The following is a 114,822-nucleotide window of genomic DNA, read 5'->3' on the forward strand; positions in this document are numbered from 1 at the left end:
TGCTGGAGGAAAGCGAGGGCTGGACCACCGCCCTGCGCACCTTCCCCGACTGGTCGCGCACCCTGCGCTTCACGGACAAGTGGTCGGACGCCCAGCCGGTCAGCCGCACCCAGTACCGCGCGCTGAGCCTGCTGGAGGGCAGCGCCAGCATCCAGTCGATGCTCGAACGCAGCGGCGAGCCGCCCCGCGCGGTGCTCGACACCCTGCGCCCCTTCCTGATGGCCGGGCTGATCGAGCAGGTGTAGGCCACCCGATCGGGGGCGCACCCGGCGACCACCCCGGCCGTGACGCTGCTGCGCTCCACGCGGGCCGTCAGCGGCAGCGTCCGGCCCCGGGTTCGCACCGGCTGACACGCCGTTTGCTGCTAGACTGCCGTCGCCGCACGTCGCCACGGGCCGCCCCGCCGAGGGCCGGTCCAGCCACGACCGCGCGCACGCCCCCGGAGGAACCATGAGCGCCATCACGAGGCCCAGCAGCAGGGACGACGGCACGACCGGACGGGACGACCCGGCCCGCGCGGCGACCGGCGTCACGCCCCATCCCAGCTGGCGCTTCCACGACCGCTACGACCTGTGGGTCGACTGGCTCCAGCGCGAGCACCACGGCTGGACGCCCTACCAGAGCGTCGTGCACCGCACCTTCAGGTCGCGCGAGGAGACGCTGCTGCACGCCGAGCGCTTCATCAGCCGCGGCGAGTTCCCGATGCAGCGCGGCGCGAAGGGCATGGCCGGCGCCGCGCCGGTGACCCTGCTGCGCAACCGCCGCGACGCCCTATTGACCGCCTTCCGTCAGGCCGAGGGCGACGGCGTGACCCTGATCCGCGAGGTGCAGTTCCCCATCGGGGAGTACGCCCTGAGCGTGAAGGTGACCTGCGAACGCATCGCCGGCGAGGTGCGCGCCACCTTCGGCAGCGCCGCCAATCCGCTGCGCAGCCTGGCCGGCAAGCCCGTGAAGCTCACCCGGCTGATCGAGCACCCCTACGACGTGCTGGGCCGCGCCGAGGGCACCCTGGAACTGCTGGAGCGCGGGGTGCGCCTGGGCGGCGAACTGCACGATTTCGCCGGCGGCGTCACCGTGACCGGCGTGCCCTACCAGCACGCCACCGTGGCCGTGCCGCGCGGCCTGATGAAAAAGCCGCTGATGTATCGCTACGAGGTCGCGGACGCTCCAGCCTAACCGTAACGGGGGACGCGTGCCCGGCCGCTGCGCCGTCCGGCAGATGCAGACCGGGATGCCGCGCCGTATACTCCACGGTGCAGTGACCGGGAAGAGTACCCGGCGGGCACCGACAGGAAGCCGAGGCCGCGACTGAGAGCCCCGGCCGGAGCGCCACCGGCGAACGTCACCCGCGAGCACGGCGGCAGATCTCCGCAGCGGAGGGTAGAGCCGTCCGGGAGCGCCCGTTACAGCGCACACGAGGGCTCCACATCCAGTGGGGAAGAGCGGTGGTACCGCGGGGCACACAGTCTCGTCCGCATCCGGCCAGTCCACGACGGACCGGCGCCGGCGGAGGAGGTCACGCCATGGTCACGTTCTCTCCCAGCTCTCGCGCCGCCTCATGGGCCGCCGCCTGTCGCCTGCCCCGGCGAACACGGCGCGTCCTCGCGGGTGGTGAGACCAGGGCGCTTGTCCAGGGCCGGCTCCATGACGCCGGCGCCAGGGTGACTCCCGGGGTAGGGCCGTCGCTCCTGCCCACCCCCGCCTCGGACGGGCTCCTGTTCCCTGCCGGGTGGCCGGTCTCTGCCATTGCCACACCGGCCCTCACCGCACCGCTTCCCAACCTCACGACACTCCTCATCCCGTCCACGCCATCCCAGGAGATCCGCGCATGACCGAGCCCACCGTGACCCCCGACCCGCTGCCCGAGACCGAGTCCGCCCACACGGATTCAGCCCTGTCCAAGGCCTTCGATCCGCAGGCGGTCGAGCCGAAGTGGGCGCAGCGCTGGCGCCAGGAACCCTTCCGCGCCGACGCCTCCAGCGGCAAGGAGCCCTTCACCATCGTGATCCCGCCGCCCAACGTGACCGGGAACCTGCACCTAGGGCACGCGCTGGACAACACCCTGATCGACATCCTGATCCGCCAGAAGCGCATGGCCGGCTACGAGGCGCTGTACCTGCCGGGCATGGACCACGCCGGGATCAGCACCCAGGTGGTCGTGGAGCGTCAGCTGCGCGAGCAGGGCGTGTCCCGCCACGACCTGGGCCGCGAGAAGTTTCTGGACAACGTGTGGGAGTGGAAGGCCGAGTCCGGCGGGATGATCCTGAACCAGCTCTCGCGCCTGGGCGTGAGCGCCGACTGGACGCGCGAGCGCTTCACCATGGACGAGGGCCTGAGCCGCGCCGTGCGCCATCAGTTCGTGAAGCTGTACCACGACGGAGCGGCGTACCGTGGCGAGCGCATCGTGAACTGGGACGTGGCCGCGCAGACCACGCTGTCGGAACTGGAGATCGACCGCGAGGTCCGCAAGGGCAAGATGACCACGCTGTCGTACAAGCTGCGCGATCCGCACGCGGCGCCCAGCAACGGCGAGGCCGGCGAGATCCGTATCGCCACCGTGCGGCCGGAGACGATCTTCGCGGACCAGGCGATCGCCGTGCATCCCGCCGATGGGCGGTTCGCTCACCTGGTCGGCCAGGAAGCGCGCATCCCCCTGACCGACCGGTACGTGCCGATCATCGCGGACGAGGCCGTGGAGATGGAGTTCGGGGTGGGCGCCCTGAAGATCACCCCGGCGCACGACCCCACCGACTTCGAGATCGGGGACCGCCACGGCCTCGCCCGGCCCAGCGTGATCGACCTGACCGGGAACCTGACGGGTGACCTGGTGCCCGAGGCCTTCCGGGGGATGGAGCGCTTCGCGGCCCGCAAGGCGGTCGTGAAGGCCCTGACGGAGTCCGGCGACCTGGTCGAGGAGAAAGACCACGACACCGCCATCGGCCTGAGCGAGCGCACCAAGGTACCGGTCGAGCCGATCGTGTCCACGCAGTGGTTCGTGCACATGAAGCCCTTCGCGCAGCAGGTGCTGGACGGGCTGGAGAGGGGCGACATCCAGCTCACGCCGGACCGGTACGCCAAGGTGAACCGCGACTGGCTGGAGAACATCCGCGACTGGAACATCAGCCGCCAGCTGTGGTGGGGCCACCAGATCCCCGCGTGGTATGACGAGGACGGCACCATCTACGTGCCGGACCCCGAGAACCCTGACCTGGACTGTGATCAGGACCCCCGCTACGCGCACCTGACGCTCCACCGCGACCCGGACGTGTTCGACACGTGGTTCTCCAGCAACCTGTGGCCGTTCTCCACGCTGGGCTGGCCCGACACCGACAGCGAGGACTTCCGCAAGTTCTACCCCACGCAGGTGCTCGTGACCGGCTACGACATCCTGTTCTTCTGGGTGGCCCGGATGCAGATGGCCGGCTACGCCCTGACCGGTCAGGCGCCCTTCCAGACGGTCATGCTGCACGGCCTGTACCTCGACGAGAAAGGCCAGAAGATGTCCAAGAGCAAGGGCAACGGCATCGACCCGCTGCAGCTCTTCGACCAGTACGGCGTGGACGCGTGCCGCTTCGCGTTCGCGTTCCTCTCGACGGGTGGACAGGACATCCGGCACGATCCCCGGCGCTTTGAGCAGGGCCGCAACTTCGTGAACAAGCTGTGGAACGCCGCGCGCTTCGACCGCATGCGCCTCGCCGAGGGCACCGCCGCCCTGAGCGGCACGGACGACCTGACCCGCTACGTGAAGGCCGCGTCCGAGGCGCCCACCGGCCCGCTGCCGCGCAGCCGCGACATCCTGGCCGCGCTGAAGGAACGCCCGGATCTGGGGCTGGCGGAGCGCTGGATCATCTCGCGCCTGAACGCCGTGACGGCCGAGGCGACCGCGCATCTGGACGCCTACGACCTGGGCGCCGCGATCCGTACGCTGTACGCCTTCACGTGGGACGAGTTCTGCGACTGGTACATCGAGGCGGCCAAACCGGCCCTGGCCGGCGGGAACCTCGCCACTCTTGCCACCCTGAAGGCCGTGCTGGAGCACATCCTGAAGCTGCTGCACCCCTTCATGCCCTTCGTGACCAGCGAGATCTACGCCTCGCTGGGGCACCGCCAGCAGCTCGCCGTGCATACGTGGCCGGCGGCCAGGCCTGACCTGCACGACGCCGAGGCCACCCAGGCGTTTACCGCCCTGCGCGCCGCCGTGGCCGCTGCCCGCAGCCTCAAGAGCGAGCTGGGCCTGAGTCCGCAAGATCGCCTGGACGTGGCGGTCGAGGGCGACCTGGCGGACACCGTGCACGCCAACGCGCCGGTCGTGAGCGGCATCGCCCGCGTGACCCTGGTGCCGAGCCTGGAGGGCCGCACTCTGACGCTGGTCGAGCAGGGCGTGACCGTCCGGGCGCCGCTGGAGGGCACCGTGGACGTCGCCGAGTGGCTGGGCAAGCAGAAAAAGCGCCTCGCGGAGTTCGACAAGCAGATCAAGCAGGCACAGGGCAAGCTGGGGAACGAGGGCTTCGTGGCCCGCGCCCCCGCCGAGGTGATCGAGGAGGAACGCCGCCGCGTGGCGGACTTCAGCGCGCAGAAGGAGCGGCTGGAGGGCGTGCTGGCACAGTTCGGGTGAGCGTGCTCTGCGCGGCCCGCTCCCGGTGGTGGGGCGGGCTGCGTCCCTTACCCTAGACGGCATGGTTGCCACCGTCCACCTCCTGATTGGCCTGCCCGGGGCCGGCAAGACCACCCTGGCGCGGCGGCTGGAGGCCGAGCACGCGGCGCTGCGCCTCACGCCGGACGAATGGATGGCGCCGCTGTTCGGCGCGGGCGAGGCCGGCGAGAAACGCTGGGTGCTGGAATCCGAGCTGCTGTGGGGCGTCGCCGCGCGGGCGCTGACCCTGGGCGTGAGCGTGGTGCTCGACTACGGCTGCTGGGCGCGCGAGGAACGCGACCTGTTCCGCGCCCGGACTGCCGCGCTGGGGGCGCGCTTCGAACTGCACGTGCTGGACGTGTCGCTGGACACCCTGTGGGCGCGGCTGGACCGCCGCAACCGGACACTGCCGCCCTCCACCTTTCCCGTGACCCGCGCTGAGCTGGACGAGTGGGCCGGGTGGTACGAGGTGCCGGACGCCGAGGAACTGGCGCCGACGGCCACGCCGCCCTTCGCGTCGCGGGTGTGGACGGCGGACGCGTGAGCCCGGCGACCCTGACCGGCCTCGCTGGATGGTTGCGTGCCGAGCTGGACGAACCTGAAGCGCTGCGTCGTCCCGGCCCGGAGCCGGTCGCCCGGCTGGCCCTGGCGCTCGAGCCGAAGGACGTTCCAGACGACCTGGCCGCCGACGCGCTGTTCCTGCACCGCTCGCGGCACGTGGACGGGCGCTGGCCGGGCATGGGCATCGTGGCCGCGCACGACGGCTTCGATGCCCAGCTGACCACCGGCCCGAACCGGCGGCTCGCGGCCGTGCTGGGCTGGCAGGACGTGCGCGAGGTCACGTGGGAGGGCCGCGTGGTGGGCGTGACTGCCCGGCCGCCGCAGGCCACCTGGGAGGCGCTCCGCAGCGCCCTGCACGCCGAACTCGGGGGCGAGGACACGTCCATCCCGCCAGCTGTGACCGGCGCTCCGCGCGTGGCCCTGATGAACGCGATGAATCCGGCCCTGATGGCCCTGGCGGCGGACCTGGGCGTGACCGTCTACCTCACCGGCGAGCTGCGCCCGTCGGCGGTCGCGGCGGCGCGGGAGCACGGCGTGGGCGTCGTGGCGCTGGGGCACCGGCGCACCGAACTGTGGGGATTGCGGACGCTGGCGCGGGAGCTGGTGGCGGCGTTTCCCGGTCTGGAGACGCGGGTCTACGATCAGCCCTGAGCCCGGCTCCACTGGGCGGCCTGCGTCAGCGCGCGGGCGGCCTCGTCCACCTCGGCCTCGGTGGTGGCGGCGCCGAAACTGAAACGCAGGCTCGAGCGCGCGTCCGCCTCGCTCAGGCCGATGGCGGTCAGGACGTGGCTGGGCTGCATGGTGCCCGCACTGCACGCGCTGCCTGCGCTGGCCGCGATGCCCAGCATGTCCAGGTTCATCAGCAGCGCCTCGCCGTCGGCGCCGGGCACGGTCATGTTCACGACCTTCGGGCTGCCATCCGGGGGGTGGTTAAAGGTCAGGCCCGGAACTGCTGCGACGGCCTGCACGAAGCGGTCGCGCAGGCCGCTCAGGTGCGCGAAGGTCGCCTCGCGCTCGGCCTCGGCCACGCTCAGGGCCACGCCGGCCGCGTACACGCCCGCGGTGTCCTGCGTGCCGGGCCGGACGCCGCCCTCCTGACCGCCGCCCAGCGTGACCGGTGGAAGCACCATGCCGCGCCGGACGTACAGCGCGCCCACGCCGCGCGGCCCGCCCCACTTGTGTGCACTGAAGGTCGCGTAGTCCACGCCCCACGCGGGCAGGTCCACCGGCAGCACCCCCGGCGCCTGCACGGCGTCCACGTGGTACGCCGCGCCGCGCCCTCGGGCCAGCGCCGCCAGCGTGGCCGTGTCCTGCACGCTGCCCAGCTCGTTGTTCGCGTGGTGGATCGACACCAGCGCGGTGTTGTCCCGCAGCGCTCCGCGGAGGTCTTCGGGATCGTAGCGTCCGTGCGCGTCCGGCGTCAGGAACGTCACAGCCCAGCCCTGCTCGGCGAGCCAGCGGGCGGGCGCCAGCACCGCCGAGTGCTCGGTGGGCGTGGTGATGAGGTGGCCGGGCCGGCCGTGGGCACCGTGCCACGCACGCGTGACGCCCAGCAGGACGTGGTTGTCGCCCTCGGTGCCGCCGCTGTTGACGACCACCGTGCGCGGATCGACCCGGAACGCCGCCGCAAGGCGCGCCCGGCCCTCCTCCAGCAGTTCGCGGGCCGCCTGCCCGGCCGCGTGGACACTGGCCGGGTTGCCCGGCAGCGCCGCCGCCCGCGCGTACGCGCTCAGGGCCTCCGGCCGCAGGGGGTGCGTGGCGGCGTAATCGAGGTAGATCATGGGGCCGCGCTCAGGGCGTGACGGTCGCGTAGTCCACGCCGTCCTTGCGGATGACGAACACCGCGTCGCCGCTCACGGCCGTGCTGGCACTGGTCGCCGCGAGGCCGCGCAGGGCGCCCGCGTCGGCGGCCGGCATGATCTCGCGCTCGCCGTCGGCGTCCCGCACGATCACCGAGTACGACCCGTCCGGCAGGTTCGCCGGGAAGGTGTACCGGAACGTCACGTTGCGGGCGGCCGTGGCCGCAGTGTCCGGCGTGGTCGTCTCGGGGGAGGTCGTGTCCGGCGTGGAGGTGCCGGGCGTGGCGGGAATCGTTTCCGGAGTGACCGGCGTGGCCGTGCCGTCCGTGGGGGACGTCCCGTCGGTGGACGCCGTGCCGTCGGGCGTCGTGGTGTCCGGCGTGGTCTCGGGCGCCTCGGGCTGCGCGGGTTCCGGCTGCACCGGCGTGGGCGGCACGTACACCGGCGGCAGCGGCAGGCTGTCGGTGGGGCTGCTGGGCGCGCTGTAGCGGGCCACCGCGACCGTCAGGACCACCGGACTGCCGGCCGCGACCCGCACGAAGGCGGCTGGCGTCTGCGCCAGCACCGTGCCCTGCACCTTCTCGCTGGGCTGCTCCTTGACCTGCGTGACCACCAGCCCGGCCGCGCGGGCGTGCTGCTTGGCCTGCTCCACCGTCAGGCCTGTCAGCAGCGGCAGCCACGTCTCCTTGCCGGCCACGCCGGTGCTCACCATCACCTGCACCTGCTGCCCGCGCTGCGCCGCGGACCCCGGCTCCGGCAACTGCGCCACGATGCGCCCTTCCGGCGTGTTCGTGAGGGTACCGTCCACCTTCACGACCTTGCCCAGCACCATCGCGCGGTCCTTGAGCGCGTCCTTGGCCTGGCTGAGGTTCATCTCCTCCAGCCGCGGCACGTCGGTCGCCGGGGGGTTGTTCACGGTCAGGGTCACCAGGCGGCCCAGCGGCAGGTTCGTGCCGGACGCCGGTTCCTGCCGGATGACCGAGCCGATGGCCCGGCCGCCCGCCTGCCCCTGGGTGTACTCCACCCGGAAGCCCAGGGCGCTCAGCTTGCGGGCCGCGGCCTGCGCCTCCTGCCCGGTCACGTCCACGACCTCACGCACGGGGGGATTCAGGTATGTCTGGGCCGCCTGCGCACCCAGGTAACCCGCACCGGCCAGGAACAGCACGCCCGGCACGAAGGCCAGCCACGCGCCGGGCGTGCGGCGCCGCCGCACCCGGCCACCGTCCAGGGCGGTCAGGACCGGGGCGTTCAGCGCCGCGACCTCTTCCGGCGGGCGCGGCGTGTCCAGCGCGCGCAGGTACGCGATGCGGGCGTCGTGCCCGTCTACGACGATGTCCGCGTCGGGCAGGGCGTAGCCGTGCTCGGCCAGGCGCGCAGCGAGCGTCCGCAGGGCGTCCACGGCCTCGGCGGGCTTGACGCTCTGGCCCACGAAAGCGCCCAGCGGCGTGCCGGCCAGCGCCTGCCACACGGTGTAGTACGCGCCGGGGCGGGCCACCACGTCCGTCAGGCCCGCCGGGTTCAGGGCGCGCAGCACCGCCCGGTAGGTGTGGAACACGTGCCGGCCGGCGGGCGAGGTGATGGTGAACCACGCGACCGTCCGGGTCACGCCCTCGGCGGCGCGCACCTCGGACAGCGTGACGTCCCCCTCGCGCGACAGTTCGCGCAGCACGTCGTACTTCCCGTCGATTCGGGTGGGGGAGGGAGCGTTGGCCGTCATGCGCCGCCCAGCATAGCGCGCAGACGTGAGGAGCCGCACCCCGCCGCCCCCGGTTACAGTCCGGCCAGCCGCGCTCCCCAGTACGCCGCGAAGCCCCCCAGGATGCCGGCGGCCAGGCTGCGGGTGCGCCACATCAGCGCCGCGCCGGCCAGCGCGCCCACCACCCGGCGGGGCCACTCGGGGCTGCCCAGCACCTCCGGCACGACCAGCGCCGCGAACACGCTGACGGGCACGAAGCGCAAAAAGGCCAGCCAGAACGGCGGCAGGCGTGTGCCGCCCAGGCGCAGACCCAGCCAGCGCACCGGGTACGTGACCGCCCACATCAGGGCGATGACGAGCAGCGGGCTCACGTGCGCTCCGAGCGGGTCGTGAGCCACGCACCCAGCAGCGCGCCGCCCACGCCCGCGAGCAGGATCACCAGGCCGCCGGGCAGCGCGCGCGACAGCGCCCACGCGGCCAGCCCGCTCGCCGCCGCCACGATCAGCGCCGTGCGGCCGGTCACCAGCGGCACCAGCAGCATCAGGAAGGCCAGCGGGAAGATCACGCCCACGCCCAGCGCCGCCGGTTCCGGCAGCACCTGCCCCGCCAGCGCGCCCAGCAGCGTGGACGCGTTCCACACTGCGTACAGGCTGAGTTCCGTGCCCAGCAGGAACGCGAAGCTCAGCCCGCCCGGCTCGCGCGGACCGTGAACGGTGCTCATGCCGTAGGCCTCGTCGGTCAGGAACTGCGCCGCGACCACCCGCTGCCCGGCTGTGAGTGGCAGCGTCTGCGCGAGGCTCAGGCCGTACAGCACGTGCCGGGCGTTCAGCAGGAAGGTCGTCGCCACGATGCCCAGCGCGGACGCGCCCGACGCGAACAGGCCCGCCGCCGCGAACTGGCTGGCGCCCGCGAACACGCTCAGGCTCATCGCCTGCGTGTCCCACACGCTCAGGCCGGCCCCGCGCGCCGTGACCGCGTACGCCACCGCGAAGGGCACCATGCCGGGCCACAGGGGCACCATCACGCGAAAGCCGCGCAGGAACGCGGGCCAGAAGGCAGAGGGCTCATTCATCGTCCGCCACCCTAGCGGGCGCGGCCCCCCGGCGTCTTGAACGATCCTGCCCTCAGCGGCGCCGCACGTACGCGCCCGGCGTGAGGCCCACCACGCGCCGGAACACCCGCGTGAGGTGACTCTGGTCCGCGAAGCCCGCGCGGGTCGCGGCGCCCGCCACGCTCTCGCCGGTGTCCAGCAGGGTGCGGGCCAGGCGCACCCGCGCCGCCATCTGGTACGTGTGGGGCGGCGCGCCGACCGACCGCATGAAGGACCGGCTCAGGTGCGATGGGCTCAGGCCCACGCCGGCCGCGAGTTCCGACAGGCTCACATTCAACTCGGGCTGGGCGTCCAGCCGGGCGCGCACCGACTGCACCGCCGACAGTTCCATGCCCGGCGATGGGCGTGCGCGGTGATCCGCGTGCCGGGCGAGCACGTCGATGGCTGCGCGCAGCAGCGTCTCACGCGCGAGCACGCCCGCCTCCGGAGCGAGCAGCGCCCGGTGCGCCCGGCGCAGCGCGGCGGTCAGGGCGGCGTCCGTCATCACGTCGCTCCGGAAGCCCAGCAGCGCGCGCCCATCCGGACCGACCACCCACTCCGGGTGCAGGTACAGCACGCGGTACGCCCAGCCGTCGGGCGTGAGCGGCTCGCCGGTGTGCACCTCGCCGGGCAGCACCGCCGCCACCTCGCCCGCCGCCGCGCGCACCTGCGCGCCCCGGTAGCGGTAGCCCTCCACGCCCCCCTCGATCAGCGCCACCGCCAGCGAGTCGTGCGCGTGGGGCAGGTAGCGGTGCGTCACGAAGCGTGCAGAGAGCAGTTCCACGCCCGGTAGCTCCGCCGGCCGCGTGAACACCGCCCGCTCCTGCCGGCCCAGGGGCAGGCCGTCCAGCACGGGCGGGGGCGCGCTCACGCGGTCGAGCATACCCCCGGCCTGCAACCGGCCGGGCCGCAGGCTTGACCCTCACGCCGCGTCAGGCCGTACGCTGCCCGCATGGAGGCCACGGTTCCCACACCGCACCCCGCGCACTGGACGGTCGGTGAGGTCGCTGCCCTCACGCGGGTGAGTGTCCGCACGCTGCACCACTACGACAGTGTCGGGCTGCTGCGGCCCTCCGGTCGCAGCGAGGGCAACTACCGCCAGTACACGGCGGCGGACCTGGCGCGGCTGTGGCGCATCCTCGCGTACCGCGACCTGGGCTTCTCGCTCGCGGAGATCGCGGGCCTGCTGGACGCGGGCGGCGCGGGCGAGCTGGCGGCGCTGCGGACCCAGGCGGCGCTGCTGCGGACCCAGGCCGAGCAGGTGCACCGCCGCCTCGCGCAGGTCGAGGTCTTCATCCGGGCCGCCGAGCGCGGCGAGGGAGTGCCCATCATGACGAACGACGACATCAAGCAGGTCTTCGGCGGCTTCGACCCCGAGACCTACGAGCCCGAGGTGCAGGAGCGCTGGGGCGACACCGACGCCTACCGCCAGAGCCGGGCGCGCACCGCCCGCTACACGAAAGCCGACTGGGAGGCCGTCCGGGCCGAGATGGACGCGGTCACGGCGGCGTATGTGGCCCTGCTGGACGCCGGCACGCCCCCGGACAGCCCGGCCGCGCAGGCTGTGGCCGCGCGCCACCACGCGCACATCGACACCCGCTACTACGACGCGCCGCCGGCCATGATGCGCGGCCTGGCGCAGATGTGGGTGCAGGACGAGCGCTTTACCCGGACCATCGACCGCGCCCGCTCTGGCCTCGCCGCGTACCAGAGCGCGGCCGTGACCGCGTGGGCCGACGCGCAGGAGCGCCCCCAGCCCTGATGTTCAGATCACGCGGCGGTCCGGCAGCGTCTGCCCGCGTCCCAGGCGGCGCTCCAGCGCCCGCACCCCGCGCGTCAGGGTGAAGGTCAGCAGGAAGTACACCAGCGCCAGCACGGCGTAGACCTCGAACTGGCGGTACGTGGCGTTGGTGATGTAGCGGCCCTGGCTGAACAGTTCCTGGAGCGTCACGGCGCTCGCCAGCGAACTGCCCAGGATCAGCGACACGAACTCGTTGCCCAGCGCGGGCAGCGCCACCCGCCACGCCTGCGGCAGCACCACGTACCTCAGCGCCTGCGTGCGGCTCAGGCCCAGGCTGCGTGCGGCCTCGGTCTGCCCGGCCGGCACGCTGCCCAGGCCGCCGCGCACGATCTCGGAGGTGTACGCCGCCGAGTACAGGCCCAGCGCCAGCACCGCCGCCGGAAAGCCCTCCAATGTCACGCCCAGCGCCGGCAGGCCGTAGTACACGACCGACAGCAGCACGATCAGCGGAATGCCGCGCACGACCTCGACGTACGCGTTGCCCAGCGCTCCCAGCAGCGGCACCCGGAAGACCCGCACCACGCCCAGCAGCGTGCCCACCACCACCGATACCAGCAGTGCGCACGCACTCACCGCCAGCGTGAGGCCCAGCCCCGAGAGCAGCAGCCGCGGGTAATCGCCCGCCAGAATCGTCCGGAACCCCGTGAGCAGATCGCTCATGGACGACGCTGGTGGGCTAAAGGCGGACCCGGCAGGATCGGCGGCGGAGCAGAGCAGAGCGCGCCCGGGAGCAGCGCCGGTCTGGAGGGACGGACCGGCCCGCCGATTCTTCCCCGGCATGCCCTGGCGTCGCGGCGGGTCGGCATCATGCGCCGGTCAGTCTACGCCGCCCCAGAACCACGGTCGCCGGCCTGCCCAGCCCACACCGGCGGGTCACTCGCGGTCTTTCACGTACTCGTCGTGCACCATCTTCAGCAGTTCCAGCCGGGTCGCGCCGGGAAAGCGGCGGCGGCGGGCCGTGACCGCCCGCTCCAGCGCGCCCCGGTTCCCGCGCGTCATGAGCAGGATACGTTCCTCCCACTGCCGCTCCTGCCCCCCGGTCCGCGGCGACGACCCACCTGCGCGGGACGCCCGCATGACCGCGTACACGGCCAGGGCGGCGCCCGCGATCACCAGCAGCGTCAGCACCCGCGCGGCCTTACTTCTGCACGATCCACTTGTTCAGCAGCGCCTGGTACTCGCCGCTCGCCCTTAGCCGGGCCAGCGTCTTGTTGGCGGCCGCCGCCAGATTGCTTCCCTTGGCGAAGACCATGCCGTAATCCTCGGCCGCCAGGTCCGCGCCGGCCTTGTCGAACTGCCCCGGCAGCCGCTTCTTCAGGTCGTCCACCGTCGGCGCGTCCCCGATCAGCGCGGCGACGCGGCCCGCGCGCACGTCCGCCAGTCCGGCCGCGAAATCGTCGTACACCTTCAGGGTCGCGCCCTTGGGCTTGAGCATGTCGTTCGCCGTGAACTGCCCGGTCGTGTTCGCCTGCACGCCGATGGTCTTGCCCTTCACGTCCGCCGGCCACGCGAACTTGCCGGGATTGCCGCTCCGGACGATGAACACCTGCGCCGAGCGGTAGTACGGCGCGCTGAACGCCACCACCTTCGCCCGCTCCGGGGTGATCGTGATGCCGCTCATGGCCATGTCCACCCGCCCGGACGTCACGGACTGCGGCATCAGCGCCCCGAAGCCGACCGCGCGCACCTCCAGCCGCACGCCCAGGTCCTTGGCCACCGCCCGCGCGATGTCGATGTCGAAGCCCTGGATCTGGCCATCCGCGCCCTTGAACTCGAACGGCGCGAAGGTCGGGTCGGTGCCCAGCACCAGCACGCCCTTCTTCTTCACGTCGGCCACCGACGCCGCCAGCGACACGGACGAGACCACCAGCACCGACAGCATCAGGGAACGCTTCATGCCCGACAGGATACGGTGCGCGTAGCGTGGACGGCATGGACTGGCCCGCCCCCACCGATTTCGTGCACAGCGACCCCGTGTCCCCGCCGACCACGTGGACGCGGCCCGGCCTGGTCATGGTCTTCAACCTCGAATGCCCCGGCTGCGTGTCGCGCGGCATTCCCTTCCTGAAGCGCCTGCACGCCGAATACAGCGACGCCGTGACCCTGCTCGCCGTACACACCAGCCACGGCCACCGCCTGCTGCCGCGCGAGGACGTCGAGCCGACCCTGGTGAAGTTTGCCCGTGACTACGCGAAGCTCCCGTTCCCGGTTGCCCTCGACACCAGTGGCGACCTTGCCCGCGCGTGGCACATCGAGGGCACGCCCCACTGGTTCGCGTTCGCGCCCGGGGGCGAGGTGATCCGCAGCGTGTACGGCAGCCAGGAGAACGCCCAGACCAGACTCCAGTACCTGCTGGAGGAATGGACCGGGCGCAGCGGGGGAGAGGGTTAGCGGGCGTCGGAGGTGGCCTGAGCCGGGACGAAGATGCCAGCCCGCAGGTCACTCAGGGGAATGTTGGTGACTCGGACGAGGAGGGCACTGATGCGTCCGCCCGAGGAGTAGGGGCCGAGCTGATCTAGGCTGGGCACGAACCTTACCCTCTCTGGGAGATGCTCGAGCATCACGGTGCCGTCTGATGCGACGGGCGAAAACAACGTGACGTAATTGTTCCCCGCCCGTTTGAGGACGGCCATGACTACCTCGCCGGGTCTCAGATCGGTCTGAACGCGTTGAGTGGTAACCTGAGATGCGTCATCCCAGGTGCTGTAAGTGCTGAGTGTCACGCTGGTTCCCTCAGCGGCTGGCGTGCCGACGAGCGTACTGACCAACTCCAGCCCGAAGCCGTTGTAGAAGTTTTGCCCAATATTCTGGGCGGCGGTGCCGAAATTGATTCGGAGGCTACCGACGTTCAGTGCGGGTTGCTGATATCCGCTGAGAGAGACTGCCTTGGGAAGGGCTGACGTCATCAGCGATGATGCCAGGGGGGACGCATAGTAATACCGCTGCTTATCTACTGTGAAGTAGGTGTCGATGGTAAACCAACTTGCACCCGGATAGCTGACCTTCAGGCGACCATCCTTGAGGATTGTTGCTTTTCCTCCCTGTGCTTGTACGACCTTTTGCAGGTCAGTGTGCCCCATGAAGACGCCTCTCAGCGGCTGGCTGGAGCGGTAGCAGGTAATCCCGTCCTTCTGACTGATGATTTGCAGATCGGGATCTGTAGGTTTTGTCCCGCGGAGACATTGGGGTTTGGCGGGCACTTCCAGAAGAACTGGCAGGTCGATTTTGGCACCATTCCCTCCGCCCGCCAGCGCATACAGACCAGCGCTGAGTCCAAGGGCGAGGGTTCCGGCGGCAATCACTAGTTTGGGCATGGTGTAGACCCTCGCCATGCCCAGGGTCACGCGGGCAGGTGGCCCCAGTTCGCGGATCGCCTGGGTCATGGCCTGAGTGGGAGAGAGGCCCAGGAATGTCAGATGGTCCGCGCGCGTCAGGAGATGTTCTTCGAGCTCGTCCCACAGCTCCTGACGGCGCCCGTCGGGCAGCCCCCAGGTCGCGCGGCGCAGGTACGTGGTCAGCGCACGAGGCTCAGTCGCGGTGTGCGCGGTCACGCGCCATTCCCGCCGAGCTGGTGGACGGCGCCGGTGAAGGCGGCGAACTCCTGGCGTTTGGCGGCCAGGGACTGGCGGCCCAGATCGGTGATCGCGTAGTACTTGCGCGGTTTGCCGTTGCGGCCGGTTTCACCGTACTGCGCGGCGAGCAGTCCATCGGCTTCGAGGCGGTGCAGCGCTGGATAGAGGCTGCCCTCCTTGAAGTCGAAGTAGCCGCCGGTGCGGTCTTTGGCAGCCTGGATGATGGCGAAGCCGTAGAGGGGGGTGTGTTCGAGGAGGGTGAGGAGGATCAGGTCGAGGTTGCCGCGCAGCAGGTCGGGGTTCATGGAGGCTCCGTGGGGTGGGGCGTCGGCCCTGTGGCGTCCCGCAGGGGTGCAGCCCATCCATAGCTATGTCTGTCTACATAGTTCGCCTGAGTAGGTGTTTTGTCAAGCCCAGTCTGCCTATGGAGGTGGTCGGTGTGGCCGGTCGTGGCAGCATGGCGTGTGCTCCCGTGGATGCTCGAAGCCCCGCAGGTGAAGCTGTCCGCAGACGCCATCCGCGACTTTGAGGCGGTGTGGGCAAGCCGCGACGTCTCCGGTTTGCCCTCCGGCATGCCCTGCTGGCTGTTCCTGCGCTGGCTGGAGAACCAGGACGTGCTCTTCCACGGTTCTCAGGGCGGTGGGCTGGACGTGCTGACTCCGCAGGTCAGGGACTACCGGCAGCCGGATGACTTCAGCAACCGCACGGGCGTGTACGCGTCCTCAGACGGGCTGTGGGCCATGATGTACGCCCTGCGCGGCCCGAAGGTCACCGGGATGATAGACATGGGCCTGCGCCTGCGCGAGGGGCACGGCTGGTCACCGATGCGCTACTTCATATCCCTGAGCGCAGCGACGCCGCTCACGGCGGACGGGCGCGCGCTGCTCGCTCCCGGCACCGTGTATGTCGTCCCGCGCGACAGCTTCGAGCCCTCCCCGCCGTACCGTCATCCCGGCCTGGGTGACGTGCAGGAAGCACACTGGGTCCATTCGGGTTCTGTGCGCCCCGTCATGGCCATACCCGTCGGGCCGCAGGACTTTCCCTTCCCGGTGCGTGTTCACGACGCGGCGAAGATTCGCGTCCGGGCTGCGGCCGATCCCTGGGGCTTTCCCTGGCTGGACGAATAGGAAACGGCCGGGGCTTCGTGCTCCGGCCGTCTTGAATGCCGTGTCTCAGTCGATGCTGACGCGCCAGCGCCACTCGGAGGCGCGCTTCATGACGTGCGCGAGGCCGCCGGTCATGGCGAGCTTCTGGTTCCACGGGAGTTTCATCCAGCCGACCGCCATCAGGCCGCCCAGGCTGACGAACTCGCCCAGGGTGGTGGGCTCGTAGGGTTCCAGGTCCTCGCCGCGCGACAGGCGCATCAGGTTCTTGCCGGTCAGGCGGCCCTGCTGCCCGGCGTGCTGGGCGGTGGTGGGCACGGGCTTGCCCTCCTGGTTCAGGGCCAGGCCCATGTCACCGACCACGTACACGTCGGGGTAGCCCTTCACGCGCAGGTACTCGTCCACGACGATACGGCCGCCGGGGCCCTTCTCGATGCCCTGGCCGCGCACGATGTCGCGCGCCTGGATGCCGCCGGTCCAGATGATCTTGCCGGCGGGAATCACGGTCTGGGTGCCGTCGGCCTGCTGCACCGTCACCGAGTCGGCGGTGGCCTGCATCAGGCGGTGGCCGACCAGGACGTTGATGCCGTATTCCTCGAGGGTCCGCATGGCCTTGCCGCGCAGGGCGTCGTCCAGCACGGGCAGGATCTTGGGGCCGGCCTCGACGAGGTGGATCTGGAAGGGCGGCAGGCCGCGTTCCTTGGTGAGCAGCGCGGCGCGCTGGGCGAGTTCCGTCACGAGTTCCACGCCGGTCAGGCCGGCGCCGCCGACCACGATGTCGCGGTTGCCGTGGTAGTCGCTGCTGTACGCACGGTTGACGAAGTTGAAGATCTCGTCGGCGTCGCTGAGCTGCTTGAGTTCCGTGGCGTTCTCGGACAGCCCCGGGATGCGGTAGAAGTTCGTCACGCTGCCCAGGCCGACGACCAGGGTGTCGTAGGTCAGCACGCGGCCGTCCTTGAGCGTGACTTCCTTGTCGTCGAGGTTCACGTTCTCGACCTGCGCCTGCTCCAGGTGCACGCCGGTGCCCTTGAGCAGCGGCGCGAGCGGCAGGGTCACGCGGGTGTTGTGCGCCGCGGCCTCGTGCAGGCGGGTCTCGAAGGTGTGGTAGGCGTTCTGCTCGATCAGGAGGGTGTCCATGTCGGGCGTGGGCTTGAGTTTTGTGGCCACGGCGAGGCCCGCGTAGCCGGCACCTAGAATCAGGGTCTTCATTCAGCGTCTCCTGTGAACAGATTCACGAGCAATCGTGGTGATGGTCACCGCCCGCAACAATCCGCCGGGATGGCCTCCCGGCTTTCACCGAGTGTACACCTTACAAAAATGGCCCTTGTCCCGCCACCACGTGTCTTGACCAGACGAACCCTTCACGCAGTTCCCCGGTCGGGCACTGATGTCGGGCGCCGCGCCCAGCCCCCGCGTCGGCCCCGGTCAGCGCCCGTTCGGCTGCAGGTTCAGCACGGACGTCACCACCCGCTTGAGGGTGATGGTGTTCTTCCACATGCCCAGCGCCAGCGTCTGGGTGGGCAGGTCACGGACCGGCGTGACCACGCTGCCCGGCACCCGCGCGTGCAGCCACGCCACCTCGTCCGCGAGGCCCAGGACGCTGTCGCGCTCCCCGGATGTCAGCGCCGCGAGCGCAGCGTCCGCCGAGGGCACCGCCACAAAGTCCACGCCGCGCGCGTCCGCCCAGCCGAAGGCGTCGTCCGCTGCCAGCCCCCAGTGGTTGGTCAGCACCGCCAGCCGTTTGGGCGCGGCGGTGGTCGAGAGCTGCGCCCAGCCGCGGCGTGCGTACGGCATCACCTGCATCAGGCCCTGCGTCTCGGCGTTCACCACGATGCCGCCCGCGAGCAGGTCGCACGATTCCGGTCTCACGCCCCAGTCCACCGGGTCTGGCGACGTGCCCCACGCGGGCTGCACGTTCCACCCGACCGGCACGCCCAGACGGCGCGCCACCCGGTCGATCATGGCTGCCTCGCTGCCGGTGGCCGTGGTGCCGTCGCTGCTCACGAAGGGCGGCAGGCTGGGCGGCGCGCACACGTTCAGCACCCCGGCCGCCCGCACCCGCGCCAGCGAGTTGTCCGGCGGCAACTGCCGCAGCCCCAGGTACGCCAGCACGCCCAGCACGATGAACACCGTGCTTCCTGAAGGCCGCCACGGCCGGCGAGAGGGGGGCGGCGCGGGCGGGCGGCTCATCGGGAGTCTGCCTGCATGCGGCTAAGAAACCGATGCGGGCGGACTGGCAGGAGGCGACCGCCTCCACCACAGTCCGCCGTCACCGCGAGCACGTGGGTGTCGGCACCATAGCGTGGACACGGGCTCACCGACGGAACTCCCGGAACGACAGCGTGCACGCCACCACCGTCAGCCCGATCACCACGGCCACGTCCAGGCCCAGGGGATGCTCGTGGTAGTCGATGATGAAGTGGCGCAGCAGGTCGATGGCGTAGGTCAGCGGATTGGCGCGCACCAGCAGCACCAGCCATGGTGGGAACACCTGCTGCTGCTGCTGCACGCTCAGGCTGGGGTCGAGCGGGAACACGCTGCTCGCCAGGAAGTAGAGCGGCAGGATCAGCGCGTTGGAGAATACGCCGAAACCCTCGAAGGACTTGAGCCGCGACGCGATCAGCAGGCCCACCGCCGTGAACGCCAGCGACACCAGGAACATCACGCCCAGCACGCCCGGCAGGATCTGCGGCGGCATGGGCACGTCCACGTACGGCCCCAGCAGCAGCACCAGGCCGCCCTGGAGGGTGGCGACCGTCGCGCCGCCCAGCAGCTTGCCCGCGAAGACCGCGCTGCGCGGCACCGGCGACGCGAACACCTCGCGGAAGAAGCCGAACTGCCGGTCGTAGATCAAGCTGACCGCCGACTGGATGCTGGGGTACAGGATGTTCAGCACCACGACCGCCGGGAAGATGTACTGCATGTACGTGAACGGCACCACGAAGGTCGTCTCGCGCAGGCCGGTCCGGAAGTACGGCGTCAGGCCCACCCCGAAGATGATCACCCACAACAGCGGCCGTGAGAACGCGCCCACCAGCTGCCCGCTCTCGCGCACGCTCCGTTTGACCTCGCGCGCCCAGATGGCGTACAGACACGCGAGGTAGTAGCGCGTTCCGGCCGTGGCGCCGTCGCTGGGGGGCGTGGTCAACGGAACCCCCGGCCGTCGGTGGGGGACACGCGGGCCGGCCCGGGCGCCGCACGCTCCTCGCGCAGCGCGCGGCCGGTCAGGTTCAGGAACACGTCCTCCAGGCTGGCCGCCTGCACGCTCAGGCCTGCCAGACGCGGCAGGTCCGGCGCGATGCGCGCGATCAGCGGGCCGGGATCGGCCACCCGCACCCGCAGGGTGTCGCCGGACGGCCCGGCCACCACGTCCGGCACGCTCGCCGCCAGGTCGGCCCGCAGGTCGTCGGGCACGCCGCGCAGCGTCACGACCATGCCGCCCAGGCGCTCGCGCAGTTCCAGCGGCGTGCCGAAGGCCAGCACCTCGCCCCGGTCGATGACGGCCACCAGATCGGCGTCCTCGGCCTCCTCGATCTGGTGGGTGGTGAGCAGCAGCGACAGCCCGGTCTCGCGGCGCAGCGCGCCCAGGTACGACCACACCGCGCGGCGGCTCTGCACGTCCAGGCCGGTGGTGGGTTCGTCCAGGATCAGCAGGTCCGGGTCGTGCATCACGCCGCGCGCGATCTCCAGGCGGCGCTTCATGCCGCGCGACAGGATGCGTGCGGAGGCGTTCTGCCACTCGCCCAGCTCCACCACGTCCAGCACGTGCTCGGCACGTTCCCGGCGCGCGCGGCCGTTCAGACCGTAGATGCGCCCGTGGAAGTCCAGGTTCTCCAGCACCGTCAGGCGCTCGTCCAGGCTGGGTTCCTGGAAGACCAGACCCAGCCGCCGCCGGACGGCCGCAGCGTGCCGCCGCACGTCCACGCCCGCGACCTCCAGCGTGCCCGTCTGCAGGGGCAGCAGCGTGCTCATCAGCGACACCAGGGTGCTCTTGCCCGCGCCGTTGGGACCCAGCAGCGCGAAGAAACTCCCGCGCGGCACGGAGAAACCCACGCCGCGCAGCGCGTGCACGTCTCCATAGGCGTACCGCACGTCCTGCACGTCGATCACGGTCGGGTTCCCGGCCGTCATCCTCAGTTGTCGTCCCTGAAGCTCTCGGACTGCGGCCGCTTGTCCCCGATGTCCGCGGCCGCGATGCCCGGCCGGTTCAGGCCGTACTTCGTCAGCAGCTTCTGCACCTCGCCGCGCTGGATCAGGCGGGTGAGCGCGCCGTCGATCTGCGTGCGCAGGCTGGGGCGGTCACGCCGCAACCCGTAGATCACATACCACGTCATGTTCGGCAGCCCCACGACCGGCTGCGCGCTCAGACCGGCCTTCTTCAGGTCGGGGACGCGCGGGTACAGCTGCGACGCGAAGGTCATGCCCACCCGCGCCTTGCCGGTCTTCAGGTCATCCACCAGCCGCGCGGCGGTGCCCACCGGCCGGTCCGTGAACTGGCCGCGCCGCGTGGCGTACATGAAGTACGCCGGCAGGCCATTGCGCTCCATGGTCACAGGCATCGTTTTGGGCAACTGGGCCAGGTTCGTCACGGCCTTGTCGTGGCTCACGAACAGGTAACTGACCTTCAGGTACGGCCGCGTGGCGTACATCTGCTCATCGGCGGGGTAGTCGAAGGCGGGCGTGGTGCTGCCCACCAGCCCGGGGTAGATGTCGCAGCGGTGCGCGAACAGCCGCATGAGTTCCGTGCGGTCGAGCGGCTGCGGCGCCGTGTCGATGTCCGGCAGCGGCGTGCGGTGCACGTAGAACTCCGCCTTGCGCCCCAGCGAGCGCGCCACGGCCACCGCCATATCCTGCTCGAACTTCCACATGGGGTTCTGCTGGTCCAGGCAGAACGTCATGGCGCTGCCGCTGCGCAGCGGGCCGACCGTGCTCGTCGGCGAGTTCGGGTCCTGCTGCGCGCCGCCCACGCCGACCAGGGCCAGGGTCGCACCGACCGTGATGAAGCGTTTCATAGTCCTCCAGGGTGAAGTCCGCCCGGCCACGCGAGGAACGTGCGCGCGTGGAGTCGCCCCCACCCGCGCACGCCGTCAGGCCGCTCTCAGTTGACCGCGAAGACCCACAGCACGCCGCCGCGGGGCGTGTCCTTGGTGAGCTGCGCCATCGGGCCGGCCCACAGCGGAATCGCGCCGCCGTAGCCGCTGAACACGGCCACGTACTGCTTGCCGTTCACCGAGTAGCTGATCGGCTGCCCGATCACGCCGGAGTTCGTCTTGAACGACCACAGCTTCTTGCCGCTCTTGGCGTCGAAGGCGATGAAGTCCCGGTCCGCGGTGGTGCCCGTGAACACCAGGCCGCCGGCGGTGGTGAGCACGCCGCCCCACAGCGGGGCCTTGAAGGTCTGGCTCCAGACCTTCTTGCCGGTCGCGGGATCGACCGCCTGGAGGTTGCCGACATAGTTCAGGTTCGGCACGGCGTTCAGTTCGAACTCGGCGCCCACGTAGGCCTCGCCCGCGGCGTACTTGGTCTGGGCGCCCTTAATGGTCATGCACCACTCGTTCGACGGGATGTACATCAGTTTCGTCTGCGGCGAGTACGCGGCCGGGTGCCAGTTCTTGCCACCCAGGAAGCTGGGGCACGAGTTGACCTGCTTGCCGACGTCCGGCCGGTGCTGCGGGTCCCAGATAGGCCGGCCGTTCTTGTCCAGCCCCTTGTAGGCCGTGACGGTCACGTACTTCTCGGCGTTCAGGTACTTCACGCCGCCGCCGGAGCGGTCAAAGCGGTACAGGTAGCCGTTGCGGTGCGCGGTCACGACGCTCGGCACGGATTTGCCGTTCGCCATGGTGTCGATCAGGATCGGCTCGTTCACGCCGTCGTAGTCCCACGCGTCGTTCGGGGAGTACTGGAAGCCCTGCTTGATCTTGCCGCTGTCGGCGTCCACCGCGATCAGGGACGAGCTCCACTTCAGGTCGTCGGTGGGCTTGCGCCGCGGGTCCATCCACGGGCTGGGGTTGCCGGTGCCCCAGTAGATGGTCTTGCTGCCCGCGTCGTACGCGCCGGTCAGCCACGTGGGCGCGCCGCCCTGGGCCTCGCTGCCGTCCGGGTACGAGCCCTTCATGGTGGTGTAGGACTTCCACAGGCTCTTGCCGGTCTTGGGGTCCATGGCTTCCAGGAAGCCGCGCACGCCGTACTCCCCGCCGTGCACGCCGGTCACGAGGTGTCCGTTGGCCATCAGCGGCGCCGACGTGATCGTGTAGCGCTTCTTGTAGTCCTCGATGGTGCGGTCCCAGACGATCTTGCCGGTCTTGGCGTTGAAGGCCAGCAGGTGCGCGTCCAGCGTGCCCATGTACACCATGTCCCCGAACACGGCCACGCCGCGGTTCACCACGTCACAGCACGAGGTGATGTCGTCCGGGAGTTCGCGCTCGTACTTCCACAGCAGGTTGCCGGTCGTGGCGTCCAGCGCGAACAGCTTGTTCATGGGCGCCGACACGAACATCACGCCGTTGTTCACGATGGGCGCGGCCTCGTGCCCCTCGGTCTGCCCGGTGGAGTACGCCCACACCGGCGAGAGCTTCGCGACGTTCGCGGGCGTGATCTTGTCGAGCGCCGAGTAGCCCCAGTTCATCTGGTTGCCGCGCGTCGTGAGCCAGTTGCTCGCTTCGGGCGCGGCCAGACGCGCATTCGTCACGGCCGAGTACGAGCCGACCTGTGCAAACGCGAGTCCCGCGAGCGACACCCCGGCCGCGAGCAGCGCCCCGACGCGGATCATGCCTCCAGCCTTCCGTGGTCCTTTCATGTGTGTCCCCTTTGGCCGGCGCGCTCCGGCCGTGCGTGGTGGAATCCCGGGTCGCCCGGGACGTGGCTGGACGCGTGCGTTACTTCGGGCCGACCTTGCCGGTAAAGCCCGCCTTGGCGACCACCGCGCCGGCCGCGTCCACCTTGATCGGCAGGGCCGGCAGGCGCTTGGGTGCGGGGCCGCCCAGCACGGTGGCGTTGTCGGCCGGGTCGTAGATGCTGCCGTGGCACGTGCAGATGATGTGGCCCTTGCCCTGGCCCAGGCTGCCGATTTCCTTGCTCGGGCAGCCCTGGTGCGTGCACACGCTGGAGTACGCCACGATGTCGCCCGCGGCGTTGGGCTTGCTGCTCGCCTGGAGTTTTCCGCTGGCGACCTTGGTGAGCACCACGCCGCCCTTCATGGCGTCACGGGGCTTCTTGGTGGCAGGATCGACGGCGACGGCCCACACGGCCTCGCCGACCTTGACTTCGGTGGCCTTGACCGGCTTGCCCTTGTTGGGGCCGTCCTGGTGCAGCAGCAGGTCGCCGGCCTTGGCCGGATCGCTGGCGGTCTGGGCGCCGGCGCGGCCACTCACGGCGACCACGCCGGCGGCGGCGCCGGTCATGGCGGTGAGTTTCAGGAAGGTACGGCGGGTGGCACGGGCATCAGTCATGGATGATCTCCGGGGAAGAGCCCTGCGGTGGGGCAGGGTGTCGGGTCTGGCGTCGAGGGTGTGGTTTGTAAGATCGAGGTTCACTGTAGGGACGCCGGGTTGGGAGTGGGTTGGACACCAGCACCCGGGGCGGGTGGAAGTGCGGACCGGGCCGCCCCCGCGCGGGCGCGGGTCCGGCGGACGCACCGCGGCGCGTGCGGCACAGGCACGCGCCAGGACCCGGTGGATGACCCGGGTCTCCAGCAAGGTCCGGCGCAATTCAGGACACGGCGTGACGGTGTTCGGCGGGTCCGGCGGTCGGGACGATCAGCCGCGGCCACCCGCGATCCGCGCGGCGTCTGGCGTGGCGCGCAGCGTCCGCATGGCGAGCGCGCCCAGCAGCGGGCCCACCGCCCAGATCACGAAGATGCCCCGCCATCCCAGCGCGGGCTCCAGCACCGGCACCAGCGCGATGCTCACGGCGGTCAGGGTGAAGCCCAGGGCGAGCTGCGCGGTCATGGCCGTGCCCACGTACGCCGGGTCGGCCACCTCGCTCACGATGGTGCTGAACTGCGCCGAGTCCGCGATGATCCAGAAGCCCCAGAACACGCCGATGCTCAGCACCACGCCCGGCGCGGCGCCCGCCAGCGCGGCCAGCAGCAGCGCGCTGCCCCCGGAGAGCCACATGGCGAGTTCAGTCACGCGGGTGCGGCCCCAGCGGTCGCCGAGCATCCCGCCCACCACGCAGCCCAGCGCCCCCACGCCCACCACCGCGAAGGTCGCCAGGGCCGCGCCGCGCGTCACGTCCGCGCTGCCCGCCGCGCGCAGCACGCCGCCGTAGTACAGCGCGAACCACGTCCACATCGCGTACAGCTCCCACATGTGGCCCAGGTAGCCCAGGGTCGCCAGGGCCGGGCCGCGCGCCGCGAGCGCCCGCCACGCCTGCGCGGGCCGGACGGGCGGCGCGGGCGTGCGGTGCGGCCCTGGTCCCACCAGCGCGGCGACCAGTCCGCCCAGCACCGCCAGCGCGCTGGTCACCGCGATCACCGTGCGCCACTGCGCCCCGCCCAGCCCGTTCACGAGGTGCGGGCTGGCCGACCCGAGCGTCAGCGCGCCCACCATGATGCCCAGCGCCAGGCCGCGCCCGCGCGTGAAGTACGCCGACATGGCCCGCAGCGCCGGCGGGTACACCAGCGCCAGCGCCACGCCCACCAGCGCCCGCAGGGCGAAGGCGGCCGCGCCCGTGTGCGCGCCCAGCAGCGCCGCGTTGGCGGCCCCCGCCGCGACCGCGCCCACCAGGATCAGCACGCGGCTGGGCACCCGGTCCGCGAGGTTCAGCAGGGCGCTGCCCACCGCGCCCGCCACGAAGCCGAGCTGCACCGCCAGCGCCAGCCACGACCCCGCCTGCGGGCTGAGGTGCCACTCGGCGCGCAGTTGCGGCAACACCGCCGCCGCCGAGAACCACGGGGCCATGCTGAGCACCACCGCCACGCCCAGCAGCGTCAGGGCAGTCCACGGCCGCAGGGCCGCGGCGGAGGGCGTGGCCGGGGCGGTCAGAACGCGGCGTCCAGCGCGGCGCGGCGGGCGCGGGCGATCGGCAGGCGGTGGTCGTCGTCCGGCAGCAGGTGCTCGAGCACCTCCAGCACCTCCGGGTCGTCGAAACGCGACGCGTAGCGCCACAGCAGGTCCGGGTCCTTCGAGCGGCACACCGCCTCACGCAGCGCGGCGTCGAGGTAATCGCGCCAGTACGTCAGCAGAGGCGACGCCGAGTGCGGCAGCAGCGGGCCGTCGTACACGTCGGCGGCGGCGCTCACCTGCCCGGACAGCAGGCGCTCCTCGATGTCCTGCACGTCCAGACGCACGGGCACGCTCAGGCGGTACGGCCGCGACGCGATCTGCCCGCCCAGCAGCGAGCGCAGCGTGCTCACCTCGGACTTCAGGGTGCTCAGGCTGATGGGCTGGTCGCCGTACACGTGCGCGTGCAGCGCGTCCAGCGTCAGGCCGCCGGGGTGCAGCGCCAGCACGCACAGCAGTTCGTGCTGCCGGGGTGTCAGGTGCAGGCGCCGGCCGCCGTACAGCACCTGCGGCGGCCCGCAGAAGCGCAGGTTCAGTTCCCCGACGGTCGGCGCGCTGCGGCCGTTCAGGGCCAGCTCGATCTGCTGTGCGTAGTGCCGGGCACTGGCCAGGCCCAGCGGCGTGGAGTGCTCCCACGTGGTGCTGAAGTCCAGCACGCCCAGCAGCGCCCCGGTGTGCGTGTCGCGGATGGGGCTGGAGTAGCACACCCAGTCGTGCACCGTCTGCACGTAGTGCTCGGCGCTGAACACCCGCACCGCCTGACGCGTGCGCAGCGCCAGCGCCAGGGCGTTGGTGCCCACGCTGCCCTCGCCCCACTGCCCGCCCGGCACGAAGTTGATGCTGGTCGCCAGGTCCGCCATGCGCTCGCTGCCCTGCGTCCACAGCAGGGTGCCGTCGGTGTCCCCGATCCCGACGATCAGGTCCGCTTCCTCCGCCAGACGGCGCAGTTCGGGGATCAGGCCGCGCACGCCGTACTCCAGCGGCGACTCCTGCCACGAGTGTTTCACGTCCGACTCGCTGACCACCGGGGCGCTCACCCGTTCGGGCGGGACCGTCAGGGCCGAGCGTGCCCACGACGCCGCGACCTCCTGGTCCACGTTGCCCTCGCTGCGGGCCGGCACCTCCACCGGGTCGTCCGGCACGGCCAGTGCCGGGCTGGGCCGGGTCACGTAGCGGTACCAGGCGCGCACCAGTTTCTGCCGTTCCAGGGCCAGGCGTTCGTTCATCATCTCCTGCAATACCTCTCGGGTGTGCGGATCACCGCGCTCTCGGGCGTGAGTGTGCCGGGCAGGGTCCAACCGTGAAGATTTGGTAACCCAGGCTAGCATGCCGCCTGCCCGCGGTCCCGCCGTCCCCCCGCCACGTCACGTCTATACCGGCCTGGCCGCGTGCCCAGCGGACCACAACCTTTTGGCAACCCACCGCGGGACATGATCATGGAGTCACCCATCAGAGCGCGTCCTGTTGCCCCCGGCGCCGCCGCCCATGTCCCGTGTCCCGCAAGGAGTTGCATGTCACAGCGTTCACACGTCCTGGTTCTCGCCGCCCTGCTGGCCCTCAGCGGCGCGGCCGGAGCGCAGCAGAGTATCAACGTCGGCCTCCAGGCGGGCGGCACCATGTCGTGGGTGACCTTCGCCATCCAGCGCTACGGCCTGGACAAACAGCTGGGCTTCACGCTGAATGCCACCACCTACGCCAGCAAGGACGCCACCCGCGTGGCCCTGCGCTCCGGCGCGGCGCAGGTGGTCGTGGACGACTTCATCGAGGTGACGCTGCTGCGCCAGAAGGGCTTCCCGGTCAGCGCGGTGTATCCCTTCAGCCTGCTCGCGGGGGGCATCGTGGTGCCGGAAGACAGCCCGATCAGGACGGTGGCGGACCTGAGGGGCGCGTCGCTGGGCGCCACCAGCTTAACTGACAAGACCCTGCTGATCCTGCGGGCCTACACCCGCGCGACCGCCGGGTTCGACGTGCAGGACGCCTCCAAGGTGGTGTCGGTGTCCAGCCCGCTGATGGAGCAGTTCATGAACCGCGGCGAGATCCAGGCCGGCATTCCCTTCTGGCACCACACGGCGCGCATGGTGGCCGGCGGCAAGTTCCGGCAGCTGATCTCCAGCGCAGATCTGCTGAAGGGTCTGGGCCTGCCGCAGAACGTGCCGCTGCTGTACGTGATCGCGCGCACCGACACCGATCCGGCCACCCTGGGGCTGTTCCTGAAGGCGGTGAAGCTGGCCGAGGAGCGCATGAAGGCCGACGACGCGTACTGGCCCGCGATGCTGGGCGCCAACCTGTACGTGCTGCCGGACCGCGCCCAGTTGCCGGCCCTGCGTGCCCAGTGGGCGGCGGGGTTGCCCAAGCGCTGGGGCGCGGCGGACCTGAACGCCACGCTGCTGCTGACCCGCAAGATGATCGCTGTGGCCGGGCCGGATGTGGTCGGCCTGACCCGCCTGGACACCCGCGCCTTCAACACCACCTTCCAGCCGTGACGGCCGGGCCCGGGGGTGCACCCCGTTGACCGACGTCCGCCCCGCCGCGCGCGCGGGCCGGCGGGCGTGGTGGTGGCCCGCGCTGGGCGCGGCGTCGCTGCTGCTCGCGTGGGCGGGGCTGTCGTGGGCGCTGGGACCGGACACCTTTCCCGGCGTGGGCGCCACGCTGGACTTCCTGGCGCGCGAGGTGCGGCGCGGCGCGATCTGGGGCCACGTGGGGATCACGCTGTGGCGCGTGCTGGCGGCCTTTGCGCTGGCGCTGGCGGCCGGTATCCCGCTCGGCGTGGCGCTGGGCCGCGTGCCCGCCCTGGCCGCCTTCGCCGCGCCGTGGCTGGCGGTGGGCCTGACCCTGCCGCGCATCCTGATCCTGCTCGCCGCGTACCTGATCCTGGGCCTGAACGAGCGGGCCATCATCCTGAGCATCGCGCTGATCCTGCTGCCCACGGTGGCCGTGCAGGTGCGCGAGGGCGTGCGCGGTCTCGACCCGCGGCTGGCGCAGATGGCGCGGTCGTTCCGCGTGAGTCCGGCCGCGACGCTGCGCGCGGTCACGCTGCCGCAGCTGGCGCCCACGCTGCTCGGCACCGCGCGCGTCACGCTGTCGCTGGCGTGGAAGATGGTGGTGTTCGGGGAGGTCTTCGGCCGCACCAGCGGCGTGGGCTACATGATCGCGTTCTATTTCCAGCAGTTCGAGATGCGCGGCATCCTCGCCTACGGCGTGGTCATGACCGTCGTCCTGTCGGCGCTGGACGGCGTGCTCGCCGTGGTCAGCACCCGCGCCGCCGCGTGGCAGGCCAGCGCGCCCCGCCCGGCGGGAGAGCCGTGAGCGGCCTCGCGGTGACCTTCGAGGACGTCGGCGTGAGCTACGCGCAGTCCGGCGGCGTGCGCGAGGTGCTGCGCGGCGTGAGCGCCCACGTGCCGCCCGGCGGTATCGCGGCCCTGCTGGGCCGCAGCGGCAGCGGCAAGAGCACCCTGCTGAATCTCGCGGCGGGCCTGAGCGCCCCCACGCGCGGCCGGGTCGTCATGGGCGCTCCGCCCCGCGTGGGCTACGTGTTCCAGGACGCCCGGCTGCTGCCGTGGCTGACGCTGCGCGAGAACCTCGCGCTGGTGTGCCCGCCTGAATATCAAGCCGACATCCCCGCCACGCTGGCCCTGGTCGGCCTGGAGGGGCGCGAGCACGACCGGCCCGGGCAGCTGTCGCTGGGCATGGCGCAGCGCGCGGCGGTGGCGCGGGCGCTGGTGATCCGCCCCGACCTGCTGCTGCTCGACGAACCCTGCGGCGCGCTGGACGAGCTCACGGCCGCGGAACTGCGCGCGGAACTCGGTAACCTGCTGCGCCGCCGCCCGGCCACCACCCTGCTCGTCACGCACCACCCCGGAGAGGCGGTGCAGCTCGCGGACCGGGTGCTCGTGCTGGGCGGCACGCCCACCCGCGTGGCGGGCACGCTGGACATCGACCTGCCGCGCCCCCGCGACCCGGACGACCCGGCGACCCTGCCGCTGCTCCGGGCCGTGCGCGAGTTGCTGCGGCGCGCCGACCTGCCCACTGGCGGCCCGGCGTGAGCGGCCCTGGACTGGACTTCTCGTGGCTGCCCGCTGAGTGGCCCGGCGCGGTGCAGGCCCTCGCGGTCACGCTGGGCCGCCTGCTGCTGTCATTGGGCCTGGGCCTGGGGGGCGGCGCGCTGCTCGCCGCCGCGATGCGCTTCTCGCCACGTGCCGAGGCCCTCCTGACCCCGTGGCTGCTGACGCTGCTCGCCGTGCCGTGGGTGCTGATCCTGGTCGCCCTGAACCTGATTCCCACGCTGGGTGTGCGGGACGGCACCGCCATCACGGTCGCGGCGCTGGCGTGCGGTGTGCAGGTGTTCGCGCTGGGCCGCCGCAAGCTGGAGGAACGGCGCAGCGCGTACCTGTCGCGCGCCCTGTGGTACGCCTTTACTGCCGTCGTCGCGTCCGAGCTGCTGTCCCGCGCCGACGGCCTGGGGGCCAAGGTGCGCTTCTTTGCGCTGTACACCGAGTCCAGCCACCTGCTGTTCTACGTGCTGCTGGCCGCGCTGGTCGCGGGGGCCTTCGCCGGCGTGGGCCGCGTGCTGGGCCGCCTGCTGCCGCGCACCTTCCTCGGGCGGAGTCTGTGAGCCTCGCCGCGCAGTCCACCCTGGCCGGCGCGCTGCGGGGCGTGCAGCGCCGCGAGCGGCTGCGGCGCGGCCACACGGCCGCCCGGCACGCGCTGTGGGGCGCGGCGGGCACGCTGCTCGCGCTGGGCGCCGCGCGGCTGCTGGGACTGCTCGCCGCGCCGCTGGCTCCGGCGGTGGCGGGTGCGGTCGTGGTCGGGACCCTGCTCGGTGCCCTGCGCTGGGCGCGGCAGCGGCCCCCCACGCCGCTCGACGCGGCGCGCACCGCGGATCGCCGCGCGGGGCTGTCCGGCCTGCTCGCCACCGCCCTGACCCTGCCGGAGCACGCGCCGGACCCGTGGGAGGCGGCCCTGCACGCCCGCGTCCACGCCCGCGCGCACGAGGCCGCCGCCGCCCTGCGCCCGGACGCGCTGCTGCCGCTGCCGCCCGCCCGCCGCTGGGCGGGACCTGCCGCGCTGCTGCTGGTGGCCGCGGGCCTGTGGTGGCCGGCCCCCCTGAGTGTGGGCAGAGGAGCGGGCGACGTGCCCCGGGCAGCGGCGGTGGACGAACCGGCGCCCGGCCCCCCCGCCGCCACGGCCGGAGCCACCCCGGCGCCCGAGTCCTCGGCGCCCACGGTGAACGAGCCGACGCCGGAACCGGACGTGCCCCAGACGTCGAGCGCCACCCCGGCTGCCGCGAAGGGCCAGGCCAGCGACGCGGCCGGCGTGAAGGCCCCGTCCGCCCAGGCCAGCACGTCCGCCCCGGCGACGGGCCGCACGGCGGGAGACAAGCTGCGGGAAGCCCGGCAGGGTGTCACGTCCGGCACGGCCGGCGACTCCTCCACGGCCAGCGCGGCGCCGCAGCGCTCCACGCGGGACACGCCGTTCGGCTCGCGCGAGTCCGGGCAGTTCCAGAACCAGTCGGTCACGCCGGCCGAGACCCTCGCCTCGGCGCCCTATGATCCGGCGACCGCGCCGGGCGCGCAGCCCATGCAGCAGAAGTCCGATCCGGGCTCCTCGGCGCTGCGCGCGGCGTCCGGCGGGCGCGGCCTCGAGAGCGAGGGGGCCGACCGCTGCGTGCAGGGCTGCCTGACGAACAACGACATGAACCGCGGCGCGCCCCAGCCCGCGGCGCGGAAGAAGCCGCCGGGCGGCGAGACCCGCAGCGGCACCAGCGATTCCGGCGGCGGCGCGGCCGGCTCCAGCAGCGGCGTCGGCCTGGGCGTGGGCACGCTCAACCCCCTGCGCAGCGCCAGCACCACAGATCTCGGCGGCAGCGGTGTGCTGGGCGACTCGGTCCAGGTGCTCGCCGCGCCCGACACGGAGGACAAGCCCGTGGCGTCCGGTGCCGCCGCAGCCGGGCCGTGGCGCGCGGCGCCGGAAGCGCTGTCCGTGAGCCCCGACATCCCGCCGGACGCGCGTGACGCCGTCCGCACGTACTTCGACCGCACCGCTCCGCCCCTCCCCACCGCCGCAAGGACGACGCCATGACCGAGATGCCCGCCACCCTGCCCGCCAGCTCCACCGCCAGTCCCGGGGACCACCTGGGCCGCCTCGACGCGCTGCTCGCCGCCCTGCACCGCGCCCGCACGGCCGTCAGCGCCGTGGTGGTGGGCCAGGAGCGGGTGGTGGATCAGGTGCTGGTCGCGCTGCTGTCCGGCGGGCACGTGCTGCTGGAGGGCGCGCCCGGCATGGGCAAGACGCTGCTGGTGCGGACCATCGCGGACGCCTTCGGGTTGCAGCTCGGACGGGTGCAGTTCACGCCGGACCTGATGCCCGCCGACATCACCGGCACGCTGGTGCTCGCTCCGCAGGAGGGCGGCGGGAGCGTGCTGCAGTTCATGCCCGGCCCGATCTTCGCGCAGCTGCTGCTGGCCGACGAGGTGAACCGCGCCACGCCCAAGACCCAGTCGGCGCTCCTGGAGGCCATGCAGGAGGGCACCGTGACGGTCGCGGGCACGGTCCGGCCCCTGCCCCGGCCGTTCTTCGTGCTCGCCACCCAGAACCCCATCGAGCAGGAGGGCACGTACCTGCTGCCCGAAGCGCAGATGGACCGCTTCTTCTTCCGGGTGGACGTGCCGTTCCCGGACGCCGGCACGCTGGAGCGGATCGTGGCGCAGACGACCGGCCTGCACGCCGAGCGGGCCCCGCAGTGTCTCACGCCGGACGACCTGCTGGACGCCCAGCGGATCGTGCGCGCGCTGCCGGTGTCGCCGGACGTGGTGCAGGCAGTGTCGCGCGTGGTGGTGTCCACCCAGCCGAGCCGGCCGGAGAGCGGCGCGGAGGTGCGCCGCTACGTGCGCTTCGGCGTGTCGCCGCGCGGCGCGCAGACGCTGGTGCTGGCCGCCAAGGCGCAGGCCATGCTGGGCGGCCGCGCACACGTCGCCCCGGAGGACATCCGCGCCGTGCTGCTGCCCGCGCTGCGCCACCGCCTGCAACTGAACTTCGAGGGCGTGGCCGACGGCATCGACCGGGACGCCCTGCTGCTGCGGCTGCTGGACGCCCAGGGGCTGTAGGGACGCTGTGCAGCTGCCCCCGGCCGTGCAGCAGGAACTCGCCCGCCGCCGCCTGAGCACGACCGGCCGCGCCCGCGCCCAGGGCGGCGCCGGCGAGCGGCCCTCGCGTGCCAAGGGCGCCGGGCTGGAGTTCGCGGATCACCGCCCCTACACGCCCGGCGACGACATCCGCGCGCTGGACGCGCAGGTCACGGCCCGCCTGGGCGTGCCCGTGGTGCGCGAGTACGTGGTCCACCAGCAGCTGCCGGTGCTGGTCGTACTGGATGCCAGCGCCAGCATGGCGACCGGCACGCCCGCCAAGTTCGCGCTCGCGCAGCAGCTCGCCGCCGCGCTGGCGTACGCGGGTCTGTCCGGTGGGGACAGCGTGCAGGCCGTGACCTTCGGCGCCGGGGTGCACAGCAGCGGGCGCATGCAGGGCGTGAACCGCAGCACGGAACTGCTGGGCTTCCTGGGCCGCGTCCGGCCGGAAGGCGGGATCACCCTGCACGATGCCGTGCGGCACGCGGCGGCGGCCGCGCCGCGCGGCGCCCTGGTCGTGCTGGTCGGGGACTTCCTGGCGGACAGCGATCCGCAGGCCGTCGCGCACGCGCACAGCCGTGCGCAGGAGGTGCTGGCCGTGCAGGTGCTCGCGCCGGACGAACTCGACCCCGCGCCGCTGGGCCGGGGCCTGACCCGCCTGGAGGAACCCGAGGGACACGCCAGCGTGAGCGTCATGCTGGACGACGCATCTCTGAGCGCGTACCGCCGCGCGCTGGAGGACTGGAACGCCGCGCTGCGCGCCCAGCTCGCCCGGCACGGCGGCCGCCTGATCCAGGTGCGCTCCGATCAGGCCGTGCAGCACCTGATCCTGCGCGAATTCCTCGCGCGCGGCGTGATCCGGTGAGGTCGCGGCCATGAGCCTCGGCCAGCCGGGGTGGCTGCTGCTGGCGCTGCTGCTGGGCGTGCTGGTGTACTTCCACCGGCAGCGCCGCGCCGCCCGCGCCGCCGAGGTCGGCAGCGTGCACCTGTGGCGCCGTGTGGCCCTCTCGACCAGCCCGCAGGCCCGGCCCCGCGTGCGGGTGAGCGCCGCGCTGCTGCTCCAGGGCGCGGCGGTGCTGCTCGTCGCGCTTGCCCTGGCCCGGCCCACGCCCACGTCGCCGGTCGGCGCAGGTCAGGTCGTGCTTCTGATCGAGGCCGGCCGGGCCATGCGCGCGGCCGACGTCCGCCCGGACCGCTTCGGTGTGGCCGCCCGCCGCGCCGTGCGCGACGTGCGGGGCCGGAGCACCGTGCTGCTCGTCGCGGACGTGCCCCGGCCACTGGCGGTGAACCGCGCCGACGCGGCCGGCGTCCGCGCCGCGCTGGAGGGTGCTGCGGCTGGCGACGGCGCCCCGGACTGGATGGCCGCCGCCCGGCAGCTGCGCGCCCTGGACGTCCCCACCGGCACCCCCGTGATCGTGTACGCCAGCCCCGGCGAGGTGGCCCGCGCCCGCCAGGCGCTCGCGGCGCTGACGCCGGACGTGCGCGCGGTGGGGCAGAGCGCGCCCAACGCGGCCGTCTCCGCCCTGAGCGTCACGCCCGCTGCGGACGGCGCACCGTGGACGCTGCGCGGGCGCGTGCGTCAGTTCGGCCCGGCCGGCATGCGCACCGTGACCGTGGCCCTGGACGGTGCGGCGCTCGCCGAGCGGCGGCTGGTGCTCGCGCCGGGCGGCGAGACCGACTTCAGCGTGCGGTTCACGCCGGGCACGGGCGGCGTCCTGAGCGCCACGCTGGACGCCTCGGACGTCCTGCCGGCCGACGACTCGGCGCAGGTCGTGCTGCGCCCCACGCCGCGGCCCCTGCGCGTGAGCGTGGTCGGCCCGGCTCCGGCCGACGGCGCCGACGATCCGGTCGGCCGCGTGCTGGCCGCGCTGCCCGGCGCGGTGGTCACCCGTATCCCGGCCCTGCCCGCCGCCGGCGCGGCCGACCTGCTGGTGGTGACGGGCACGGCCGAGGTTCGCCCTGGACTCGCCCCGGTGAGCGTGTGGCTGCCGGCGGCCAGTGCGGCCGGCACGCCCGACAGCGTGCTCGGCTGGGCGGCTGGCGACCCGCTCGGCAGCGGCATCGCGTGGAGCGACGTGGGGCGCGTGGCCCGCGTGGCCCTGCCCGCGTGGGCGGACGCGGCGCCGCTCGTGACCGGCGCGGGCGGCCCGCTGATCGAGGTGGCGCGGGGCGCGGGGCACACCGCCGTGCGCGTGGCCCTGTCCACCGCTGCGGGTGGCTGGACGGAGTCGCCCGCGTTCCCGGTGCTGTTCGCCCGCCTCGGCGCGCTGGCCCGGCCGGACGCCGGGGCTCGGGTGGTGCCGCCGTGCCGCGTGGGTCTGCCCTGCGCGCTGCCCGCCGGGCTGCCCGACGTCCGGTTCCCGGACGGCACCACGCAGCGCGCGGCCGGGGAGACCTTCGTGCCGTGGCGGGCGGGCGTGTACCGCGTGGACGGGCAGGCCCTCGCCGTGAACCGACTCGCCGGTGCGGACGCCGATCTGCGCGCCGCCGCGCCGGACGCCGTCACCCCGGCCCCGCCCCCCGCGGACTGGCGGGCGGCGCTGACGACGCTGTGGCGGCCCCTGCTGGCCGTGGCCCTGCTGGCGGTGCTGGTGGAACTCGCGGTGCTGTTCCGCTCCGAGCCGGCCCTGCGCCGCCGCCGCTGGCGGGCCGTGACCGCGCCGCAGCGCCGCATGCTCGCCCTGCACGCCCTGAGCGCGGCTCTGCTGCTGCTCGCCGTGCTGGACGTGCAGGTGCCCGCTCCGGCCGCGCCCGCCCGCGCCCTGACCGTCGCGGCCGCGGACGGCCCGGATCTGGCCACGGCGCTGGAGGTGGCGGCCGCGCGGGTGCCCGCCGGCACGCGGACGACCCTGCGGGTGCCGGGTCAGCCGTGGCCCATGTCGGCCCGAGTGCCGGACGTCCTGGCCCGCCTGCGGTCGCAGGACGTGGGCGTACAGGTGGGCGTTCCCACTGCTCCGTCCACTCTGACGGTCACGGCCTTCGACACGCCGGGCGCCGTCCAGCCGGGGCAGGCGTTCACGGCGCAGGTCGTGCTCGAGTCGCCGGTGGCGGGCCGCGTCCGGCTGCGCCTGCGCCGCGGCGATACCGTGCTGCTGGACGGGCCGGTGGACGTGAAGGCCGGCCTGAACCGGCTGGCGCTGCCCCTGCGCGAGCCGGCCCCCGGTGTGGCGGGTTACACCCTGAGCGTGCAGCCATCCGGCCAGGCAGCCGTGCAGGCGGTATCGGCTACCCGCGTCGGCGAGCCGCAGCCCGTTCTGGTCGTCGGAACTGCCGGGCCTGGTCGGACGGCCCTGATGCGGGCGCTGGCGGTGCAGGGGCTCACGGCCCGGGCCGTCGCGCCGGCCGATCTCCGCGCGGCGGACCTCCAGGCATCGGCGCGCACGGTGCTGCTCGACACGCCCGCTGCCGCCATCCCGCCGCCGCTGCGCGCCGCGCTGGCCGACTGCGTGCGCGCGGGCGGGCACGTGCTGATCGCGGGGTCCGGCGGAGCCTTCGGGCCGGGCGGGTACATCGGCACCACCCTGGAGGGCCTGTCGCCGCTGTCCGGGCGGGTGCCGCGCGACCTGCCCCGGCTGGCGCTGGCGCTGGTGCTCGACAAGTCCGGCTCCATGAACGAGGGCGTGGGCGGCGGGATCACCAAACTCGATCTGATCAAGTCCGCCGCGCTGAACTCCGCCCTGCTGCTCTCGCCGCAGAGCGACGTGACGGTCATCGCCTTCGACTCCTCCCCCAAAGTCGCGGTGCCGTTGACCCGGGCCACGAACGTGGCCGTGATCCGCGCCCAGATCAGCCGCATCGAGGCCGAGGGCGGCACGGTCGTCAAGCGCGCCCTGGACGCCTCTCTGAAGGAACTGCTGAAGTCCGGCGCGTCGCGCAAACACCTGATCCTGCTGACGGACGGCGTGGACGGCGGCATCTTCAGCCCAGACGAGTACCGCCGCCTGATCCGCCGCATGCGCGCCACCGGCATCACGGTCAGCACCGTCAGCGTGGGCAGCGGCATGCACGTGCCCCTGATGCGCGACATGGCCACGTGGGGCGAGGGGCACTTCGCGCAGGCACAGGACTGGCGGGACGTGCCCAGCCTGATGGCCCGCGACACCCTGGCGCTGGGCGACAGCGCCGTGAAGACCGGCCCGCACGCCGCGCAGTGGCCCGCCGGCCCGGCCTTCACGGTCACGCAGTACACCCGCACCACCCTGAAACCCGGCGCGACGCCGCTGGGCGTGATCGGCCGCGGCGCGGACGCCGATCCCCTCGCGGCCACGTGGCGCGTCGGGCTGGGCAGCGTGACCGCCCTGGCGCTGTCACCCACCGACGCCCGCAGCGGCGTGGGCACCCGGCCGGACTTCCCGGCGCTCGTGGCGCCGCTGGTGCGCGGCACGCCCCTGCCCGGCGCCGGCGCGGACGTGACCCTGCGCCGCGACGGCGCCGACCTGCTCGTGAGCGCCCCCACGGCCCAGGTCACCGTGGACGGCCCGGACGGCCCGTGGCCGGTCACGCTCCAGCCCGGGGCCGACGGCACGTTCACGACGCGCCTGTACGCGCCCCCGCCCGGCGGCTACAGCGCGCCCGGCGCGGCTGCCGGCGTGCCCACCGTCACGCGCGACCCCGCCGCACTGGCCCTGGGCGGCCGCGCGGCTGGCCCGGACGGCGGGGCGGCGTGGACGTGGCGCGCCGCGTGGCCGGCGCTGTCCGTGCTGGCCCTGCTGGTGTTTCTGGGCGGCCTCGCGCTGCGCTACCTGCCCGAACGGGGGCCCCGGCCGGGTGCTGAGACCGTGCCGTCCATGCCGTCCTGAATGGCATGAAGGGCAACACCCTTTTCCAACCTTCATGTGTTTGAATGGGGACGGTCAGAAAATCTGTCTTGAACCCGTCTTCAACCACCTGTCCAGGGGGAGGCCCGCATGAACGTCACGCTTCAGGTGAACGGCAAGTCCTACACGCGCGACGTGGAGCCCAGAACGCTCCTCGTCCACTTTCTCCGCGAGGAACTCGGCCTGACCGGCACGCACGTCGGCTGCGACACCAGCCAGTGCGGCGCCTGCACCGTCCACGTGAACGGTGACGCCGTCAAGAGCTGCACCGTCCTGGCCGTCCAGGCCGCCGGCATGGACGTCACCACCATCGAGGGCCTGGGCACGCCCGGCGACCTCCACCCCCTCCAGACCGGCTTCTGGGAGGAGCACGGGTTGCAGTGCGGCTTCTGCACGCCCGGCATGATCATGTCCTCCGCGGAACTGCTCAAGCACAACCCGGACCCCAGCGAGGACGTCATCCGCCACCACCTGGAAGGCAACTACTGCCGCTGCACCGGATACCACAACATCGTCCGCGCCGTGCAGCACGCTGCCAAGGCCATGCAGGGCACGCAGACACAGGCCGCCGACGACTGAATGGGGAGCTGTGGGCTCTGAGCCGTGGGCTCCGGGCCAGGACGCCGCTCTTCCGTAGCCCAGCGCTCACCGCCGACTCCCAGGGAGGCCCCACCCCATGACGGACAGCAGAAGCGAGAAGTACTTCGGACAGGCCCTGAAGCGCAAGGAAGACCCGCGCTTCATCACCGGCACCGGCAACTACACCGACGACGTCGTGATTCCCGGCACGCTGCACGCCGCGATGGTGCGCAGTCCGTACCCGCACGCGAAGATCAGCCGTATCAACACCGATTCCGTGAAGGACCTGCCGGGCGTGGTGCGCGTGCTGACCGGACAGGACGTCAAGGACGCCGGCCTCGGCAGCATTCCGGTCGGCTGGCTGCTGCCGGAACTCAAGACGCCCGCCCACCCCGCCATCGCGCTGGAGGAAGCGAACCACGTGGGCGACATCGTCGCGGTCGTGATCGCCGAGACGCGCGCCCAGGCCGAGGACGCCGCCGCCGCACTTGAAGTCGAGTACCACGCGCTGCCGGCCGTGGCGACCGCCGGGGCGGCCGTGAAGGACGGCGCGGCCCTGGTGCACGACGACGTGCCGGGCAACGTGGCCTTCCACTGGGAAATCGGGGACGAGGCGGCCACCAACGAGGCCTTCGCCAGCGCGCCCCACAAGATCAGCGTGAAGCTGAAAAACCACCGGCTGGTCGCCAATCCCATCGAGCCGCGCTCCAGCCTGGCGCAGTTCACGCCGGCCAGCGGCGAGTACCTGCTGTACACCACGTCGCAAAACCCCCACATCCACCGCCTCATCCTGGCGGCCTTCGTGATGAGCATTCCGGAGCACAAGCTGCGCGTGATCTCGCCCGACGTGGGCGGCGGCTTCGGCACCAAGATCTTCCAGTACCAGGAAGAAGTGATCGTGCTGCTGGCCACCCGCCTGCTGGGCCGGCCGGTCAAGTGGACGGCCCGCCGCTCCGAGGCCTTCGTCAGCGACGCCCAGGGCCGCGACCACGAGACGGTGGCGCAGCTCGCCGTGAGTGACGACGGCAAGATCCTGGGCTTCCGCGTGAACACCCTGGCGAACCTGGGCGCGTACCAGACGCTGTTCGCCCCGGCCGTGCCCACGTACCTGTACGGCACGCTGCTCAACGGCGTGTACAAGATGCCCGCCATTCACGCCAAGGTCACGGGCGTCATGACGAACACCGTGCCCGTGGACGCCTACCGCGGCGCCGGGCGCCCCGAGGCGACGTACCTGATCGAGCGCATCGTGGACATGGCCGCCCACGAACTGAACATGGACCCGGCCGAGTTCCGCCGCAAGAACTTCATCCAGGAAGACGAGTTCCCGTACCAGACCCCCGTGGCGCTGGTATACGACAGCGGCAACTACGAACCGGCCCTCGACAAGGCCATGGGCATGATGAACTACGCCGGCCTGCGCGAGGAACAGCAGCGCATGAAGGGCAGCAACAAGATCATGGGTGTGGGCCTGATCTCGTTCCTCGAGGCGTGCGGGCTGGCGCCCTCCGCGCTCGTCGGTCAGCTCGGCGCGCAGGCCGGGCAGTGGGAATCGAGCCTGGTGCGCGTGCACCCGACCGGCAAGGTGGAGCTGTTCACCGGCAGCCACAGTCACGGCCAGGGCCACGAGACCGCGTTCCCGCAGATCGCCGCCGATGAACTCCAGATTCCCATCGAGGACATCGAACTCATCCACGGTGACACCGGCCGCATGCCCTACGGCTGGGGCACCTACGGCAGCCGCTCGGCGGCGGTGGGCGGCTCGGCCCTGAAGATGGCGCTGGGCAAGATCACCACCAAGATGAAGAAGATCGCCGCGCACCTGCTGGAAGCCAGTGTGGACGACGTCGAGCACGAGGGCGGCGTGTTCCGCATCAAGGGCGCCCCCGAGAAGAGCAAGACCTTCTTCGACATCGCCCTGATGGCCCACCTCGCGCACAACTACCCCGAGGATCTGGAGCCGGGCCTGGAGGCCACCGCGTTCTACGACCCCAAGAACTTCGTGTACCCCTTCGGCACGCACATTGCGGTCGTCGAGATCGACACCGACACCGGCCACGTGAAGCTGCGCAACTACGGCTGCGTGGACGACTGCGGTCCCCTGATCAACCCCCTGATCGCTGAAGGTCAGGTGCACGGCGGCATCGCCCAGGGCATGGGCCAGGCGCTGCTGGAAGACGCCGCGTACGACGACGACGGCAACTTCCTGGCCGGCACGTACATGGAATACGCCATGCCCCGCGCCGACGACGTGCCCACCTTCCAGATCGGGCACACGGTCACCCCCAGCCCCCACAACCCCCTGGGCGTCAAGGGCATCGGCGAGGCCGGCACCATCGCCAGCACCGCCGCCGTCGCCAGCGCCGTCATGGACGCGCTGTGGACGGAGTGCGGCATCGCGCACCTGGACATGCCCTACACCGCCGAGAAGGTCTGGAAGGCGATCCGGGACGCACGCAGCGCCCAGCCGCAGGCCGCCGACGACTGAAACGAGTTCTGGGCTCTGAGCCGTGGGCTTTGAGCACCTGCACCGCCGCTTCGTAGCCCAGAGCTCGCCGCTCCTGGCCCCAATCCGGAGGGATCATGTACCCAGCCAGTTTCGACTACCAGAAAGCCGAGAGCGTCGATCAGGCGCTGGCCGCCCTCGCCGCCAACCCCGACCTCAAGATCATCGCCGGCGGGCACTCGCTGCTGCCGGCCATGAAACTCCGCCTCGCCCAGCCGCCCGCCCTGCTCGACGTGTGGGGCCTGGAAGAACTGCGGGGCATCACCCGTGACGGCGACACCTTCGTGGTGGGCGCGATGACCACGCACGCCGACATCCTCCGCAGCGAGGTGCCCCTCTTCCCGGAAGTGGCCGGGTGGGTCGGTGACCCCATGGTGCGCAACCGCGGCACCATCGGCGGCAGCCTCGCCCACGCCGACCCCAGTGCGGACTACCCCGCCGCCGCCCTCGCCCTGGGCGTCGAGTTCGTGATCCGCGGCCAGAGCGGCGAACGCACCGTGCACGCCGACGACATGTTCCAGGGCATGTTCGAGAGCGCCGTGCAGCCTGGCGAACTCCTCACGCATATCCGCATTCCGGCCACCATCCAGGCCTCGGCCTACGAGAAGTTCCGGCACCCGGCCAGCCACTACGCCGTGGTCGGCGTCGCCATGGCGAAACATGCCAGCGGGGAGGTGCGCGCCGCGTACACCGGGGCGGCCGAGAAGGCACACCGCCTGAGCAAGCTGGAAGACGGCATCCGCAGCGCCGAGTTCCAGTTCAAGAACCTCGTGGAGGCTGGGGACCTGCTGGGCGACCGGTTTGCCAGCGCCGAGTACCGGGCGCATCTGGTGGACGTGCTGTCCGAGCGGGCTTACAAGCGGCTGGGCTGAGCTTTAGGGATCGTTGCCCCCGGCTTCGGTCGGGGGTTTTCGTTGTCGCAGCGGACGTCCTCACCCCCGGCCCCCTGCCCCAGACTCGAAAAGCTGCGCAGCAGAGGGGCAGGGGGAGAGCGCTGCGCTAAGCATGTGGTAGCCACGTCATCTGGGCTGGCCTGACACGAGGCCTCGTTGGCGAGGGGCGGCGTTCTTGCCTCGTGCGTTCATGCCGTCAGCGCCCGCGCGCTACGCGCGCGATGGCATCCGGTCAGGGGCAGGGTGGGACGCTTTGGCTTTGACCACCAGTTCAGTTGTTGGGCACTCACGGGGTTGCGGAAGGTGCGTCGTTGGTTCGCCCGCTAAAGTGGCTGGGCGTATCTAGGGGCGGCCGCGCCTTGCTGCTGTGCCCGCTTACTCGATCAGGCCGGCGATGCCGTTGATGGTCACAGCGATGATCACGGTGCCGAACACGTAGGACAACAGGGCGTGGCCGAGGGTCAGGCGGCGCATGGCGCGGGTGTTGAGGTCGGTGTCGCTGACCTGGTAGGTCATGCCGACTGTGACGGCCAGGTACGCGAAATCCCAGTAGATCGGTTCGTGCAGCTCGTCCTCGCCGTGGGGGAAGATCACGCCGCGGCCGTGCTGGTAGTAGTTCCGGGCGTAGTGCAGGGCGTATTCGGTCTGCACGAGCAGCCATGACGCGGTGACGACCAGCACGGCCAGGGCCGTCAGGGCGATCTCCGCCGCGCCCTTGGCCTGGTGGGCGTCGGACAGCAGAAAGCCCACTCCGACCAGGCTGATCACGGCCGCGCTCATGGTGATGGTGCCGGCCAGGGCGCGCGAGTCGTCCTCGACGGTGGCGAGTTCCTTGGTGCGGGCGGGGCCGGCGCGCATCATCTCGGGCCACAGCTGCACGAGGATCGTGATGCACAGCAGCACCCACCCGATCAGCACGCGGCCCTCGAGTTTCCACGAGGCCGGGACGAGCAGGGCGCCCACGGTGCCGACCACGATCCCGGAGAGCATCCTCAGCAGCGCGTGGGGGCGGGTGCGGGTGGGTGTGCTCATGCGTGGAGCATAGCGGCCGGGACGCCGTGCGGCGAGCAGTCCGGCCCCGGCGGGGACGCTGGGTCTTGCTCACTTCCATGCTCCGGCCCGCCACGCTGCTCGCCCTGCTGGTCCTGGGGTCGGCGCCGGCGGTCCCGGAACTCCACCTGCCAGGGTGGGTGGCGCCTGGATGTCGCGTCCACGACGTTCGCCGTCCTCACGTGGAGCGGCGTGCGGTACGGGCTGGCGCAGGCGGTCAGCGAGAGCGGTGCGCGTTACGCGGCCCTGGCCGGCGGTCCGAACCAGGCCGTCGTGGAGAAGTGGGAGCACCACGAATAGGGCGCGCTGATTACCTAGTCCGGCCAGAGCACCGAGACGACCCGGCCGCTGCTGACCGGCTGCCGCGTGCGCTGAGTGCGCTCCAGCACCCTCGGGACTTGCCGGACCCGCTCCGGCGCGGGCATGCTGGCGGCATGAATGACCGAACCCGCGCGTGGCTGCGGCGCTGGCTGCCCGTGATCACCTTCCTGCTGATGGGCGCGCTCACGCTGGCGCAGTGGTGGCTCTCGGCGCATCCGGGCTGAGCGCGCCCCTCTTCCCCTTTCCTAAGTCTTTTCGCTCTCGGTTCGTTCAGGGCGCGGCGCGTAAAATCCCTGGGTGACTGTCGCCGCGCCCAACCTGTCGAAACTGCTGCCCACCGCTCCGCCCGGGAACCTCCTGCTGCTTCCGCAGGTGGCGCGGGCGGCGCTGTTCGCGGCGTTTCCGGGGCCGGCGGTGCTGCTGACCACGCCGGATCGCCTGGGCAGTTACCACTCGGCGGGCGTGCTGGGCGCGCCGGTGACCGTGAATCCGGGCCTGCGCGACTGGGACGCCAAGCACGACCATGTGGTGCTGGATGTGAACACGGCGCTGGACCTCTTCCCGGCCCATCCGGAGGACCACGCCCTGAACCTGCGCGTGGGCAGCAGCTACCCGCGTGAGGCGCTGCTGTCGCGCCTGGAACGCCTGGGCTACGAGCGCGGTGAGGAACCCGGGTTCGAGCTGCGCGGCGACACGCTGGAGCTGCGCCTCGCGCCGGGGGCCGGGCTGCCCGCCGAGGCCGAGGACGGCCTGTGGGTGCGCGCCGAGTTCTTTGGCGACGAGCTGGACACCCTGCGCCTGCTGGCCCCGGGCGAACTGACCGGCGAGAAGGCGCAGTTCTTCATCGTCGAGCCGACCGCCGAGTACCTGACGGAGGTGAAGTGGGACGCCACGCGCCTGGAGCTGCTGCCGGGTCGCGTGTTCCTGGACTCTCCGGAGTTCTACGCAAGCGCCCTGGGCGTGCTGACCGACACCCTGTGGCCGAAACTCGCGGAGCGCGAGGTCACGTCCTTCGGCCGCGCGCCGCTGGACCTGCCGACCCTCGACCCCGGCCTGACCACGCTGCCCTTCTACCGCGCCCGCCTGAACGACCTGGAACGCGACGTGGACGAGTGGCGGGGGGCCGGATACCGCGTGCTGATCCTGGTGCGCCACGACCGCACCGCCGCGTACCTCGCGGACAAGCTGCTGGACACCCACGAGATCCCGTGGCTGAAGGTGCCGCGCGTGGAGGAGGGCCGCGTGGGCTTCCTGCGTGGCGGCGGCGAGGGTGGCTTCGCCATCCCCGAGCACCGCACGGTGGTGATCACTGAAGACCTGATCTACGGCTTCCAGGGCGGCAGCGCCCTGCGCGGCAAGCGGCTGGGCGGCAAGCCCGTCACGGACGCGCTGGGCCTGCACGTGGGGGACTACCTGATCCACCCCGAGCACGGCATCGGGCAGTTTCAGGGGCTGGAGACGTTGACCGTGCTGGGCGTGACCCGCGACTACCTCAACCTGGAGTATCGCGGCGGCGCGCACCTGCGGGTGCCCATCGAGCAGCTCCCGGTCCTGCGCCGCCACCCCGGCACCACCGACGACCCGCCGGTGCTCAGTTCCTTCGACAAGAAGGACTGGGCGCGTGCCAAGGAGAAGGCCCGCAAGAACGCCGAGGAGGTCGCCGGGCGGCTGCTGGTGCAGTACGCGGCGCGGCAGGTCACGCCCGGCAACGCCTTCCCGCCGCAGCCCGAGTGGGACGAGAGGATCGCGCAGAACTTCCGCTTCGATCTGACGGCCGATCAGGTCTCGGCCCTGAAGGACACGCTGCGCGACCTGGAGAAGGCGAACCCCGCCGACCGTCTGATCTCCGGCGATGTGGGCTTCGGCAAGACCGAGGTGGCCCTGCGCGCCGCGCACCGCGTGGTCGGACACGGCAAGCAGGTCGCCATCCTGGTGCCCACGACGCTGCTGGCCGAGCAGCACACCAGCACCTTCGTGGACCGCTTCAAGGGGCTGCCCGTGCGCGTCGAGGGCCTGTCGCGCTTCACCAGCCCGCAGCAGACGCGCGCGATCCTGGGCGACCTGAAGGCCGGAAAGGTGGACATCCTGATCGGCACGCACCGCCTGCTCTCGGGCGACATCGAGTTCAAGGATCTGGGCCTGATCATCGTGGACGAGGAGCACCGCTTCGGCGTGTCGCAGAAGGAGAAACTGCGGGCGCTGCGCGGCCTGCCGCCGGTCGGCAAGGAGGGCCGGATCGAGATTCCCGAGGGCGTGACGGCCGTGGACACCCTGGCCCTGTCGGCCACGCCGATTCCGCGCACGCTGTACATGAGCATGGTCGGCCTGCGCGACATGAGCAGCATTCAGACGCCGCCCAAGGGCCGCCGCCCCATTCAGACGGTGCTCACGCCCTTCGACCCGGTCGCCGTGCGCGACGCGATCCTGACCGAGATCGAGCGCGGCGGTAAGGTCTTCTACATCCACGACCGCATTGCCAGCATCGGCGCGCGCAGCCTGTACCTGCGCAACCTCGTGCCCGAGGCGCGTATCGGCGTGGCGCACGGCCGCATGAACGAGGAGGAACTCGAGGAGATCATGCTCGGCTTCGAGCAGGGCGCCTTCGACGTGCTGCTCTCCACCACCATCGTTGAGACCGGCCTGGACATCCCCGAGGCGAACACCATCCTGATCGAGCGTGCCGACCGCCTGGGCCTGGCGCAGCTGTACCAGCTCCGGGGCCGCGTGGGCCGGCGCTCGGTCAGCGCGTACGCATATCTGTTCTACCCGCCGCGTCTGACCGAGAACGCCCAGCGCCGCCTGTGGGCGATTGCCGATCTGCAGGACCTGGGTTCCGGGCACCTGCTGGCCGAGAAGGACATGGAGATCCGCGGCGTGGGCAACATCCTGGGCGAGGAACAGCACGGCCACGTGCAGGCCGTGTCCATCGACGTGTATACCGAGATGCTGGCCGAGGCGGTTGCCCGCCTGAAAGGGGAGAAGGTCGAGGCGCCCGTCAGTATTTCCATCGACCTGCCCATCAACGCCCGCCTCAGCCCCGAGTACTTCGAGCAGGACGAGGAAGCGCGCATCGCCACCTACGGCCGCCTGTCGGACAGCCGCACCCTCCAGGCGATTTCCCGCGTGGAGCGCGACCTGCGCAAGAAATACGGGCCGCCCACGCCCGAGGTGCAGAACTTCATCGACCTCGCCAAGCTGCGGCTGGTGGCCGCCGCCAAACGGGTGCTGAGCATCGGCGAGACCATGACCGATCTGCAGATCACCTTCGCGTACAAGACCCTGGACTACGACGCGGCTGGGCTGAAGCGCTACCCGCACAAGACTGAGGTGCAGACGTTCCCACCCAGCGTGAAGGTGGAGAAGCGAGGGGTGAGGCCGGACGAGTATGCGCGGACGCTGATTGATCTGTTGGGGTACTTCGGGTAATCAGGGGTCATGGTGCGGTCACTCTCACTGCGACATCCTCATCGTGGAGGTCAACCATGAACCTGATAGTGGTAGACGTGTTGCACAACGGCCAGCCTGTAGGGCGATTTGGCTTTTACGTCATTCCACGGGTGGGGGAAGAGGTCACGCTGCAAGGAGTTGGCGGCCCCCACAAGGTTCTACGGGTACTCCATTTCGGAGACGGGGTGGCTGATGCCGTCCTGCCGCCGCCCATTCAGATCCATCTATGACCCGCCCCCTCGCTTCCCTCCTCCATGCCGAAGCCGTGCGCCGGGGCCAACGCTCGGGTGACACGCTGCCGGATGAACGCGAGGTCTTTGAACTCGTGCACGACTTGCCCTACGCGCGGGCCAGCGGTCACGTACCCGAGACCGTCATCAGCGAGTGGCGCGGTACGTGTTCGACCAAACACTAGCTGCTGGCGGCGTGGAGCGGCGAGCCGGTCATTGACGTTCACAATTGCCTCGTGCTGCACGAGCCCGGCAGAGACAGTGTGATTGATGCGACATGGCCGCTGGCGACGCGGGCAGCGGAGCTTCCGACCAATGAATGGAGCCACGACACGCAGATCGCCTGCACGCCCCTGGAAAGATGGGCGCTCGAAACTGATGAGGATGTGGCGGCCTTCGAAGACGCGCGGCTGCGCGAACGGTAGACGCCCGAGCAACTGGAACGGCGGGACGCGTTCATCCGGGCGGTCTGGCAACTGTTCGCTGGGAGGTGGGTGAGGTCGGGACGGTGAACGCCCGATCTAGCAGCATCCCCACGGACCTAAGGTGCAATGAAACTACGCATCAACATGGCCTCTTGAGAGCCGAGGGTCACATCCAGGGCGCTGCAGGCAGGAAGCCCAACGTGTCGGCGAGGGCCGCACCTTGCCAGACGTAGTGGCAGTCGCAGACAGCACCGTGACCGCCAAGCCGCGATGTTCTGCCAGCTTCCCGAGGCGTGCCTACGGCGCTCTAGCGTGCTGCCAGTGCGCCCTTCCAGCCCACCCTCGCCACCAGCGCGCGCGCCCGGCGCGTCGCCTCGCGGTACGCGGCGCCCGCCTCCCCAGGTGCGCGTCCCAGGAGTCGCGCGTCGAGTTGCGCCCCGCTCAGCGCCGTCAGACCCGTCGGTTCCACCGGGTCTCCCGCCGCCTCGCCGCTGAAGATGCGGGCCAGCCCCTCGGCCAGCCAGCGGGCGAGGCCCGGCGGCTGCGCGGTGTGGAAGCCCTCGTGCCGGATGGTGCCCGCCAGGATGCCACGGGTGGCCAGCGCCGACAGCCGTTGCGTCACGATGGTCTGCCCACGCGTGCTGGCGGCGATGCTGGCCGGCTCACCCGTCCTGCGGGTGAAGTCGGGGGCATCGGCCGCCACGTCGATCCGGACGGGCCGCACGGTCAGGCCGAGCGCGGTCAGGTCGCTCGCCGCTGCCTCCCACGTCCGGAACACCAGCGGCAACTGGGCCCGGTCGCGCGCGTCCCGGTACGTGACGGTCAGCGTGCCGTGCGCGACCGTCACCGGCGCGGCGTGGGCGCTGACGCTGAGGGCCAGCGCCAGCGCGGCCCAGCGGTGCCGGGGCATCAGCGGTCGCGCACCGTGATGGTGGCGGCGGGACCGTAGCCCTCCACACCGGGGTCGTACATCAGGAAGGCGTGCGAGGGCAGGGCGGTGAAGGTGCCGGGCGTCTGGGCGCGCAGCACGTAGGTCATGGTCTGGCGGCCGTCCAGATAGTCGGCGTACAGGTCCACGCGGTCGTCGAGCAGGTCGCGTCCGGCGTACCAGTAATCCCAGTTCTCCCAGTCGTACTCGTCGCGCTCCTTCAGGCCGGAGATGCTCAGGCTGCGTTCGTCCAGCGCCTTCATGCCGGCGGGAATGGGGTCGCTGACCAGCAGGTAGCGTGCGGTCTGGTCGGGCCTCACGCTCAGCGTGACCAGGATCAGGTCGCCGACCGTGATGGGCTGGAGCTGCCCGCCCCGCAGCAGTGGCGTGCGGGCGTAGGTGTAGCGGCTGTTCTTGGCGTCCCAGCGCGGCGTCAGGCGCTCATAGGTGCGGCCCAGTGTGATGCCGCGCGTCGTGATGGCGTTCAGTGCGGCGGGTTCGCGCGAGTAGCGCAGTTGACCCGCATAGGTCAGGCCAGCAGGTGCCCCCTTCAGCGACAGGGTATGGGCGCCGGGTGTCAGCCGCGCGGCGGGCACGTCGAGGGTGGCGCCGGTCTGTCCGCCGAGGGACACCGTGCCGACGGTCCTGCCGTCCAGGCGCACGTCCACGCTGGAGGCGGCCGGAGCCTTCGTCCTGGGCAGACTCAGCGCCGCGATCAGGACGCTGGTGGTGTCCTGGGTGCTCACCCAGCGCGGCCCCCGGCGGTTGTGGAGCAGCCACTGCGAAACGCCGGGAATCAGCGGGCTCCCTGGCTCCAGCCGCGCCAGGGCCTCCAGCGCCACGGCCGTGACCTGGATGCGGTTGTCGTCCCAGTACGCCCACCAGTCGTCCGCCGGGCGGCCGCTGCCCCAGTAGATCAGGCCGCCGCGCACCGTGCCCTGGCGCGTGGCCTTAAGGCGCGAGAGGGTATCCAGCGCGGCCTGCGTCTGCCCGGACCGGTTCAGCGCGAGGCTGAGCTGCGCGAGGCTGTACGGCGTGAGTTCCTTCCGGCGCGCGAAGGCGGAGAGCTGCGTCACGTTCACGCGCCCGGCGTCGGCCAACACGCGGTACGCGGTGGCGCGGTCGGCCTGTCGCTCGTCCGGGTCGGCGACGTGGGCGGACAGGTACTTCAGGCCGTTGTCCAGCACGGTGTTGTTCACTGCGGCGCCCACGCGCCTGGCGCGCATCAGGCCGCCGGCCACGTAGGCGGTCATCTCCAGGGTGCTGTCGTCGTTCTTCCAGAAGTTCCAGCCCCCGTCCTCGTGCTGGAAGTCCGCCAGCCGGGCCAGCCCCGCCTCGGTGATCGCCTTCAGGTTCTGGCCGCCCTGCGGCAGCACGCCTGCCCCCAGCGTCTGCCGCGCCAGCAACGCGGGCAGGAAGCGGCTCATGGTCTGCTCGGTGCAGCCGTACGGGTAGCCGACGAGGTACTCCAGCGCCGGGGCGACGGCCGACAGCAGCGACGGCGTGAGGTTCAGGGTCAGGCCCACGGTCGACGGCGCGGCGCCCTGCGGCACCGTGAAGGTCACGGCCGTGCCCGCACTGCCGGTCAGGGTGCGGATCTCGTCGTAGCCGCGCGCCTTGACCGGCACGGGCAGCTTCAGGGCGTCGCTGCCGCCGGGCGTCCGGGCGGTGAAGGTCAGGGTGGCGGTGCCGGGCTGACCGGCGCGCACCACGGAGTCCACGCGGCTGCGTCCGCTGGCGTCCACGTGGAAGGCGGTGCCCTGGGCCGTCAGCGCGTTGCCGCTTACGCCCTTCAGGCCGGTCACGCTCAGGGTCGCGCGGCCGTCCTGTGCCGTGCCCAGCGTATTGTTCACCACGCCGGACACCGTCACCTGATCGCCGCGCACCAGGAAGGGCGGCACGCTCAGCCGGGCGATCACGTCCTTCGTCACGAGGCTGCTGGCCGTGGTCTGCCCGAAGCGGGGAGCCGTCGTCTGGGCGCGGGCGGTGGTGATCCATGTGGTCAGGTTGTCCGGGTATGTCACGTCCACCGTGGCGCGTCCCTGCGCGTCGGTCACGAGATCCGGCACCCACAGCAGCGTGTCGCGGAAGTCCTGGCGGGGCGTGACCTCCTGCGGCGAGGCGTCGGCACGCGCACTCTCCTTGCTCTGCGCGAAGGCCGCCTCGGTCATGGGCGCGGCGGGCCGCGCCGCCTGCGGGCCGCTCTGCTCGAAGTAGAAGTCCACGCTGGACTGCGTACCCACCGCGTTGTCGCGCGGCGCGTCGAACACCTGCAGCATGCTGGGGCTGGTGTCCGGCTCGACAAGATAGATTGCCTGATCCACCACGCCCAGCGCGACGTCCGCCGCCACGCCCTGGCCCTGCGCGTTCGTCACCTGCACCTTCAGCTTGCCGGTCTCGCCGGGACCGTACCGCGCCTTATCTGGCGTGACGCGCACGCTCAGGTCGGCGCCCAGCCGGGGCACCCGCAGCTTCTTCTCGGCCATGTGGACGTTCCCACCGCCCAGCGAGGCCGCCGCCACGAAGGCGTTCGGTGTCATGTCGGCCGTGACCGTGAAGGTGTACGTCAGGGTCGCGCCCGCGCCGCGCAGCACCGCCCACTGGCGCAGGCGCTGTCCCTCCACCGACACCAGCACCGGCGCGCCCGGCGTGGGATTGCCCACCAGCACGGTGGCGGTGTCGCCGGGCTTGTAGGTCCTGTGGTTCAGCGTCAGTGAGATCTCGCGGTAGTTCCAGCCCCAGTCGTCGCCGGGCCGGGTGATCCACAGCCAGTTCTCGGAGGTGCTCGTTCGGCCCCGGGCGTCCCGGACCGTCGAGCGCAGCACGTAGCCGCCGCTGCGGGGCGCGCGCAGGGTGGCGCGGCCCTGCCCGCCCGCGCCGGTGCTGACCGTCTGGCGCGCTACCCGCTCCTCCTTGAACGTCCATTTGCCCCGCGAGTACTGATAGTCCTGACGCACCAGGTCGAGGGTGACGGGCGCGGCCCGGCCCTGATCCTGCAGGTCGCGGGTGTCCAGCGTCACGGCCACGCGGTCGCCGGGGGCGTACACGTAGCCGTCCGTCTCGGCCTGCACGTTCAGTGCCGCCGGGTAAGCGATCACGCGCGCCTGTCCGCTGACGGTCCTGCGGGTCTCGTCCTCGACCTCGGCCTCCACGCGGTAACTCACGGGCTGGCCGTCCGCGTCACGTTCCAGCGGCAGCTCCAGCACGAGCTGGCCGCTGCTGTCCAGGCGCGTTTCCTCCTGCGCGACCAGGTCCGAGCCATAGTCGCTGCCCTGCGCGTCGGGCGGCAGGGCGTCCGTGTCGAAGCCCGGCGGGTAGTACGGCGCGCGCGTGACGTTGTAGTTGACCCGCGCGCCTGAGACGCTGCCGCCGAACAGGTATTTCGCGCTGATCCGCACGCTGACCTTGTCACCCTGCACGGCGCTCGTGCGGTCCGGCGTGACGGTCACCTGGTACTCCGGTTTCTGGTACGCCTCCACCTGGAAGGAGCCGCCCACGCTCGTCGCGTCCGGGTCGTCCCGGCCGGCCGTGACCTCGAAGCGGTAGCCGCCCACCCGCGCCCCGGCCGACAGATCGAAGCCCGCGTGTACCGTGCCGGCCGCGCCGCTGGTCAGTGTGGTCCGGAAGACCTCCTCGTCGTTGCCGTCCAGCACCCGGACCGAGACCGCCGTGTTCGCCAGCGGGGTCAGGTCGCCGGCGCGGCGCAACACCCCCTTGAACTCCACGTGCTGGCCTGGTCGGTACACCGGACGGTCCGTGTACACGTAGCCGCGCACGGTAGGGGCGGCGTACTCGTTCCAGCTCGACCCCGACACTGCCCAGTCGTTGCCGAAGCGCGCCAGGAAGACCTGGTCCTCGCCCAGCGTGCCCGTCCACTTCAGCAGGCCGTGTGCGTCCGCCGTGCCCGTACCATGGCCCAGCGCCCAGACCTTCGCGGGCCGCGTCTGCCCGGACTCCTTGTCCGCCGCGTACACCAGGGTGGTCGCCCTGTCGCGCTTCACGACCAGCCCCAGGGTGGTGACGATCACGATGCGGCTGACCCGCCCGGCCCGCACGAGGTACACGCCGCTCGGTACCCGTCCGAAGTTCAGCGTGTCCGACCGCGTGAGCTGCGCCGTCCCGACCCGCTCGGTGTGCGCGCCAGCTGGCAGGGTGGGGCTGTGGGGGTCCTCGCTGGCCGCGAACAGGCCCGCCGGGTCGAGCACGCGCTCCAGCGTGAACACCGTGCCGGTCGGCCCGTACGCCTCGACGTTCAGGGCCTCAGCCGCCGAGAAGCGCCCGCCGTAGATCGAGATGTCCTGCGCCGGGGCGACGTCGGCCAGCAGCAGGGCCGCCAGCAGCGTGCCGGTCAGCCAGGAGGAGGGAATGCGGGACCTTTTCACAGACGGGCTCCTTGAACGGGGCGGAGGAGAGCGGAGACGGAATTGACCTGGCGGGGCGTCACTGGACGATCTTCCAGCGGTACACCCCCAGGAAATCCTGATTGGACGCCACGGGATGGAACGCCGCGTCCGGGTGCTTCATCAGCGTCTGGACAGACAGCAGCCGGACCTCGCCGCCCTCGGCTGGACTCAGGCCCGTGTGGTACACGACCATGCCGCCCCCCAGATACACCATCGAATGGTATGAGCGCCGCTGCGGCCGCAGGAAGAACAGCACGTCGCCCCGGCGGGCCTGCGCCACGTCGCGCGACACACGGGTCATCGATCCGTTCAGCAGGAACTGCGCTCCAGTGCGGCCCACCATGCGGCCCTGCGCCACGTCGTCCGGTCGGTACGCGCCGGGCGCCACCCGGAACGCGGCGCGGCCGATCACCGGCAGCGGGTAACTCACGCCCTGCACCGACGGGGTGCGCGGCGGCGGCAGGTAGCGGAACTTGGCGAACCACGCCGCGTTGTGTCGGGACAGAGCGTTCACGAAGGCGTAGCGCACCAGTCCCGAGCAGTCCTGGTCCTGCACGGCCCAGTCGGCATTCGTGCCGTAGTACTGACTCTCGGCCACGGCCGCGAACCACTCCGCGAAGCGGGTCCGGTCCGCGCCGTACAGCTCGGCGCTGTCGGGATAGCCGTCCCGGTCGGCGTCCACCACGGACGGGGCCGGCGGCGCAGGGGTGGCGGACCCTGGCGCGGCGCCCAGCGCGAGCGCCACGGCCAGCGTGGCAGGGCGGAGCCTCGGCCAGCCGGCTTTCATGGGGCACCACAGTTCGGAACGAGAAACGGAGCACGAGCACTAGAGCGAAGTACAATCCGAACTGCAGTTGTTCCCATAGCCGGCCCCTCCCCGGGGCCACCCGACCTTGATCGTCCTCAGTGTAGGCAGGCCCCGTGAGGCGCAGGTCATCCCAAAGGTGGACGCCGCGTTACCACGTGTGAAGGACGTCAGGCGCGGCTATTTCGAGGGTGTCAGCGTGGCGGTGCAGACGTAGGCGGGACCCTGCGGGACGCAGTTGCTCAGCGTGACCGCGAAGCCTGTAAAGGGGGCGGCCGACGGCGCCGCGCTCGCAGGAGCGGCAGCTGTGCCCAGCGCGCGGACTGGCACGGATTCGAGGCGTTTCCCCGCGATCTCAAGGGCTTTGATCACGGTCGTGCTGCTCGGCAGATTAAAATACGCCTGGACGTTCAGTGGGGTATTCGCCACGACATCCAGCTTGCTCGACCACAGGCCGAAGACGTTGTCCGCGAACGCCACCTTGTCGGCCGGCTGGGAGGTGCCGCCCGGGCCATACACCTTCACGAAGTCGTTGTTCCAGAAGACGGTGGAGACCTGCTTCCCGGTCAGGACGTAGCGGAAGTCGCAGTAGATGCCGTCCTGCGCGCCGTGGCAGCCCACCAGGGTCAGCGTACCGTCCTTGATAGTCCAAGTCTGGGCCTGGGCTGTGCCGCACAGCAGCAGGGCCAGCGTCAGGTGTCGTCTTGTCACGCGTCACGTCCGGCGCAGGGGGTCACCAGTCCACAGTAGGGCGAATCCTGTTGCTCTTCCAGCACACCTGCCGACGGCCTGCCGCTCAGCCGTGCAGGAAGTCCCGCACCACGTCCGGCAGGGCCTGGGCGTCCATCAGGAAGGCGTCGTGGCCGTGGATGCTGTCCAGTTCCCAGTACGTGCTGCGCGGCAGCAGGGCGGCCTGCTCGCGCACCTCGGCGGCCGGGTACAGCACGTCGCTGGAGATGCCGACGGCCAGCACCGGCACGCGGATAGAGCGCAGTTCGGCGTCTGTGGGCTGGAAGGCGTCCATGGCGCGCGTGAGGGTTACGTAGGTCTTCTCGCAAAAGCGCGCCAGGAGCTTCTCGCCCTGGTACTCCAGGTACGAGGTGATCGCGGGGATGCCCGGCGCGCGCTGGCCCGCCTGCGTCTGCGCGTAGCTCTGGTGGCTGCGGTACGACAGCATGGCGATCTGACGCGCGACCTTGAGGCCCTCGCCGCCCGGCGCGGCGCGGATAGCGCTGCGGGCGGCGGTGTTCAGGCCGATGGCCCACGGCGAGTGCCGGGCGGGCGCGCCGATGATCACCGCCCGCTCGACCAGGTCCGGGCATTCGAGCAGCCACGCGTACGCGAGCAGGCCGCCCATGCTGGAGCCGATGACGCGCACCCGCCGCACGCCCAGGTGGTCCAGCAGCGCGCGGCCCACGCGGGCCATGTCCGGCAGGCTGATGGGCGTGTCGCCGAGTTCGGAGGCGCTGGTCGTGCCGGCGCAGCCGCCCAGCACGTTCGCGCACACGATGTAGTCCTGCGTGGGGTCGAGTGGGCGGCCCGCGCCCAGGAACTCCGACCACCACTCGTGCACGGCGCTGGTGCCGGTCAGGGCGTGCAGCACCAGCGTGGCGTCCTCCCTCGCGTCACCGTAGGTGTGGTACGCGACGCGCACATCGCTCAGCACCTGCCCGCAATCGAGCAGCAGGGGCCGGTCGTGGAACAGCGTGACCTCGCGCTGCGGACATCGCCCGTCGGCCATGTCGTCCGGGTGCGGCAGAAGGGAGGCGGTGGGCGGGTGGGGCAGGGCGGTCACGCGTCGCCCCCTGCCAGTTCGGTCTCGCTGTGCTCCAGAGCGGCGGCCAGCGCCTGCGCGAAATCGTCCCTGATGTCGTCGATGTGCTCAATGCCCACCGACACGCGGATCAGGCCGGGCGTGACGCCGGCGGCGGCCTGCGTGACCTCGTCCAGCTGCGAGTGCGTGGTGCTGGCCGGGTGGATCACCAGCGTGCGCGTGTCGCCCACGTTCGCCACGTGCTGCGCGAGCTTCACCGCGCGGATGAAGGCCTCGCCGGCCGGGCGGCCGCCGCGCAGTTCGAAGGTGAGGACCGCGCCCGCGCCGCGCGGGAGGTAGTGCTGCGCGCGGTCGTAATGCGGGTGGTTACTCAGGCCGGGGTACGTCACGCGCCCCACGTCCGGGTGCGCGGCCAGCCACGACGCCAGGGCGGCCGTGTTCTGTGCGTGCCGCTCGGCGCGCAGGCTCAGGGTTTCCAGGCCCTGCAGGAACTGCCACGCCTGCTGCGGCGCCAGGGTCGGCCCCAGGTCGCGCAGGCCCTCGGTGCGGGCGCGGATGGCGAAGGCCACGTTCGGCAGGCCCAGCGGATTGCCCTCGCCGAAGGTCGCCCAGAAGTCCAGGCCGTGGTAGCTGGGGCTGGGTTCAGTCATCAGCGGGTAACGGCCATTGCCCCAGTCGAAGTTCCCGCCGTCCACGATGATCCCGCCGATGCCGTTGCCGTGCCCGCCGATCCACTTGCTGGCCGAATGCAGCACCACGTTCGCGCCGTGCTTCAGGGGCTGGCAGTAGTACCCGCCCGCTCCGAAGGTGTTGTCCACCAGCACGGCCACGCCCTGCGCGTGCGCGGCGGCGGCGATGGCCTCGAAGTCCGGGATGTTCAGCGCGGGGTTGCCGATGGTCTCGAGGTACACGGCGCGCGTGTTGTCGTCGATCAGCGCGGCGAACTCCTCGGGGCGCTCGGCCCCGGACGTGAAGCGCACCTCGATGCCCAGGCGCCGCAGGGTCACGCGGAACTGGTTGACCGTGCCGCCGTACAGGTTCGGCGTCGAGACGATGTTGTCGCCGGCCTGCGCGATGGTCGTGATCGCCAGGAACTGCGCGGCGTGCCCGCTCGCCACCGCCAGGGCCATCACGCCGCCCTCCAGGGCCGCCATGCGCTCCTCCAGCACGGCGTTGGTGGGGTTCATGATGCGGCTGTAGATGTTCCCGAAGGCGCGCAGGCCGAACAGGTCGGCCGCGTGCTGGGGCGACTCGAACACGTAGCTGTTGGTGGGGTAGATCGGCACCTGCTGCGCGCCGGTGGCCGGGTCCGGCTTCTGGCCGGCGTGGACTTGCAGGGTCTCGAAGTGGTGGGGCATGGCGCTTCTCCTCGCAGAACTGGGGCGTTCGGGAGGGCCAGCCGGAATGGCAAATGGCAGACCCCCTCTCGGTGGCACGAGAAGGGGCGCGTGGTGGGCGCGGGACCTTCCCGATCGATCCCGCCTGGTGGTCATCGTTGACCGGGTCACAGGGGGCTGGCCTTGGCACCGTGACGCAATGGGGTCCGGTTGCCGCGCCGTCAACGAGCCAGGTCTCTCGGGCGCTCTCGATAGGGTGGCCTCTCCACAACTGCGGGAAGCGTGACGTCAGGGTAGCGCCGGACGGCCGGGAAAGGCAAGCCTCGGGGTGTGGGTGAGCGACCGCGCGGCGCCTGGACTCAGGCGCGGGCGGCGCAGTCCGGGCAGCGGCCGTACAGCGTGACCTCGTGCGCCTCCACGACGAAGCCGCCGGGGTACACCGTGCCGGCCGGGATGGACACCGGACAGGCATGCAGCGTGAACACCCGCCCGCACGCCGTGCACGAGAAATGGTGGTGGTGCCCGCGGCCGCTCGCCTCGTACAACGTCTCGCCGTCCAGCGTGACCGGGTGGATGCTGCCCTGGTCCGACAGCAGTTTCAGGGTGCGGTACACGGTGGCCAAGCCCACGCCCGGCACCTGCGCCTGCGTGCGCGTCAGGATGTCCGGTACAGCCAGGGGACCCTCGGCGACGTCCAGCACGCGGGCGATCACGTCACGCTGCTTGGTGCTGCGTGGGGCGCTCATCTCTGCAGGGTAGCAGGAGCGGCCGCCGCACATGGAACCGCCGCCCACCATGATCCGGTGGGCGGCGCCGGCAGACACGTCAGCGGCGGTTGGGGTTGGCCATCTGCTCGGGCGGAATCACGCTGCCCTGCGCCTTGGCCTCGACCACGCTGGGCGGGTGCGGCAGCACGCCGGGATGCGTGGGGGCTGGAGCGGACGCAGCCGGCGCGGTCTGGCTGGCCGCCGATACGGGGGGCACGGGCACCACCGGAGCGGCTGGCCGGGCCGGCGCGCCGTCGGGGCGGGGCGGGGTGGCCGGGCGGGCGCCGGTCTGGGGCGTGCCCGCCTTGTCCAGCAGGCTCTCCGCGAACCCTTCCAGGCGCGGGGTGATCACGCGGTCAGTGAGGGTCTTGACGGCCAGGGTGCCCAGCGTGGCGATCAGCGCGCCGCCGATGCCGCCCCCGCCGGACTGCGACTTCTGCGCCTTGATCAGCGCCTTCTGGTGCTTGACCGGGCTCTCGGCATCCACGTAGATTCGCCGGCTGCGGCGGAACTGTCGGCCGACCACGATGCCGAGCAGAGCGCCCACGGCGGACGCGCCGCCCAGCATCTTCAGCGGGTCTTTCTGCATCTGCACGTGCAGGTTCGCCTGATCGGCCAGCGCGTCGATGCTGGCGCGCAGCTGCTCGCGGGCGGCCTCGCGCTCGGTCATGGTGAGGGGCGCGTCGGGGCTCACGAGTTGTGCCCCCGGCGCATGTCGTCCTGGAAGGTGGGATCGGTGCTGACCGGAATGCCCGGCTGGGCGCGCGGCGCGGCCGGGTCCTTCTGCGAGGGGCTGTCGTGGTCCTTGCCCTCGATCTTCTCGTTCAGGCCGCTGCCGTACATGGCGGGCGTGCCGTCCGGCTGGCTCTCATACACCGGCACGGTGGTCTCGCCGCCCTCGACGCGCACGGTGGCGTGGCCGGCGTGTTCGGCCGTCACGCGGGTTTCACCGGCCGCGTGGTTCTGGGCGTCACGGCGCAGTTCGACCTTGCGGGCCTGCGGCGTGGTGTCGTCCGGCGCGCTGGCCGGACCGGCGCGGTGCGGGGTGCTCGGGGTCGGCTGGTCGTGGCTGTCGTCGCTCATGGCGGACCTCCGGATCAGGGGTTCTTCGGTCTTGACCTCGGCGCCCAGACGCTTAAGGCCCAGGAAGATCAGCGCGCCGGTCACGGCCAGGCTCAGCACGGCGATGATCAGCGCCGCGAACCACGGCCCGGCACCCAGACGGATCAGGGCGTAGAACACGGCCAGGATCAGGAAGATCAGGGCCATGACCAGCGGGCCGACCGCCGCGAGCAGCAGCACCACGCCGATTCCCTTCGCCTTGGCGATGTCGCCGACCTTGCGCGCGACGCCGTTGATCTCAGATTTCACGAGGGTCACACCCGCGTCGAACACGTCGACCAGCGCGCTCCCCATACTCTTGCGTTCTTCCATGCAGCCCTCCACTCCCCTTCGTCCCGCACCGCATCGGGCGGTACAGACGAACTGAACTCCATCAGCATAATGACTCGCATGGACCGTCCGGCACAGCGCAAAGAAAACCTGAACCCGGCCGGGACCGAGCTGACCGCCGCCCAGCGCAGCAACCTGTGGCCCCTGACGGCGCGGGGATACACCGCGTGGCGCCGCGTGTCCCTGACCATGCTGGCCGGGCACTCCTTCCCGCTGGAGCGCGAGGCCCGGCTGTTCCGCGCCCTGTGCGCGCCGCGGCCGGGCGAGTGGTGGCTGGACGCCGGCACCAGCACCGGCTACTACGCAGCCCTGCTGGCGGACGCGGGCTGCCGCGTGCTGGCCGCGGACCTCAGCCCGGCGATGCTGGCCCAGGCGGCCCGTGAGCACCCGAATGCGGCCATCGACTGGGCGGTGCTGAACGTCGAGCACAGCGACCTGCCGGACGCGCGCTTCGACGGCGTGACGGTCGGCGCGACCCTGAACGAGACGCACGACCCCGCCCGCTTCCTGCGCGGCGCGGCGCGCGTGCTCCGCCCCGGCGGACAGCTGTGGCTGATGTACGTTCCCCGCACGGCCGGGCCGCTGCAACGCGTGCTGGCGCAGCCGGCGGCCGGCGGCCTGACCTTTCCCGACCCCGCGTGGGTGGCGCGGCAGTTGCCGGGCTTCACCCTCACGGACGGCCTGACGGTGGGGGCCGTGCGCTTCGAGCGGCATGTCCGCGGGGTGTGACCGGCCGAGTCTGTAAGAAAGTGAGACGTTTGCGGCGCTGGGCTCCCCTTACACTCGTATCAAGGACCTCCCTGTGATTGAAGCGATGACCGCATCCACCGTGCCCGCCACCCTGAACCAGTCGGTGGCCCACTGCCGGGATGTGACGCGGGCACACTCCAAGACCTTCTACCTGGGGTCGCGCTTCTTCCCGCCGCGCCAGCGGGACGCGGTGTGGGCGGTGTACGCCGCGTGCCGCGACGGCGACGACATCGCCGACGAGACCAGCGGCGAGCGCGCGCACGAGGCGCTGGCCGAGTGGTGGCAACGCACCCAGCGGGCTTTCCAGGGCCAGCCCAGTGGGCGGCCCGGCGACCTCGCCCTGACGTGGGCGGCGCAGACCTACGCCATTCCGCTGTCGGCGTTTCACGAACTGCATGAGGGATTGCTGATGGACGTGCGCGGCCACACCTTCGAGACCATGGACGACCTGACGCTGTACTGCCGCCGGGTGGCGGGCGTGGTGGGGTTCATGATCGCGCCGATCAGCGGCTACCACGGTGGAGAGCGGACGCTGGAGTACGCGCTGCACCTGGGTCAGGCGATGCAGCTCACGAACATCCTGCGCGACGTCGGCGAGGACCTCGCGCGCGGCCGGGTGTACCTGCCGCGCAGCGTCATGGCCCGCCACGGCGTGACGGACGCGACGCTGGAAGCTGGTGTGGTCACCCCCGCGTACCGCGCCCTGATGCGCGATCTGAGCGCCCTGGCCCGCCAGTGGTACGCGCAGGGCCGGCGCGGCATTCCGCTGCTGCACGGCAGTGGCCGCCTGGCCGTGGCGACCGCCGCCCGCGCGTACGAGGGCATCCTGGACGACCTGGCCCGCAACGACTTCGACAACTTCGGCCGCCGCGCGCACGTGAGCGGTCCCCGCAAGCTGATGATGCTCCCGCGCGTGTGGTGGGAACTGCGGACCGCGCCCACCCCCTGAAGCCACGTCCCCACTCGCCCGCACGCCGCGCTGTCCGCGGCGGAAGGACTGCTCTGCCATGACTACATCCCGCAAGACCGCCCTCATCATCGGCGCCGGCATCGGCGGCCTGAGCCTCGGGATCCGGCTCCAGGCGCTGGGCTTCGACACGACCATCCTTGAGCGCCTGGATGCACCGGGCGGCCGGGCGTACCAGAAGCGCACGCCGGACGGCTACGTGTTCGACATGGGCCCCACCGTGATCACAGTGCCGCACTTCATCGAGGAACTGTTCGCGCTGGAACGCGGCGCGGGCATGCTCGGGGAGCCGGACTACCCGCCGCACGTGCTGGCCGAGGACGTCCGCGTCCGCGAGGGCGACAGCGGCGGGCCGCGCACCCGCGAGTACGTGCACCTCGTGCCGATCCTGCCCTTCTACCGTATCTGGTTCGACGACGGCACGTACTTCGACTACGACGGCGATCCGGTCAGCACCCGACGCCAGATCGAGGCGCTGGCCCCGGAGGACCTCGCCGGCTACGAGCGCTTCCATGCGGACGCGAAGGCCATCTTCGAACGCGGCTTCCTGGAACTGGGCTACACGCACTTCGGGGACGTGGGCAGCATGCTGCGCGTGGTGCCGGACCTGCTGCGGCTGGACGCCGTGCGCACCCTGTTCGGCTTCACCAGCAAGTACTTCGCCAGCCCCAAGATGCGGCAGGTGTTCTCCTTCGAGACGCTGCTGGTGGGCGGCAATCCCCTGAGCGTGCCCGCGATCTACGCGATGATCCACTTCGTCGAGAAGACCTGGGGCATCCACTACGCGATGGGCGGCACTGGCGCGCTGGTGCGCGGCCTGGTGCGCAAATTCGAGGAGCTCGGCGGGCGGATCGAGTACGGGCAGGGCATCGACGAGATCCTGGTCACCGACGACCGGGGCCGGCCGGTGCGCGCTCCACTCGGCAGGCGCGTCGCCACGGGCGTCCGGCTGGAGGGCGGCGGCGAGCGCCACGCGGACATCGTGGTCAGCAACGGCGACTGGGCGAACACGTACCTGAAGCGTGTACCGGCCGCCGCCCGCCTGGTGAACAGCGATCTGCGCGTGAAGGCGGCCCGGCAGAGCATGAGCCTGCTGGTGATCTACTTCGGGTTCCGCAAGACCGGCCCGGACCTTGACCTGCGCCACCACAACATCATCCTGGGGCCGCGCTACGAGCAACTGCTGACCGAGATCTTCGGCAAGAAGGTGCTGGGCGCGGACTTCAGCCAGTACCTGCACGTGCCCACCCTGACCGACCCCAGCCTCGCGCCGGAGGGCCACCACGCCGCGTACACGCTGGTGCCCGTGCCGCACAACGCCAGCGGCATCGACTGGGACGTCCAGGGGCCGAGGCTCGTCGAGCGCGTCTATACCTTCCTGGAGGAACGCGGGTACATCCCCGACCTGCGCGCGCGCCTGACGCACAGCGAGTTCATCACGCCGGACTACTTCGAGGGCACGCTGGATTCGTACATGGGCAACGCCTTCGGGCCGGAACCCGTGCTGATCCAGAGCGCGTTTTTCCGCCCGCACAACCGCAGCGAGGACGTCCGCAACCTGTACCTCGTCGGGGCGGGCGCGCAGCCGGGCGGCGGCACCCCCAGCGTGATGATGTCCGCCAAGATGACCGCCCGCCTGATCGCCGAGGATTTCGGCATCCACCCCAGCGTGCGCGACGGCGTGCCGCAAGATGTTGGTGCGGTGAGCTGACGATGAAGTTATTGACAAAGCCGACCCAGGCATCGACGACGATCGGGTGGTGCTGTCAATTTTTTCAGGAATACCACTCGTATGGTGGTCGTCAGAACGCGGCCATCGTCGTCCTGCCGAAGAATCTGGAACCCGGCTACATGTTTGACATCCAATTCAGAATTGAAAGTGTAGAGAGCGAATCTAGGGAACCTCTAGTAACGAGCAAAAGTATTCTCAGTGTTGGGGGCATGCATATTCGAAACTGTCCGTGGTGTGGTCGTGATCTGGCGCGATGGTACCGCCGGTCTGCACACCTGCTGGTACGACGTGAGCTCGATATTTCTCCCTTCCCACGAGGAGATTCTGCCGATTGATCAGCCCGGTGCGTGCGCCCGCAGCCAGTCCACGATGATGCCGCGCACCTTCTCGCGGCACTCGTCGTTCAGGAGTTCGTGGTAGCCGCCGTCCTCCAGCACCAGCGTCTTGTCGGTCGACGCGACGGTCTGCACGAAGCGCTGGCTGCCCCGGGGATCGGTGATCGTGTCGGCGGTGCCGTGCACGACCAGGGTGGGCAGCGTCCACGCCGCGTACAGCGGCCACAGCGATGCACTCAGCGTCAGCATGCTCGCGCCGGTCAGGGCCGGCACCTTGCCGTGGTACATCACGGTGTCCGCCTCGTACGCGGCGACCTCGTCCGCGAGGCGGGACAGGCCGCCCGTGCCCAGGTCCGTGACGGGTAGGGCCGGCGCGATGCGGGCCAGCAGCGGGGCCAGCACCTTGACCAGGGCGGGTTCGGATTCGCCCACCAGCAGGGCCGGACTGGACAGCACCACGCCCGACACGCCGCGCGGATCGCGGGCCGCGCTGGCCGCCGTGATCAGGCCGCCCATGGAGTGCCCGAATAGGAACAGCGGGGTGCCCTGAACGCGCAGGACCTCGCGCGCCTTGAGGTGATCCTCGACGAGTACGGCCATGTCCACCACCGCGCGGCGCCCACCGGACGTGCCGTGTCCGCGCTGGTCGAAGCTGTACACGGTGAAGCCGGCGTCTACCAGGGTCGGAATCAGCGCGTGGTAGCGCTCGACGTAGCGGCCCGCGTACTCCCCGACGCCGTGCGACAGGAGCACACGGCCCCGCTCGTCCGGAGCGGCCCACACGAAACCCTGCACCGGGGCGCCCGGCACCGTCCACTGCTGAGGTTGCATAGGCCGAGTCTAAACCGCGCGGCGCACATGAACCCTCCGTAAAGGCACGGAGGGTCAGTTCACGGCACACTCCAGGCATGGCAGACATTGCAAGAAAGGCATCGGCCCACTGGGAAGGCGACCTGCGCAGCGGCAAGGGCACCGTCAGCAGTGGCAGCGGCACCCTGAAAGACGCGCAGTACTCGTTCGGCACCCGCTTCGAGAACGGCGTGGGCACCAACCCCGAGGAGTTGCTGGCCGCCGCCCACGCCGGGTGCTTCACCATGCAGCTCTCGGCGCTGCTGGCGAACCACGGCCACACCATCGAGTCCCTGGACACCCAGGCCACCTGCGAGATGGAACGCGCCGGCGCCGGCTTCAAGGTCAGCCGCATGGTGCTGACCGTGCGCGGCAAGGTCACCGGCAGCGACCAGGCCGACTTCGAGGAGCACGTGAAGCAGGCCGCCGACATGTGCCCCCTGAGCAACGTCATGAAGGGCAACGTCGAGATCGTCCACGAAGCCGTCCTCGAGTAAGGACCGTCTTCAGGCCGCGCCCCGGGTTGGACACCGGGGCGCGGCCTGTGTGCATCCGGTGCGGGCCGGCGTCAGTAGATGTGGAAGTCCTTCAGGCCGGTCGCCTCGGCGTACTGGGTCTGCACGTCCTGCACGCGGGCGTGGGGTGGGCCGCGGCCGATCCAGTGGAGCAGCCGGGCCAGGTCGTCCTGCTGCCCCTCGGCGACGACTTCCACCCGGCCGTCCAGAAGGTTCTCGGCGTAGCCGTGAAGATTCAGGTCCCGGGCGCGGCGTTGCACGTACTGGCGGTACCCGACGCCCTGCACGGTGCCGGAAACGAGGGCGGTCAGACGCATGGCGACCATGGTATCCGCCCGGCGCCCTCCAGGCTGCGGCGCAGCTGACGGTTGGGTGAGACCCGCGCGCGTGCCCCTCACGCGAAGCTGCGTAGAATGCGGGCGATGCAGCGTCGTGGACGGGTCTGGCGGGAACGGGTGGGCGCGTGACGGACGACCCACGTCCGCCCAGCCGCGAACGGCCCCAGCCAGACCCGTCCACCGCTGCCGGGTCCGACCCCGCTCCGGGCGCGCCGCGCCGGCGGCGCCGGGTGTGGCCGTGGGCGCTGCTGGGCGTGCTGGCCGCCGCGGTGCTGGTTGTGGCCTTCCTGCCCACGCTGTTCGGCGGGCTGCTGGTGCGGCAGTACGGCGGCCCTGCGGGCGTCACGGCCGGGCGGGTCAGCGGGCCGCTGTGGGCGCCGCGTGTGGACACCCTGGGCGTGACCCTGCCGGGCGTGCAGGCCAGGGCCGGCAGCGTGGGCGTGAGTGTGGCCGGGCTGGACGTGGCTCGCAAGACCGTGACGCTGAACGTGCAGGCGGCCGACGCGACCGTGGCGCTGCGCCTGAAGGACCTCCTAGGCGGCCAAGGCGGGACCGGTGGAGGCGGCGGCGGGTGGTCCGTGCGGCTGGGCCGGCTGGACGTGCGCTCGACCCGCGTGACCGTGGACGGTCAGGGCGTCAACATCCCGGACGGGCAGTTCACGGTGCAGCCCGGCCCGGACGGCGCGCTCGCGGTGCGTGGAACCACGAACCACGGCCCGGCGAAGGCCGACGTGCGGATCGGTCAGGGCGCGGCCGGGAACATCGTCACCATCCACTTTGACGCGGACGCCCGCATCGTGAACCAGTACTGGCCGGGTGTGACGGGCGGGCAGCTCAGCGGGCAGTACGTCATCGGGGACGGTCCTCCGCGCGGGGACGTGAAGCTCACAGGCGGAGCGCTGCGCGTGCCGGAAGCCAAGTTCGTGACGGTCACTGGCATCACCGGCAGCGCGACCCACCGCGGCGACGACATCCACTACACCCTGACCGGCCAGGGCTGGAACGGTCCGGTCACCGCGACCGGCGGCGTGGACCTGAAGGCGAAGAACTGGACGGTCACGGCCGACGCCACGCCGACCGTCGCCGGGCTGGCGCGGGCGCTGGGCACCACGGGGCGCGGCGATCTGAAGCTGCGCGTCACGGCGGGCGGCTGGACCACCGTGCGCGTCAAGGCCTACGCGCAGGGCGCGGGCGCGCTGGCCGGCGTGGCCTTCACGAACGCGAAGGCCGAGTACACCTTCCTGAACGAGAACGGGCAGCGCACGCCGCAGACGAACGACCTGGCGTTCAGCGCCGAGACGCAGCTCGCCGGCGCGCCGCAGCGGATAGAGGGGGACTGGGCCTTCAACCGGGCGGGGCGCGCCACCGTCGCGGGCTCACTGGGGCAGAAGCCGCTGGACGTGCAGGCGACCATCAGTGCGCGCAACGTCCTGAGCTTCAGCGGCACGGGTCTGGGCGGCCCGCTGCGCGGCACCTTCGCGCTGGGTGGCCTGGCCCTGGACGCGGTGCTGAATCCCACGTACGGGGCGGCGCGGGCGCGCGTGGCCGTAAGCGGCGTGCCCACGGACCTGCGCGCCGTGATCACCGGCGGCCGCGCGGGACCGTTCGAGCTGGCCGGCACGGCCGTGCTCGACACCGCGGGCCTGCGGGCGGATCTGGGCACCGCGACCGTGAACCTCGACCGCTCGTTCCGGGGCACGTGGACCGCGCGGAATCTCCAGGGGGCGGGCGTGACGCTGGACGGCTCGGGCCGCCTCGACCTGACCGGCGGGGACGTCACAGGTACGCTGGCGGCGCGGGTGCCGGGCCTGACCGACACGCTGCGCGGACCGCTGGCCCTGAACTACGTGCGGCAGCAGGGTACCTTCGCGCCGGGCGCGCAGCTCCTGACCTGGGCGGGTGACTCGTTCCGGGCCAGCGTGCGCGGCCTGCGGGCTGCCGGGGGCGTCCGCGTGGACGGCAACGTGACCGTCACCACGACCCTCAAGGCCTTCGGCACCGTGACGGCGCGCGGCAACGGCTACGACATCACGGCGACCGGCCGGGGCACCCGCGCCAGCGTGCGCGCCGTGGCGGGCGGCGTGACGGTGCTGGCCGACACCGCTCTGAGTGCGCCTTACGACACGACGGCCCGCGTGCAGGGCGCGGACATCCAGGGCACCCTCAGCGTGGGCCAGGGCGTGCGCTTCACCCTGACTACCCGGGGCGAGACCGCGCGCGGCGTGATTGACGGGCAGAGCGTGACCGCGACCGGCCGGGTGAACCTGGCGGCGCTGCGCCCGCTGGTGCGGATCGCGGACTTGGACGGCACGCTCGACCTGAACCTCGTCGGCACGGGTGGCACGGCGTGGGTGAAGGCCGGGGCCGCCGGTGCCACCATAACGGGCACGCTGAGCCGCGCAGCCAGCGCCGTCCGGGCAGACCTCGGCGCCTCGTTCGGCGGCGTGTCGGCCCGGCTGGCGGGCCGCGTGTTCCCGGACGTGCAGGCCAGCGGCACCGTGAGCGCCCAGGGCCAGACCCTGAACGTGGCGCTCGCCGGGCCGTACGGGAACCTCGGCGCCCGCGCGACCGGCCGCACCGGCGATCTCGCCTTCGGCGGCGTGACCATTCCCGCCCAGGCCGTGAACCTGCGCGGGACCGTCACGCCCCGGCTGGCCGTGAGCGGCACGTGGGGCGACCTGAGCGCCACCTACGACGCCGCGACCGGACTGGCGCGCGTGACCGGGCAGCAGGCACTGACGGCCTTCGGGCAGGCGGGCCGGGTGCAGGGCGGCGCCACGTGGGGGCCGCCCACGGCCGGGAGCACGGCATGGCGCGGCATGATCGACGTGCAGGGCGTCCTCGACCAGTACACCCTGAGTGCCCGCGGCCCGTGGAACGCCCTGGACCTGCTCGTCACGGACGCCGAGGGCCTCCAGGCGCGCGGCACCGCTGCCCTGCCGGACGGGCGCTACTCGGTCAGCGTGAGCGGTCCCATCGCCAGCCAGACGGGCCAGAGCGGCCTGTACGTGGACGGCCACATCGAGGGCCGGGGCACCGAGCCGCGCGGCCGGGTGACCGTGTCGGACGGGCGCGGCGGGCGTGCCACCGTGGACCTGCGCGGCTTCTCGGAGTTCGACGTGAAGTCGCGCGGCCTCACGCTGGCCGGACAGGCCCTCACGGGCGACCTGAGCGCCCGCGGGGGCCTCCTGACCGGCGCGCTGACCGCCGGGCCGCTGGCCGTCACTGCCACCGACGGACGCATCCGCGCCACCGGCGCCTTCGCCGGACACGACGTGGTCGCCAGTGGCAAGCTCACCCTGCCCGCGACCGTCTCGGACCTGAACGTGCGCGTGCGCGGTCCATACCTCGACGCGGACGCCCGCGGCGGCGTCGCGGACCTGCGCGGCACCGTGACCGTCAAGGCCCAGGCGTACGGCACCGCCCCCGCTCGCGTGATAGTGCCGGCCCAGACCTTCCCCCTCAGCGTGTCGCTGACCGGCGCCCGGGTCGCCGTGGGCGGCCTGACATACCGCGCGGGCACGTGGGCGGGCACCCTGCGGGCCACCTACACCCTGGCCGGCACGCCGGGTACTCTGCGTGTAGAGGGCACTGGCGCCGGACTGGCCGCCGTGCCCGCCGGGCCGCTCACCGGGCGCGTCACGGTGCTGCCCGCGCTGGGCGGCACGCTCCAGGCGAGCCTCGCGCCCTTCGCCGGCGTGCTGCCCGCCGCGCTGCGGCCGGAGATCACGCCGGGGCGGGTGCTCGTGACGCTCGCGCCGACCTCGGCCACGCTGGCTCTGAATGGCACGCGCTACCAGGGCGAGAACCTGGGCCTGGACGCCCGCGTGTCGTGGCAGGGCGGCCTGCGCGCCGCCGGCACCCTGACGCACCCCGGCACGCGGATTCCCGTGCGCTACGACGGCCAGACTCTGGCGGTCTCGGGCGCCGTGCTGGACGCCCGCGCGCTGCGTCCGCTGCTCCCGGGCGTCCAGGGGCGCGCCACGCTGGACGTGCAGGTGCCGGGCCTGGACACTGCGCGGGCCAGCGGCCGGGCGACCGTGGACCTCCGCGCGCAGGGCCAGCGGGCCGCCGGCACCGTGCGGCTGGCGCGCGGCCAGCTCTCGGCCGACCTGACCAGCGACCTGAACGGCGTGCCGATCCGCGTGGCCGGAGCGCTGTACCCGCGCGCGGACGCCCTTGTGACATACCAGGCCCTCAGCGGTACGCTGCGCGGCTCGGCCGACACGGCGCTCACCTTGGCCGTGACCGGCACCTACCAGAAGCAGGCCGTCAACCTGACAGCCACGGCCGGCGGCCTGAGCGGCTCCGCGCCGACCCTGCGCGTGACCGGCCGGGCCGCCGGAGCCGACGTCGCGCTCGCTGTGGCGCGCGGCGCCGGAAGCGGCCTCGCCATGTGGCGCGCGGCCGGCACCGCGAGCCTCGCGGACCTGAAGCCGCTGGCCGGAACGGCCGGGCACGTCCAGGCCACCGTCGGCGGCACGCTGGCCGACCTGCGCGTGACCGCGCGCGGCGAGGCGGCGGGCGTGGCCTTCACCGCGCCGCTGAGCTACCGGGACTCGGTACTGCGCGTGCAGGGCGCCACCGCCCGCCTGTCGGTGGGCACCGTGAGGGCCAGCGGGACGGTGCTGCCCGGTCTGGCGCTCAGCGCCCGCGCGACCCTGACCGGAGGGCTGCCCGGCACGTACACCGCGCAGCTCGGGGGCACCTTCGCCCGACCCGACGTGAGCGTCCAGGGTCGCCTGAGCGGCGGTGTGGCGGGGCTCCAGGCGACCGGATCACAGATGAGCGCGCACCTGCTCGGCCGGGACTACCGCGCGGTCCTGACCGGCCCGCGGCTGGCCGGAACCGTGCGCGGCCAGCTCGGCGCGAACGCGCTGGGCGGCGTGCTGGACGCGCAGGTGAAGCTGAACACTACGTACCTCGCGGGCGATACCCGGGTCGACCTGCGCGGCACGCCCGGCTGGAACCTCCGCGCGGGCTGGAGCGGCCACCTGCGCGCGACCGGCACCGTGCCCGGCGGCCCGCTCGACGCCGTGCTCGACGGCCAGGGCGATCTGAAACTCGCGGGCATGGTCGGCGTGCCCCCGCAGCAGGCGCGCGTGACCGCGACGCTGCCCGCCACGCTGCCGTTCCGGCCGGGCGGCAGCGTGACCCTCGCGGCCTTCGATGCGGGCGTGCTGTGGGGCCGCGCGGACCAGCTGCGCGTGACCGGCACCGCCACCCTGAGCGGCCGCACGTGGAGCGCTCCCGTCGCCTCCTTCGTGGGCGCCGTGGCGGACAGCGGCGGCGACCTCAGCGGCGACGTCGGCGCCACGTACCGCGCCGGAGACGTCAGCGTGCGGCTGGCCGGGCCGAAGGTGGCGGGCGGCGCCACGTTGCAGGGGGGCCGCTACGACGTGACCCTGCGCGCCGAGCCCGTGCACCTCGCGCGGCTGCTGCCGGCCAGCCTGGACATCCCCACCCTGGACGTCGCGGGCCGCGTCACCGCGAGCGGCACCGTGAGCGGCGGGCCGCAGCGCGTGGAACTGCGCACGCTGGCGATCCGCGGCACGCAGGGGCAGGCCGGTCCCTTCAGCGTCTACGGCAGCGCCACCTACACGCCCCGGCAGATCGATGCGGCCCTGAGCGGCAGCCTGCGCGGCGGCGTGCTGCGCGCCCAGGGCGCCCTGCCGGCCGGCGTGCACGTCACCGTCAGCGATCTGGCCACGCAGTACGTCGGCGCCGCGTCCCTCGGGCGGGGCACGCTGGGGGCGGACCTCACCCTGCGCGGCTCGGCGGCCGATCCGACCGTCGAGGGCACCGTGAGCGCCCGCACGGACGCGGTGGACGCGCTGCTCACCCTGGCGGGCCGGGTGCGTGATCCGCACGCCACCGCTCGGGCCACGCTGCTCGGCGCGGCGCGCGGCACGGTGTACGCCGACCTTAGGAATCTGAACGTCCCGCAGGGCCGCGTGACCGCCCGCGTGTACGGCACGGTCGGCAGCGGCGCGAACGAGGCGAAGCTCGACCTGCGGGGCGAGTGGCCGAACCTCGCGGGCACACTGCGGGCCAGCGTGGCGGGCGTGAAGCAGCCCGTGACCCTCACCGGCGACGGGCGCGGCGCATACCGCCTCGACGCGGGCTCCCTGGGCGGCGGCGACGTCACCCTGACCCGCACGCAGGGCTTCGTGCCCGCCTTAACGGGTGCCCTGACCGTCCAGCCGCTTCCCCTGGTCAGCGGCACCGGCAGCGCCACCGTGACCGCCACGCTGGGCGGCACGCTGAGCGCGCCCACACTCGCGGCGCAGGTGCAGACGCGCGAGGCGGCCGTGGCCGGCGTCACGCTGGCCGACACCACCGGCACCCTGACGGGCACGCTGAATGCCCTGGCCGGCGTGCTCACCCAGGACGGACAGACCGTGGCGCAGTTCGACGGAAGCACGGTCAAGCTGACCGGCCTCGCGCTGAATGCGGCGGGCAGCGCTGTGAAAATCAGCGGTCAGGCCGCCCTGAGTGGGAGGGCCGACGTGACCGTCACCGCCAGCGGCACCGTGGGGGGCACGCTGCGCGCCACCTACTCGGCCCGCTCGCTGAACGTGCAGGGCAGCGTGACCGCGCCGCAGGGCCTCGCGGCAGCGGTGAACGTGAATGTCGATCCGCTGACCGGATGGCACGGCACCGCGCGCGTGACCGGCGGGCCGGCCGGCGTGCTCACCAGTCCGGCCGCGCTGACGGTCGTCGGGCCGCTCGCCTACCCCCGCGTGGTCGGTGACGCCGGCGTCCTCGGCGCAGGTGCGCGCGTGGTCGCCACGGCCCGCTCGGTGCAGGTGCGGCTGGTGGACGGCTCCGGCGCGTCCGCCAGCGGGGTGCTGGAGGTCCGGCCAGACGCGCAGGGCGCGTGGGCGTGGAGCGGCGCGGCCAGCGTGACCCGCCCGGAACTGGGTCTGAGCGTCACGCCCAGTGGCCCGCTGGCCGATCCCCGGCTGGTCCTGAGTGTGCGCCGCGGCGAGTGGCGCGCGGCCGGCACCGCCAGCCTGCACGCGGCCGACCTGACCGTCAGCGACGGCGAGCGCGACGGCCGGGTCACGTGGGACGGCACGCAGATCGCTGCGACCCTGCCGGGCCTGCAACTGTCGCGCCTGAACCTGCCCGGCTACGGGGGCACCGTCAGCGCCACCGGCCGCGTGGACTCGGGCGGGCAGACGGGCCGCTTGACCGTACAGGTTGCGGACGTGACCACGCCGATCACGATTCCGTACCTGGGCGTGACGCTGGCCGGCGACCTGAGCGCTGAGGTGACGCTGCGTGGCGGCAAGCCCAGCGTGCAGGCCACCGCGGCCCTCCCCACCGGCACCCTGACTGTCAGCGCCGCCCAGGGTGCCGAGCGCTGGACCGGCCGCGTGGAGGGCCGTGTCAGTCACGACCAGGGCACCCTCGACGTGAACGTGGGCGCGGACGGCAGCGGCGTGACCGGCCGCGTCACCGTGGCCCGCTACCCGGTCGACGTGGCCGGCCAGGACCTCACGCTGGACGGCACGCTCACCCTGGCCGGGCAGACGTTCCAGGCGGCACTCACCGCCGCCGGCGGAGCGGGCGCCGCGAGCGTGGACGCGTCGGGCGGGATCGCGGACGTCCTGCCGGCCGTGGCGGGCGTGCTGGCCGTGAAGACCACGGACCAGGGCTACACCGTGCGCGCGGTGCTGGACAGCCTGGAGATCCGCGACCTGAAGCTCGCGCCGGGCCTGTCCGGGCCGGTCAGCGGCGAGGCCACCCTGCGCGACGGGGGCGGCACCTTCGTCGTGCGCGCCGATCCGCTCAAGGTCGGCAGCAAGACGCTGCCCGCCCGCATCGAGGGCACGCAGGTTGCCGGCGACTGGCGCATCCGCGGCTTCCTGGGCGACTCGGCGTTCACGGCCGGCCTGAGCGGCGGCGAGGTCTTCGGCCAGGGCAGTCTGCGCGCCCTGCCGCTGGGCGCGGTGATTGCTGCCGCTGCCGGCACCACTCCCGGCGAGGGCGTCGTGACCGGGGTGGTCCGCTTCCGCTTCCCGCTGGCCGATCCGCTGGCGGGCAACGCGACCGTCGTGGCCGAGCGCATCCGCGTGAGTGCGACCTCCACCATGAACGGCCAGCCCATGACCGACACCCTGATCGGCAGCGGGTCGCTGGACTTCGCGGGCCGCGAACTGCGCTCCGTGAACGTCCAGCTCGCCGGGGCCGGCACGTGGAACGTGCACGGTCAGTACACCCACAGCAAGGTCGACCTGACCGCCGAGTTCGCCGACACGACCTTCACGCCGATCCTGCAACTCGTGCCCGCCCTCGCGGACATGGGCACCATGCTGCGCGGCACCGTCGTCCTGAGCGCGGCCGGCACCTATGAGCAGCCCCGCGCCGCCGTGCGCGTGCAGAACCTGACGGGCAGCGTGGCGGGCCTGAGCGTGCAGGTGCCCAACTTCGCGGGCGACCTGCCGGACAGCGGCGCGTTCACGGCCGGCGGGCGCGTCCTCACCGGCGGCAGCGTGGGCACCGACGGCGCGGTCACGGTCCGGGGCCAGCTCACGCTCGGGAAACTCAGCGCGACCGCCGTCACCTTCCAGGGGCTGCTCGCTCCACAGGCGCTGGGCGCGCTGCCGAACACGACCGCCACACTGAAGCAGGAGACCGACACCCGCTGGACCGTGAACGTGCAGAGCCGCAGCACCAACCCGACGACCGGCGTCGGCACCCTGACCCTGAGTGGCGACCTCGCCCCGCGCTGGAACCTCACCCTGGCCGCGCGGAACTACAACCTGCCGCTGGGCGTGGTGTACGGCCGCGAAAGCGCCCTGAACGCCGACCTGAGCGCCGTGGACGACGGTACGGTGATCCGCGTGTCCGGCGCGGCGGACTTCCTGCGCCTGACGCTGGGCCGCGTGAACGCCCCCACCACCATTCCCTCGCCGGGCCAGTCGGCGGGCAGCGACACGAACGGACGCACCATCGACACCTACGCCAGCCCGCTGCCCGAGCAGTACTCGACCTTCCCCAAACCCGAACAGGACGCCGCCGCGACGCCCGTCCGGCCCTTCCTGCAACGCTTGGTGTTCGACGACATTCCCATCCGCGCGCCCAACGGCATCCGCGTGGACGAGAACCTCGTGCGGGCCGAGTTCAGCGGCAACCTGCGGCTGTCGGGCACCGGCGCGCGGCCCGTGCTGACCGGCACCATCGAGTCGCAGCGCGGCTTCATCTATCTGCGCGAGAACGAGTTCACGCTCCAGGCGTCCAGCGTGTCCTTCGACGGCACCAGTGTGTACCCGAAGTTCGACATCATTGCGCAGGGCGCTGTGCCCGCCTCGACCACCGGGCAGAGCGTGCCGGTCCGCATCCACCTCACCGGCCAGTTCGTGACGCGCGCCACCGGCGAGACCAGCCTGGACCTGACCACGGCCCTGAGCTGCACGGCCCAGGGCCCCGCGTGCAGCGACCCGACCACCGGCAGCGCGTACAGCGAGCCGGAACTGTATGCACTCGTCGCCACCGGCGTGCCGAACCTCGCCGCGCTGCCGGAGAACCTGGGCTCGCTGGGCACCAGCGCCCTCCAGACCGCCCTGAACGTGTTCGTGCTGGGCGAGGTCGAGCGTACCATCGCCCGCGCCTTCGGCCTGGACGTATTCCGTTTCACGCCGCAGCTCGCGAACGCCGACGGCTCGCTGGGCGCGACCATCACGCTCGGCTCGTACCTCAGCCGCGACCTGTACCTGCAGTACCAGGTGAACCTGAACGGCGAGGGCCTGATCGACGCGACCTACAGCACGCCGGACAACCGCTTCACCTTCAAGGTGAGCACGCCGATCACGGGCCTCGACCTGCAATCCCTGCGGCCCAGCTTCAGCACCGAGTACAACATCAACCCGCGCACCAGCCTGAGTATCGGCGTGAAGAACACGACGGAAACGACCCAGGTGCGCTTCGGCGTCACGTACCGCTTCTGAGAAAGGGGACATAAGCCAGGGGCCGCGCCCGGCACTCCGGACGCGGCCCCGTGGCTCAGGATTTAGCCCTTGACGCTCACGCTCGCGCGGGGTTCCAGCGCGTAGAAGGCCACCACGGCCACCAGGGTGCCCACCCAGCCGGGCGCGCTGCCGAGTTCCAGTTCGAAGGGCCGGCCCAGCACCGTGCTGCCCAGCTGGCCGGACAGCTTCTCGCCGCTCTGCTGCGCCACCACGTTCCACCCGACGATGGGCTCGCCCATGAAGCCGGTCACGCGGTCCACGCCGCGCAGCACCAGCGTCTGGCTGCCCACGTGGCCCTTCAGTTCGCCGTCGGTCAGTTCGATCTTGACGCTGTCCGTGCCAACCGAGCCCTGCACGCCGCGTTCGGTGATTTCGAGGTCGATGTCCTTGCCGTGCAGCTTGCCGCCCGCGCGGCCCCGGATGGTGTCGCCGTCGATGACGCAGCGGATGTCGTATCCGCTCTCGCCCCCGAGGCGTCCTTTGATGAGGTCGTCCATGCGCGGAAGTATAGCGGGGCAGAGGGGAACGGGTTCGCCGGGGTCAGCGGAGCACGCCGGTGCGCTCGAACCACGCGCGGCGCGTGAGCTGCGGGCCGTCCTCGCCGAGCTGCACGCGGCCCACGTTCCAGCGTTCGAACAGCAGCCGCAGCGCGCCGCCGAGCAGCGCCGCGCCGTACCACGCGGGCGGCTCGCCGTTCCAGCGCAGCGTCACGCCGTCCCACGCGAGGTGCGGACACCCCTCGTCGCGCGCGGCCCAGAACATCCCGCCGTGCGCGCCGAAGCGCTGGGCGCGGACCGTCAGGCCCGGCTCGCGCACCTCGTCGTCGAACTGCGGGGCCTCGAAGGCCGCCGCGTACAGGTCGTACAGGTGCCCCTGGAGGGCGTGGGCCTGTGCGCGCAGCCGCGCTTCCTCGCGTCCGGTCAGGCGGCCCGGCTGGTCGAGCTGCACGCGGAGGTCCAGCAGCTGGTTCTCGACGGGCACCAGCCGCTGCCGGGGCGTGGGCGGCGGGGGCGGCGGCGGCGGGTCGCCCCGCAGGGTCGCGGCCGGATCGCGGTACTCGCGGCTGCCCCAGCCCAGCGGTTCGCGCAACGTGCCGCCCTCCACCACCCACAGGCGGTTGGCGACCTCCCGCGCGAAGCGCCGGTCGTGCGTGACGATCACGACCGCGCCCTCATATGCGTGCACGGCGTCCTCCAGCGCCTGGAGCGCCTCGACGTCAAGGTGGTTGGTGGGTTCGTCCAGCAGCAGCAGGTCCGCCCGTAGCGCGCTCACCAGCGCCAGACCCGCCCGCGCCCGCTCTCCGCCGGACAGCACCTCGGGCGTCTTGTCCCAGTCGTCCGCCGTGAAGCCCGCGCGGCCCAGCACGGCGTTCGCTCCGCGCCCGAAGCGCGCCTCGAACTGCGCGTGTAGACCCCGGCCCGGCGTGAGGCCATGCCACGTCTGGTCCAGACTCGCCACGCCCACGCCGCTGCCGAGGCGCAGCACCGGTTCGGGTGGGCCGGGGTCCGGGGCCAGCTGGCCCGCCAGCAGCCGCATCAGGGTGGTCTTGCCGGTGCCGTTCGCGCCCATCAGGGCCACGCGGTCGCCCTGCCGCAGCCGGAACGAGGCGTCCGCCAGCACGGGGCGGCCCGCATACGACTTGCCCAGGTGCTCGCCCCACGCGACCAGCCGCGCCTGCGACGTGCCTGCCAGCAGGCGCATGCGCAACTGCCGCTCCGGCAGCGGGGCCTCGGGCAGGGTGACACGGCCCGCCCGGGTTTTCAGGCCCCGCGAACGTCGGCCCCAGCGGTCCAGCTGCGCCACGCTGCCCGACAGCCGGGCCGCCTCGCGCTCGCCCAGCCGCGCGGCGCGGGACTGCGTGCGCCGTTCCAGCTCGCGCTGCGCCCGCGCCCGTGAGTACCCGCCGGGATACTCCTGGCCCTCGCCGCCCTCCAGCCACACCGAGCGCGTCGCCACCGCGTCCAGAAAATCGCGGTCGTGGCTGGTGAGCACCGTGCCGCCCCGGTAGTCCCGCAGCCAGCCCTCCAGCCACTCGCGCATCCGCACGTCCAGGTGATTGGTCGGCTCGTCCAGCACCAGCAGGTCGGGCTCGCGCGCCAGGGCCAGGGCCAGCGCCAGCCGGGTGCGCTCGCCGCCGGACAGCGTGGCCGCCTCGCGGTGCAGGAAGCGCGTCAGGTCGAGCATGCCCAGGATGCGGCGCACGCGGGTCGGCCACGCGTACGCCTGTGCCGCCTCCAGGTGCGTGTGCAGCGCTGTCCACGCCTCCAGCACCGCCGGGTCGCCCAGGTTCGCCTCCAGTGCCAGCACCTCGGCCTCCAGCTCCCGGTACGGGTGCGCGGCGTCCACCAATGCCTGCACATTCACACCCGCCGGATGCGCGTGGTGCTGTTCCAGTACCGCGATCCCCAGGTCGTCTGCGCGCCACACGCTGCCCTCGTCCGGGACGAGGTCACCGGTCAGCACGCGCAGCAGCGTCGTCTTGCCGGCCCCGTTGCGGCCCAGCAGCGCCACGCGCTCGCCCTCCGTCACGCCGAGCGACACGCCGTCCAGCACCGCCCGCCCGCCGTACACGACGGTGACGTCCTCGGCGAACAGCAACGTGCCCACGAGCCCGAGGCTAGCAGAGGGCCGGGGAGGGGGAATGGGCCGGATGGCGCAGTGGCGCAGCGGTTATGATCGGCGGCGATGTCCACGCCCGCCCCATGTATCGTCGCCGCGCTGTACCAGTTCCGGGACGTTGCTGATCCCGCCGCGCTGCGTGGAGCGCTGCTCGACCTGGGCCGCGCCCATGACCTGTGCGGCACGCTGATCGTCGCGCCCGAGGGCCTGAACGGCACGGTGGCGGGCACGCGGGAAGGCATCGACGCGCTGCGGGCGTTTCTGCACGGTGAGGGCTTCACGGCGCTGGAGGACAAGGAGTCCGCGGCCGCAGTCCGCCCGTTCCGGCGCTTCAAGGTGCGCGTGAAGGCCGAGATCGTGACGCTGGGCGTGCCGGTGGCGCCGCGTGAGCGGGTCGGCACGTATGTCCGCCCGGCCGAGTGGAACGCGCTGCTGGACGACCCGGACGTGGTCGTGATCGACACCCGCAACCGCTACGAGGTGCAGGCCGGCACCTTCCGCGGGGCCGTGTCGCCGGGCATCGACTCGTTCCGCGAGTTTCCCGAGTGGCTGGACGGGCACGCGGCCGCTCTGGCGGGCAAGCGTGTGGCGATGTACTGCACGGGCGGCATCCGCTGCGAGAAGAGCACCAGCCTGCTGCTGGAGCGCGGCTTTACCGACGTGCTGCACCTCCAGGGCGGCATCCTGCGCTACCTGGAAGACGTGCCCGAGGCCGACAGCCGCTGGGACGGCGAGTGCTTCGTGTTCGACGGCCGCGTGACCGTCGGCCACGGACTCACGCAGGGCGGCGCGGTGATGTGTCACTCGTGTGGCTGGCCGCTTGACGCCGGTGACCGGCAGCACCCCCAGTACGAGGAGGGCGTGAGTTGCGCCCACTGCGCCGGGCACACCACGTCCGCGCAGAAGGCCGCGTTCCGTGAGCGCCAGCGCCAGTTCGGCGCCGGACGGCTGTGACGCTCAGTCCGTCAGCGCCTCCGGCGGCAGGGCGGGCGGGAACAGCAGGGCGCTGAGGCCCAGGCCGCCCAGGCCCGCCATGACGGCGACGCCCAGCCACAGCTCCAGGCTCAGGTTGCTCAGGCCGAGCCGCACCGCGCCGCCGAGATACGGTACCCACACGCACAGCGGCAGCAGGAACGCGAAGGCCCGAAGGTGGAGGAGGCGCGCCGGCGAGGGCCGCAGCGTGGCGTGCAGCACGTCGGCCAGGAACCCGCAGCCCAGCGCCAGCAGCGGCACGCGGTAGTCGCCCGGCTGGAGCATCAGCGCGAGGCCCAGGTTCGTGACCGCGTACATGACCGTGATCGCCCCGAACGGCAGCGTGAAGCGGCGCAGCAGCAGCAGCGCGGGCGCGGTCTGGATCAGCGAGGTCAGCAGCACCGCGCTCAGCTCGCCGCGTGTCTGCACCCACCCGAGGCCCTGCGGCACCATCAGCAGGCCCCACATGTACATGTGCATGAACGCCGTGGCTGCCAGCATCGACGTGGCCGACAGCGCCGCGACCCACCGCACCATGCCGGGTGCTGAGCGCCCGACCGGGGCGCGCCACGCGGCGTTCAGCGGGGACGCCAGGATCAGCATGGCGCCCGTGAACAGCCCCAGGTGGGTGGGGGAGAGCAGCGCTTCGATCCCCACCTCGATGCCCAGGAACGTGTGCCACAGCAGGTCGCCCGCGCCGGACACCCCGAACAGCGGCACGCCCAGTGCCGCCAGCGCGTAGCCGTCTGGGAAAGCCGCCAGGCCGCGCCGCCCCAGCCGCCACCCGCGCGAGGCCAGATACAGGCACCACGCGGCCACCGCCGCGAACCCGCTGTAGAACACCGCGTGCCACGGCGTGAAGAACGACTCGATGGTGTCGCCGCGCTGGTTGTGCGCCCAGCCGTCCAGAAACAGGCCGCCGATCAGCCACAGGCCCAGCAGCATGGTGGTCAGGTTCTCGCGGGTGGTCGCGCGGTACACCTGCGTGGCGGGCAGGCGCGGCTCCAGGTGGAGCCCCAGGCTCGGCGGCACGGTGGTCATGCTCCAGTGTAGGCCGCGACCGGGTGCGGTAGCGTCCGCTCGGTGTCATCAGCAGCAAAGCCCGGACGACGTCGCGTCCGGGCTTAGGGCAATGCGCTGCCGGTGGTCAGGCGGCGCCGCGGTACGACCCGTCGAACTGCATCTGGCGTTCCAGATCGTCCAGGGCCTGCCGGTACAGTTCGCCCGGCACCTGCGGCACGGCGGCCAGGAAGGTCGCGGCGTCGGCCAGAGACGCATGGGTGGAATCGTGGTGCCAGCCGGGGCCTTCCGCCTTCAGGCTCGCACGGCCGGCGTGGGTCAGGAACCGCACGCGGCCCTGGTCCGTCCGCGTGTCGCTGAAGTGACGGGTGACGTTCATGAGGGCAGCATAGGACACGCACCCGGACGCTTGAATCCGCCAAAATGACGACGGCTTTAGCTTCCCTTGAGGTTGTGGCAGGGCAGAATGCCGGGCGCCCGTTCTGAACGTGTCCGCTCAGTAGGTGTAGAAGCCCCGACCGCTTTTGCGGCCCAGCAGCCCCGCCTGCACCATCTTGCGCAGCAGCGGCGAGGGCCGGTACTTGTCGTCCCCCAGACCGCGGTGCAGCACCTCCATGATGCTCAGGCAGGTGTCCAGCCCGATGAAGTCCGCCAGCGTCAGCGGGCCCATCGGGTGGTTCATGCCGAGCTTCATGATCCCGTCGATGGCCTCGGGTTCGGCCACACCATCCATCACGCACTGGATGGCCTCGTTCAGCATCGGCATCAGGATGCGGTTCGACACAAAGCCCGGGAAGTCGTTGCACGCCAGCGGCGTCTTGCCCATGCGCTCGGCCGTCTCGGTCACGATCCGCGCCGTCTCGTCGCTGGTCGAGTACCCGCGGATCACCTCCACCAGCGCCATCAGCGGCACCGGGTTCATGAAGTGCATGCCGATGAACCGGTCCGGTCGGCCCGACGCCGACGCCAGCGCCGTGATCGGGATGGAGCTGGTGTTGCTCGCCAGGATTCCGTCTGTCTTGACGATGGCGCCCAGCGTGCGGAACAGCTCCGCCTTGACCGCCTCGTTCTCCACGATGGCCTCGACGACCAGATCGCAGTCCGCGAAGTCCTGAAGTTCTGCCGTGAAGCGGATCCGGCCCAGGATCGCGTCCGGCGTGTCCGTCAGTTTCCCCTTGTCATGTAGCTTCGCCAGCGACTTCTCGATGGTCGCTTTCCCACGGTCGAGAAACGCCTGCTGCACGTCCTGCACGATGACGTCAAAACCGCTCTGCGCCGCGACCTGCGCGATCCCCGCGCCCATCTGCCCCGCACCGACGACTCCGAAGTTCATAGGATGCCCCCGTTAGTAGTAATAGTCTTGGCGGACGACCACGCCGTACTCCGCATTTTTGCCCTGGATTACGGAGCCGTTCTCACTGCTTGAACAGTCTTCATTCACCCAGGACAGATTGATCAACCCTGGCAGTTTGAGAGGGGAGAACAGCCGCTCTGTTATCTCTCTGAACTCTGGCACTGTGATGGGCTGCGTGATGCCGAGCGCAAATTCTGGAAAGACGTCTACGGCGGTGTCAGAAGTGAAGACACAGATGGCGAGCGTGTATCCGGTGGGGTAAGTGAAATCTCCGGCGTCGAACCTCCAAATCTTGGCGGGTGCCTTGGCCACTTTCGTCTCGGTAACGCCACAGAGCTCAACTGGAATTGAAGGGTGGCGAGTGTCAATTGGGTAGGACGTATGAATGACGTCAAATTCATCCAGATCGTGCTCAAATGCATGATCAGGATGAAAGTAGACTCTGATATGTTCTGGCTCGCCGTTCAGATCGCTGTCGGCCGAGAAGACAGTGTGTACCGTGGCGTCAAGTCTGTTCAGCTGACGCCACAGCCTCCTGTCCAACGCGTCCGATGCGTTTTTACACTGACGCACACGTAGAACGTGGAGACGACTTGAGAACGACACTCACTCCACCAGCGGAATGCCCTCGATGGTCAGGGCCTTGCCGCGCTTGACCGGGGTGAAGGGCAGGTAGGTGTACTCCGAGCAGTTCTCGACCACGAAGGGGTCTTCCGCGAAGATCGCCTCGAGCTGTGCCTGGCTGTCGGCGCGGGCCACGATCACGCCGCCCTGGCCGCTCACCATTCGCCCCGAGACGAGGAAGACCCCGGAGCGGTAGTGCTGGTCCAGCCACTCGCGGTGGCGGGGCGTGACCTCGGCGATCTCGGATTTGGGTTTCAGGTACGTGCTCTGGATGATCCACAGGGTCGGGGTGTCCATGGCCGTCAGCCTACCCGCTTCACGGCCAGGGCAAGGCCGTTTCCGCCGCCCATGCACAGCGTGGCGACGCCGGTTTCCTTGTCCTGCTGCTTCAGGGCGTGCAGCAGCGTGACCAGGATGCGGGCGCCGCTCGCGCCGATGGGGTGGCCCAGCGCGACGGCGCCCCCGTTCACGTTCACGCGCGCCGGGTCGAGAGCCAGCTCCCGGCTGACGGCGAGGCTCTGCACGCTGAAGGCCTCGTTGAGTTCCCACAGGTCAACGTCGCTGACGTGCCAGCCGAGCTTCGAGAGCAGCTTGTTCGTGGCCGGAACGGGAGTCATCATCACCCATTCGGGCGCGAGGCCGCCGGTGGCATAGTCCACGATTTCCGCGAGGGGGGTGAGGCCGTGGGTGCGGGCGTAGTCCTTGCTGACGACCATGACGCTGGCCGCGCCGTCGTTCAGGCCGGGAGCGTTGCCGGCGGTCACGCTGCCGCCCTGTTTGAAGGCCGGTTTGAGTCTGCCCAGCGCGTCCTCGCTGGTGTCGGCGCGCGGCCCCTCGTCGGCGTCCACCACCATCTCACCCTTGCGGCCCTTCACCGTTACCGGCACGATCTCGTCGGTGAAGCGCCCGGCCTGTTGCGCGGCGACGGCCCGGCGGTGGCTCTCGGCGGCGTAGGCGTCCTGTTCCTCGCGCGAGATGGCATATTTGTCGGCCACGCGCTCGCCGGTCAGGCCCATGCCCTCGTCGTTGATCGAGCACCACAGGCCGTCCTGCGTGTTCGCGTCGAGCACCTGGGCGTGGCCCAGGCGGTAGCCCTTGCGCGCGCCGGGGAGCAGGTGCGGCGCATTGCTCATGGATTCCATACCGCCCGCGAGAACGGCGTGCTGGTCGCCGGCGCGGATGCTCTGGGCGGCAAGGATCACGGCCTTCAGGCCGCTGCCGCAGACCTTGTTGATGGTCAGCGCCCCGACCTCAGGGCTCAGGCCGGCGCGCAGTGCCGCCTGCCGGGCGGGATTCTGCCCGCACCCGGCCTGCACGACCTGCCCCAGGACGACTTCCTCGATGGCCTCGGCCGGCAGGCCGCTGCGCCGCAGGGTCTCGCGCAGGGTGATGGCGCCCAGGTCCACGGCGGACACGCTCTCCAGCGCCCCGAGGAACTTTCCAGTCGGCGTGCGCGACGCCGCGACGATCACTGCTTTGGACATGGGGGCAGGATAGCGCGGCGACCCTAACGCCCGTTAGGTCTGCCGGGACGGGCTGGCCGCGCCCCGTATGCTGTCGCGGTGAGATTGACTTGATCAGCGGCGTGACGCTCGGCCTCCTCGCGGCGCTCGCGTGGGGGCTGGCGGACTACCTGGCCCAGCCCGCGTCCCGGCACCTGGGCGCCGTGCGGGCGTCGCTGGCGGCGCAGGCGTTCGGCGCCGCCGCCCTGCTGGTCGCGCTGTGGCTGCGCCGCGACCTTCCCTTTCCGGCGGACGGCGCCGCGTGGGCGTGGGCGCTGGGGGCGGCGGTGCTGGGCACGGTGGGCGCGCTGGCGTTCTACGAGGCGCTGCGGGTCGGCACCCTGGCGATCATCGCGCCGATCACCGGCAGTTACGGCGCGGTCACGGCGCTGCTCGCGTGGCTCGGCGGTCAGCACCTGGGTCCACTGGGCGTCCTGGGGCTGATCGTCGCGCTGCTAGCGGTGGTGCTGGTGTCGGGCGCTGGCCCGGACGCGTCTCGGACGGCGGCGGGGCTCGGCCGCGCGCGGGGGGTGGGCTGGGCGGTCCTGTCGGCTGCCGCGCTCGGCGCGTGCTTCTGGGTGATGGGCTTTGGCCTGATGCCGCGGCTGGGCGGCCTGCCCGGCACGTGGGCCATGCGCCTGTGCAGCCTGGGCCTCACTGCGCTCACGCTGCTGCTGCTGCGCCCGTCCCGGCCCGCGGCCCGGCCCACGTCGGGGTGGCCGGGGCTGAGGTACGCCGCCGCGTCCGGCGTGCTGTCCACCGCCGCCGTCGCCTTCACCGCCCTCGGACTGGGACGCGGCCAGGACGCGGTCGTGACCGTGCTGGGCAGCCTGTCGGTGGTCATCACGACCGTGCTGGCCCTCGCGGTCGGCCGGGAACGCCTGAGCAGCCCGCAGTGGGCCGGCGTCGTGCTGGCCGTCGCGGGCATCCTCCTGACCGGCCTGTAAGCGGACCGGGCGCATATCCCGGCACCGCTGACAGACCCGTTTTGCGCCGCGTGGTAGCGTTGACGGCATGTTTGAGTCGCTGGGCAACAAGTTGCAGGACATCCTCGACCGGGTCGGGAAGGAACGCCAGCTGACCGAGGCGCAGGTGAAGGCCGCCATGCGCGAGATCCGGATGGCCCTGCTGGAAGCGGACGTGAACTTCGGTGTGGCGAAGGACTTCGTCGCGCGGGTCGGTGAGCAGGCCGTCGGCCAGCAGGTCGAGGGCAGCCTCACCGCCGGGCAGACCGTCGTGAAGGTCGTCCACGACGAACTGATCCAGACCCTGGGCGGCAAGACCGCTCAGCCTGAACTCAGGGCCGAGGGCAACGTGTGGTTCATGGTCGGCCTGCAGGGCGCCGGCAAGACCACCAGTACCGGTAAGCTCGCGTCCCTGTACAAGAGCAAGGGCCGGCGCGTGCTGCTGGTCGCCGCCGACACGCAGCGCCCCGCCGCGCGCGACCAGCTCGAGGTGCTCGCCAGGCAGGTGGGCGTGCCGATCCTGAAGGTCGCGGACGGCGAGAGCCCCGCCGAAACGCGGCGCCGCGTGGACGAGCACCTGAAGACCGACTTCCGCGACCTCGTGATCGTGGACACTGCCGGCCGCCTCCAGATCGACGAGGCGCTGATGGACCAGCTGGCCGACCTCCAGGCCGCCATGCAGCCCACCGAGAGCCTGCTGGTGGTGGACGCCATGACCGGCCAGGAAGCCCTGAACGTCGCGCAGACCTTCGACCGGCGCGTGAAGGTCACGGGCCTGGTGATCACCAAGATGGACGGCGACGCGCGCGGCGGCGCGGCCCTGTCGGCGCGCAGCGTGACGGGCAAGCCCATCTACTTCGCGGGCACCAGCGAGAAGATCAGCGGCCTGGAACCCTTCTACCCGGACCGGGTGGCGGGGCGCATCCTGGGCATGGGCGACGTGCTGGGCCTGATCGAGCGCGCGCAGCAGGCCGACCTCAAGGCCATGGAGGTCAAGAAGCCCGGCGACTTCGACCTCGAAGACCTGCTGACGCAGCTGCGTCAGATCCGCAAGATGGGCCCGCTGGGCGACCTGCTCAAGCTGATTCCTGGCATGAGCCGCGCCCTGCCCGAGGGCTTCAACGTCGACGAGGCGCAGATCCAGCGCGTGGACGCCATGATCAGCAGCATGACCGTCAAGGAGCGCCGCAACCCCAAGATCATTGACGGCCGCCGGCGCAAACGCATCGCGGAGGGCAGCGGCCACACGGTGCAGGACATCAACCGCCTGCTGAAGATGCACGAGCAGATGAAGGACATGATGAAGATGCTGGGCCGCATGCAGGGCGGCAAACCGGGGGCAAAGATGCCGCGCCTGCCGAACACCCCGCCGAACTTCAAGCGTTGACACCCTCCGCCGGCGTCCGTATACTCAGCCCCGCTGTCAGCGCCTGCCCCGCAGGTTGCAGCGCTGAGGGACGTTAGCTCAATCGGTAGAGCAGCTGACTTTTAATCAGCGGGTTGTAGGTTCAAGTCCTACACGTCCCACCAAGAAAACCCCGTCTCTGACGGGGTTGCTTCGTTGCCTCTGACACGCTGATGTGGCCCATAAGGCCCGGCGTGGCCCAAACGCGGCCCATTCGGTTTCTGAAGGGGACAGCCCGGCGAAAGAGGAAGTCGCCAGCCTGTTCGCAGCACGCACGCTACTCGCAATACGAATCCAGCCTATGTACCCCCTAAAAAAGTGGGGCAAGTGGTGCATGTATAAGGAAAAGCCCGACCCTGAGGGCTGAAAGTCTTGCACCACGCATAAACGGCGTGGTGCAAGACTTTCTGGAAATGCTGTCATGGAGTGCCTCAATCACTTGCACCACTCATAACGCCGGGTGGTGCAAGGCGTCTACCCGCCGGCCTAGCCCTTCCGGCGCGGGCTGGCCTTTCGGCTGGCCCGGCGCTGCAGCCCTGGCCCGCGTGACCGTTCCGCTTCGCCGGGTCCGTCCTGCCCGCGTCCCACTTCCTTCGCCGGCCTGGCCCGCAGATCTGCCACCCCGAAGGCCAGCCCGCGCAGCTTGTCCGGCAGGGCATGGGCGTAGATGTTCAGGGTGGTGGACACCTGCTTATGACCGAGCATCTTCGATACGCTCACAGGATCCTCGCCCCGTGAGATGAGGTACGTTCCCGTACTGTGGCGCAGCGCGTGGGGGGACAGCAGCGGCACGCCGGCCCCCGCGCACGTCCGACGCATCACGGCGCGCAGCACATCCTGCCGCATGGGCCGGCCGTCCACAGACGGGAACAATGGCGCGTCCGGCTGCACGCCCTTGCCCCGGTATCCCTGCGCGCGGGCCTCAAGCTGCACGCGGCGCCGCATGTCTTCGATGATCTCCACCGCCTCACCGGACAGGTACACGCGGCGCACGCCGGCCGCAGTCTTCGGGCCCCCCTCGTAGTACTTGCCCTCGAACTCGCTGCGCGTCTTCGAGATTTCCACGAACGGCGCGCCTGTCTGGTCTTGTTGCACGTCGTCCCATGTCAGGCCCAAGCCCTCACCAATGCGGAGGCCGGTCAGAGCCAGGAAGGCCAGCGGCAGGGCGAACCGGTCTGCGCGGGCCGCGTCGACGAAGCGCGCCAGGTCGTCCGGATGAAAGTGCTTCACCCGCGCCGCCGTGGGCATGCCCCCCTTCGAGGGGGACAGCGGCCGGGCGTACTGCGCCGGGTTATCCCGCAGCAGGCCGTCCCCGATGGCCCGCTTGTAAGCGCCGGACAGTAAGACGTGGATCTGCCGCTGTGCGGAGTAGCCCAGCGGCGGGCGTTCCTTGCCCGTGACGGGATCCACGCGCTTTGTGCTGAGGGCCTGGAAGTACGCGCGCAGCCGGCGCGCGTCGATGCCCGCCGCCTTGAGGTGGGCCAGGTCCGGCGCCACATGCCGCGTGTACAGGGCCTCGTTATTCCACGCGGTGCGATCCGACCATGTGGCCGCCTTTGCCTGCATGAACTCCGTGACCATCTGGCCCACGGTGAGCGACGCGGACACCGGGCGCTTGCCTTCGCCAGCTTCCTTCTGCGCGTCGATGATGGCCTTCTGCGCTTCCGTCTTCGTGCGGGCTGTACCGCTGCGCCGCTCTGCCGTGCCGTCCGGGTACCGCACCCGTACCCGCCACCGGATCCGCCCGGACGGCAGTTCCTCCATCGTCCCGGCGTGCCAGCCCTGCCGCCCCCGCGCCCTCCCCGTCATAGCCGATAGGTTAATGCCGATAGCTCCCGTAAGGGGCCGCGCCGGTTGGCACGAATAGCTATCTTGATGCCATGCAAAGGCTATTCGTTCGGCCCGTCATTACAGATCAGGTTCATCAACGCCTGAGCGCGGGGTTGAAGGGCCAGGAGTTCGCAGATGTGGACGTTACTTTCAGCACGACTGCCTTGCCGCTCGGCGAGGGCACCACGTTGATGTTTGCTCATAAGGACGTTGAGCAGGCTGAGCAAGCGCGGGATTGGTACGAGCAACAGCTTAGGAAATTCGGCTACCAGACGGGAATGGTTTAGAACTCGGTGCCAACAAGGGTCACTCTGACCAGATCACGCGGCATATGCCGTATTGTGCCCTCCGACAAGACGCGCCTGCCCCAATGCCACCAGCATTTCTAGGACTTCATCCACAGCTGATGGTCTCGCTCCAGCGAAGAAGCTCGCGACTTGACCAGCAGACATCGGTCTTTCAGCCAACTGTAGAACCTCGCGAATGACAGAAGCTCGTTCTGCAAGTGTCTGCGGATAACGGCGCTGTGTTGACGCGACCGTCGGAGGCGGAGCAATGTCCATTCCAAGTGTTCTGGCAACCCTTCCTTTCGGATCCTGATACGCGGGGCGCAGGTAGCGCACCACGCCCTGGCGTTCCTCCTGAGCGCGTGCAGCGTTGAGAGCAGTCAAGCGGGCCAGTATGTCCTGGGCGCTGAGCGCGCCCTCCCACCCGTACTCGGCCTGCACCAGAGCGTCAAGCTCGTCATGGTAGTCGCGCAGCACGGTGACCGCGCCGTCCATCAGAACGCGCTGTTCTTTGGCTGTCAGCTTGCGACCAGCGCGCAGGGCCTCGACGACGTTGTACATGTCGGTCATAGTGAGAGACTCGTGCTCGGCAAGGCGGGCCTTGCGGAACGCGTCGAGCGCCTCGGCCTTCTTACGGATTGCCTGTGCCTGTGCGACGGTTGATGTTGGGAAAGGAAACGTTTCGAAGCAACGGGACTTGTTGTAACGCGGATCGTTGCCAACCCCTAGTCGGCTCCCCTGCGCCAGAGCCCAGGTGACGTGAATACGGCTACTTAGCACTCCAAGGGCATAGGCATCGTCGAGGGCGATGTTGACCAGCATATTGTCGGGCAGAATGCTGGCATCCATGAACTGGAAGAAGCGATGCTTGCTGGTTTCTACTGTCACGATGTAGCGGGGCAAGCCAGCGAGTTGGGAACGCAACTTCGGATTCGGCTCACCGAACAACCACCAGCGCTGCTTGCGTGTTGCCCGATTGTTGTGATCTCGTTCGGGTTTCACGGTCAACCGCAGGTGCTGATAAATTTCCGGATAGAGAGTTCGCGCTTCGTCCTCGCTCATACCGAAGAGATCGATGACACGCACATCGCGCGGCCGCGAGGTCACGTCACGTCCATTGCGGTATTCGCGCAGGTGCTTCTCAATTCCAGGAATTCTCCCAAGACCGAGGTCGTGGGCGTCCGTTTTCTTATCGCCAGTCTCCAGATTGAAGTTAGTCAGCGTGGGTACGACGAAGCCGGCCCCGAACAGCTGAACACCGCGATTACTGATATCGGCGTTCCCAACCAGTTCGGTGGCAGATGTGACGTCGGCCCCAACGGTCAGGTCAGCATTGATCCGCCCGGTTGCCTCGGTGGTCTTCACCGTGAACTCGCCGTTTTCACCGGCCACTTCATCAATAACTCGCTCTAGTAGGCCGTCACGCTGTCCGCGCGCCACCACCGTCATGGCGATGCGCACCGCGGCGCCGTCGGCCTCATCTACCCACGGGTGATCCGGTACGGCATAGATCAAACTCAAGGGGCGTGCTGCCTTCACGCTTGCCTCCAAGTGATCTTCGATCACGCGGCGGTTGAATGTCTGCTTGATGCTGTTGGTGGTCACAAATCCGAAACGCCGCACTCTCTGCATACTTGCCATCTGGGTGGCGGCCTTATGCCACCAGTACATGACGAAGTCGGCGCTGTCTGGCACACCAATTTCGTGCTTGCTGGCTTTGTATGTCGTGCGTAACGCTTCGACATATCCGTCACCCAGCGTTTCGCGCATTGGTCCTGGCCCGATAAACGGTGGGTTACCAATGATGAAGTCCGCCGTCGGCCATATGGTCTTCGCGGGGTTGAGGTAGAGGAAGTCGTGCACGCGCGCTTCAGGATCGGGTACTTCGAGGCCCGTGATTGAGCTCCTGGTTGTCGTGATGCCATCCCAGCGCGTAACGGGTTGCCCATCCTTACCGATACGGTCCGTCTTTCCCGAGTAGGTCAAGACCGCGTCCACCTGCCGGACATTCTTGTATGCCTTGAGGATCGGTTCAGCTGGGCCGGCGCCAGCGTGGGCCCGGCTGTACAGCTGCAGATAACCGATCCACAACACAAGTTCAGCCACTTTCGCTGCACGTGGGTTGACTTCGAGACCTAAAAACTGCTCAGGACCGACATCTGTCAATGGACGGGGACCACCCAGTCCGTCGAGCGTCTCGATCACCTCGTTCTCAAGGCGTTTGATCAACTCCATTGCGACATACAGAAAGTTGCCTGTGCCACATGCTGGGTCAAGGATTCTCTGTTTCTGCAAGTGAGCCAGAAACGCGCTGATGAGTTTGCGCGCGTCCGCTTGCCCTTCGCCGACGTCCTTGGCCCGATCCAGGGCGGCCTGTACTGCCACTTGCACCCCGCCCCAATCAGCTCGGAGTGGATTGATCACAACGTGGTTGACCAGTCGCTCCACGTACGGCCGAGGGGTGTAGTGAGCTCCTAGACGATGCCGTTCCACCGGATCTAGCGCCCGCTCGACGAGGGTGCCAAAAATGCTGGGTTCAACGTGACTCCAGTCATGGTCTGCGGCAGCGATGAATAGGTCAAGCTGTGCCTCGGTTACAGGGAGCACCTCGGCTTCCCGGAACAGGCCACCGTTGAAGTACTTGATGCGTTCTTGCAGGGCGACGCTGTAGCCACCCGTTGCCATGTTGCGCCAAAGTTCGTCGACAGTCGGAATGAATGCGTCCACGTGCGTGCGCATGCCTCGCAATGCGTTCCGGAACTTCCGTTCGCCGATGAGTCCTATGTCTTCCGCAAACATGGTGAAGATCATCCGCATGAGGAAGCCACTAACCCGTTCTGGGGTCATTACCTGACCGTGGTCGTCAAGCTGGCCTTCCATGCTGCGACTGATCGTTGCAAGTGTCTTGGCGACCTGGCGCGTGACGTCCGCCGCGTGCACGCTCGGGTCGAGCTCCATCGGTCTCAGCCATATCTGGCGTAGGCGTTCCTGTATGACTGGGTCGTGTAGTTGCTCCAGAGTTATGCGGTGTGACCTGGCGTGTGGGAAAGGCAGATACGCGCCCCCGGAGCGTGTGAACTCCGCATACACCTCGATGGCATAGCCGACATCCACGACCAGTACGAAGGGTGGGCGGCCCTCGTCGGCGGGAAGAAGCCGTACATACGCCTCAGCCTGTTCACGAGCACGGCGCATAAACGTATCCCACCCAGTGGTTCCGCGTTTGCCATGTCCCTTCTTGGTCCGCGGCGCCGCCTTCCCACGCGCACTCTCCTCAAGCTTAGCCTCGTGTTCGACCCCCTGTTTGGCTTCCAGAACGAATGCGCCACGACGGTAAAGGTCTATCCGTCGTGGGTGCCTCCCACCGTCTTGATCGATCTCGTAGACAGTGCGCTCCAGTACATACCCGTTGTCACGGTCATCTGGACGGGTGCCCTTCGGAAGTGGGAGGTCTAGCAGCCGGCAAAGGTCAGCGAGAAAAAGCCCGTAGTTGGCGCGCTCGGCGCCTCCGGAAAGCGACCATTCGTCAATGAATGCATTGATGGCATCGGTGTCGATGGGCATGTGCACCGCGAAACCTCCAGGGAATAGGCAATGAAAAGGCCGCGCTTGATCGCGCGCCTTCGGCATTGTTTAGTCCCCAGAGCCCCACCACGGAGGCTGGATTGCAACTATGGATTCACGATATGCAGACCTGTTTGAGCGTGTCGAGCGATGTTGCGGCAACCCCCCCCGATATGGTCGTAATTGCCCCCGAAGCGAGGTCTCACGGCACAGCTGATAGCAATCGTCTGTATGGCCGGAGCATGGACTATTCCATCGGTCCACCTGATAGAGCGGCCCCACAACCCCAAGCGCACGTTCCTTGACCGTCCCCAGAGGGCATAACCCCATGGACCGTCCCCCGCGAGGGTGTTTTATCCGTCCCCATCCGTCCCCACTGTGGCTCGCAACAAGGGGTTGTTCCTGGCTGATCCGCAGCGCAGGTTATGCAAAGTCGAAATCGTCGTGTTTCTCGGCTGTGGGGGATGCGAAAAACGCGGTGCCGGCGTCCGGATAGTGCTCGAGCAGGAGGCTGATCAACGATCCGTGGTACTGCGCATAGACTGCGCGACTCACAAGTTCTGTTCCCCCACTGAACGCGAAGATTCCTGTTCCCTCATCGTCAGTAGCGTACTGAAGGAAAAAGCCCTGCCCATAGGTTGGCGCTGGCTTCGCGTGCGTCAGGGCGTGTCCGAGCTCAGTCTGCACGTAATCCCAGGTCTCCAGCTCGCCCCGTATGATCTTGCCGACAATGGCGCGCGTCAAAGACTTGTGCTTGATGTCTGTGATTATCACTGTCATGTAGCCCTCCTCGCCGTCTCGATGACCTTCAACAGGCCGTCTCAGTATTCAATCGCGGCGGGGTAAGAGAGATCAGGGATCGTCCGGCTTCCTGCGCTGGCAGTACCCCAGCTTCGTCTTATCGTCGGCTTCTCGCCGCTCGCCTCACAGGCTAGCCAGCTAGGATTCCCGTGCCGCCTGTCGCTTGAGCGTGTCGCACGTGATGGGGCTCAGCTCGCCAGCTGTGGGCGGGTGGGGCCAAGACCCACATGGCCTCCCGAACCGCCCCAGAGTTCGCCAGGATCAACCAGGTGCCGCTAGAACTGTTGCGCCAGGACTGACTTGCTCACCGGAGCTCCGGCAGGCGTGGGCGGGATACGGTCATGCTGCTCTTACCGTCTCACCGAGTTTTTCGTCAGGCGCGGATTTATAGCGCTGAGCCGAAACCCAAAATTGACAATCACCAACTGGACACCTGCCAATGTGTTATTGCCATTTGATTTTATCTAGTGTGTTTTTTAAGAGACCTGGCTGCAATGTAGCTGTGATTGCTACCGCCGTCGCGCCGTAAATACTGATAATCCAGGCAGTATCTATCGCTCCTGATCCTTCGGCATAGCCGTATTTTACCTCTCCGGCGGCTTTCTCTATGAACTGACTGCCTGTTTTCTCAGCAATCCATTTCCTCCACCAGTCAACTTCTTGCTCACGGCTTAACCACAAGAGGTATAGCTCGGCCTCACTTGGCATATTCCTGTCAAGTTCATAGCGGTATAGACCTTTCGCGATGAATTCAAACCATTGACGCAAATCCTCTACATTATCCTTGTTCAGCGATATAGCAAGTCGCTTCTCAAGTTTGCCATTCTGGCCGATCTGGAAATGATCTAAAGCTGCTCCCTTTAAGCGATTCGCTAACTTGTTGTTCTTTGCCAAGGTTCGCGGTATTCGATTCTCTGCCACCTTTAGCGCTGCTTCACCGCCTCCCGTGAATGGAATAAGTACACCCGCTGCATCTTCAACCCTTTGCTTCGCGCGGTTGCATTTGTTACACGCTGGAACTATGACGGGATCTCCCCGGAAACGTTGATCAGGTGGGAAGAATTGCCTTGCCACTACGTGTTCTCTTTCTTCTGCTGTGCCGCCGCAGTATGCGCAAACACGGCTGAGGTCGAGAGACATTAGCTGCCCTCTTGAACGGTCAGACGGAGGTTCAGCGCCTCGAGGATGGCCTGCCACACTGGAGGCACGTTCCCGCCTCTGCCACCTGTGTTGTTGAGTGCACGAGTGATGTGGTTTGGATGGATACCTGTCGCCCGTGCCAGATCCGCCCGGCTTAACCCTTTGGCCTTTAGCCGGGTATCCACCGCAGCCCTGATTTCATCGGTCATAGTCGAAGCCTAACACTATGGGGTTAATACCCGATTAGGGTTGCAATACCTACCCGATAGGGGTAGCATTAAGCCAGCAGAAAGAGACGCTTCTACCGCCAAGTTTCCGCGTCCCTGACTGACTTCCAGTCCTACGAAGAGGAGAAAGCAGATGAACGATACCACCCCCACCCCGCGCGCACAGACCCGCACCTGGGCCACCGTGACCGCGGACTGCATGGACGGCGCGGTCGTCCAGGTGCGTCACCACACCGTGACCCTGACGCGCACGCCGGCCGGCATCGAGGCCACCGTGGACGGTCAGGAGTGTGAGCTGCACGTGGCCGTGAGCATCCTCCACGGCGCAGACCGGGCCACCGTGACCGCTGAGACGCTGGAACCGGCCCCCATCGGCAAGACCCGTGCCTGCGAGCTGCACAAGTTGATGCACCGCGCGGGCGTTCCCAGCGGGGAACACTACGGCTTCGCCGGCGCTGCGCTTGACCGCCCGGTGTACTCCCTGGCCGCGCTGACCGAAGCAGACGCCCGGCAGGTGTGGTTGTTCCTCCGCAGCACGCACCCCCAGGCCGCCGCCGCCTGACCTCGCCCGGGGGCGCGCACCTGCGCCCCCGCCCTGTGCCCCTCAAAGCCCTGACCGCGCCCCGCACCCCCGGCGAAGTGGAAGACGCCCTGCGCCCACCTGCCCCGCTTCGAGGCCCGCACCCTACAGAGGACGTGACCCGTGGCCCGCACCTGCGCCGCCCTGTACTTCGCCTTCCTGTACTTGACCGCCGCGCCGTCTCCGTACGCGCTGCACTACGCGGCCCTGGCCGCCCTGTCCGGCTTCCTGGCCCTGGCCTTCGCCCTTCGCCGATTGCTCCCCAAGAGGACGTGATCCACGTGAGCCATCCTGAAACACTTTCCGACCGCCGCCCGCCCACGCAACTCGCATGCGCCGCCCGCGCCGCTGACCTGAGTCCGCTGGAACGTCACGAAGCCCTGCGGAACATCACCCTTCGCCGGGACACCCTGGTCCGCGGACTGGCCCAGCTCGACGCCCTCGAAGCCGGCCACCGCGCCGCCCTCACGGAGGGGCCGGCATGACTACGGCCACCTTGCCCGCCCCGTGGGCCGTCTGTGAGGACTGCGGAAAAGCGGCCGGCCTGCCCATCAGTCACGTGCCCGGCGTGCCCGGCGCGTTTATGTGCGTGGCCTGCTACACCTGGCACCGCAACGTGAACGCGGCGACCGCCCAGCTCGAGGCCATGACGGGCCCCGTCGTGGGCGCGTGGGCCGCGCAATGGACACGTGCCGGCCTGTCGGACGAAGACCTGCAGAGCATCACGGACAGCCTGACAGGGGCGGATATGGCAGAGGACTTCGGGGACGCCTACCGTGCCCGCGCCCTGCGTTACCTGCGCCGTTCCCACCGTGTGCCGGCCACCATGCCGGAGGACGTACCGCCCGCCCGCGAGACCGTCGACCCGGCCGCCCTGCCGCTCCTGGCCCAGTGCCGCCCGGCCGATCCGGCGCACGGGATCCGCGCCCGGTACTTCATCGGCGCGAACGGCCAGGCGTACACCATCCATGCCACGCCGGACACCCTGACCCTCCCGCAGCCGGACGGCATGCGGTTGCTCATCTTCACCGGCTGGCGTGGCGTGACGCGCTTCCATGACCGCGTGTCCGGCGCGCCCGGGTACCGCGTGCCGGCGCACCTGTGGGCGGACGTCGAAGCCGCGCTGTCCGGCGAAGACGAAGGCCGCCCGGCATGACCGGCGCCGCGTCCCTGCCCCGCGTGGGGGGCGCCCGCCGGCATGCGGGCCTCGCCGTGCTCACCTGCGCGCACGCGGGCCAGATCTTCGAGGTCGGCATGACCACCCCCGCCCCGTACACCCTGAGCGGGCGGCGGGCGGACGCGCAGGCCACCGGTTACGTCCTGACGGTGGCCCCGGACAGCCGCGCGCCCCTGGCGCTGCACGTCAGCGCGGCGGTGTGGGCCGGTGTCCTGCCCCTCCTGAGCGGCGAAGGCGGGCGCGCGTGAGCCGGGGGAAGCCGGTGACGCGGCCCACCCGGCCCCGCGCGCCGCGTCCTGTGTTTCCTTTCGCCGTGACCCTGCGCGCCACGGCCATGATCTTCGAGGGGGATGGCCGTCCGGTGCTGTACATCTGTGCGGAGGATCACGGCTCCATGCCCCGGCCGTACCGCGTCCCGGAGGACGCCCGCGTGACCGTGACGGCCCCGCGTCCCCTGCCGGACGTGCACGGGCGCATGCTCCTCCCGGCGGGGAGCTGCGCCGCCTTCGAGACGGCCACCGCGCGCACGGTGCTGCACCTGCGTGCCGTGCGCGCGTGCCGGGAACTGCTGGAAGCGGTGGAGGCGCACGCCCAGGCCGTGCAGGCATGGCGCGCCGCCCGCGCCCACTTCGAGAACCACGCCGGGAACGGCGAGGGCGCTGCGTGACCAGGGCGGCCGAGGAACCCCCGCACCGCCCGCACGCAGGTGCTCGCGCTGCGCCCCCACGCGTTCCCTTCGCCGGCCTGGCTCCCCGGCCCCGTTGACCCCTGCGCCCTACCTGCTGCCACAGGTGGGGCCACACCCTGACAGGATGGACGCACCCATGACCCCACTCCGCGACCTGACCCCCTTCCTTCACGGCCTGACCCTGAATGGGGATGCCATGACGGACGCCCGCGCCTTCGCCTTCATGCTGCCCAATGCTGAGCGCGTGGCCGGGCGCCTTGAAGACCTCCTGCAGTGTTTCGCCAGCTTCGCTCAGGACCAGGCCGGGCCACGTCTGCCCGGCGCCCACGCCGCCGCGGTCGATGTGCTGACCTTCGCCGCGTCTGGGCTGTATGCCTCTCTCGACGATGCCCAGCGTGCGGGGCAGTGGGACGCGTGGGCAACGCTGGCCCGGGTCCGCCTGTGGGCCGTCGATCGCTGCCAGCAGGCCAGCACGGTCCTGAGCGCGGATGCCGTGGAGGCGTTACACCTGGCCCTGGCCACTCCCCACACCCTGCCCGCGTGGGCGGCCGGCCAGGTCTACAGCGTGGAGGCCGGGCACCTGGCTGCATGGGGGGCCGTGTCGCACTTGCTCGAGACCGCGCCCAGCCTCGAGGACGGCGAAGCGGAAGACCTAACGTCAGCCGTCCTCGGCGCCTTGAATCATCCCGCCCAGGTTTCCCCTTCGCCGGCTGACCTGCCGTTCCCGGATCCGCTGCCCAGCGTGCCCCTCGTATACACCGCGCAGTATGTCGACGTGCTGCCAGAGGGCCGCGTCACAGTGGGAATGGGCGGGGGCGAAGAGTACCCGGCCACGCGGGACACTGGCACCCTGACACCCCTGCCGGATGGCAGCGCGTTCCTGGCCCTGACCGTGGAGGGCGAGGCCGTGACGGTGCGCCTCACGCCCGCAGACGCCCGTAACGTGCGTAGTGCGTGGGGACTGCCGGAGGACGGCGAGGACAGTGGCACTTCTATGTCATGTCCGAACTGATCAGGGCACAACGTCGCTCTCCCACGCCACGTGGCCCTTGCTTGCTAGCAAGCAAGGATGTACAGTGCTTGCTAGCAAGCAAGGGGGCACTATGGATGTGGATGATAAACAGGCGATGGCGGCGAGCGGAGGGAAAGCACGTGCACAGGCGCTCAGCAAAGAGGAGCGAAGCGAGATCGCTAAGAAAGCAGCAGTGTCTAGGTGGAGCAAAGGGAAGAAGGCGACACACGAGGGCGAACTGAAGATCAACGACATGATTCTTCAATGCGCAGTTCTAGAGGACGGCACAAGGGTCATCTCGGAAACAGCGGTGATCAACGCTCTCGGTATGTATCGCAGCGGAGCTGTGCACGTACGGGAGAGAGAGAGCAAAAGTGACGGCGATGACGCCGTTCTACCCCTCTTTGTGGCTAATAAAAACGTTCGTAGGTTCGTAGATGAAGACCTCGAGAAGATGTTGAGTAAGCCGATATGGTTTACCTCCTCGGGTGGTGGAAGCCGGAGTAAAGGTCTCGATGCCAGGCTTCTACCTAAAGTCTGCACGGTCTGGCTCAAGGCTCGTGACGCCGGCGTACTAACAACCCCGCGCCAACTCGAGGCCGCCCGCCACGCCGATATCCTCATTAGAGGCCTCGCAGAAGTTGGAGCCGTAGCACTGGTCGATGAGGCAACGGGCTACCAATTTGACCGCGAGAAAAACGCGCTGGCAGAGATTCTCGAGGCATTTATCAGCAAAGAGTTGAGTAAGTGGGTACCCACCTTCCCCATTGAGTTCTATCAAGAGCTTTTTAGGCTGCGCGGAATGAACTGGAAGAACGTTAACTCAAGGCCACAGTATTTTGGTTTGCTGACCAACGACATCGTGTACCGCCGGCTTGCTCCTGGTGTTTTGGAGGAGCTGAGAAGAATCAATCCTACGAACGAAAACGGCAATCGCAAATCTAAGCACCATCAGTGGCTGACGCAGGAAGAGGGGCGGCGTAAGTTGCAGCTTCATCTCTCTGGAGTCATCACACTTATGAAGGCTTCCCCAGACTGGAAGACGTTTCAAACCCTTATCGATAGGTCTATGCCCAAGTATCAGCCAATGCCTCTATTCGATTACGATAACTCGCAGACGGATGCAGTAGTTCCAGCTGGCAAAGCTGAAATCGTGGAGAACGAACTCTAGCGTTACAGTGCACTGATCAAACATCTGCGAAACGAACATGCAAAACGCGCCCCCATGCGGGCGGGTAGATTCTCGAAGCTATCTGCTACTGCGCGCATCGCTGCCACCTGCACCGGCAAACCCCACCGCTGCCCGCCCCGCACGCCGTATCCCAGGGACGCCACGCGCCCCGCGCGGGCCAGCGCCCGCAGGGCCCGGCGCGTGCTGCTCTCGCTGGCCTGGGCATACAGCGTCAGCGTCCACACGTCCAGCGGCCCGCCCTCCACGGCCTGCAGGATGGCGCGCTGTACCCGTCCCGGCCCGCGGCTCATGCCGTCAGTGTGGCAGACCCCATGACGAATCCACGTCCGCGCAGTAGCAGCACACTTACGCTTCACCGTGGCCCGGCCGTGCCTGCCCGCCTGCACGCGAAAAACGCTCATTAGTGGGCGTTTGTACATGTTCAGAATTGCTAAGGTCGCGTGCACTGTGCAACGTCGTCCGATTGGTCAGGAACCGGTGCCGCTGGAAGCGCGCCCAGATGGCTTTGCTGGGGCATGGTGGGCGCTAGCTCCACCTGATAAAACCTGACATCCTGACGACTTCCGCGTGCTTCCCTTCGCCGGCCAAGTCTCCCCGGAGGCCCGGCCCGCTCAGCGCCTACGGGGCCGCCTCCGACCCATCCACCTCGAGGGCCAGCAGCTCCCCCACGTGCACCGGCTGCCCGGTCAGCGCGTGGATGATGCCGGCCACCGTGGCCAGCGTGGTCAGGTCGATGCGGGTCGTGTCCCCACGGGCCAGCCGGTACACCGTGCCCGCGTCGACCGTGCCCTGTGCGTAGCCGCTCATGGCCACCTGATAGACGCTCAGGCCGCGCGCCTCGCAGACGTCCCGGAGGGTCACGCGCGCCGCGTACGGCACCGGGCCGCGCGTGCCGTACCCCAGATGACACGCCGGGCGTCCGCCCACCGTGTAGTGCCCGCGCAGGGCGTCCCGGGTCATGCCGTGCCCCCAGCCAGCACCCCGCACAGCGCCGCCTCGAAGGTCCACAGGGCCGCGCCCCAGCGGGCCAGACGGTGCACGTCCGGCGAGAGGGGAACGCGCACCGCTTCCGCGACACACCATGCGGCGCACGCCTCGAAGTAGGCCAGGAACGCCGGCACCCGTTCAGCCGGCGGGGCCAGTAGCGGCGCGCCGCCCGGCACGTTCAGTGCCGCGTCCGCCCACGCCTCCGCGTCTTCCTTCGCCGGGTGCGGCACGGGCAGGCCGTCCGGCAGGTGCGCGCACGCCCGCCGGATCCGGGCCAGGGCGTCCGGATCCTGGCCGTGCTCCGTGACCTGCCACGCGTCCTCCCACGCGTCCCGGTGCGCGGGTGACAGTCGCTCCTGAGCCGCCTCGAGCTGTGCCCAGTTGGATGCTCTGGCCCCATCGATACGCGCCATGTGCGCCGCCTCAAGCGCGTCCAGACGGGCCAGCCGGCCACGCGGGCCGGTCACGACGTCCCCCGATCCGCTGGGTACAGGTTGACCTCTCGCCGCTCCATGCGCAGGTTCACGGGCGCCCCGTCCGGGCCATGATTGACGATGTGCCGCACGATCACCGGGGGCACGCCCGCCGGGGTGCGCTGCGCTTCCATACGGGCCAGGCGCCCGCGCGTTCTTGCCTTCATGGTGTTCCTCCATCCATACGGGCGATCAGCGCCCACAGCTCTTCGTCCGACATGGCCTCCACCTCTGCGCGCACGCGCGCGGCCTCGCTGTCCGGATCCGCGTGCCCCTCCGCGCGGAGCAGCGCCGCGTGCAGCTCGTCCAGTTCCCGGTCGGACAGTTCGTCCAGGTACGCCGCGCGCATGCGCGCTTCCGCGGAATCCACCCGGCCGGCGTGGGCGGCTTCTAGGGCTTCGAGTCGCCGTCGCCGCGCCGTCATGTCCGGCCTCTGGCCAGCGCTGCCACCTGCGCGGCCTTCGCCCTGACCATGCGCCCCGCGATCCGCTGGAAGGCCGGCGTCCCCGCCTCTTCCTGCACGATCTGGAACACGGCCAGCAGCACGCCGGGCAGCTCCGACCGGCGCACGTGTGAGGTCTCGAAGGCCCGGCGCTGTGCTTCCAGCTGCTTCACCCGCGCCCCCTTGCCGCGTGTCATGCCGTCCTGCTCAGGCGTGGCCCGCCGCGTTCCTCTTCGTCCGCCGCATCCTCGAGGGCAGACAAGCGCGCTTCGAGTTCTCCCACCTCCACGATCCGGGCGTATGCCGCCGCGCCCTGTGAGATGGCGTGAACAGCTTTCAACGCGTGGCCTGCGTCTTCCACTTCCAGCAGCTCGCCGGCCCGCGTGAGTGCGCGCCACAGCAGCGCGCGGGCGTCTTCGAGGGTGCCGGGCTGCGCGCGGCGCTTCCGGCGCTTCGCCTGCCGGGCTTCGTGGGGATTCGGGTTGGGCATGGTTCACCACCTGCGCCCGTGGGCGCGTGAATAGACCGGGGGGGGGTGTCATGGCTGACCCTTCGACGGCAGACGTGCGAGGAAGCGCCGTGCCGCGTCCCGTCCGAACTCCGTGATGCGCTGACCGTCAATCATGCCCGCGTGCCGGGCCAGGGTCAGGGCCACGCGCTGCCCGGACGGACCGGGCGCGCCCTGCGCCGTGGCCGCATCCAGGGCACGCCGCGTCTCGCTGTCTTCAGGCAGGGCGCGGGCGTAGGCGCTCAACACGGCCCACTGCAGTGGCGTCACGCGCGGCCCCCTTGGACGCTTCGCGGCGCGGCGCGTGCTCCCGTGCCCCACGTCTGCGCGGCGGCGTGTGAGCGGTACCCCCGGCCCACGTCGTCGCCGGGCGTGAGGTACGCGCCGCACCGCGCGCCCACGTGCAGAGCCAGCGGAGCCGGCAGGGGCCACCATGCGTCCGGAGCACAGCTGCACGTGACCATGAGCGGCCCCCACTCCGGCGCGTCGACCGCGAGGGCGCAACTCCCGCACCGGCCCTCCTGCGCCGCGATCTGCGCCCAGTCCGGCCGGTCAGGCAGGTTGTAACGGGGCGAGACAACCTCCGGCGCGGGGCCGGCGGGGCGCGGCGCCGGATCCGGCGAAGGAGGAACGGGCACCGCTTCCCCCTGCGCCGGATTCAGCAGGTAGGCCAGCACGTCCGCCTTCCGGGCGCGCAGGGCGTCGAGCAGCGGCGCAGGTGGGCGCTTGCCACTCAGGGCCAGAGTGTCCCCCCGCGCGGTCACGTGCGCGCCACACGAGGTCAGCAGGGCCAGCAGGTTGGGCACGGTCACAGCATCACCACGCCTGGCATGTCCTCGCCCTCTGCCAGCCCTTCCAGGTCTTCGAGGGTCAGGGAACGGGGCGGCGCGTCCGAGGGGAACGGCGAAGAGACGAGCGGGAACGCGGCCCCCTCTTGCACCACTTGCACCACTGAAAAGGGATAGAGATTCAATGTGGTGCAAGCTGTAGCCCCTGTGTCTGACGTGCTTTCTTCGCCGTCATGCCCCACTTGCACCACTTGCACCACGGATTGATAGGGGGCACCTATCGGTAGACGGAGTGTGATGAGCGCTTGCTGTGTTCCGTTGGGGAGCGTGGCCCGCGCCGTGGCCCGAACGCGCGTGCCTTCCCGGTCGCACTTCATCAGCCCGGCTGCGTGCAGGCGGTCGCGCAGGTTCCCCCACAGCTTCGACGGGTCCGGCAGGGCCGCGCCGCCCTGACCCGTGACCGCCCGCTGCACGGCTTCGTGCAGGCCGTCCGGCAGAAAGTGGCCCCACTCATTGCCCCCCGCCCTCGAGTAGTACCCCACCATGACGGCGCCGGGCTTCGTGGTGAACGTGTCCTCTTCGCCGTACTGGCCCCGGTCGCCGTGACGCTGCCAGCCGCACAGCGGGGCGGCGTGCGCTTCCGGCTTCCCTCCGACGCGCAGGTCTTCGAGGTACACGCGGCCCTGGGCCAGCAGCCCGGACAGCACGGCCAGCGCGCGGGCCACCGGGTCCGCGTCCTGCAGGTGCTCTCCCTGACCCCGCGCCGTCTCGCCGAGGGCCCCCGTCACCCGCTCCCACAGGGCGCCCGCCTCCGACGTGCTCACGGCGCCCACGGCCACGGCGTAGGACAGAAAAACCTCCCAGCCGTAGGCCAGCTCTGCCGCGGCGTCCCCGGTGCGGCCATGCACGCCCTGGAAGTCCGGGGCCAGGGCGCGCACCCGGCGCAGGTGGGCCGCGCTCCCCGCCCGCACGTCCTCAAAGGCGCTGGCCACCGCCTGCACGAAGCCGGCCAGGGCCAGCGCGTACACGCCGACCGCCGCTCTCTCTTCACCGGCATGGTAAGCGGCAGACTTCGCGGGGCTGTCGATCAGGGGGCGCAGCACCTCCACCATGACCAGGCGCGCCCGGTTGCTGTGGCCGCGCGGCAGATCCTCGGCAGACGTGGCGATCAGGCCGCGCGGGTACAGCGCCGCCCGGGACTTGCGGTCTGCAGTGAGCGTGCCGCGCCCCGCGCCGTCTGCCGCTCCCTGGATGACCCTTGAGGCCGCGCCGTCCAGCCGCGCCCGGTCGCCCAGACTGCCCGCCGGCTTGAAGTCGTCGATCACGAACAGCGCATCCTTCACCCGGAAGGCGCTGCTTTCCAGGGCGTTCGCTGAACTGTTCCAGCCGTCCGGGAGGAACTTCCGTCCCCACCGCGCGCCGTAGTGCGCCATCACCAGGCCCATGAAGGCGGTCTTGTGCCGGCCCGTCTCGCCCACCGTCCACACCACGAAGTCCGCCGGACCGAGGATGGCCCGGTACGCGGCGCCCAGCATGGGCACGGCCACCGGATCCGGGGCCAAGGTCAGCAGGTCTAGGGACGCCCGCACGGCTGCGCGCAACTCGTCGACCGTCCGCCCCGCGCCCGTGTCATCCTTCACCGGATCTGGCAGGGCGTAGGCGTCCAGCCGACCGGCCAGGTCGACCGCCACTCCGTCCACCGCGCCGGTCGCGCCGATCACTGCGCCGGCGGTGAGGTACACCGGGCCGTGCTCTGGGTGCGTAATCCAGCCCGTGTGCTGGTAGACCGTGCGGCGCGCATAGCCCTGGGCATTCGAGAGCACCTGCACGGCGTCCCGCGCCTTGTCTTTCTTGCCCTGGCCGGCGGGCACGCGGGCGGCGCCGCCCCACTTCGCCACGGGCCAGGACATGCCGGAGAACTCCGAGGTGGGCACCGTCACCACAGGGGGGAAGAGTGGCGCGCCGTCCGGGGCCCGGCCTTCGATCTGGAACACCCGGCGCGCTTCGCCGCTGCCGTCGTCTTCGATCACTTCCGCCGTGATGAAGGCCGAGAAGTCTGCCAGCACCTCCACGGCCTCGAAGTCCTCGCCGTCCTCGCCTTTCTTGAGGCTCAGGGCGCACAGCCGGCCGCCGCGCACGCCGTACCCGTGGCGCCTGGATTCCCACACGTCCCCCGGCTGGCTCTGTCCCGGCGTGGGCGCCCGGTCCGGCGGCTCCTGGGCGTCCGGCTGCCAGCGCCGCGCCGCATGGAGGGCGGCCAGCAGCAGCGCGCCCCGGTGGGCCGCGTGCGCGTCCGGCGCTTCGCCCTCCGGCACGGTGCCCAGGGCGTCACACGCATCTGCGTCCGGGTTGCCCTCCACAGCGAAGGGGGAGGGCTGGCCACTGCCCGGGGCCGCCACCTGGAACACGTGGCAGCCCTGCGCGGCCAGGACGTCCGCCCACTTCGTCCGCGCCTTGGTGCCCTCGTCGTCCGGATCCGCGTACACGCACACTCGCGCGCCGGCGGGGACGTGTGCCACGTGGGGGAAGGCCACCGCAGAGGCCACGCCCTGCACGGCATATGCGTCCCCGTGTCCGGCCGCGGTGAGCATCACGACGCACGCCGCCGCGTTCAGTTCTCCTTCGACGATCAGGAAGGCGCGGCCTCCCTCGAGCTGGCCGGGGCCGCAGAAGGCCGGCGTGGACTGGCCCGCCGTGACATACACGTACCGCTGCGCGTTTACGGCCTGCAGCTCTGTCTTCGTGCCAGGGTTCCTGGCCTTCACCGCCCAGGGCGTGCCGTCCGGCCCCGTGACCTCGAAGGCCAGCGCGCCGGGCAGGATGTGGCGCGGTAGCGTGGCCCGTCTGCGCGTTCCGCCGTCCTGACTCCCGTCACCCGTCCACCGGTAGGCCGTCAGCAGGCCGGAGGCGAGGGCAGGGGAGAGGCCCCGCCGCGCCACCTCCTGCGCCTGTGATGTGTCCTCGGCCTGGTCGATGCGCATCCACCCCCTAAGGGCGGCGTCGCGCCGGTCGTCTGCCAGGGGGCGCAGCTTGTCTAGGGCTGCGCGGGCCTTGGCGAGTCCGGCCGCTGTTCGGCCGGTGGGCTGTGGCGCCCGCACCGTCTTACATTCGCTGGAGTGGGGCGCGCTGTCCACCAGGCCGGCCCGGTCGATCAGCAGCCGCGCCGCCTCGCCCTTCGGAATGCCCAGGCAGGACGCCGTGAACTCCACCGCGCCCCCCTCGAAATCATCCCCGCCGAACCGGTGGAAGACGGCCGCACCGTCCCGCCCCACGCTGGCCGACAGGGATGGGCTGTGCTCTTCCAGGCCGTGCCGGAAGTCGCACAGCGTCCCGCCCGCGTCGCGCAGCCCGGTCAGGTCTGCGCCGGGGTTCACCTGCGCGGCCAGCCACCGCACCAGGGGGCCGGGCCGGTTGGCCGGGTGCGTCAGGGCGCCATGCAGCGCGCTCACGGCGTCCCCATGGGCAGGGGGGCGGAAGTGGGCACGGCGTGCCCGGTATGCTGTTCACGAAGCCTGCCCGCTTCGTCCGACCGCTGCCCGGCCACCGCGCCGGGCGCTTTCATTTCTGCCCTACGCGCAGCGTTTCACGCCACGCCAGGAAGTCCGCCCAGCGCACGAGGTACCGCGGCTTGTCTCCACGTCCGGCGTTGTACGCCGGCAGGTAGCCACCTGTAATGGCCGACCGGATCAGGTCACGCGGCATCTTCGAGCGTTCCCAGAGCTGATTGGGCGTGTAGACGGCCTCCCCGTCTTCGAGGTGGGCGGGCACGCCAGCTGGGCGTGCGGGCGCGTGGAGGGTTGCTCCTTGCGTCATGTGTTCCCCTGCATCTGCGCTGGCGTTCGCTTCGCCGCGCCAGATGTACACCTGAGGGCCGCACCCGTCATGAGGACGGGGGGCGCACAGCAGGGCCGGGCCTACCGCTTACCGCTTCGCCAGAATCGAAGCGGCCCGGCGATCAGGCCACAGGGGGCGCAAGGGGACAGGTGGGAGGGCGTGGCCGCGCGTATAGCGGCCGGAGGATGCAGGCATCGACCGTCCCGCCGTAAAGCTCTCTCGTCCGGATTTGGAAGCCTGCCAGCGCCTCGGCCATGCGGCTGTACGGGAGAACCTTCTGTGTCCGTTTTGCTGATTGGGGTGGCCTGATCGCCTTGAGGCAATGTTGACGGTACCGCGCGTTTTCTATTCCTTGCCGAGCCCGCCTAACAGTTTTCGATCGACCGACAGCAATATCCCAGATCCTTCGCTTGGTGCCACCCCTCAGCTTGAATCCGAGGGTTTCATATACCGCGGCGAGGTGGACTATCGAGGCGCTGTACTTGTATCGGCCTTTCTGGAGGCGATGCGAGATCCTCCAACGGGTAGATGGCCGCGGCGATCGCAGGTGGAATTTTGAAGTCGTTCCAGCGTCTTGGAAGCGATCGGATGTGGCCCACAGGATCAGCGGGCCACGTAAGGCCTTCGCCGCAATCAGACCGTCAGGCCCCGCCGTATACGCTGTCCACGTTGCCCCAGAGGCCACCTGCGCCCACTTTTCAGGGGCGAAGGTGTTTGAGGTCAAGGCCGAATGCACACGTGAAGCGTAGCACCGTTACGCCGCAGCCGTAAGAGGCCGCAAGCTGGGCGGGCCACGTGGCCCAAGTCCGGCCCATTTGCCCCCGTCAGAACGCACGTCCGACCGGAAGTCCCCGTGATGGGCGTTGCCGAAAAGGCGTGCTGGGCGCAGATTGTGGAGGCGGAGCCGGAGGAGTCAGGGCGGGGCCGGAGGCGCCTGGCGCTTCCTTTTAATCAGCGGGTTGTAGGTTCAAGTCCTACACGTCCCACCACGAAGGCCCCGTCTCTGGCGGGGCCTCTCGCGTGGCCGTGCTCACCGGCCGATCCAGGTCGTGGCGGTCGGGCCGGAGGCCGTGGCGCCGGTGGTGACGTACAGCGCGTCGCCGATGATGTCGGCGACCGGCGACTGTCGCACGTCCGGGAGGGCAGTCAGGCTGGACCAGGCGTCGGTCACGGGATCATACGCGTAGACCGTGGCGCTCTCCTTGCCTTCCACGGCGCCCGCGCTGCTGGTGGTCACGCCGCCGACGACCACGATCCGGCCGCGCCACGCCACGGTGGACGCGGCGATGTGGCCCAGTGGAATCGGCAGGGACCTCACTGCCGTCCACGTCCGCGTGGCCGGATCGTAGGCGTGCACGTCGGTTACATTGTCCGTCGCCTCGTTGCCGAGGTGCTGGCCGCCGACCGCGTACATCAGCCCTCCCAGGGCTATCCCGCCCAGATGATTGCGCGGATTGGGCAGCGGCGTGTCCGGCTGCCATGCCGCGGGTCGGTCGAGGTCCAGCGTCCAGTGGTCGGCGCTGTCACGCACGTACGAACCGTTCGAGTCGCGCAGCACGCCCCCGAAGAAATGCAGCGTCCGCTCCACCCGCACAAGGGCGCCCGCGCCCACGGCCACCGGCAGGGGCGGCAGGGCTGTCCAGGCGTCGGTGCGGGTGTCGTACCGCCACACATGGTTGGTGGTCGGGCCGGGATGGTTCCCGAGAAAGCCCCCCGCCACGTAGAGGTACGGCCCGTCGGTGGCGGTGCCGGCGTGCGTCACGGCGTCCGGTATGGCCTTCAGGGAACTCCAGACTGCGCCCGGGGGATCGTACACCCACGCGCCGGTCGTGGCAGCGGGCGTGCGGCCGTTCAGGTTCGTGTAGAACCCGCCGAGCACATACAGCCGGCCTCCAACCGCGCCGCCCTGGGCCTCGTACAGGGTGCTGGGAGCAGGTTTGAGGCCGCTCCACGTCAGGGGTGCGGGCAGACTGACCGGCGTGATCTCGAGGGCGCTCAGTTTGGCGTTCTCGACGCGCCGGATGAAGTTGAGGTCGACCGCGCCGTCCTTCACGGGACTGTCGAAGCGCCTCACCAGAGCACGGTTCGCGCCGCCCGCCTCGGCGTAGATGTCGAAGTTCCGCAGGACCGTCGTGCCCTCCAGCGTGACGTCGAACAGCCGCTGCCCGGCAGCGGACTTGTTCAGCTCGGTGAAGTGGAGTGCCACGCGGTAGCTGCCGTTCGGCACCGGCACGCGAAAGGCGAAGGCGCTGCTTCCCTCCGGGACACCCTGGGTCGCGCCGCCCGTCCACTCGGACTGGTACAGCTCAGGCGTGGCGGGAGCAGCGGCCCCTGCGATGGCAGGCGGCGGGCTGGGCGTGTAGGCGAAGCCGCCCGTCACCGCGTTCTGGCAGGAACTCGCCGCAGTGCAGGCCGCCCACGTGACGCCGGCCACGGTCAACGCCGGACCGCCGGCGTTCAGCCGCACTTCGGGTGCCGTCGCGGCCGCGCACGACCGCAGCATCGCCCTGGCCCAGTCGGCGTGGTCGTAATCCCTGCCGTCGCCCGCGTCGCTCACGTCCAGCCGCAGCACACGGCGGCCGGCGATCGGGACGGAGATAGGCCGGGCCGCGTCGGCGCCGGTCAGCCGGGGGCTCTCGTAGAGTTTCACGCCGTCGCCGTAGACCTGAAAGACCACGCTGCCCCAGGTGCCAACCTCGTCGTCCACGCCGATGTCCGCCGTGAAGGTCTGGCAGCGCCCCTGCACGTCGAAGGTCATCGAGGACGCCGCGTGCGTGCCGAACCCCTGGCTGTAGGCGACACCGTTCAGCGTCAGCGTCCGGCCGTCGGTACCGCCCGTCTCACCGTTGCTGCGGTTGCGCTCCACCGGTCCCCAGCCGTTCGACACGCTGGCGAAGGGTTCATTACTCAGCGTGTTGTCGCCCGGATCGATGGTCTGGGCCCCGAGCGTGGCGCTCCCCGACACAGGCGGCATCGACGGCGAGCCGCACGCCACGAGCGCCGCCAAGAGCAGAGGCAGGTGGGGCCGGGCGGGGCCCCACCTGTTCACGACGACGTGCCCGATCCGCTTCCACCCCAGCCCTGTGTCCGCCACCCGGTCCTCCTCCGGACGGCCGCAGGCTGCGGGCACCCCGTCCGTCTTGGATGACCCATTTTCGCCGATGGCTTGCCCTTAGAACAGGCCCACTGCCGCTCTCGCCCCGGTTCAGGACTTGCTGGCCACCTTCACGTTGCGGATCACGAACACCGCGTCCTGGTAGTCGCCGTTCACACTGGGCTCGAAGGCGAGCAGATAGGCGTTCGGAACGACCGCGCCGGCCTGGTCCTTGAGGGGATAGACGCGCACCGCGTGTGCCGTGCGACCGGTGTTGAGCGAGTCCTTGGTGTACGTCAGCGGGTATGAATACGCCGCAGGATCGATGTACACCCCGAAGGCCGCCGTACCTGGATCGAACGGCACCTCAGAGGAGGCCGCCCCGTCCACGGCGGGATTCAGCGTCTGATACTGGCCGGAGACCAGCGTGCCCACCCCGTGTCGCACCGCCGCTGAACCGGACACCGTGAAGTACCCGAACGGCGTGGCTCCGACTGGCGAGTAGCGCGCTACGGGCCTGATCGTGACGGCAGCGGTCCCCGCCTTCACGAACAGCGGGGCGATCACCTCGTCGCCCAGCGGGAAGGTCGTGGTGCTCGACTCCAGCCCGGTCCAGCCGACGTTGACCCCGTACCCCAGGGCGTCCACAATCTGCGCCATCGGCGGTTCGTTCGAGCCTTCCAGGCCCTTGGCGCGCAGGCCAGCGAGCGCCACCGAGGCCGCGCCGCCCTGGGCCTGCAGGGTGCCCCGGAGCACCCCCACAGTCCCCGTCGACTTCAGGCGCACCTGGAGCGCCAGCACGCCTCCTGGTGCCAGGGTGACCGGCAGTGCTGGCGGGTTCACGAGTTCAAATTCGCTGTCTGAGACGCTCAGCGATGTCACGGTCACCGCTTCGGCCGACGGGTTTTGCAGGGCCACCGACTGCGGCGTGCTGGCCTGGCCCTGAGCGCTGCTGAACACCAGTGCCGCCGGCTGGGCCGACACTACCGTTGTCGTGGGCGTCGGTTCCGTGGACGCCACCGAGCAGCTCATCAGCGCGGCGGTCAGCAGCAGTGCCCCTGCGCGCTCAAGAGATCGGCGTCCCATCCAACTGGTCATGAATCCGGTCATAGCCCACTCCTTACCCACGGGCCACCGGCCCTGAACTGCTCCCCGGACGGGGAGTGCTGCCGCACTGTAGGGACCTCGCCTGAAAGCCGGTTCCTACTCACGTGTGAAGCTTCTCACTCCAGGCGTTTCTGAATCGCTTCCACGGGGGTACTTCGCGGGGAACAGGCCAAAAAACGCCGCCCGGGCGCGGGGCCGGGGCGGCGGAGCGGGGATGGGGTTACTTGACCTTGAAGAAGGCGGTGCGCGACGTGCCGTCGATGAACTTCACCGTCAGCTGGTAGCAGCTGCCCGCTTTCTGGGCGGTCGTGTTCGTCTTCCACACGTACACGTACTGCTGCGCGGTCGCGTCCCACGTCAACCCGGAGTTGGTCGCCGTGGACAGCTCCTCCACATCGTCGACGGGTGCGGTTGCGTTGCAGGGGATGTTTGTAGCCATTGGGAATCCGGCCGCGAAGATATTCATGTTCTGGTAGCCACCCAGCTTGAACTTGACCGGGACCGCGCTGCCCGACTTCACGGTGTTGTACACGAGCGACTTCACGGTGCCGTCGGCGTTCAACTCGCTCATATCGATGGGCTGGAAGAAGCCGGTGAAATTGTACCGGGCCGTGATGGTGAACACCTTCTGATCGGTGCGCCCGGCGGCATCAATCGCGGTGCAGGTCACCGTGATTGGGAATCCGACCGTGACCGTCAGCCCGCTGGTGCGGTCGCAGGTCACGGCGGGCGGGGCGGTCATGTCGTCCGTGGCGGCCGGAATCGAGAAGGTGGCCGTGGCCTGCCCACCGCCTGTAGCGAAGACCGAGATATTGTCCGGCTGAGACAGCACCGGGTTGACTAGGTCGACTCTATACGGGCCCGACGATGCAGAGGACTGGTTGCCGGCGACGTCGGTGCAGGTGGTATTGACGGTCGAGTTGGCCGTGCTCGTGGTGATGGTGGCGATAGGGGTGCACGTCACGCCGCCACTCATGGCGTCGGTGCCGCTGGTGGCGAAGTTCACCGCAGACCTGTACCAACCGTTGCTGCCGTCGGGTGTGACGGGGGTGGGCTTAATGGTGGCCGCCGGGGCCGTGGTGTCGAGCTTCACCGTCAGCGGTGCGCTGCTGGCGCTGTTGCCGGCGGCGTCCGTGCAGGTGGTGTTGACCGGTGTGCCGGCGCTGTCGGCGGTCACGGCATTCACGGCGGTGCAGGTCACGTTTCCGCTGACGCCGTTCACTCCGCTGGGCGTGACGTCGCTGCCGCTGGTCGTGAAGGTGATTGGGCCAGTCTTGTACCAGCCGTTCAGACCGTTGGGCGCGGCGGGGCTGGGGGTCAGGGTGGCCGTCGGGGCGGTGTGGTCAATCTGGACGGAGGCGGACGTGACCGTACCCGTGTTGCCAGCCTTGTCCTGGCACGACGCGCTGGTGGTCAGGCCGGTGCCCTCGCCCGTGATGGGGGCCGGGCCGGTGCAGCTCACGTCGTTGACGCCGCTGCGGTCATCGGTTTTGGCAAGGGTGAAGGTCACGTCGTTGCGATACCAGCCGTTCCTGAGGCCGGCGGTCGGGGCTGTCAGGGTCATGGTCGGGGCTACCGTGTCCCGCTTGACCGGGGCGCTGCTCGCCGTCACGCTCACGTTGCCGGCGTGGTCGGTGCAGGTGCCGGACGCAACGTGGCTGTCCGAGTCGGAGGTCAGGGTGTCGGGGGTCGTGCAGGACGCGATCCCGCTCAGTCCATCTGTGCCGGTCGTCTCAAAGTCGACGTCGGTGTTGTACCAGCCAAAACGATTGGGATCGGTGGTCGCTGCGACCGTTGCGGTGGGCTTCGTCAGGTCAATCTTCGCGCTCAGGGTGCGGGTGGCGGTGTTGCCGGCCTGATCGACCACGGTCTTGCTGACCGTCGTGAACTCGCCGGCCGACGAAGTCTCGCTACTGGCTGCCAGGATAAACTTGTCGTCCGTGCTCGGGTTGAGGCCCGACAGCGCGTCGGAGGCGGTGAAGTTGACGCTCAATGGTGTATTGCGCCAGACGTCGTTCGTCACGTCACTGCCGCTGATGATGGGCGCAGTCTTGTCGATCTTCGCGCTGAAGGTCTGCGTGGCGCTGTTGCCCGCTATGTCCGTGACCGTCTTCGTGGCCGTGGTCGGCACGACGCTGCCGGACACGATCTTCGACTCGGTACTGACGGTCAGCTTGAAGGCCTCGTCGGCCGGTGCGATGCCTGAGCCCGTGTCGGTGGCCGAGTAGTCCTGGCTCAGGTCGGTATTGATCCACGCGCTGATCGAGTGATCCGGGCCGACTAAAGCGATGGTCGGGGCCGTCGCATCGCGCTTGATCGAGATCTCGGCCTTGTTGATGTTCCCGGCCTGGTCGGTGCACTCGATCGACGCGGTCAGGCCGTTGGTGTCGGTGGTGCGGTCGGCGGTGTTCACCTTATCGCACGCGCCGTCCAGGCCGCTCAGGGCGTCGCTGCCGCTGGTGGTGAACGTCACATCACCGGTGAACCATTCGCTGCCGCTGACCTTCTTGGGGCCGCTCGCGCTGATGCTCACCACTGGCGCTGTCTTGTCGAGATTTATGCTCAGCCTGGCGGGCAGGCTCAGGTTCCCGGCTTCATCCTCAGAGGTGCCGCTCACCACGTTCCCCTCTTTCTCGGTGCTCACGGTAACCGGGCTGGGGCACACGGCGACGCCCGACCGGGTGTCGGCGCAGGTGAAGGTTGCGGTGACATCAGCATTGTACCAGCCGTTCGTATTGGCACTGTGATCAGGCGTAACGGTCAGGGTAGGCCGGGTGGTGTCGCGCTTGACGCTCATCGAATCGGTGGCCTTGTTCCCGGCAATGTCAGTGCAGGTTGTCGAATAGGACGTGCTGTCGATATCGGTGGTCACCGTGGCGGGCACCGTGCAGTCCGCCAGACCACTGAGAGCATCGCTGCTGCCCGCCGTGTTGAACGCGATGTCACTGATATACCAGCTGTTCTTGCCCAGCGTGCCGGTGGCGTTCAGCTTGGCGACCGGGGCGGTCTTGTCGATCTTCGCGCTCAGCGTGCGCGTGACCGAGTTGCCCGCCCGGTCGGTGACGGTCTTGCTGACGGAGGTGCTGCCGTTCAAGGGTGATTCGGCGCTGGCCGTCAGAGTGAACGTGGCGTCGGTGGACAGATTCAGGCCCGACAGTGGATCACTGGCGGTGAAGGACGCGCTCAGGTCAGTCTTGCGCCAGGTGGTGTCATCGATGTTGCTGCCGCTGATAACCGGAGCAGTCTTGTCCAGGTGCACGTTGACCGTGTTGCTGGTGGTCTCGTTGCCTGCCTGATCACGCACGGTGGCGCTGGCTGCATGATTGCCGTCCGTGGTGAAGCTCTGGGCGGTCGGACACGCGCCCGCCAGACCCGATGTGCCGTCCGAGCACGTGAACGTCACGGTCACGTTGGCGTTGTACCAGTCGTTGCCGTTGGGGGCGCGGTCAGCGGCGGCCGTGATGGTGGGGGCAATGGTGTCGCGCTTGACCGTCGTGGCTGCCGAAGTATTCGTGTTTCCGGCCGCGTCGGTGCACGTTGCGGTGACATCCGTTCCCGCTGTATCCGCTGTGATCGACGCCACCGAGGTCGAGCACGTCACGGGGCTGTAGCCGTCACTGGCGGTGTCCGACGCACTGAAGGATACGTTCGTGGTGTACCATCCGCTGCCCGGCAGAGTGGGCGACACGCCCAGCACCGCGTGGGGCACCGTCCTGTCAATCCGCACGTCGAAGGGCGTGATGTGCGCTTCGTTCCCCGCCGCGTCGGTCACGATCTGCGAGACGGTGGTGACGCCCTGCGTGCTGATCGTGCGCGCAACCGGGCACGACACGGGCGAGCCGCCCAGCGCGTCGCAGGTGAAGGTGACGACCACGTCCGAGTTCACCCAGCCACTCACGTTGGCCGGGCTGGTCGTGTAGGTGATCGTCGGGGCGACCTTGTCGATGTTCACCGTGAAGGCCGCGAGCGTGAAGGTGTTTCCAGCCCTGTCCGAGATCGTCTGAACCGGATACGACTTGGAGGCGGTGATCGGCTCGTCGGCCGGACAGCTCACCACGCCGGACAGTGCGTCGGAGCAGGTGTAATCCACCGTGACGTCCTGTCCATACCACGGCTGGCTGCTGAGCGCGTTGCCCTGTCTGTCGCGCAGGGTCACGGTGAGCAGCGGGTTGCCGGTGTCGATCAGGGCTTTCAGCGTTCGTGTGGTCTTGTTCCCGGCCACATCGAGGATCTCTTTGGTGGCCGCCTTGTAATCGGTGGCACTGGTTGACTGAACTGTCTTCGGGACTGTCAGGACAAACGTATTGCCGGGCGTCGTCAGTCCCTGGTTCGAGGCCAGTCCGGAGGTCGCGTCACTGGCCGTGAAGGTGGCGCTCTGGGCTGAATTGACCCAGCCCACGTCGATATCAGCACCGGGATCGGCCTGTCCGGCTGCCACGACACTTGGTGCGGTGGCGTCGCGCTGGATGGTGAAGGTCGGGTAGATCGTCTTGTTGCCCTTCGTGTCGTAGGCGGTGCAATTGATGGACATCCCCACCGTATCGTCCGTGACCAGCACCATCGGACAGACCGATTTCGTCGAATCGATACCGCTGGCATCCTGCAAATCCCAGGTGATCCTGACGTCACCGGTGTACCAGACCCCATTCTTCGCACCGGACAGTGTGGTGATCGTAGGGGTGATGGTCGGGCCGGCGGCATCGATTGCTGGATTCGACACAATCTTGATGCTGAAGGTGCCTGACGTGTATTTGGGAGTTGTGCCGCTTCCGCCGGAGCCGACTGCAGTGACGACAATCGTCTGACCGACGGCACCAGCGGGCAGAGGGTCGGCGAGCCGGTACGGGATTTCAGTCGAGACGCCACAGTTCTGGACGTCCACAGACCCGAGGGAGCTGAAGAATGACGCGTACGCTGAATCGACGGTCAACGCGATGTGCACCTTGTTCCCGTTCGTAGCGTTACAGCCGTCTCCGCCATTTTGCCCCCCACCCTCAACGGCCCTCGTCTGTGCTGTCAGGATGAAGTTTGGAGTTCCCGTCTGACCAGCGTATTTCGATATCGTCCCACCGGTCACGATTTCACCGTCACTCGGATCCGGCGTGACGATGTCCTGCGCTTTCAGCACAGGTGTTGCGGTGCCTGCAGTTGCGGTATCAGCTTTCGGCGCACCACCCTGCGAGCACGCCACCAGCGCCAGCGCAGCAAGAATCGGTACCAGGGGTCTGCCTAATCTCATGAAGGCTCCTTCCCTGGGCGGGTCTCACCATTCGCTCGCTGTGTCCGAGGTGACCGTTTTGCTGGACACAGGTCTTCACGGCCCATGGCGACGCTTGCGCGCCTGAGTTGGGGTAGTGCTGAACTCCTGTCCGGGTTCTACGGTGAACAATATGACATTGCCCTTCCACCTTAGTAAGCTTTTCACTATTCTTACATTCACCCGGCGGGGGGTTCCCGACGTCCTAGGCGGCGCCTGACACGTTAACCGCGCTGACGATGGGCATTCTCGGTCAGCGTGGCTGTGAGCATTTGTGAATGAAGATGAAGGCGGGTTTTATCTGGCTGTCATCTACCACGCGTTCGGATCGCTGTCGGGTTCCTCGATCAGGAGCCACAGGTTGCGGTCCTGGCGGGCCGCCTCGGCCTGGGCATCGAGCAGCACGCGGTCCAGGTCCGAGCTCAGTCTGGCGTGGCGGCTGCGGAAGTGGCCGTAGTCGCATAGCAGGATCGCCAGTTTGGGTGGCCACACGCCGGGATCGCTCAGCACGTCGTACAGGGCGTCCCAGTTGCGGCCGAACGACTGCGCCAGCCCCAGTCCGGCCAGGAAGGCCAGCATCACGCTGTCCTTGTCGTCCACCGCTCCGAAGTCCACCTCGCGGACGGTCACCTGGTACCCGGCGGCGATCACGCGGGGGTCGTGCGGGGCGGGCTGGAGGCCGGCGGGGGCCTCGTCGAAGATCTGGATCATGCGGGCGCCTGGGTCATGGCTGGATTCTCCGGAAGCTGGCGTAGTGATCGGCGGTGTAGTAGCACTCGGCGGTGGAGCGCGGCGCGCCGGCACACACGATCCGGCGGGCACCGCGGTCGCTGGCGCCGGGCGTGGGGACGGTGTACTCGCGGTATGTGCCGCGGGCAGCGCGCGGCAGGATGCCTTCGCGGTTGGCGAAGGTCACGCCGTCCCGCGCGGAGCGGAAGGGGCCGCCCTGGGCGATGCGCGTCAGGACCGGGCCGGCCTCGCGGGGCAAGTCGCTGCGGGCGATCCAGCGCAGTCCACTGTCCGGGTCCCGGGCGGGCTGGGGCGCGCGGGTGGACGAAGCGGTGCCCGGCGCCGAGGTGGCCCCCGTCGTGGCCCCACTGCCCTGCGGCCTGGACGGACCCGCGCACGCGCCGAGCAGCGTGATCAGGAGGGCGAGCAGCGGAATCGAGCGGCGCACGCCCGTCAGCATAGGGTGTCCAGCCACGTGAGCAGGGCCGGCAGGACCCCGTCCAGCCCCTTGTACGTGACCTGCTCCGGCGTCATGGAGCGCATGGCGGCGGCCAGGGCGCGTGCGTGATGTGGGGTCCGCACGGCGTCCCGCAGCGTAAAGGTGTACGGCCGGATGGTGAACAGCGCCCCGTCCGCAGCGGGGAAGCCGGTCAGTGTCTGACGCTCCACGCGCAGGTGAGCGCGCTCCGGGTCAAACGGCGTGTCGGCGTGCCGGTCCGCGTCGGGCGGCGCGGCTGGGTGGTGGTCGAGGCGGTCCGTCATGGACAGACCCCACGCGAAGCGCACGAACGGCCCGCGCGTGATCACGGCGTCCACCAGCCTCGGCGCCGTGGCGTTCATGGGACCGCTGCCTGCCACGGGCGCGTGCACGGCCACGAAGTCCCGGCCGAGCTTGTCGCGCGGGTCCCAGTGCTGCGGGCTCAGGACGTGCGTGGCCGCCAGCCAGTCGCCGTGCGGACCGCGCGCGATGATGGCGAGGTCCTCCTGCGCGCCGAGGCCCAGGACGTCCAGCGCGCTGACCGGCTGGAGATCCGCGACCAGTGCCGCGGCGGGGGCATCCGACCGGGTC

101 protein-coding genes, 1 tRNA gene and 1 riboswitch (2 of these 103 running past the window's edge) are annotated in these 114,822 nt (G+C 70.3%); of the genes, 41 read left to right on the forward strand and 61 right to left on the reverse strand.

The features are described from left to right. The 5 genes from HNQ07_RS01665 to HNQ07_RS01685 all read left to right on the forward strand — a co-directional run. Positions 1–245: the end of a DUF4388 domain-containing protein gene (locus HNQ07_RS01665; RefSeq protein ID WP_184109154.1), read on the forward strand. 277 nt of this gene lie to the left of the window's left edge; 245 of the gene's 522 nt are visible here — the last part of the coding sequence; its start codon lies off the left edge, out of view; the stop codon is at positions 243–245. A gap of 205 nt (positions 246–450) precedes the next feature. Then, the gene (locus tag HNQ07_RS01670; protein ID WP_229831788.1) at positions 451–1,176 is read left to right on the forward strand and encodes a hypothetical protein; all 726 of its coding nucleotides are present in this window, start codon (positions 451–453) and stop codon (positions 1,174–1,176) included. A 652-nt stretch (positions 1,177–1,828) separates the two neighbouring features. After that, positions 1,829–4,615, forward strand: a complete 2,787-nt coding sequence (locus HNQ07_RS01675; RefSeq protein ID WP_184109155.1) for a valine--tRNA ligase — start codon at positions 1,829–1,831, stop codon at positions 4,613–4,615. A 61-nt stretch (positions 4,616–4,676) separates the two neighbouring features. Beyond that, entirely contained in the window at positions 4,677–5,177 is a 501-nt protein-coding gene (locus tag HNQ07_RS01680) for a P-loop nucleotide/nucleoside kinase family protein (protein ID WP_184109156.1), read from the forward strand. Further along, positions 5,174–5,845, forward strand: a complete 672-nt coding sequence (locus tag HNQ07_RS01685) for a Nif3-like dinuclear metal center hexameric protein (protein WP_184109157.1) — start codon at positions 5,174–5,176, stop codon at positions 5,843–5,845. The genes HNQ07_RS01680 and HNQ07_RS01685 overlap by 4 nt, the downstream gene beginning before the upstream one ends. Here HNQ07_RS01685 and HNQ07_RS01690 read toward each other — a convergent pair. The 5 genes from HNQ07_RS01690 to HNQ07_RS01710 are packed head-to-tail and all read right to left on the reverse strand — an operon-like array spanning position 5,836 to position 10,650. Continuing rightward, on the reverse strand, positions 5,836–6,975 hold the full coding sequence (locus tag HNQ07_RS01690) for a cysteine desulfurase family protein (RefSeq protein WP_184109158.1): 1,140 nt from the start codon (positions 6,973–6,975) through the stop codon (positions 5,836–5,838). The two genes, HNQ07_RS01685 and HNQ07_RS01690, sit on opposite strands and share 10 nt — an antisense overlap. Positions 6,976–6,985: 10 nt before the next feature. Continuing rightward, positions 6,986–8,710 carry a PASTA domain-containing protein gene (locus HNQ07_RS01695; protein WP_184109159.1) on the reverse strand — a complete coding sequence of 575 codons (1,725 nt, stop codon included), beginning with the start codon at positions 8,708–8,710 and terminating at the stop codon, positions 6,986–6,988. Positions 8,711–8,763: 53 nt separating this feature from the next. Continuing rightward, on the reverse strand, positions 8,764–9,060 hold the full coding sequence (locus tag HNQ07_RS01700; protein ID WP_184109160.1) for a branched-chain amino acid transport AzlD family protein: 297 nt from the start codon (positions 9,058–9,060) through the stop codon (positions 8,764–8,766). Continuing rightward, the gene (locus tag HNQ07_RS01705) at positions 9,057–9,761 is read right to left on the reverse strand and encodes an AzlC family ABC transporter permease (protein WP_184109161.1); all 705 of its coding nucleotides are present in this window, start codon (positions 9,759–9,761) and stop codon (positions 9,057–9,059) included. The genes HNQ07_RS01700 and HNQ07_RS01705 overlap by 4 nt, the downstream gene beginning before the upstream one ends. Before the next feature lie 52 nt (positions 9,762–9,813). Beyond that, the gene (locus HNQ07_RS01710; RefSeq protein WP_184109162.1) at positions 9,814–10,650 is read right to left on the reverse strand and encodes a helix-turn-helix transcriptional regulator; all 837 of its coding nucleotides are present in this window, start codon (positions 10,648–10,650) and stop codon (positions 9,814–9,816) included. Positions 10,651–10,731: 81 nt separating this feature from the next. Between HNQ07_RS01710 and HNQ07_RS01715 the strand changes: the two genes are divergently transcribed. Continuing rightward, positions 10,732–11,541: a MerR family transcriptional regulator gene (locus HNQ07_RS01715; protein ID WP_184109163.1), complete on the forward strand. Its 810-nt coding sequence runs from the start codon at positions 10,732–10,734 to the stop codon at positions 11,539–11,541. A gap of 3 nt (positions 11,542–11,544) precedes the next feature. On the opposite strand, the gene HNQ07_RS01720 is transcribed toward HNQ07_RS01715, so the two are convergent. The 3 genes from HNQ07_RS01720 to HNQ07_RS01730 form a co-directional block, all read right to left on the reverse strand. Beyond that, positions 11,545–12,240, reverse strand: coding sequence for an amino acid ABC transporter permease (locus HNQ07_RS01720; RefSeq protein WP_184109164.1), 696 nt, complete (start codon positions 12,238–12,240; stop codon positions 11,545–11,547). Positions 12,241–12,453: 213 nt separating this feature from the next. Beyond that, positions 12,454–12,708, reverse strand: coding sequence for a hypothetical protein (locus HNQ07_RS01725; protein WP_184109165.1), 255 nt, complete (start codon positions 12,706–12,708; stop codon positions 12,454–12,456). Positions 12,709–12,718: 10 nt separating this feature from the next. Then, entirely contained in the window at positions 12,719–13,477 is a 759-nt protein-coding gene (locus tag HNQ07_RS01730; protein ID WP_184109166.1) for an ABC transporter substrate-binding protein, read from the reverse strand. 35 nt (positions 13,478–13,512) lie between these two features. Between HNQ07_RS01730 and HNQ07_RS01735 the strand changes: the two genes are divergently transcribed. Further along, on the forward strand, positions 13,513–13,971 hold the full coding sequence (locus tag HNQ07_RS01735; RefSeq protein WP_184109167.1) for a peroxiredoxin family protein: 459 nt from the start codon (positions 13,513–13,515) through the stop codon (positions 13,969–13,971). Here the strand turns inward: HNQ07_RS01735 and HNQ07_RS01740 are convergent. Both HNQ07_RS01740 and HNQ07_RS01745 read right to left on the reverse strand, forming a co-directional pair. Beyond that, complete coding sequence (locus HNQ07_RS01740) at positions 13,968–15,131, reverse strand: permease prefix domain 1-containing protein (RefSeq protein WP_184109168.1); 1,164 nt, start codon at positions 15,129–15,131, stop codon at positions 13,968–13,970. The two genes, HNQ07_RS01735 and HNQ07_RS01740, sit on opposite strands and share 4 nt — an antisense overlap. Next, the gene (locus tag HNQ07_RS01745) at positions 15,128–15,457 is read right to left on the reverse strand and encodes a PadR family transcriptional regulator (RefSeq protein WP_184109169.1); all 330 of its coding nucleotides are present in this window, start codon (positions 15,455–15,457) and stop codon (positions 15,128–15,130) included. Before HNQ07_RS01745 ends, HNQ07_RS01740 begins: the two co-directional genes overlap by 4 nt. A 171-nt stretch (positions 15,458–15,628) precedes the next feature. On the opposite strand from HNQ07_RS01745, the gene HNQ07_RS01750 reads away from it, so the two are divergent. After that, on the forward strand, positions 15,629–16,279 hold the full coding sequence (locus HNQ07_RS01750; protein WP_184109170.1) for a hypothetical protein: 651 nt from the start codon (positions 15,629–15,631) through the stop codon (positions 16,277–16,279). A 45-nt stretch (positions 16,280–16,324) separates the two neighbouring features. On the opposite strand, the gene HNQ07_RS01755 is transcribed toward HNQ07_RS01750, so the two are convergent. From HNQ07_RS01755 to HNQ07_RS23810, 9 genes are all read right to left on the reverse strand, one after another. Next, positions 16,325–17,464, reverse strand: a complete 1,140-nt coding sequence (locus HNQ07_RS01755) for an NAD(P)/FAD-dependent oxidoreductase (protein ID WP_184109171.1) — start codon at positions 17,462–17,464, stop codon at positions 16,325–16,327. 216 nt (positions 17,465–17,680) lie between these two features. After that, a complete protein-coding gene (locus HNQ07_RS01760) occupies positions 17,681–18,385 on the reverse strand; it encodes a transporter substrate-binding domain-containing protein (RefSeq protein ID WP_184109172.1) in 705 nt (234 codons plus the stop codon). A 184-nt stretch (positions 18,386–18,569) separates the two neighbouring features. After that, positions 18,570–19,403, reverse strand: a complete 834-nt coding sequence (locus tag HNQ07_RS01765) for an ABC transporter permease (protein ID WP_221274666.1) — start codon at positions 19,401–19,403, stop codon at positions 18,570–18,572. After that, positions 19,400–20,386: an ABC transporter ATP-binding protein gene (locus HNQ07_RS01770; RefSeq protein ID WP_184109173.1), complete on the reverse strand. Its 987-nt coding sequence runs from the start codon at positions 20,384–20,386 to the stop codon at positions 19,400–19,402. The genes HNQ07_RS01765 and HNQ07_RS01770 overlap by 4 nt, the downstream gene beginning before the upstream one ends. A 2-nt stretch (positions 20,387–20,388) precedes the next feature. Continuing rightward, the gene (locus HNQ07_RS01775) at positions 20,389–21,267 is read right to left on the reverse strand and encodes a substrate-binding periplasmic protein (RefSeq protein ID WP_184109174.1); all 879 of its coding nucleotides are present in this window, start codon (positions 21,265–21,267) and stop codon (positions 20,389–20,391) included. A gap of 86 nt (positions 21,268–21,353) precedes the next feature. Further along, positions 21,354–23,024 (reverse strand): PQQ-dependent dehydrogenase, methanol/ethanol family, encoded by a 1,671-nt coding sequence (locus tag HNQ07_RS01780; protein WP_184109175.1) that lies wholly within the window; start codon positions 23,022–23,024, stop codon positions 21,354–21,356. Positions 23,025–23,130: 106 nt separating this feature from the next. Beyond that, entirely contained in the window at positions 23,131–23,703 is a 573-nt protein-coding gene (locus HNQ07_RS01785) for a Rieske (2Fe-2S) protein (protein WP_184109176.1), read from the reverse strand. 306 nt (positions 23,704–24,009) lie between these two features. After that, on the reverse strand, positions 24,010–25,173 hold the full coding sequence (locus HNQ07_RS01790) for an MFS transporter (RefSeq protein WP_229831787.1): 1,164 nt from the start codon (positions 25,171–25,173) through the stop codon (positions 24,010–24,012). 62 nt (positions 25,174–25,235) lie between these two features. Continuing rightward, positions 25,236–26,483, reverse strand: coding sequence for a helix-turn-helix domain-containing protein (locus HNQ07_RS23810; RefSeq protein WP_221274667.1), 1,248 nt, complete (start codon positions 26,481–26,483; stop codon positions 25,236–25,238). A 285-nt stretch (positions 26,484–26,768) separates the two neighbouring features. Between HNQ07_RS23810 and HNQ07_RS01795 the strand changes: the two genes are divergently transcribed. From HNQ07_RS01795 to HNQ07_RS01845, 11 genes are all read left to right on the forward strand, one after another. Beyond that, positions 26,769–27,740 carry an ABC transporter substrate-binding protein gene (locus HNQ07_RS01795; protein ID WP_184109178.1) on the forward strand — a complete coding sequence of 324 codons (972 nt, stop codon included), beginning with the start codon at positions 26,769–26,771 and terminating at the stop codon, positions 27,738–27,740. Positions 27,741–27,765: 25 nt separating this feature from the next. Then, positions 27,766–28,563: an ABC transporter permease gene (locus HNQ07_RS01800; RefSeq protein WP_184109179.1), complete on the forward strand. Its 798-nt coding sequence runs from the start codon at positions 27,766–27,768 to the stop codon at positions 28,561–28,563. After that, positions 28,560–29,300: an ABC transporter ATP-binding protein gene (locus HNQ07_RS01805; RefSeq protein ID WP_221274668.1), complete on the forward strand. Its 741-nt coding sequence runs from the start codon at positions 28,560–28,562 to the stop codon at positions 29,298–29,300. Before HNQ07_RS01800 ends, HNQ07_RS01805 begins: the two co-directional genes overlap by 4 nt. Further along, positions 29,297–29,869 (forward strand): hypothetical protein, encoded by a 573-nt coding sequence (locus HNQ07_RS01810; RefSeq protein ID WP_184109181.1) that lies wholly within the window; start codon positions 29,297–29,299, stop codon positions 29,867–29,869. Before HNQ07_RS01805 ends, HNQ07_RS01810 begins: the two co-directional genes overlap by 4 nt. After that, a complete protein-coding gene (locus HNQ07_RS01815) occupies positions 29,866–31,335 on the forward strand; it encodes a hypothetical protein (protein ID WP_184109182.1) in 1,470 nt (489 codons plus the stop codon). Before HNQ07_RS01810 ends, HNQ07_RS01815 begins: the two co-directional genes overlap by 4 nt. Then, positions 31,332–32,360 (forward strand): AAA family ATPase, encoded by a 1,029-nt coding sequence (locus tag HNQ07_RS01820; RefSeq protein WP_221274669.1) that lies wholly within the window; start codon positions 31,332–31,334, stop codon positions 32,358–32,360. The genes HNQ07_RS01815 and HNQ07_RS01820 overlap by 4 nt, the downstream gene beginning before the upstream one ends. Before the next feature lie 7 nt (positions 32,361–32,367). Continuing rightward, positions 32,368–33,243, forward strand: a complete 876-nt coding sequence (locus tag HNQ07_RS01825; protein WP_184109183.1) for a DUF58 domain-containing protein — start codon at positions 32,368–32,370, stop codon at positions 33,241–33,243. 10 nt (positions 33,244–33,253) lie between these two features. Next, complete coding sequence (locus tag HNQ07_RS01830; RefSeq protein WP_184109184.1) at positions 33,254–37,177, forward strand: VWA domain-containing protein; 3,924 nt, start codon at positions 33,254–33,256, stop codon at positions 37,175–37,177. Between the two features lie 108 nt (positions 37,178–37,285). Next, complete coding sequence (locus tag HNQ07_RS01835; protein ID WP_184109185.1) at positions 37,286–37,774, forward strand: (2Fe-2S)-binding protein; 489 nt, start codon at positions 37,286–37,288, stop codon at positions 37,772–37,774. A gap of 97 nt (positions 37,775–37,871) precedes the next feature. Continuing rightward, entirely contained in the window at positions 37,872–40,262 is a 2,391-nt protein-coding gene (locus HNQ07_RS01840) for a xanthine dehydrogenase family protein molybdopterin-binding subunit (RefSeq protein WP_184109186.1), read from the forward strand. A gap of 95 nt (positions 40,263–40,357) precedes the next feature. Continuing rightward, on the forward strand, positions 40,358–41,152 hold the full coding sequence (locus HNQ07_RS01845; protein WP_184109187.1) for an FAD binding domain-containing protein: 795 nt from the start codon (positions 40,358–40,360) through the stop codon (positions 41,150–41,152). Positions 41,153–41,548: 396 nt separating this feature from the next. On the opposite strand, the gene HNQ07_RS01850 is transcribed toward HNQ07_RS01845, so the two are convergent. Next, positions 41,549–42,205, reverse strand: coding sequence for a DUF1345 domain-containing protein (locus tag HNQ07_RS01850; RefSeq protein ID WP_184109188.1), 657 nt, complete (start codon positions 42,203–42,205; stop codon positions 41,549–41,551). Here HNQ07_RS01850 and HNQ07_RS01855 point away from each other — a divergent pair. The 4 genes from HNQ07_RS01855 (at position 42,176) to HNQ07_RS01870 (ending at position 46,646) form a co-directional block, all read left to right on the forward strand. Then, on the forward strand, positions 42,176–42,523 hold the full coding sequence (locus HNQ07_RS01855; protein ID WP_184109189.1) for an MliC family protein: 348 nt from the start codon (positions 42,176–42,178) through the stop codon (positions 42,521–42,523). The genes HNQ07_RS01850 and HNQ07_RS01855 overlap by 30 nt on opposite strands. A 318-nt stretch (positions 42,524–42,841) precedes the next feature. Further along, positions 42,842–45,970, forward strand: a complete 3,129-nt coding sequence (locus HNQ07_RS01860; RefSeq protein ID WP_184109190.1) for a DEAD/DEAH box helicase — start codon at positions 42,842–42,844, stop codon at positions 45,968–45,970. A 247-nt stretch (positions 45,971–46,217) separates the two neighbouring features. Then, on the forward strand, positions 46,218–46,406 hold the full coding sequence (locus tag HNQ07_RS01865; RefSeq protein ID WP_184109191.1) for a hypothetical protein: 189 nt from the start codon (positions 46,218–46,220) through the stop codon (positions 46,404–46,406). 51 nt (positions 46,407–46,457) lie between these two features. After that, a complete protein-coding gene (locus HNQ07_RS01870; RefSeq protein WP_184109192.1) occupies positions 46,458–46,646 on the forward strand; it encodes a hypothetical protein in 189 nt (62 codons plus the stop codon). Between the two features lie 307 nt (positions 46,647–46,953). Here the strand turns inward: HNQ07_RS01870 and HNQ07_RS01875 are convergent, their stop codons facing one another. The 9 genes from HNQ07_RS01875 to HNQ07_RS01915 all read right to left on the reverse strand — a co-directional run bounded on the left by HNQ07_RS01875 (position 46,954) and on the right by HNQ07_RS01915 (position 58,094). Continuing rightward, the gene (locus tag HNQ07_RS01875) at positions 46,954–47,556 is read right to left on the reverse strand and encodes a hypothetical protein (protein WP_184109193.1); all 603 of its coding nucleotides are present in this window, start codon (positions 47,554–47,556) and stop codon (positions 46,954–46,956) included. Further along, a complete protein-coding gene (locus tag HNQ07_RS01880; protein ID WP_184109194.1) occupies positions 47,556–51,956 on the reverse strand; it encodes an alpha-2-macroglobulin family protein in 4,401 nt (1,466 codons plus the stop codon). Before HNQ07_RS01880 ends, HNQ07_RS01875 begins: the two co-directional genes overlap by 1 nt. 58 nt (positions 51,957–52,014) lie before the next feature. Then, positions 52,015–52,764, reverse strand: a complete 750-nt coding sequence (locus HNQ07_RS01885; RefSeq protein WP_184109195.1) for a DUF1175 family protein — start codon at positions 52,762–52,764, stop codon at positions 52,015–52,017. 198 nt (positions 52,765–52,962) lie between these two features. After that, positions 52,963–53,493 carry a hypothetical protein gene (locus HNQ07_RS01890; RefSeq protein ID WP_184109196.1) on the reverse strand — a complete coding sequence of 177 codons (531 nt, stop codon included), beginning with the start codon at positions 53,491–53,493 and terminating at the stop codon, positions 52,963–52,965. Between the two features lie 85 nt (positions 53,494–53,578). Beyond that, entirely contained in the window at positions 53,579–54,523 is a 945-nt protein-coding gene (locus HNQ07_RS01895; RefSeq protein ID WP_184109825.1) for a homoserine O-acetyltransferase family protein, read from the reverse strand. 50 nt (positions 54,524–54,573) lie between these two features. Continuing rightward, positions 54,574–55,914 carry an O-acetylhomoserine aminocarboxypropyltransferase/cysteine synthase family protein gene (locus HNQ07_RS01900; RefSeq protein WP_184109197.1) on the reverse strand — a complete coding sequence of 447 codons (1,341 nt, stop codon included), beginning with the start codon at positions 55,912–55,914 and terminating at the stop codon, positions 54,574–54,576. Positions 55,915–56,042: 128 nt separating this feature from the next. Continuing rightward, positions 56,043–56,151: riboswitch (SAM riboswitch) on the reverse strand. Positions 56,152–56,252: 101 nt separating this feature from the next. Further along, entirely contained in the window at positions 56,253–56,639 is a 387-nt protein-coding gene (locus HNQ07_RS01905; RefSeq protein WP_184109198.1) for a Fur family transcriptional regulator, read from the reverse strand. Between the two features lie 79 nt (positions 56,640–56,718). After that, complete coding sequence (locus HNQ07_RS01910; protein WP_229831786.1) at positions 56,719–57,354, reverse strand: hypothetical protein; 636 nt, start codon at positions 57,352–57,354, stop codon at positions 56,719–56,721. Continuing rightward, positions 57,351–58,094 carry a phage holin family protein gene (locus HNQ07_RS01915; protein WP_184109199.1) on the reverse strand — a complete coding sequence of 248 codons (744 nt, stop codon included), beginning with the start codon at positions 58,092–58,094 and terminating at the stop codon, positions 57,351–57,353. The genes HNQ07_RS01910 and HNQ07_RS01915 overlap by 4 nt, the downstream gene beginning before the upstream one ends. Positions 58,095–58,172: 78 nt before the next feature. Here HNQ07_RS01915 and HNQ07_RS01920 point away from each other — a divergent pair, with 78 nt between their 5' ends. From HNQ07_RS01920 to crtI, 3 genes are all read left to right on the forward strand, one after another. Further along, positions 58,173–58,841: a class I SAM-dependent methyltransferase gene (locus HNQ07_RS01920; RefSeq protein ID WP_373297934.1), complete on the forward strand. Its 669-nt coding sequence runs from the start codon at positions 58,173–58,175 to the stop codon at positions 58,839–58,841. Between the two features lie 85 nt (positions 58,842–58,926). After that, positions 58,927–59,811: a 15-cis-phytoene synthase CrtB gene (crtB, locus tag HNQ07_RS01925; RefSeq protein ID WP_184109201.1), complete on the forward strand. Its 885-nt coding sequence runs from the start codon at positions 58,927–58,929 to the stop codon at positions 59,809–59,811. Positions 59,812–59,869: 58 nt separating this feature from the next. Beyond that, positions 59,870–61,540, forward strand: a complete 1,671-nt coding sequence (gene crtI, locus HNQ07_RS01930; RefSeq protein WP_184109202.1) for a 15-cis-phytoene desaturase CrtI — start codon at positions 59,870–59,872, stop codon at positions 61,538–61,540. Positions 61,541–61,896: 356 nt separating this feature from the next. Here crtI and HNQ07_RS01935 read toward each other — a convergent pair whose 3' ends face one another. After that, positions 61,897–62,727: an alpha/beta hydrolase gene (locus tag HNQ07_RS01935; protein ID WP_184109203.1), complete on the reverse strand. Its 831-nt coding sequence runs from the start codon at positions 62,725–62,727 to the stop codon at positions 61,897–61,899. 77 nt (positions 62,728–62,804) lie between these two features. Between HNQ07_RS01935 and HNQ07_RS01940 the strand changes: the two genes are divergently transcribed. Next, complete coding sequence (locus HNQ07_RS01940; protein WP_184109204.1) at positions 62,805–63,242, forward strand: OsmC family protein; 438 nt, start codon at positions 62,805–62,807, stop codon at positions 63,240–63,242. Between the two features lie 71 nt (positions 63,243–63,313). Here HNQ07_RS01940 and HNQ07_RS01945 read toward each other — a convergent pair whose 3' ends face one another. Continuing rightward, entirely contained in the window at positions 63,314–63,577 is a 264-nt protein-coding gene (locus tag HNQ07_RS01945) for an acylphosphatase (RefSeq protein WP_184109205.1), read from the reverse strand. Between the two features lie 146 nt (positions 63,578–63,723). Here HNQ07_RS01945 and HNQ07_RS01950 point away from each other — a divergent pair, with 146 nt between their 5' ends. Next, positions 63,724–73,554, forward strand: coding sequence for a translocation/assembly module TamB domain-containing protein (locus tag HNQ07_RS01950; protein ID WP_229831785.1), 9,831 nt, complete (start codon positions 63,724–63,726; stop codon positions 73,552–73,554). Between the two features lie 62 nt (positions 73,555–73,616). Here the strand turns inward: HNQ07_RS01950 and HNQ07_RS01955 are convergent, their stop codons facing one another. Then, on the reverse strand, positions 73,617–74,072 hold the full coding sequence (locus HNQ07_RS01955; RefSeq protein ID WP_184109206.1) for a hypothetical protein: 456 nt from the start codon (positions 74,070–74,072) through the stop codon (positions 73,617–73,619). 43 nt (positions 74,073–74,115) lie between these two features. After that, complete coding sequence (locus tag HNQ07_RS01960; RefSeq protein ID WP_184109207.1) at positions 74,116–76,182, reverse strand: ABC-F family ATP-binding cassette domain-containing protein; 2,067 nt, start codon at positions 76,180–76,182, stop codon at positions 74,116–74,118. Positions 76,183–76,260: 78 nt separating this feature from the next. Between HNQ07_RS01960 and trhO the strand changes: the two genes are divergently transcribed. Beyond that, the gene (gene trhO / locus HNQ07_RS01965) at positions 76,261–77,148 is read left to right on the forward strand and encodes an oxygen-dependent tRNA uridine(34) hydroxylase TrhO (protein WP_184109208.1); all 888 of its coding nucleotides are present in this window, start codon (positions 76,261–76,263) and stop codon (positions 77,146–77,148) included. 3 nt (positions 77,149–77,151) lie between these two features. On the opposite strand, the gene HNQ07_RS01970 is transcribed toward trhO, so the two are convergent. The 6 genes from HNQ07_RS01970 to HNQ07_RS01995 all read right to left on the reverse strand — a co-directional run bounded on the left by HNQ07_RS01970 (position 77,152) and on the right by HNQ07_RS01995 (position 81,648). Continuing rightward, complete coding sequence (locus HNQ07_RS01970; protein ID WP_184109209.1) at positions 77,152–78,207, reverse strand: hypothetical protein; 1,056 nt, start codon at positions 78,205–78,207, stop codon at positions 77,152–77,154. A gap of 106 nt (positions 78,208–78,313) precedes the next feature. Then, positions 78,314–78,565 (reverse strand): hypothetical protein, encoded by a 252-nt coding sequence (locus HNQ07_RS01975; RefSeq protein WP_184109210.1) that lies wholly within the window; start codon positions 78,563–78,565, stop codon positions 78,314–78,316. A gap of 117 nt (positions 78,566–78,682) precedes the next feature. Continuing rightward, positions 78,683–79,519, reverse strand: a complete 837-nt coding sequence (locus tag HNQ07_RS01980; protein WP_184109211.1) for a 3-hydroxyacyl-CoA dehydrogenase family protein — start codon at positions 79,517–79,519, stop codon at positions 78,683–78,685. A 12-nt stretch (positions 79,520–79,531) separates the two neighbouring features. Continuing rightward, complete coding sequence (locus tag HNQ07_RS01985; RefSeq protein WP_184109212.1) at positions 79,532–80,113, reverse strand: hypothetical protein; 582 nt, start codon at positions 80,111–80,113, stop codon at positions 79,532–79,534. A 33-nt stretch (positions 80,114–80,146) separates the two neighbouring features. After that, a complete protein-coding gene (locus HNQ07_RS01990) occupies positions 80,147–80,461 on the reverse strand; it encodes a YciI family protein (protein WP_184109213.1) in 315 nt (104 codons plus the stop codon). A gap of 5 nt (positions 80,462–80,466) precedes the next feature. Then, positions 80,467–81,648 (reverse strand): thiolase family protein, encoded by a 1,182-nt coding sequence (locus tag HNQ07_RS01995; protein WP_184109214.1) that lies wholly within the window; start codon positions 81,646–81,648, stop codon positions 80,467–80,469. A gap of 101 nt (positions 81,649–81,749) precedes the next feature. On the opposite strand from HNQ07_RS01995, the gene HNQ07_RS02000 reads away from it, so the two are divergent. The 3 genes from HNQ07_RS02000 (at position 81,750) to HNQ07_RS02010 (ending at position 84,161) form a co-directional block, all read left to right on the forward strand. Continuing rightward, complete coding sequence (locus tag HNQ07_RS02000) at positions 81,750–82,613, forward strand: EamA family transporter (protein WP_184109215.1); 864 nt, start codon at positions 81,750–81,752, stop codon at positions 82,611–82,613. Between the two features lie 67 nt (positions 82,614–82,680). Continuing rightward, positions 82,681–84,018, forward strand: coding sequence for a signal recognition particle protein (ffh, locus tag HNQ07_RS02005; RefSeq protein WP_184109216.1), 1,338 nt, complete (start codon positions 82,681–82,683; stop codon positions 84,016–84,018). A 67-nt stretch (positions 84,019–84,085) separates the two neighbouring features. Next, positions 84,086–84,161, forward strand: a tRNA-Lys gene (locus HNQ07_RS02010). 361 nt (positions 84,162–84,522) lie between these two features. Here HNQ07_RS02010 and HNQ07_RS02015 read toward each other — a convergent pair. Next, positions 84,523–85,845: a tyrosine-type recombinase/integrase gene (locus HNQ07_RS02015; RefSeq protein ID WP_184109217.1), complete on the reverse strand. Its 1,323-nt coding sequence runs from the start codon at positions 85,843–85,845 to the stop codon at positions 84,523–84,525. Positions 85,846–85,916: 71 nt separating this feature from the next. On the opposite strand from HNQ07_RS02015, the gene HNQ07_RS02020 reads away from it, so the two are divergent. Beyond that, complete coding sequence (locus HNQ07_RS02020) at positions 85,917–86,153, forward strand: hypothetical protein (RefSeq protein WP_184109218.1); 237 nt, start codon at positions 85,917–85,919, stop codon at positions 86,151–86,153. 33 nt (positions 86,154–86,186) lie between these two features. On the opposite strand, the gene HNQ07_RS02025 is transcribed toward HNQ07_RS02020, so the two are convergent. The 4 genes from HNQ07_RS02025 to HNQ07_RS02040 all read right to left on the reverse strand — a co-directional run bounded on the left by HNQ07_RS02025 (position 86,187) and on the right by HNQ07_RS02040 (position 91,867). Next, a complete protein-coding gene (locus HNQ07_RS02025) occupies positions 86,187–89,717 on the reverse strand; it encodes a class I SAM-dependent DNA methyltransferase (RefSeq protein ID WP_184109219.1) in 3,531 nt (1,176 codons plus the stop codon). A 423-nt stretch (positions 89,718–90,140) separates the two neighbouring features. After that, a complete protein-coding gene (locus HNQ07_RS02030; RefSeq protein WP_184109220.1) occupies positions 90,141–90,497 on the reverse strand; it encodes a hypothetical protein in 357 nt (118 codons plus the stop codon). Positions 90,498–90,962: 465 nt separating this feature from the next. Beyond that, positions 90,963–91,658 carry an HNH endonuclease gene (locus HNQ07_RS02035; RefSeq protein WP_184109221.1) on the reverse strand — a complete coding sequence of 232 codons (696 nt, stop codon included), beginning with the start codon at positions 91,656–91,658 and terminating at the stop codon, positions 90,963–90,965. Then, positions 91,658–91,867: a helix-turn-helix domain-containing protein gene (locus HNQ07_RS02040; RefSeq protein WP_184109222.1), complete on the reverse strand. Its 210-nt coding sequence runs from the start codon at positions 91,865–91,867 to the stop codon at positions 91,658–91,660. The genes HNQ07_RS02035 and HNQ07_RS02040 overlap by 1 nt, the downstream gene beginning before the upstream one ends. Before the next feature lie 151 nt (positions 91,868–92,018). On the opposite strand from HNQ07_RS02040, the gene HNQ07_RS02045 reads away from it, so the two are divergent. The 8 genes from HNQ07_RS02045 to HNQ07_RS02080 all read left to right on the forward strand — a co-directional run bounded on the left by HNQ07_RS02045 (position 92,019) and on the right by HNQ07_RS02080 (position 96,513). After that, entirely contained in the window at positions 92,019–92,447 is a 429-nt protein-coding gene (locus HNQ07_RS02045) for a hypothetical protein (RefSeq protein WP_184109223.1), read from the forward strand. 141 nt (positions 92,448–92,588) lie between these two features. Next, on the forward strand, positions 92,589–92,741 hold the full coding sequence (locus HNQ07_RS02050; protein ID WP_184109224.1) for a hypothetical protein: 153 nt from the start codon (positions 92,589–92,591) through the stop codon (positions 92,739–92,741). A gap of 5 nt (positions 92,742–92,746) precedes the next feature. Next, entirely contained in the window at positions 92,747–92,950 is a 204-nt protein-coding gene (locus tag HNQ07_RS02055; RefSeq protein ID WP_184109225.1) for a hypothetical protein, read from the forward strand. Next, complete coding sequence (locus tag HNQ07_RS02060; RefSeq protein WP_184109226.1) at positions 92,947–93,621, forward strand: hypothetical protein; 675 nt, start codon at positions 92,947–92,949, stop codon at positions 93,619–93,621. The genes HNQ07_RS02055 and HNQ07_RS02060 overlap by 4 nt, the downstream gene beginning before the upstream one ends. Next, a complete protein-coding gene (locus tag HNQ07_RS02065) occupies positions 93,618–93,890 on the forward strand; it encodes a hypothetical protein (RefSeq protein ID WP_184109227.1) in 273 nt (90 codons plus the stop codon). Before HNQ07_RS02060 ends, HNQ07_RS02065 begins: the two co-directional genes overlap by 4 nt. A gap of 65 nt (positions 93,891–93,955) precedes the next feature. Continuing rightward, entirely contained in the window at positions 93,956–94,309 is a 354-nt protein-coding gene (locus HNQ07_RS02070) for a hypothetical protein (protein WP_184109228.1), read from the forward strand. A 157-nt stretch (positions 94,310–94,466) separates the two neighbouring features. Then, positions 94,467–95,342: a hypothetical protein gene (locus tag HNQ07_RS02075; RefSeq protein ID WP_184109229.1), complete on the forward strand. Its 876-nt coding sequence runs from the start codon at positions 94,467–94,469 to the stop codon at positions 95,340–95,342. 91 nt (positions 95,343–95,433) lie between these two features. Further along, the gene (locus HNQ07_RS02080; RefSeq protein ID WP_184109230.1) at positions 95,434–96,513 is read left to right on the forward strand and encodes a P63C domain-containing protein; all 1,080 of its coding nucleotides are present in this window, start codon (positions 95,434–95,436) and stop codon (positions 96,511–96,513) included. 2 nt (positions 96,514–96,515) lie between these two features. On the opposite strand, the gene HNQ07_RS02085 is transcribed toward HNQ07_RS02080, so the two are convergent. The 17 genes from HNQ07_RS02085 to HNQ07_RS02165 all read right to left on the reverse strand — a co-directional run. Continuing rightward, on the reverse strand, positions 96,516–96,824 hold the full coding sequence (locus HNQ07_RS02085) for a hypothetical protein (protein WP_184109231.1): 309 nt from the start codon (positions 96,822–96,824) through the stop codon (positions 96,516–96,518). A 328-nt stretch (positions 96,825–97,152) separates the two neighbouring features. Beyond that, the gene (locus HNQ07_RS02090) at positions 97,153–97,494 is read right to left on the reverse strand and encodes a hypothetical protein (RefSeq protein ID WP_184109232.1); all 342 of its coding nucleotides are present in this window, start codon (positions 97,492–97,494) and stop codon (positions 97,153–97,155) included. Continuing rightward, positions 97,491–97,988 carry a hypothetical protein gene (locus tag HNQ07_RS02095; protein WP_184109233.1) on the reverse strand — a complete coding sequence of 166 codons (498 nt, stop codon included), beginning with the start codon at positions 97,986–97,988 and terminating at the stop codon, positions 97,491–97,493. The genes HNQ07_RS02090 and HNQ07_RS02095 overlap by 4 nt, the downstream gene beginning before the upstream one ends. After that, positions 97,985–98,161: a hypothetical protein gene (locus HNQ07_RS02100; protein WP_184109234.1), complete on the reverse strand. Its 177-nt coding sequence runs from the start codon at positions 98,159–98,161 to the stop codon at positions 97,985–97,987. Before HNQ07_RS02100 ends, HNQ07_RS02095 begins: the two co-directional genes overlap by 4 nt. Then, the gene (locus HNQ07_RS02105; protein ID WP_184109235.1) at positions 98,158–98,418 is read right to left on the reverse strand and encodes a hypothetical protein; all 261 of its coding nucleotides are present in this window, start codon (positions 98,416–98,418) and stop codon (positions 98,158–98,160) included. The genes HNQ07_RS02100 and HNQ07_RS02105 overlap by 4 nt, the downstream gene beginning before the upstream one ends. Beyond that, positions 98,415–98,633: a hypothetical protein gene (locus HNQ07_RS02110; protein ID WP_184109236.1), complete on the reverse strand. Its 219-nt coding sequence runs from the start codon at positions 98,631–98,633 to the stop codon at positions 98,415–98,417. The genes HNQ07_RS02105 and HNQ07_RS02110 overlap by 4 nt, the downstream gene beginning before the upstream one ends. Then, positions 98,630–98,926: a hypothetical protein gene (locus HNQ07_RS02115; RefSeq protein ID WP_184109237.1), complete on the reverse strand. Its 297-nt coding sequence runs from the start codon at positions 98,924–98,926 to the stop codon at positions 98,630–98,632. The genes HNQ07_RS02110 and HNQ07_RS02115 overlap by 4 nt, the downstream gene beginning before the upstream one ends. Before the next feature lie 48 nt (positions 98,927–98,974). Further along, positions 98,975–99,214 carry a hypothetical protein gene (locus HNQ07_RS02120; protein ID WP_184109238.1) on the reverse strand — a complete coding sequence of 80 codons (240 nt, stop codon included), beginning with the start codon at positions 99,212–99,214 and terminating at the stop codon, positions 98,975–98,977. After that, entirely contained in the window at positions 99,211–99,756 is a 546-nt protein-coding gene (locus HNQ07_RS02125; protein ID WP_184109239.1) for a hypothetical protein, read from the reverse strand. Before HNQ07_RS02125 ends, HNQ07_RS02120 begins: the two co-directional genes overlap by 4 nt. Then, positions 99,753–103,181, reverse strand: a complete 3,429-nt coding sequence (locus HNQ07_RS02130; protein WP_184109240.1) for a DUF927 domain-containing protein — start codon at positions 103,179–103,181, stop codon at positions 99,753–99,755. Before HNQ07_RS02130 ends, HNQ07_RS02125 begins: the two co-directional genes overlap by 4 nt. A 109-nt stretch (positions 103,182–103,290) precedes the next feature. Then, on the reverse strand, positions 103,291–103,545 hold the full coding sequence (locus HNQ07_RS02135; RefSeq protein ID WP_184109241.1) for a hypothetical protein: 255 nt from the start codon (positions 103,543–103,545) through the stop codon (positions 103,291–103,293). Positions 103,546–104,596: 1,051 nt separating this feature from the next. Next, positions 104,597–106,531: an NPCBM/NEW2 domain-containing protein gene (locus HNQ07_RS02140; RefSeq protein ID WP_311733219.1), complete on the reverse strand. Its 1,935-nt coding sequence runs from the start codon at positions 106,529–106,531 to the stop codon at positions 104,597–104,599. A gap of 240 nt (positions 106,532–106,771) precedes the next feature. Next, positions 106,772–107,770 (reverse strand): hypothetical protein, encoded by a 999-nt coding sequence (locus tag HNQ07_RS02145; RefSeq protein ID WP_184109243.1) that lies wholly within the window; start codon positions 107,768–107,770, stop codon positions 106,772–106,774. Between the two features lie 217 nt (positions 107,771–107,987). Further along, entirely contained in the window at positions 107,988–113,006 is a 5,019-nt protein-coding gene (locus tag HNQ07_RS02150; protein ID WP_184109244.1) for a PxKF domain-containing protein, read from the reverse strand. Between the two features lie 330 nt (positions 113,007–113,336). Continuing rightward, entirely contained in the window at positions 113,337–113,735 is a 399-nt protein-coding gene (locus HNQ07_RS02155) for a barstar family protein (protein WP_184109245.1), read from the reverse strand. A 13-nt stretch (positions 113,736–113,748) separates the two neighbouring features. Then, the gene (locus HNQ07_RS02160) at positions 113,749–114,201 is read right to left on the reverse strand and encodes a guanyl-specific ribonuclease (protein ID WP_308430864.1); all 453 of its coding nucleotides are present in this window, start codon (positions 114,199–114,201) and stop codon (positions 113,749–113,751) included. Between the two features lie 5 nt (positions 114,202–114,206). After that, positions 114,207–114,822: the 3' portion of a heme-dependent oxidative N-demethylase subunit alpha family protein gene (locus tag HNQ07_RS02165; RefSeq protein WP_184109247.1), read on the reverse strand. 371 nt of this gene lie beyond the right edge of the window; 616 of the gene's 987 nt are visible here — the last part of the coding sequence; the start codon falls outside the window, past its right edge — the gene reads right to left on this strand; the stop codon is at positions 114,207–114,209.

Source organism: Deinococcus metalli (assembly GCF_014201805.1).
GTDB classification, from domain to species: Bacteria; Deinococcota; Deinococci; order Deinococcales; family Deinococcaceae; genus Deinococcus; species Deinococcus metalli.

Bases quoted from the DNA above. Each gene is read 5' to 3' on its own strand.
- HNQ07_RS01670 (WP_229831788.1), top strand. From the start codon at position 451: ATGAGCGCCATCACGAGGCCCAGCAGCAGGGACGACGGCACGACCGGA.
- HNQ07_RS01675 (WP_184109155.1), top strand. From the start codon at position 1,829: ATGACCGAGCCCACCGTGACCCCCGACCCGCTGCCCGAGACCGAGTCC.
- HNQ07_RS01680 (WP_184109156.1), top strand. From the start codon at position 4,677: ATGGTTGCCACCGTCCACCTCCTGATTGGCCTGCCCGGGGCCGGCAAG.
- HNQ07_RS01690 (WP_184109158.1), bottom strand. From the start codon at position 6,975: ATGATCTACCTCGATTACGCCGCCACGCACCCCCTGCGGCCGGAGGCC.
- HNQ07_RS01695 (WP_184109159.1), bottom strand. From the start codon at position 8,710: ATGACGGCCAACGCTCCCTCCCCCACCCGAATCGACGGGAAGTACGAC.
- HNQ07_RS01705 (WP_184109161.1), bottom strand. From the start codon at position 9,761: ATGAATGAGCCCTCTGCCTTCTGGCCCGCGTTCCTGCGCGGCTTTCGC.
- HNQ07_RS01715 (WP_184109163.1), top strand. From the start codon at position 10,732: ATGGAGGCCACGGTTCCCACACCGCACCCCGCGCACTGGACGGTCGGT.
- HNQ07_RS01720 (WP_184109164.1), bottom strand. From the start codon at position 12,240: ATGAGCGATCTGCTCACGGGGTTCCGGACGATTCTGGCGGGCGATTAC.
- HNQ07_RS01730 (WP_184109166.1), bottom strand. From the start codon at position 13,477: ATGAAGCGTTCCCTGATGCTGTCGGTGCTGGTGGTCTCGTCCGTGTCG.
- HNQ07_RS01735 (WP_184109167.1), top strand. From the start codon at position 13,513: ATGGACTGGCCCGCCCCCACCGATTTCGTGCACAGCGACCCCGTGTCC.
- HNQ07_RS01745 (WP_184109169.1), bottom strand. From the start codon at position 15,457: ATGAACCCCGACCTGCTGCGCGGCAACCTCGACCTGATCCTCCTCACC.
- HNQ07_RS01750 (WP_184109170.1), top strand. From the start codon at position 15,629: ATGCTCGAAGCCCCGCAGGTGAAGCTGTCCGCAGACGCCATCCGCGAC.
- HNQ07_RS01755 (WP_184109171.1), bottom strand. From the start codon at position 17,464: ATGAAGACCCTGATTCTAGGTGCCGGCTACGCGGGCCTCGCCGTGGCC.
- HNQ07_RS01770 (WP_184109173.1), bottom strand. From the start codon at position 20,386: ATGACGGCCGGGAACCCGACCGTGATCGACGTGCAGGACGTGCGGTAC.
- HNQ07_RS01775 (WP_184109174.1), bottom strand. From the start codon at position 21,267: ATGAAACGCTTCATCACGGTCGGTGCGACCCTGGCCCTGGTCGGCGTG.
- HNQ07_RS01780 (WP_184109175.1), bottom strand. From the start codon at position 23,024: ATGATCCGCGTCGGGGCGCTGCTCGCGGCCGGGGTGTCGCTCGCGGGA.
- HNQ07_RS01785 (WP_184109176.1), bottom strand. From the start codon at position 23,703: ATGACTGATGCCCGTGCCACCCGCCGTACCTTCCTGAAACTCACCGCC.
- HNQ07_RS23810 (WP_221274667.1), bottom strand. From the start codon at position 26,483: ATGAACGAACGCCTGGCCCTGGAACGGCAGAAACTGGTGCGCGCCTGG.
- HNQ07_RS01795 (WP_184109178.1), top strand. From the start codon at position 26,769: ATGTCACAGCGTTCACACGTCCTGGTTCTCGCCGCCCTGCTGGCCCTC.
- HNQ07_RS01820 (WP_221274669.1), top strand. From the start codon at position 31,332: ATGACCGAGATGCCCGCCACCCTGCCCGCCAGCTCCACCGCCAGTCCC.
- HNQ07_RS01830 (WP_184109184.1), top strand. From the start codon at position 33,254: ATGAGCCTCGGCCAGCCGGGGTGGCTGCTGCTGGCGCTGCTGCTGGGC.
- HNQ07_RS01835 (WP_184109185.1), top strand. From the start codon at position 37,286: ATGAACGTCACGCTTCAGGTGAACGGCAAGTCCTACACGCGCGACGTG.
- HNQ07_RS01840 (WP_184109186.1), top strand. From the start codon at position 37,872: ATGACGGACAGCAGAAGCGAGAAGTACTTCGGACAGGCCCTGAAGCGC.
- HNQ07_RS01845 (WP_184109187.1), top strand. From the start codon at position 40,358: ATGTACCCAGCCAGTTTCGACTACCAGAAAGCCGAGAGCGTCGATCAG.
- HNQ07_RS01850 (WP_184109188.1), bottom strand. From the start codon at position 42,205: ATGAGCACACCCACCCGCACCCGCCCCCACGCGCTGCTGAGGATGCTC.
- HNQ07_RS01865 (WP_184109191.1), top strand. From the start codon at position 46,218: ATGACCCGCCCCCTCGCTTCCCTCCTCCATGCCGAAGCCGTGCGCCGG.
- HNQ07_RS01875 (WP_184109193.1), bottom strand. From the start codon at position 47,556: ATGCCCCGGCACCGCTGGGCCGCGCTGGCGCTGGCCCTCAGCGTCAGC.
- HNQ07_RS01885 (WP_184109195.1), bottom strand. From the start codon at position 52,764: ATGAAAGCCGGCTGGCCGAGGCTCCGCCCTGCCACGCTGGCCGTGGCG.
- HNQ07_RS01895 (WP_184109825.1), bottom strand. From the start codon at position 54,523: ATGGCCGACGGGCGATGTCCGCAGCGCGAGGTCACGCTGTTCCACGAC.
- HNQ07_RS01900 (WP_184109197.1), bottom strand. From the start codon at position 55,914: ATGCCCCACCACTTCGAGACCCTGCAAGTCCACGCCGGCCAGAAGCCG.
- HNQ07_RS01905 (WP_184109198.1), bottom strand. From the start codon at position 56,639: ATGAGCGCCCCACGCAGCACCAAGCAGCGTGACGTGATCGCCCGCGTG.
- HNQ07_RS01915 (WP_184109199.1), bottom strand. From the start codon at position 58,094: ATGGAAGAACGCAAGAGTATGGGGAGCGCGCTGGTCGACGTGTTCGAC.
- HNQ07_RS01920 (WP_373297934.1), top strand. From the start codon at position 58,173: ATGGACCGTCCGGCACAGCGCAAAGAAAACCTGAACCCGGCCGGGACC.
- crtB (WP_184109201.1), top strand. From the start codon at position 58,927: ATGACCGCATCCACCGTGCCCGCCACCCTGAACCAGTCGGTGGCCCAC.
- crtI (WP_184109202.1), top strand. From the start codon at position 59,870: ATGACTACATCCCGCAAGACCGCCCTCATCATCGGCGCCGGCATCGGC.
- HNQ07_RS01935 (WP_184109203.1), bottom strand. From the start codon at position 62,727: ATGCAACCTCAGCAGTGGACGGTGCCGGGCGCCCCGGTGCAGGGTTTC.
- HNQ07_RS01940 (WP_184109204.1), top strand. From the start codon at position 62,805: ATGGCAGACATTGCAAGAAAGGCATCGGCCCACTGGGAAGGCGACCTG.
- HNQ07_RS01945 (WP_184109205.1), bottom strand. From the start codon at position 63,577: ATGCGTCTGACCGCCCTCGTTTCCGGCACCGTGCAGGGCGTCGGGTAC.
- HNQ07_RS01955 (WP_184109206.1), bottom strand. From the start codon at position 74,072: ATGGACGACCTCATCAAAGGACGCCTCGGGGGCGAGAGCGGATACGAC.
- trhO (WP_184109208.1), top strand. From the start codon at position 76,261: ATGTCCACGCCCGCCCCATGTATCGTCGCCGCGCTGTACCAGTTCCGG.
- HNQ07_RS01970 (WP_184109209.1), bottom strand. From the start codon at position 78,207: ATGACCACCGTGCCGCCGAGCCTGGGGCTCCACCTGGAGCCGCGCCTG.
- HNQ07_RS01975 (WP_184109210.1), bottom strand. From the start codon at position 78,565: ATGAACGTCACCCGTCACTTCAGCGACACGCGGACGGACCAGGGCCGC.
- HNQ07_RS01980 (WP_184109211.1), bottom strand. From the start codon at position 79,519: ATGAACTTCGGAGTCGTCGGTGCGGGGCAGATGGGCGCGGGGATCGCG.
- HNQ07_RS01990 (WP_184109213.1), bottom strand. From the start codon at position 80,461: ATGGACACCCCGACCCTGTGGATCATCCAGAGCACGTACCTGAAACCC.
- HNQ07_RS01995 (WP_184109214.1), bottom strand. From the start codon at position 81,648: ATGTCCAAAGCAGTGATCGTCGCGGCGTCGCGCACGCCGACTGGAAAG.
- ffh (WP_184109216.1), top strand. From the start codon at position 82,681: ATGTTTGAGTCGCTGGGCAACAAGTTGCAGGACATCCTCGACCGGGTC.
- HNQ07_RS02015 (WP_184109217.1), bottom strand. From the start codon at position 85,845: ATGACGGGGAGGGCGCGGGGGCGGCAGGGCTGGCACGCCGGGACGATG.
- HNQ07_RS02020 (WP_184109218.1), top strand. From the start codon at position 85,917: ATGCAAAGGCTATTCGTTCGGCCCGTCATTACAGATCAGGTTCATCAA.
- HNQ07_RS02025 (WP_184109219.1), bottom strand. From the start codon at position 89,717: ATGCCCATCGACACCGATGCCATCAATGCATTCATTGACGAATGGTCG.
- HNQ07_RS02030 (WP_184109220.1), bottom strand. From the start codon at position 90,497: ATGACAGTGATAATCACAGACATCAAGCACAAGTCTTTGACGCGCGCC.
- HNQ07_RS02035 (WP_184109221.1), bottom strand. From the start codon at position 91,658: ATGTCTCTCGACCTCAGCCGTGTTTGCGCATACTGCGGCGGCACAGCA.
- HNQ07_RS02040 (WP_184109222.1), bottom strand. From the start codon at position 91,867: ATGACCGATGAAATCAGGGCTGCGGTGGATACCCGGCTAAAGGCCAAA.
- HNQ07_RS02045 (WP_184109223.1), top strand. From the start codon at position 92,019: ATGAACGATACCACCCCCACCCCGCGCGCACAGACCCGCACCTGGGCC.
- HNQ07_RS02060 (WP_184109226.1), top strand. From the start codon at position 92,947: ATGACTACGGCCACCTTGCCCGCCCCGTGGGCCGTCTGTGAGGACTGC.
- HNQ07_RS02065 (WP_184109227.1), top strand. From the start codon at position 93,618: ATGACCGGCGCCGCGTCCCTGCCCCGCGTGGGGGGCGCCCGCCGGCAT.
- HNQ07_RS02075 (WP_184109229.1), top strand. From the start codon at position 94,467: ATGACCCCACTCCGCGACCTGACCCCCTTCCTTCACGGCCTGACCCTG.
- HNQ07_RS02080 (WP_184109230.1), top strand. From the start codon at position 95,434: ATGGATGTGGATGATAAACAGGCGATGGCGGCGAGCGGAGGGAAAGCA.
- HNQ07_RS02085 (WP_184109231.1), bottom strand. From the start codon at position 96,824: ATGAGCCGCGGGCCGGGACGGGTACAGCGCGCCATCCTGCAGGCCGTG.
- HNQ07_RS02090 (WP_184109232.1), bottom strand. From the start codon at position 97,494: ATGACCCGGGACGCCCTGCGCGGGCACTACACGGTGGGCGGACGCCCG.
- HNQ07_RS02100 (WP_184109234.1), bottom strand. From the start codon at position 98,161: ATGAAGGCAAGAACGCGCGGGCGCCTGGCCCGTATGGAAGCGCAGCGC.
- HNQ07_RS02105 (WP_184109235.1), bottom strand. From the start codon at position 98,418: ATGACGGCGCGGCGACGGCGACTCGAAGCCCTAGAAGCCGCCCACGCC.
- HNQ07_RS02110 (WP_184109236.1), bottom strand. From the start codon at position 98,633: ATGACACGCGGCAAGGGGGCGCGGGTGAAGCAGCTGGAAGCACAGCGC.
- HNQ07_RS02115 (WP_184109237.1), bottom strand. From the start codon at position 98,926: ATGCCCAACCCGAATCCCCACGAAGCCCGGCAGGCGAAGCGCCGGAAG.
- HNQ07_RS02135 (WP_184109241.1), bottom strand. From the start codon at position 103,545: ATGACGCAAGGAGCAACCCTCCACGCGCCCGCACGCCCAGCTGGCGTG.
- HNQ07_RS02145 (WP_184109243.1), bottom strand. From the start codon at position 107,770: ATGACCGGATTCATGACCAGTTGGATGGGACGCCGATCTCTTGAGCGC.
- HNQ07_RS02150 (WP_184109244.1), bottom strand. From the start codon at position 113,006: ATGAGATTAGGCAGACCCCTGGTACCGATTCTTGCTGCGCTGGCGCTG.
- HNQ07_RS02155 (WP_184109245.1), bottom strand. From the start codon at position 113,735: ATGATCCAGATCTTCGACGAGGCCCCCGCCGGCCTCCAGCCCGCCCCG.